Genomic DNA, 115,343 nt, shown 5'->3' with positions numbered 1-115,343 from the left:
CGGTGAGGGTGGGGATGAGGTTGAAGCTCTGGAAGACGAAGCCGATCTTCTCGCTGCGCAGGCGGGTCAGGCGGGCCTCGGGCAGCTTCGCCAGGTCGATGCCGTCGAGCAGCACACTGCCGGAGGTCGGCCGGTCCAGGCCGCCGAGCATCTGCAGGAGGGTCGACTTGCCGCCGCCGGTGGGGCCCTTGATGACCAGGTAGTCGCCTGCGGTGATGGTGAGGTCCACTCCGGCGAGCGCGTCGACGACGCCCTTGCCGCGGGTGTAGCGCCGGGTGACGCCGGTGAGTTCGTACATGGTGTGGTTGCTCCTGCGGAGGTGGGACGAGGGCCGGTCAGGCGACGCGGGAGAGGGCGTCGGCGGGGCGGAGCCGGGAGGCGCGCCACCCGCCGAAGCCACCGGCGACGAGGCCGCCCGCGACGGCGAGGCCGACGGCCAGGATGATCACGGAGAGGCTGACCGGCGCGGTGAGCACCACGTCCAGCGTCCGTGCGGCGGTTTCGCGTGCGGCGCCGCCGCCCATTCCGCCACCGCGACCGCCCATGCCTCCACCGCCACCGGGGCCACTCATACCGCCGCCGGAAGCGCCCAGTTCCGCGGAGAGCGAGGGCCCGAACGCCGTAACCGCCCACGCGCCGGCCAGGCCCAGCCCGATGCCCAGCGCGCCACCGACCAGGCCCGTCACGACGGCCTCGCCGACGACCTGCCCGGTGACCCGGCGCGAGCGCCAGCCCAGGGCCTTGAGGGTGCCGAACTCCCGCACGCGCCGGGCGACGGCGGACGAGGTGAGCAGGCCGGCGACCAGGAACGCCGCCGCCAGGACCACCACGGACAGCCAGCGGCCGACCGTCTCGGCGAGGCCGGAGGCGGTGGACAGCGACCCCGAGACGGTGTCCGCCAAGTCCTCGGAGGTGGTCACAGTCGCGTCCGGAACCGCCTTGAGCACCGCCGATTCCACCGCACCGAGCTGCTGTGCGTCGTCGGCCTGTACGTAGACGGTGGTGATCTTGTCCTTGGCGTCGGCCAGGGTCTGCGCCTGGACGAGCGGCAGGTAGACGTTGGCGGCGGCGTCCCCGCTGGTCGCCGTGGCCACGCCGATGATCTCGAACTTCGTTTCGCTCACCGTGACCGTGTCACCGATGGCGAGCTTCTTCTCCTGGGCGTAGGCGCTGTCCACCACGGCCACCTTCGCCGATGCCTCCGACGTCTCGAAGCCGCGTCCGTCGGTGATCTCCGAGGAAGACAGCGGACCCATATCCGGATGCGCGACGTCCGTGCCGTACACGGTGAAGCTGTCGATGGAGAAGTCGGCACCGCCTCCCGTCACGTCACCGGTCGGCCCGCCGCCTCCTGCGCCCGGCCGCTGCTGGAACTGGCCGCGGCTGAACTCGCCGTCGACCTTGACCACGTTAAGGCTGAGCCCGCCCACGGCGTCCGCCACACCGTCCGCCTTCGCCACGGACGAGACGGTGGCGGCGTCCAGGGTCTGCAAACCCTGCACCATGACCCGGTCGCTGCTCTGCTGCTCGCCGTCCTCCCCGTCGCCTGCGTCGAAGCGGAACCGCGGCCGCTCGCCACCGTCCTCCGACGGTGGCTCTGGAGCCTTGGTGACGGTCATGTCGGTACCGAGCCCGTAAAGGGATTCCAGGACCTGGTCCTGGGCCTTGCCCATGCCGGTCGAGACAGCGTTGACCACGATGACAAGAGCGATACCGAGAGCCAGCCCGGAAGCGACGACCAGCGCCGACTTTCTCCGGCGGCGCAGCTCGCGACGCAGATAGGTAAAGAACATGCGCCGCACGCTAAGCGGACGACCTGGCAGCACCGTGAGCATCGTGTGAGAGAACACCGAGAGTCCCACCGCAACGGACACCGTACTTGGCCCGTGATGACGCCCTTCTCATCGGGCCGACCAGAGAAAATGCCCGCGATGTGGAGTCCGGCCAGGTATATGGTCGCGGTCTTCTCAGAACGAGTGGCGATGCCACGCCACTGCTTGAGGCGGTTGATGCACCGCTCGACGGTGTTGCGCTGCTTGTACGCCGCCCGGTCGAAGACAGGCGGCCTGCCACCGGTTCTTCCGCGCCGCACCCGGTTGGGCCGTAGGTCGGCCCGTTCCGGGATCACCGCGCGGATACCGCGTCTGCGCAGGTGAATGCGGACTTCACGCGAGGAGTACGCCTAATGGGAAGTGAAGGCTGGTGGAAGCTGACCTTCAGGGGCGCGAGCCAAGCCTTTGAGTATGCCCGGGCCTGAAAGCCCTGTTGACAAGACGAGGCTGGCTCGCGCCCAGCAATCTGGGCATGAGTGCTCGGATTGAGGGCCGGTTCTGTCTATTTGGGCCTCGAAGTGGTCCTGTTGCTGCGGGCCGGCCCGTCTGCGGCCACGGGGCGGTTTGCTGTCCGTCGTCCGAGCCGGTTGTGCGGATCACCTCTCAGCTCTGCCTTGAGCTTTCAGCTCTGACGCAGACCGAGGGCCGCATGACTCGCTGGGGTTGCGAACGGCTGGTGGGATGACGTGCCTTGAGCACTTCCATTAGAAGCCGTTGTCTTTCCGAGAGTGACGGGTTCGTTTCCGCTGGTCAGGTGTAGGGGTGGTGTTTCGGCGGGAGGGACGGGGTGTTGTGTCGTCTCTTCGGTGGAGGTGCCCGGATGCCGTCGGTGATGGGGTTGCTGGAGGAGCGTGAACGCGCCGCTCGGCAGCGGGTGGATGCTCTCCAGGCCGAGCTGCGGGAGGCCGAGGCGGTGTGGGAGCGGTTCGTGATCGCCCGTGAGACGGTGGGCGAGGTTCTGGCGGAGCCTCGCGGAGGCGAGGACGTGGCGCCGGTCGTGGTGGCCGGCGAACGGCCGGTGCAGGTCAAGCAGGCGGTGCCCGGCTCAGTGGTGCCGCACTGGGAGGAAGGGCTCGCCCCGGCGGTTCTCGCGCCGGACTACCAGCGGATCAGGGACGCCCTGGCCTGCGGGAACGGGATGCCCGGGGAGGCGATGGACTGCCGTCAACTCGCGGTAGCCCTCGGTCTGGAGCCGGTCCCGGCGAAGGTGGAGGGGGTGCGGTCGAAAGCCAAGCGGCTGGCCGTGCGGGGCTGGCTGGCTGGCTGGCTGGCTGGCTGGCGGAGCAACGGCCGGGACTGTTCAGCGTGCCCGTCGGGCGAGGCGGCGGCTCATGACCATGCTCATCGCCCACTTGATCACCGCCTCCGAGGTGTCGGTGCGCGTCTCGTAGTCGCGGGCCAGCCGGCGTGAGTGCATCAGCCATGCGAAGGTGCGCTCCACCAGCCACCTCTTCGGCAGCACGGTGAACCCGCTGGTGTCGTCGCTGCGTCTGACCACGGTCAGCGCGACGCGCAGGACACCACGGGCGAAGTCGACCGGGCGCCCGGTGTACCCACCGTCGGCCCACACCCGCGTGACGCGCCAGTGCCGCTCGCGCAGCCGGACCAGCAGTGTCTGCCCTGCGTCCCGGTCGGTGACCGAGGCCGCGGTCACCATCACGGCCAGCAGCAGTCCGAGGGTGTCCACCACGATGTGCCGCTTGCGGCCGTTGACTTTCTTCCCGCCGTCGAAGCCCCTGGTCGAGGCAGGCACCGATGCGGCTCCCTTCACCGACTGCGCATCGATGATGCCGGCCGTCGGCTCCGCATCCCGGCCCGCAACCACGCGGACCCGGTCGCGCAGCCGGTCGTGGAACTCCGAGGTCAGACCCTTGTCCCGCCAGCGCCGGAAGAAGGCGTAGACGCGGTCCCACGCGGGGAAGTCCGTGGGCAGCGCCCGCCAGATGATGCCGCCCGCGACCAGGTAGCGCACAGCGTCGACCATCTGACGGTGGCAATAGCTCTCCGGTTGCCCGCCGCGGCCCTCCAACCAGCCGGGAACCGGCATCGCGTCGCGCACAACCGCCCACTCCGCGTCGCTCATGTCGGACGGATATCTCGGCCGCCTGTACGCCCGGTCCCCGGCGTTCCCGAACCGGTGTGCGAGACAATCACAGTCCAGGGAAGCTTGGTTGGACGACATCGACGCCGGCACGGAAGACTGCAGCACCAGGGGCCTCCTGTTGCTCGGTTGGATTCGACACCCTCGAGCTGTGCGGGAGGCCCCGCTCTCATGCCCGGCCAACCAGAAGATCACCCGACCGAGTCGACGACCTCGAACTCACGCTCACCCAGGTCGATAGAGCAACGGCTTCTTAGGGAGCACGCGCACCCTGCACAGGGTCTGACCTGGGAAAGAGTCGTGGCGAAGGAGGACCGGATGGCGAATGCCGAGTTACCGACGCCAGTGTTCTGTGGCGTGGACTGGGCCGAAGACCAGCATGACATTGCACTGGTCGATGCTGGTGGAAGGCAACTCACCAAGGTGAGGATCGGCGACGATGCTGCAGGGTTTACCCAGCTCACGGACCTGCTGGCCGAACATGGCGACAGCGAGGCTGCCCCGATCCCCGTGGCGATCGAGACGTCACGCGGACTCCTCGTCGCCTGCCTGAGGGCCACCGGGCGGCCGGTATTCGCGATCAACCCGCTGGCAGTTGCCCGATACCGAGATCGCCACTCCGTTGCCCGCAAGAAGTCAGACGCCGTCGACGCCGCGGTCCTGGCCAACATCCTGCGAACCGACATGGCCGCCCACCGGCCGCTGCCCGCGGACTCTGAGCTCGTCCAGGCCATCGCCGTGCTCGCCCGGGCCCAACAAGACGCTGTCTGGGCTCGCGGCCAGGCCCACAACAAGCTTCGCTCCCAGCTCAGAGAGTTCTACCCTGCAATCCTCGATGCCTTCGCCCAGCACAAGCACGGTCTGTGTTCGAGGGAAGCCCGCACCATCCTGGCCGCAGCACCGACCCCCACCATGGCTGCGAAGCTGACACGGCGACGCCTGCAGACACTGCTCAAGCAGGCCGGCCGCATCCGCGGCATCCAGGCCGACGCCGAAAGGCTCCACGAGGTCTTCAAACGCGACTACCTCCACCAGCTCCCGCAGGTCGAGACAGCTCTCGGGCATCAGACATCCGCTCTGCTCAGGCAGCTGAACACCGCCTGTGACAACGCCGACCAGCTCGAAGAAGCCGTCACGCAGGTCTTCGAAGAGCATCCGGATGCACCGATCATCCGCAGCTTTCCAGGCCTTGCCGCACTGACCGGCGCCCGAATCCTGGCAGAGATCGGCGACGACCGGGCCCGATTCGCCAACGCCGGATCCTTGAAGGCATACGCGGGAAGCGCCCCGGTCACCAGAGCCAGCGGCAAGAGCTGCAAGGTCATGAGCCGCAAGGTCAAGAACCAGCGACTGGCTGCCGTCGGCTACGTCTGGGCCTTCGTCTCTCTCACCAGGTCACCCGGCGCCAGAGCCCACTACGACCGCCGACGAGCAGCTGGCGACCGTCACGTCGCGGCACAGCGGAACCTCTTCAATCGCTTCATGGGCATGCTGTTCCACTGCCTCAAGAACGGTCACACCTACGACGAAGCAATCGCCTTCCCACAGCTCTCAGCCGGACATATCGCAACGGCAGCTTGACGCTTATCCGCGTGGGATGTCTTGTCGGCCAGGATCATGTCCGGCCTGGTGCGAGGTCGTCCACGGCGTCGAGGCCCGCGCAGGCCAGCCAGCACCTGGGTGAAGGCGGGTGCCTCGCCAGCCTGTCCGGCGGTGAGGACGAACGTCAGGGGCCGGCACCGGCCGTCGGCCGCAAGGTGGATCTTCGTAGTCAGTCCGCCGCGGGAGCGACCGATGGCGTGGTCGTCCGGCTCACCGTCAGGGGCCCCTTTTTGCGGGCCCCGGACGCGTGCTGGTGAGCGCGCACGATCGTGGAGTCCACCGAGACCGCCCAGGCCAGGTGCTCATCCGCGTCGGCCTGGGCCACCAGCGCGGTGAACACCCGCTCCCAGGTGCCATCGACAGCCCACATCCGCAGCCGTTGGTAGACGCCCCGCCAGTTGCCGTACTTCTCCGGCAGGTGCACCCATTGGGTGCCAGTCTGGAACTTGTAGGCGACCGCGTCGATCACCTCACGATGATCCCGCCAACGGCCACCCCGCTTCGGCGTCCGGTCCGGGAGCAACGGCTCGTTCCGCGCCCACTGCGCATCAGTCAACGGCACACCCGGACCAACGACCGACTGGTACAAACGAAACTGCCTAGGCCGACCGGGGCCGCGCCATGACCCCAGAGGCCCCTGGTCCGGCCCCCGCACGTGAGTGAGGCTGTGAATCAGGGGATTACCGCGAGACGAGGCGATCGTCATGGAACGGCTCCAGATGACAAGGCGCCCGCGCCCACCGCGTCGGCCGGATCCACCCGACCTGCGTACACCGTCGGGACGCCCCATGCCGTACTAGCCGATGTTCCGGGCGACCGACCACGGCCGAGTCCGGGCCGGCCGACGGCCCGGGTCCCACCGAGGCTTCCGCCCGGTCGACGATGACGCCGTGCGATGCGCCGTTGGTGGTCCCACGACCACCGAAGATCCCGAGTGCGCAGCCGGCGACGTGCTCACAGACACCCGCCTCCCACGGACACCACTTCCCGGACGTCCCAGGAAGGAGCGCCCTCATGAACGCCACCAGCCTCCCGCCCGCTCACGAGGACGAGGCGGCTCTGCTCGACCACGGGGCGGGCGGCCGGATGACCGGCGACCTGCTGGACACCATTGGCTGCCCGCTCTCGGCGGACGACCGGGCGCCCTGGAGGACGCTGCCCTGCTGCCCGACCACCCCGACCTCGTGATCAGCACCGACGGCTTCGTCGTCAGCCCACTCTTCTTCCCCGGAGGCGACATCGGCTCCCTGGCCGTCTGCGGCACGGTCAACGACCTGGCCATGCGCGGTGCCCGACCGATCGCCCTGGCCGTAGCTCTGATCATCGAGGAAGGATTTGCCCTTGCCGAACTCCGCGCGGTGACTCGCTCCTTGCGCGCGGCGGCCCTCGACGTCGGAGTACCCGTCGTCACTGGCGACACGAAGGTCGTGGGACACGGCGCGGTGGACAAGGTGTTCATCACCACCCACCGGCGTCGGCCAGCGGCACCTGGCGCTGCGCCCGTCCGCCTCGCTCGCCCGCCCCGGGGACGCGGTGCTGCTCTCCGGCCCGATCGGCCTGCACGGTACGGCGATCCTGTCGACACGCGAAGGACTGGCCTGCCACGGCGTCGCCTCGGACAGCAGACCTCTGCACCGGCTCGTCGAGGCGCTGGCACCCATCGGGCGGAGCATCCACAGCCTGCGTGATCCCACCCGGGGCGGCCTTCACCACAGCACTCAACGAGATCGCCCGTGACTCGGAGGTGGTGGTCGAGATCGACGCGGGCTCCGTTCCGGTCCCCGAGGCGGTCGTCTCGGCTGTGACCTGCTCGGCCTGGATCCACTGACCGTGGCCGGCGCCGGATGCCTGGTAGCTTTCGTCGCCCCCGCGGACGAGGCCGACGCGCTCACCGCGCTGCGCTCGCTCCCGGAGGGACGGAACGCAGTGCGTATCGGCGAGGCACCGCCGGTCGAGTCGTCCTACGCACGCCTGCAGGGATCCGACGCGTGATCGACATGCCGCTCGGCGAGCAGCTACCCCGAATCTACTGACCCGACGACTTTCCGCGCACCACAGTCGGTACCCGGACAGCGGTGCGCGGGCAAGCAGATCGGGCCGGACCGGCAGCCCCTTACAGCGCGCTTGTGGTCTCACCCTCCCGCCCGCACTTCCGGGACCGATCACTGGCGGAAGGAACGGGGAGGGGCCGTACGACCTGTCACGGTCTGCGGGAAGAGGCCGTGCGGCCCTTCCCCGCGTTGCAACAGCGCGAAAGACTGGACTCAGGCAGGAACCTCGACCGTCGCGAGCAGGTGACTGCGATGTCGGAAGTGACCACCACCGACCTGTACGAAGTCACCATGGCCCTGTCGTATCTGCGTGAGGACATGAATGAATCGGCGCCCTTCAGCCTCTTCGTCCGCTCACTGCCTCCCGAGCGGGGCTTCCTCGTGAGCGCGGGGACGGAACCGGCGCTCGACTACCTCAGTGATTTCCACGTCACCGCCGCCGACCTGGAGGTGTTCGCCTCGTCTACGCGGTCGGCACCCGTGTCGGCACCTCCGCCGACGCTCCCTACATCGATTCCGCCTACAAGCTCGTGGAGTACGACGGCCACCCGGTCATGAAACTGGCGTCGGGCAAGACGACGCTGCCGGGGAGCAAGCAGGTGTACCGACGTCCGGGCCACCCGGACATCATCCCGCTACGGGAGGAAGAGGCACCGGCCGGTGCGGAACCACTCCTTCGCACGCTGATGCGCGACGGACGTCGCTTGAGCCAGCCAGACACCCTGCCCGCGGCACGTGTCCGCCTGACGGCGGACCCGGCGGCGCTCTTCCCTCCGAGACCCTCCGGCTACGCGCTCCTCAGCCGGGGCGGGCCGTAATCTCGGAGCGGCTGTCCGGGCTGGCGGAAGGGCTTCGGGAACAACTGCTCGCCTCGCACCTCCTCCCCGAGGCCCAAGGGGCACCGGGTACACGGCGTGAACCACCGATGTAGTCAGCTGGCGCGTCACGCCGACAACGGGCAGCGTGGACAGAGACGGGAAGCACGTACGAGTGAGGTGGCCATGCAATCCTCTGAGCCGACAGCACGCGTGGTCGTGGGCGTGGACGGGTCCCCTTCCTCCTACGCCGCGCTGCGCTGGGCGGATCGGTACGCGCGCACCATCGGTGGTGTCGTGGAGGCGATCCACGTGTGGGACACACCGTCCGCGGCGGGCTTCACCGGTCCCGCCATCGACCCCGACTTCGACCTCCAGCAGGCCCGTGAGCGATTCTCCGAGGAGCTGCATGCCATCTTCCCGGACGAACGGCCGCCGGGTCTCAAGGAGGTACTCGTCGAGGGTGACCCGTCGGAGATCTTGATCCGCGCCTCGGAAGGGGCCGACCTCCTCGTGGTGGGCCGCCGCGGCAGGGGCGCGTTCGCCCGGGCCATGCTTGGTTCGGTCAGCCAGCGCTGCGCTCAGCATGCAGCCTGCCCGGTCGTCGTCGTCCGCCGGGAGCGGGAAACAGACCCCGCCCACTGAGCCGCCGGGGATTAGGGACGCTCGGGTAGGTCACGGCGCTGGCCACCTGAATCACAGGCGACTTACACGCCACCGTCGCTCAAAACCCGCAGCTCCATCTCCGCAGGACTGGCCACCGGGTTCGTCACTGTGCAGTGGGACACCACCGCACGCAGGGCAGCCACTTCCTCCGGCGGCAGCTCCGGCGCCACGACGGTCAGGGACAGGGAAGCCACCCGAGCCGGCCGGTCGTCCACCATTCGGAACTCTGCGCGGACACGGAGGTCGGCACGGACGGCACCGTGCCAGTCGAGGAAGCGTCCGGCACAGTGCGCCGCGCACGAGGCCACCGCCGCGACCAACAGCTCCCCGGGTGCCGGAGCCGTGTCCTTCCCTCCGCCCGTGAGCGGCTGGTCGACGGTCAGCTCATGCCGGCGGATCCGTATCGCGTAAGCATCCCCGGCCGCCGACAGCACCTCGACCACTCCGAGTGCTTCAGCGGCTTGCGGATCCACGGCCGCAGCCTGGTACAGCAGCAGCCCCGCAAGGCGCCGCGCCTCCGTAGCGGTGAGCGACGCCCACAGTTCGTCCGCGTCGTGGGAGGAGAACGACGTGTCCAGGACGACTCGCCCCAGCTGCGCGGGCAGTCCTTGGGGCGCGAATCGTGTGACGTTGATCGTGCGGCCGCAGCGAGTCTGCAGTTTCATCATGTCTCCCGACGGGTCTACGTCCGGTCGGCTCCGTCACGTCGGCCGAATCGATTCCATTGCCGCGCCCAACGGCGCACCCCTCACAACTCGGCTGCCGAGGTGATGCGCCGCCCGGTCAGACGTTCCATGTCCACGGCCAGCCAGTCGATCCGCCGTCCACCCGCCCAGGGCCTGGTGTGCGCGGCCTCGTCCAGCCGTTTCGCCTCAACCGGATCTGTCACGGCCCGGCAACGACCCACGACCAGGACGCTCCATCCCTGGCTCATGGCGTCTTCCACCTGGTCGACCTCGAAGGCGACCCGCTGGTCCACGGCCGAGGCCGTTGCGGAGCCGGGGGCGGCACGGAAGGCCACGGCCCCATCCGCCACCTCGTAATTGACCGGAAACACGGCAGGACCATGCTTCGAAGTGAACGCGATGCGTCCCACTCCATGAGTGGCGAGCAGGCCCCGGCACTCCTCTTCGCCGAGGTCGAGCAGGTGCGGGTCGCGCAGCGCCGATCCCCGCCCGGGCGGTCGGTCCGTGCCACCTCCCTGCAATGCGCCGTACGTCGTCCCCAAGGCGTCTGCCAGCCGCACCAGAGTGCCGGAGCCCGGGTCGGCTGTATGCGTCTCCAAGTAAGACAGATAGCCGGGTGCCATTCGTGCTCTCTCGGCAACCGCTTCGATGCTGAGACCCTTGCGATGACGGGCTGCGGCCAGGCGCCGCCCCACGTCCCCCGCGTCACCGCCGTACACCGAGCCATGGTGAGTCCGGTCAGCAGTCCGCGTCGCCTGCGGCATAGGCCGCCGCGGTTCCCCGAGCCGGTCCACATGCGCGTCGGGGCCGGGGAACACCAGCGTGACGTCCCCGGTGTCCGACCAGCGCACGTCGTACGGGGGCGTCCCATCGTCGTGGTGCAGGCCGACTATCTCACCGTCCCGCCGAGTAACACCGGTGGAAGGGCTCTCGACGACAAGCCGGTCGCCAACGTGTGCGTACATGACCGTCCCTCTCCGTCGATGAGGCTCTCCACCCTGGGTTACGCGCCGGCGCCGTGCCCACTAGACGGCTGAGGGTCCCGACGTGGTGCCGAACGGCCCTCTTCACGCGTGCACGAAGGCTTAACGGCCGGTCCCCCACGAGCGTGGTGGTGACCTGACAGGGCGGCTGCGTCGGCTCTCTGCGGGCATCGACGGGAGGCGATCTCCTCGTCGGCCGTCCGCACGTCGACGCGTCGTAGACGTCCTACGGAGCACCGCGAACGATCAGGGCCGGACGACCCATGAGGAACCCGGGCGGTGCCCGAAGGGCCCCTGTCGCACCGGATCCCATGGCGTGAGGCTGGAGACGACAGCCGGAGGTGGTCACGATGCGCGGGAACAGAACCATTCGACGGTCTCTGTGGCGCTGGCGCCGCAATCCGTTGCGTCGGCGCGAGGACGTGCTCGAGGCATGGATCCTGCTGATCGTCTGGCTCGTCATCGCTCTGGTGGGCCCCGTCGCAGGAGTGCTCGGGGCGCAGGTCTCCGCCCAGAGCGCCGCGCAGCGACGCGCGGAACGCCATGCCGTCACCGCCACGCTCGTGTCGGACGTACCCCACAACGCTCTGGCCGACGGGACGACGGGGGGCCGCGTCGACGCGACCGTGCGCTGGACGGCGTCCGACGGTAGCCAGCACTCGAGCAAGGCCGCGGTCGACGGAGGACTCAAGGCGGGTTCCCGAGTGTCGATCTGGACGGACCGGCAGAACAACTTGACGCCCGCGCCCCCGACCGTGACACAGGCAGGCGTGGACGCCGCCTTCATGGGCGCCGCCTCGTCGTTCGCCGTCGTCACGGCGGCGGCTGCCGGCTACTACGGAGCCAGATTGGTCCTCAACCGTCGGCGTCGCACGGCGTTGGAGGACGAGTGGCAGCAGATCGGATCCCAGTGGGGACGCACGGCCAGCTGAGCCGAGCCCCGTGGGGCCTGATGACCCGATGTCCCGGAGCGTCGCCGGGGAAGAGTTCTCCGCCGCCCACCGGGCTCCGAGTGGAGCATCTCCACAAGTTCTGAAGCGCGCCACACGCTGCAAGCCCGAGCTGCCCAACTTCCTGACGGCACCCCGCTGGCCCGCCGACATGCCGGGGGGGGCGACCAGACCCCATTGCTCAGGCAAAGCAGACTGCATGCTGGAGCAGACGACCGTGCGTCGGGTACGGCTTGGTGCCCTACCTCCTGCTTTTCTGTCCGCACGCCCAAAGAACTGGCCGTCGAGGCATCAATATCCTTACCAAACCCCGCCCTTCGTCGTAGCCGGCTACCTAAAGAAGCCCCGTGGGGGTGGTCCCCACGGGGCTTCGCCGTATCACCGGCGCTGTCACACGTCTGTCACCAACTACGCCGACGCCCCCGGACCGCAACGCCCAGACCTGCCACAACCCGCCCAGTGTGGACTGACGTGGACGCCCGAAGACGGTCTCTACAACCTGTGCCATGTGGTACCCAGTGAGGGACCCAAGATCAGGACCGGGGCGTCTTCTGGCCCGTCAAAGCGGTATTGCAGGGTGTTCGGTGGTGTCTCACTCACGCCCCAGACCCTCTCACGTCTCACGGACGCCCCTATAACACGGGGGTGCGGGAAACCGGTCTGACCAGGTTGAAGACCTCGCGGGCTGTATATCGCTTGAGGCATCGGATGATCTCACGTCGGGTCTTGCCCTCCTGGGTGCGGCGTTCGTAAAACGCCTGGGTGCGCGGGTCGTGGCGCAGGCGGGTGAAGACGATGCGGTGCAGGGCGGCGTTGGCCTGGCGGTCGCCGCCGTGGTTGAGCCGGCGCGTGCGCCGCCGGCCGGAGGAGTACTCGATGGGGCTGACTCCGCAAAGGGCAGCAAATGATGCCTCGGTGTTCAGCCGCTCGGGGTTGTCTCCCATGGTGATCAGGAGAGTGACGGCGCTGTCCGGGCCGATGCCCACCGGTTCGAGCAGTTGCGGGGCGTGGTGTTCGACGAGCCGGGTCAGGCGTTGGTTCAGCTCGTCGATCTGTCCGGTGAGCTGTTGGATGCGCTCGGCGAGCATGCGCAATGTCATGTGGGTGGCGTGGGTAACCGCGTCCTGGTCGTTCCCACCGTCGCCTGGGCCGAGGCGTGCGCAGGTGCGGAACAGCTCGACGTTGCCGAGGCTCGACATTCGTTCCCGCAGGGCGGGGCCGGCGATGACCAGGACGGCCTTGAGCTGGTTGATTGCCTGGGTGCGGGCCTTGACCGCGGAGTCCTTGGCGAGCTTGTAGATCCGGGCGCTGTACACCGGGCCGTCGCCGGATTTCGCCCGGGCCCGGGCGCGGCCACTGAGCACGGCACGTGCGGCAGCCCGCGCATCGAGCGGGTCCGACTTCCCCAGCAGACGGCGGGCCGTGCGGTCGGGCCGATTCACTTCGAACACCTGGACGTGCTGGGCCAGCAGGTAGCGGGACAGGCCCGCACCAAAGGTGCCGGTGCCCTCCACGCCGGCCCGGCGCACCGTGCCCCGCTTGCGGGCCCGGACGAGCAGCTGACGGTAGCCGGCCGCCGTCGCCGGGAAGGACTCGGTGCCAAGGATCTTTCCCAGCGGAGAGATCACGGCCGCGACATGGACTTCGCCGTGCGTGTCCACGCCCAGGACGACCTCGCGCCGAACGGGAGGACCCGTGCTCGAGAAAGTGCTGCGTTGTCGGGTCGTCATGATGGTTCGCCTCCCGCTATGTGAGATACAGGGTGGATGGCACCGGCCTGCTCGGGCGGTCTGAACCGTGATGGCGCCTGATCGGCAAGGCCCCTATAGGGACACGCCCTCTGGCTCGGCGGCAGGCAGCATCCCGCAACGATGGCCGACATGCCTGTGACTGGACACTTCGGTCAAAAATCTCACGAGTCAGACCCCGTCCGGGATGGCGCTGCACAACCATCCCATCGATGCCGGTACAGCGGCATGACTCGATCACTGCCGGATGACTTCGGCCGAAGAGACGCTCAACCTGATTGAGCACGCTGACAAGGCGTTGACTTTCGCACGCACTTGACTGGTACTGACGGGGAGTCGTCACAGAAGGCGAGCGAACGGGACGGGAGGCTATCGCATAATCACCGCTCCAGGCTCGAGTTCTTACTGCTTACCGTGCACGAGTCGCCGGAAGCTGTGGGCCCGACCTGGCGGTATGGACCCTGCGCGTCTGGCGAATCCGGGTCACCCGGTGGGGTTGACTGTGTGACCGACGACAGCGATCCCGAGTCCGATGACGACGGGTATCCATGAGACGAAGGCCAAGCTAGAGACCGCGACCAGTATGCCGGTTCCCCAAAGCCTGGGGTTACGTACTGTTCTGGCGAGCCATCGTCCAGGCATCCGGTTGCAGATCAGGGCGTAGGTACCAACCCCTGCACCGGTCACGCCCAGAACCGCCACGACAATGAGCCCGAGCGTCAAGAGTCCACCGAAGGTCATCGCCATCCTTTCGCCTGCTGCAAAGCTACTCGTCAGGTGAGCGCTCGACGACCAGCCCGTCATCCACGGCGTCCGTACCGCTCACAAGGATCTCCCGGCCTCGATCCACTCGCCGCGGCAGTCATCAACTTCCGATCCGGCGAGGGAGTTATACCGGCCCCCGTGCAGTCCCTCGGCTTTCCCGCGCTTCGGCCGATATCGCGGAGCATACGGCGGACGAGAACACGGTGGCCGCCGGAACCGATGACGAGCCCTCGGTAAAGCGCCCCGGGCAATTTGGGGAAAAGGGCGTGTGAACGTGCGCTGAGCAGTGTTCCGTCCGGGTGGTCCGCCAGCGAGAAGGTGAGTGCGTAGTGCGAAAAACGGTGCCTGCCCACGAGGATGAGGCGCTTCCCGCACACGCTTTCGGCCACCGCGAACCCGGGAATGGTCGAGCCCTGGAGCGGCAGTATGCCGGTGACGCTACGCGGCTCGGCGCCCACGAGATGGGCGAATCCGCTGCTGACCCCCAGATGGGTCCGGGCGATCCAGGTGGTGAGTGCATCCCAGGTACTCGGCGCGGGTGCCACAACACGTACCTGGTGCTCATCGATGAAGGGGAGTCCGGACGTGGGGTCGGTCGGTTCCATAGGGATGCTTCGTCCTCCGCGGCGCGCTCGGGTCGGGCCTCACAGGGGCCCAGCAGATCGTCCGCCGCGAGGAGACCCTCATCAGAGGCGGGCGGGCACACATCGTCACCAGGGCCGCGCGAACTGGCGCATCGTCCTCTACACGGACGACTTCGTCGTCCTGGCCGACGGCAGCCGCGACGACGTCGCCAGTCTGTGCGGGGCCATCGCCGATGTACTGCACGCTCTCGGGCCGAGGTGTCATCGCCGGACACCGGCTTCGACCGCTCTCACAGGTGTGCCCATACCGGGGTCGATGCCGCCGGCCGAGCAGATGAACAAAGCTTTGCGCTCCAGGGGCATGTCCAGGAGCGCAAAGCCGTGCGGCAAGGCGAGCATTGCGTGTTCCAACAGGCCGTGTTGTGAAACATGAGGGGAATCGGATCCGCCACCGCACGTTCACCGCAGGGTGAGCGGGGTCTGGGTTGCGATGCGGGACAGCTTCTCAGGGTTGCGGACGAAGTACAGGCCGGTGATGCGGCCGGCCTCTACGCGGGCCGCCATGATGCCGTCCAGCTCACCGTCCAGGTGGACGACCAGCGCGGGGCTGCCGTTGACCACGGTGGGGCCGAAGGCGATCGGGAACGAGTTCTTGTCGAGGCCGTCGGCCAAGAGGCGGGCCACCTTGTCGGCGCCGGCGATCGGCCGCAGCGCAGCGTGCTTCACACCACCGCCGTCGCCCATGTACACCACTTCGGGCGCGAGCACGTCGAGCAGGCCCTGCAGGTCGCCGCTCTCCAGTGCTCGCTGGAACGACTGCAGGGCCGCCCGCGCCTCGTTCTGGGAGACCACCTCGCGCGGGCGCCGGGCGTCCACGTGCCGGCGGGCCCGGTGCGCGATCTGGCGGACGGCTGCCGGGGTCTTGTCGACCGCCGCCGCGATCTCGTCGTAGCCGACGTCGAAGACTTCGCGTAGCACGAAGACGGCCCGCTCGGTCGGTGACAACGTCTCCAGGACGAGCATCACCGCCATCGACACGCTCTCGGCGAGTTCGACGTCCTGGGCCACGTCCGGCGTGGTCAGCAGCGGCTCCGGCAGCCACGGGCCCACGTACGACTCCTTGCGCCGCGACATCGTACGCAGCCGGTTGAGCGACTGCCGGGTCGTCATCCGGACCAGGTAGGCGCGCTGGTCGCGCACCTGCTCCAGGCCGACCGCGGCCCACCGCAGCCACGTCTCCTGCAGGACGTCCTCGGCGTCGGCCGCCGAGCCGAGCATCTCGTACGCGACGGTGAAGAGCAGATTGCGGTGGGCGACGAATGTCGCGGTCGCCCGGTCAATGGCGTGGTCATCACCCATGTCCTGATCGTTTCCCCCTCGGCCGACCGGGACCTAGGAAACCCGTTCGGCGGCGACCGGCGCCTCGGCGCGCATGGCCTCCAGCGCCTTCTTGCGCCCGGCACCTCCCTTCATGCGGTGCAGGCTGTATCCACCGGGCTTGTGCGCCTCATCGGCCAGGTGCTTCAGGATGCCCCGGCACACCGTCTCCTTCATCTTCGCGCCGAGGCGACCGCCGATGTGGAACCACACTGCGACGTCGGACCTGTTGCCGAACTGGAAGATGCCGGTGCCCCGGCCCAGGCTGACGCACTGCGCGCCGAACGATTGGTTGAGGCTCTCGGGCTGCTCCCCGGCCAACCGGCTGAGCACCGTGTCCGCGGCCCGCGCACCCAGCGGCATCGCTGCTTGGCAGCTCATCCGCAGCGGCAGGCCCGACGGCGCAGCCGAGTCCCCGGCCGCGACGATGCGCTCGTCGTCCACGCTCGTGAGCGTCTCGTCCGTGTGCAGCCGACCCAGGGCATCGATGCTCAGCCCACTGCGCGCGGCCAGGTCGGGCACGCCGAATCCGGCGGTCCAGACGGTCACCGCGCTCCGCAGTTCCCGGCCGTCGGCGAGCCGCACCGCGTCACGCGTCACCGCCGTCACCTTCGTGTCGGGGCCTTCCACGACCGTCACTCCGAGCGCCGCCAGCCGGCCGGCCACCGAACGCCGCCCCCGCCGGTGCAGGTACGGGCCGAGCACCCCACCGCAGACCAGGGTCACGCTGCGGCCCTGTTCCGCGAGCTCGGCGGCGGTTTCGATGCCCGTAGGACCGGCTCCGACCACCGTCACCGCGGCCGATGCGGGCGCGGCATCGAGGACCGGCAGCAGCCGCTGCACCTCCTCCAGGGCGGCGATCGGGTAGGCGAACTCGGCCGCCCCGGGCACCCGCGGGTCGGCACTGCCACTGCCCACCGCGTAGACCAGGTAGTCGTAGCCGACCGCACCCCCGCTCGCCAGCTCCACACCGCGGCCCGCCGCATCGATCCGCGTCACGCTGTCGACCACCAGCCGAACCCCCTCCGCCAGAACCTCCCGGTAGTCGACAACGGCGGAGTCGGTCCCGCCCACCAACTGGTGAAGACGGACCCGGTGGACGAAGACGGGGCGCGGGTTGATCAACGTCACGGTCACATCGCCGTGCTGCGTCAGGCGATTGGCCGCCATGACGCCGGCGTAGCCGCCGCCGATCACCACCACATCGGTGTTGTCAGCCATGATGTCTCCCTCGTTTCGAGCGGTTCGAGCGGTTCGAGCACGAGACACCGCCCCATCGATCCCTGTGACAGCGTGTGCGTCAGATCACTTCGCAGGCGTGGCCCTCTGAACGGACGTGGCCAACGGGGCCCGGGCTCCTCGCCTGAGACGGGACGAGCGCGAGGAACGGATTGGCGTCATCCCTCGGTCAGTTGCTGGATGGTCTTGATGGCTTGCCGCGCTCCGTTTTCGGTCGCCATGTGTTGTGCCGCTCTTGCTGCGGCTCGGCTGTGTGACTGCTGCTTCACTACTTGGTGAAGGGAGTCGGCGAGTCGTTCAGCGGTGAGGGACCGGAAGGGGATGGGGTCGGTGACGGCGCCGAGGGCGGCGAGTCGCGTTGCCCAGAACGGCTGGTCCGCGGTGACCGGGACGGGGACGGCGGGTATTCCGGCGCGTAGCGCGGCGGCGGAGGTGCCGGCGCCGCCGTGGTGGACCACGGCGGCCAGCCGTGGGAACAGCAGGGCGTGCGGTACGTCCCCGATGGTGAGCACGTCGTCGCCGTCGGCGGCGAGGTGGGCGCTGCCGGCCTGGAGGATGCCGCGCAGTCCGGCGCGGCAGGGCTCGTACCGCGATCTCGCTCAGTCGTTCCCCGTCGCCGGAGGCCATGCTGCCGAAGCCGATGAGGACGGGCCGGGGTCCGGCGGACAGGAAGTCCTCGAGCTCGGAGGGCAGCCGTTCGGCCGGGTCGTGGTGGGGCCACCGGTTTCCTACGACGTCCAGGCCGGGGCGCCAGTCAGAGGGGCGGGGCACCAGGGCCGTGCTGAAGCCTTGCAGGATGGGCCAGTTCGCCTGTTCCTGGCGGCGGCGCACCTCGGAAGGGGAAGCCGGGGGGAGGGCGAGGCGGTGGCGCAGTTGTGTGACGGCCTGTGTGTAGACGCGGTCGGCCATGCGCAGGGCGAAGCGTCCGGTTGCCCGGTTGGCGAGTCGGCCCAGTGAGCGGGAACCGGTCACGACGGGTGGGAAGTCGCCGGTCGGTGCGGTGGGCTGGAGGTACACGCCGAGGCTCGGGGTGCCCGTGGCCTCGGTGATGTGCCAGCCGAGGGGGCGGTGGTGGTGGACAGGAGGAGCAGGTCCACGCCTTGGTCCACGGCGTCGGCGAAACCCTCGCCCAGGTCGGTGATGAAGGCGGCGGCGGCCCGCATCAGGTCACGGCCACGGCCGTGGTGATCGCGAGCTTTGTCCAGTGGCGCACCCGCCAGCGCCGTATCAGCGGGCCCGAACCGCCGGGCAGGCGCCCGGCTGCACCGCTTCTCACCCTCGCGGTGCTCGTCCTCGCCGGCTTCGTCGTCGCGGTGACCGCTTTGGCACCCTGAACGGCCGGCCGCGACGAGGGGACGGGCAGCGGCTGATGTCAGCAGCCCGTACACCTCCGTCCCGACGCGACGGGAGGACGCGCAGGTGACCCAACATCCCGGTGGGATGAAGTGGGATGAAGCGGTTCCGGACTCTGCCGGGCCTGGGGCGTCTGCGCGGCGGCCGGGCACACGGTGATGCGCTCGACACCCTGACGGTGCGGGCTCTGATCGCGCCCAAGTGCCTGGCGTACGCGCAGAGCGCGGGTGTACGGCCGCGGAGCGCGGGCGTACCTCCGCAGAACGCCTTCCACGGCGTGCCAGTGCCGGTGGTCGCATACACACTGCTGGCCCGTTCCCAGCCCTCTGTCGCGTCGGCGGCCGGGAACGTGCGGCAGTGCTGTCACGCGCCACCTTCGCCGGCTTGAGCTTCGGTCCGCGGCACGCTGCGGGTCCGTCCGCGCCTCGCCCACCGCACCCTGGGCACCATCGTCTTCCGGAACGAGGACGACACCGCCCGCCTCACCCTCAGCCGCCCCGACTGGCACACCCTGCTTGACCTCGCCCTCGCCGAGATCGTCCTCCACGGCGCCGACTCCCTCCAGGTCCACCGCCGCCTGCGTGCCCTCCTCGCCGCTCCGGCCTCCGCGCTTCCCTCCCACCGCGCGACCAGCCTGACCCCGTTCCACGCCACCCTCGACCACACGGTCCACGCACTGCCCACCCCGGCCCTGACCGACATCGCCGCGATCGAGGACCCTCAGGGGCTGGGCGGCCCGGCCTGGCCCGCGGGCGCTCAGCAGCCGGCCCGGGGGGCGGAACCGGCCGGGGGGGAACACCCGCGGACCACACCGCGACGCCGACCGGCAGGATCGTGTTGCTGCCCGGCGGAGGTCGCCCCGGTCCCGATACTGAGCACATGCCCGGCCAACTCCGCGCCAAAGTTCTGCCGGACCGGCAACGCCGGTCTCTGGACGACCTCCAGCAGGACCTCGATCTCTCGTCCGGGGACAGCCGGTCGAAGCAGTCTGCCTTCTGGACCATGCTCACACTGTCCGCCGTCATCGCGGCGGGCGGCATCCTGACGGACTCCACCGCCACCGTCATCGGCGCGATGATCATCGCCCCGCTTTCCACGCCCATCATGGGCATCGCCCTCGGTGCCGTACAGCGCCGCCGCACCACCGCCGCCGCGTTCGTGGCCCTCGGGTGCCTGCTGGTGATCCTGGTCGGGGCGGTGGCCTCGCTGGTGGTGCCGCAGTCCTATGACCTGCTGACCAACAGCCAGGTCTCGGGCCGGACCTCACCGGGACTGCTCGACCTGATCTCCGCCCTGGCCACGGGCTTCGCCGGAGCCGTGGCACTGGCCCGCAAGGACGTCGCCGCGGTACTGCCGGGCGTGGCCATCGCGATCTCCCTCGTTCCACCCCTCGTCGTCACCGGCGTCTGCGCCGGCCAGGCGGCATGGTGGCCGGCGCTGGGCGCTCTGGTGCTCTTCCTGTCCAACCTCTTCGCCCTCGTCTTCGCCGGCATGAGCGTCTTCACCGCCCTCGGCTACACCCACACCACCGGACGGCACACCCATCACCGACCACGCCGCGCCCATGTCATGCTCGGACTGCTCTTCGCCGCCGTCCTGCTCCCCCTGGGCGCCAACACGGTCGTCACCGTCCTGCTCAACGCCTGGACCCTCAGAGCCGAGAGCGCCGCCGAGCGGTGGCTCTCGCACAGCCCCGGCGCGACGGTCACCAGCGTCGACGCACGCTCCCGCACCCTGTACATCCACGTGCGCACTCCCAACGACCTGCCCCCGGTCGAAGATCTGCTCAACAGTCTGGAGGGACACCTCCCCGATGGCGTCCCCATCGTGGTCGACAGCACACGCGGCCAGCAGATCACGGCCGGCAAGGTCGGTGGATGAGGGCCTTCGGACAGCGTCTGTAATACCCGAGTAACGGCGCCCGCCTAGCGTCCCGGCTCCCCCGACCCTCCTGCGGAGGAGCACCCCGATGCACCTGTCCCGACCGCCGTGGCGGCACCGAGCGCCCTGGATGGCGGCCGTGTTCGTGGCCACCGCCGTACTGAGCGGACCGTCACCCGCCACCGCGGCCAACGGCGCCACGACAGCGGCCGCCGTCGACCCCGCGCTCACCGCCGCCGTCGCCGACGGCGGCGAGTCCTCCTTCTTCGTCGTCCTGAAGGACCAGGCCGACCTGACCGGCGCCCGCGCCCGCGGCTCGCACGCGGCGAAGGGCAAGGCCGCCTTCCAGGAGTTGCGCGCGACGGCCGAGGACACCCAGGGCCCGCTCCGGTCCTTCCTCGACAACAAGAAGATCGGCCACCAGGACTACTGGATCACCAACGCCGTCCAGGTCACCGGCGACGACAGGCTCGTCGCCGAGCTGGCCGAGCGCCCGTACGTGGCACGGATCGTCAAGGAGCAGCACTACCGCATCGACGACCCGACGACGGACGACTCCCGCGTCACCGCCGACCGCACCGACGCGGACACCGGCACCGGCACCGGCACCGGCACTGATGCGACCGCCCCCGAGTGGGGCGTCGCCGACATCAACGCCGACCAGGTCTGGGACCGTTACGAGGACCGCGGCGAGGGCATCGTCATCGCCAACATCGACTCCGGGGTCCAGTACGACCACCCGGACCTGGTCGCCAACTACCGCGGCACCAAGGGCGACGGCACCTTCGCCCACGACTACAACTGGTACGACCCCACCGGGCAGTGCGGCAGCTCCGGCGTCCCCTGCGACAACAACGGCCACGGCACCCACACCATGGGCACGATGGTGGGCAAGGACGGAGTCGGGGTGGCACCGAACGCCACCTGGATCGCGGCCAAGGGCTGCGAGTCCTCGGAGTGCTCGGACGAATACCTGCTCAAGGCCGGCCAGTGGATCCTGGCCCCGACCGACCGCAACGGGCGCAATCCGCGCCCCGACCTGGCGCCGGACATCGTCAACAACTCCTGGGGCGGCGGCAACACGACGTTCTACCAGGACATCGTCGAGGCGTGGAACGCGGCCGGCATCTTCGAGGCGTTCGCGGCCGGCAACGACGGTGACGGCACGACCTGTTCGACCGCTCACGCCCCCGGCGCCCAGGCCCCGGCCTATGGGGTCGGCGCCTACGACGCGGCCGGCGCGATCGCTTCCTTCTCCGGCTTCGGACCGTCCCTGGTGGACGGTTCGGCCATACCCGACATCTCGGCACCGGGCGTCGACGTCCGCTCGACCTGGCCGGGTTCGGCGTACAACGTCGCGTCGGGTACGTCCATGGCGACCCCGCACGTCGCCGGCGCGGTGGCGCTCCTGTGGTCGGCGGCCCCATCACTGATCGGCGACATCGACGGCACCCGTGAGCTGCTCGGCCAGGGCGCCCGGGACGTCGACGACACCCACTGCGGCGGCACCGCCGGGATGAACAACGTCTGGGGCGAGGGCAGACTCGACGTCCTCGCCTCCGTCGACCGGGCCCCGCACACCGCGGGCACCGTCACCGGCACGGTCACGGACACGGACACCGGCGCCACCCTGGCCGGCCTCACCGTGAAGGCCACCGACACCACCGGCGCCGCCCGCACGGTCACCACCGGCGCCGACGGCGGCTACCGCCTCACTCTCACGCCCGGCACCCACAGCCTCACCGTCAGCGGCTACGGCTACGCGGACACCGCCCCCACCCGGATCGAGGTCGGCGAGAGCCAGGCCCTGAGCCGCGACTTCTCGCTCACCCCGGTCGCCTCGCACCGGGTCACCGGCACCGTCCGCGACGTCACCGGCGCCCCACTGGCCGGCGCCCGCGTCGAGCTGACCGGCGTCCCCGTCGACGCCGTCGCCACGGACAACGCAGGCGCGTACACGATCCCGAAGGTCGCCGAGGGCACCTACACCCTGACCGTGACGCCCGCCGAGCCCGCCCTGTGCAACGGCACCTGGACCGGCACCGCCACCGTCACGGCCGCCGGCCTGACGAAGGACGTCCGGGTGCCCGCGCGGTCCGACGCCTTCGGCACCACCTGCGCCCCGGCCGCCTACTCGTGGGTCGCCGGCAAGGAGAAGGTCGCCCTCAGCGGCGACGAGGACGCCACCACCGTCCGACTGCCCTTCCCGGTGCGGCTGTACGGGGTGTCCTACACCAGCACGTCCGTCACCACCAACGGCATGCTCAACTTCCTCGCCCCGCGCGTCGGCGACTACGCCAACACCGCGCTGCCCACGGTCAACAACCCCAACGGCTTCATCGCCGTGCTCTGGGACGACCTGACCCTCGACAAGAAGTCGTCGGTGCAGACCACCACCACCGGCAAGGCGGGCCACCGCACCTTCGCCATCGTCTGGGACAACGTCGCCCACGCCACCGGCACCGCCGGCCGCGCCACCTTCGAAGCCGTCTTCGACGAGGCCACGGGTTCCGTCACCCTCCAGTACAAGACAGTCCCCGACCACGGCGCGGGCGCCACCGTCGGCGTCCAGAACCAGACCGGCACCGACGCCCTCCAGTACGCCTACGAACAGCCGGTCCTCGCCGACGGCTCCGCCGTCCGCTTCACCCAGGGAGCCAAGTGATGACCACCCACACCTCCCGGCACACCTTGCGGCTCGCCTCCGCCCTGGTCACGGCCGGACTCTGCCTGAGCGCCGCCCCGCCGGCCCTGGCGGCGGGCACGGGCGACGGCGACGTCCTGAAGCTCAGCACCGCCCAGGCCGACAAGCTCGCCGCCCGCGTCACGCTCGACGCGTACGGCGATGCCCAAGACCACGCGGAAAAGGGACAGGAGCGGAGAACCGCCTCCGCCCCCACCGAGGCCGACGCCGCCGCGCCGGTCACCTTCACCCCCGCCTCCACCCTGGAGGGCGTCCGCGGCATGGGGGCCACCGCGCCCGTGGGCCGCAAGGGCGACTACTTCATGCTCACCAGCCTCGGCAGCATCCAGCGCCGCACCGCCGACGGCGACGCGGTGTGGGAGCGGACCAACAGCTCCCTGTACGAGGACTGGCAGGCGAAGCCGCTCCGCCCCTGGCAGACCGAGCCCTACCCGGCCCGCATCCTGATGGGCTACAACGCGGTCTCCCCGTTCTCCCCCACCTCCGACAACGGGTACTCCACCGACGACCTGACCGGTGACGGCACCGACGACCTCGTGTTCACCGCGAGCGTCGGCGCGGTGCCCTACCGCCCGATCACCTCGCCGGGCTCCTCGCTGTCCACCGGCACCTTCGTCACCGTGGTCGACGGCGCCACCGGCAAGACCCTGTGGTCGAAGCTGTACGACTACGCCTCCGCGGTCCGGGTCGTCGACGGCACCCTGCTGGTCGCCGACGCTCCCCGGATGAGCCTCGACTCCCCCGCCGCCGACACCGCGAAGCTGACCGGCATCCGCTTCACCTCGGCCGACGGCGCGCTGACCCCCGCGTCGACGTGGACGTACGACACCGGGGAAACCGGATCCGTCAACTGGGGCGACCTCCAGGACATCGGCGCGGGCCGGGCCGTCGTCTCCTGGGACCGGGCCGGGACCGACGACACCGAGGGTCTGGGCCGCACCCTCGTCCTCGACAGCGCGGACGGTTCCGTCCTCTGGTCGGCGGACAGCGCGCTCTACAGCCGTCAGCTCCGCCTGGACGCCGGACGCGGCCGGATCGTCGCCCTCGAGCAGGCCGACCCCACGGACGGGGTGCGCTACGAGATCGCCGCGTACGACCTCGCATCCGGACGGCGCGAGACACTGGACAGCCGGGTCAACGTGCTGCCCACCGCCCTGACCGTCGGCGCCCTCGACTCCCGCAAGGGCGCCGAGTACGCGGTCTCCGAGTCGTCACTGGACAGCAACCTGTACGTCAACGCCGCCACCGTCCGCGCGTTGGACGGCGACGCCCCCGGCTCGGCGCTGTGGTCGCACACCTTCAAGCGGGACCCGGACAACATCCAGAACGGTGCGAGCGTCTGGCGCCTGGCGATGGCCGACGGCCGGCTGATCGCCTCCGCGGAGAACGACGAGAAGATCGCCGCAGCCGAGAACGTCGGCGGTAGCCGCCTGGCGGCACTCACGGTGTTCTCCGCCAAGGGCGCGATCAAGTGGCAGGAGAAGGGCACCGCCGCCTCTCCCATGTACCAGGAGGTCGTGCGCGACGGCCACGACACCCGCATCCGGGTCGTCGACCAGAGCGAGAACGTCCGCACCTTCCGGCTGGGCAACGGCAAGCAACGGTCGGTGACTCCACTGCGGGCCGACATCGGACACGCGCGGGCCGCCGACCTCGACAAGGACGGCGCCTCGGACGTGGTGATGGCCGGCTCCTCGAACGGCGTGTGGGCCTACTCGGGGCCCTCCCTCGTCTCCGGGCGCCCCGAGAAGCTGTGGCGGGCGACCGTGCCGGGTCCGGTCCACGAACTGGTGACCGGGGACGTCACGGGCGACGGCCGACCCGAGGTCGTCGTCGCCGCCGACACCGCCGTCATCGTCCTCGACGGACGCACCGGCCGCACGCTGACCACCGTCGACGGCGGCGGCGCCTTCGTGCGCTCCGTCACCCTGGCCGACCTCGATCGCGACGGCGCGCGGGACCTGCTGGTGCCGACCGGGACGCTCGACGCCTACGACGGCGCCGGCCACCGCCTGTGGTCGTACTCGGCACCCGCAGACCTCGGCGGTGTCGTCTTCGCCGACCCATCGGTGGCCGACGGCCGGGTCTACACCTCCTACTCCAGAGCGGACGCGATCACCCTGGCCGACCCGGCGGCGAAAGCGGTCGCTCTGAACGCCGGGACCGGCGAGGTCGAGTGGCACGCCGCACCCGAGGCACCGGCCAGGTCGACCGACGGCGTGATCCACGCCGCCCTGACCTACCGGGGCACCTTCGCCTCCCCCGAGATCCCGTACGCGGACGGGCACGCCGTCGTGCACCTGTGGGCGTTCAGGGGTCGGGTCGGCGGCACCGACGCCGTGAGCCTCCAGCAGTACATGGAGATCCGCGACGGCCGCACCGGCGAGGTCGTGCACACCGCCGTCGTCGGCGGCCTGTGGACGCACAACGCCTTCTTCACCGACGGCGGTGTGCTGTACCAGGCAGGCACCTCGTCGTTCCGGGCGTTCCGCGGCGAGGACGAGGAGGACCTGACGGTCCTGACCGTCCCGCAGTCCTACGCCGCCGGCTTCGCGACCGGCCCCGGTGGCCGCAAGCTGCTGATCGGCGGTGTGGAGAGCGGCGTCTACGCCTGGGACCCGAGCGTCTTCGGCACCCCGGGCTCCTACGTCCCGAGCGTCGGCAGCGCCGGGCTCATGGGCGGACGCAACCATCTGGCCGCCGACCTCGACGGTGACGGCACCGACGAGGTGCTCTCGCTCAACGGCGACGACTACGGCCGCGACCGGATCGCCGAGGATCTCGGCGGCCGGTACCTGGTCCAGGACAACGGCATCCACCAGGTCACCACGTACAAGCTCTCCTGACCCGGGGGGCGGGTGCTCCCCCGGTCACCCCGGGGGAGCACCCGGTACGTTCGATTACAGTGCAGTCCCATGAAGGCGCGCTTTCCGGACGGTGACGACACCACCGCTCCGCGCTTGCGCCTGCACCTCTTCGGCGGATTTCGGGTGACCCGCGACGGCGGACCCGCTCCGGCCGAGCGCTGGCCGCGGCCCGGCGCCCGCGCCCTGGTGAAACTGCTCGCCGTCATCCCCGGCCACCGGCTCCACCGCGAGCAGGTCATGGCGGTGTGCTGGCCCGACGCCGAGCCGCGATCGGCCGCAGGCAGCCTGCGCGTCGCCCTGCACGCCGCCCGGCACGCCCTGGAACCCGAACTAGCGCCCCGCGCGACCTCCTCGTACCTGATCGCGGACGGCGGACTGCTGTCCCTCTCCCCCGCGACCGTGTGGATCGACGCCGACGAGGCCGAGGCCGTCGGCCGGGCGGCCCTGACCGAGGGACGAACGGCGGAACTGGCCCGGGCGCTGGAGCGGTTCACCGGCGAGCTGCTGCCGGAAGACCGTTACGCGCCCTGGGCCGCGGACCGACGCGGGCAGCTCGCGCTGCTGCGCGAACACCTGCTGCTCCGCCTCGCCGAGCAGCACCTCGCTCACGGGGCCCCGGCCAAGGCCGCCTCGGCCGCCGAGGAGGTCCTGGCCACCAGCCCCGCCGAGGAGGTCGCCCACCGCGTCCTCATCGACGCCTGGCTGCGGCAGGGACTGCGCCGACGCGCGGTGCGCCAGTACCACCTGTGCCGCGAACTGCTCGACACGGAACTCGGCGTACGGCCCGGCCCGGAGACGGAACGCCTGCACCGCGCCGCGCTCGCCGCCGGCCCCGCCCCTGTACCCGCCGCCTCACTTTTGCCCGCACCGCTGCGGGCGGCCCCCGAGATCCCGCCGTTGCGCGGCCGCGACGACGTCCTGAACCGGCTGCTCGCGCCCGGCGGAGCGCCCGTCACCCTGCTCACCGGCGAGGCCGGTGTGGGCAAGACCCGTCTGGTCGGCGAGGCCGCACGGCGGGCCGCCGCGGACGGTACGGCCGTCCTGTGGGGCGGAGGCCAGGAGGCGGAAGGGCACACCCCGTACGGGGCGTTCGCGGAGGCTTTCGACGGCCGCCTTGCCGAACACGATGCCGCCGAACGGGCCCGGGTGGGCGCGGAGTACCCGGAACTGGCCGCGTTCCTGCCCTCGCTCGGCCGGGTCGGCCCCGGTGGCGAGCGCAGCCCGGAGGAGGAACGCGACCGGCTGTTCCGGGCCGGCACGATGTTCCTCGCCGACCTGGCCGCCCGCTGCCCGGTGCTCGTCGTCCTGGACGACCTGCACGCTGCGGACACTGGCTCCTTTCAGCTCCTCGGGCACCTCGCCCGGCGGGCAGGAGAACGCGGAACGGCACTGCGGTTCGTCGTGACGTTCCGGGAGGAGGAACTCCCCGCCGGCGATCCGCGCCGAACGGTCCTCGCTTCCCTGCTGCGGCAGCGTCTCGCCGTACGCGAGGAGTTGGGCCGGCTCGACGAAGAGGCATGCCGGGCTGTGGTGCGTGACGCGACCGGCCCCGGACCGGACGGCGGCCGGGCCCTGCGGGTGTGGCGGCTGTCCCTGGGCAACCCGCTGTTCGCCCTGGAACTCGCCCGCGGCCCAGTCGACGATGACAACGCTGTCACCCCGGAGAGGGTGCGGGAACTGGTGGCCGACCGGCTCGTACGGCTCGATCCGGACACCCGCCGGGTCGTGGAGGCGCTCTCCGTCGCAGGGGGCGAAGCGGCACTGACCGAGCTGCTGGACGTCGCCGCGCACGGGCTGCTCCCGCCGGTGGCCGGAGCGGCCGCGGCCGAGGCCCTTGAGCGCGCCGTCACGGCCTCCCTCGTCGAGGAACGGCAGGTGGTGGTCGCCGGCAGACCCGAGGCGGGACTGGCCTTCCGGCATCCGTTGGTACGACTCACCTGCTACGAGCAGCTCGGCGCGGTCCGCCGCCGGACGCTGCACTCGGCGTTCGCCCGCACCATCGCCCGGCGCCGCCCGGACGCGGTCGACGCCCTCGCCTCGCACTACACGCGCGCCGACGACTCCCGGGCGGCCGAGTACCTGCGCCGGGCTGCCGAGCGCGCCGCCGGCCTGTACGCCAACGACACCGCCGACCGCTACTACCGGGACCTGCTGGCCCGCCTCGACGTGGACGCGGCCCGCGCCCGGCTGGCCCACGCCCATGTGCTGCGCAGGATGGGCCACTTCGAGCAGGCCGCCGACGCGCTGCGGCCGGCCCTCGCCGAGTTCGAGCGGCGCGGGGACCACGACGACACTGTTTTCACGGCGGCCCTGCTCTCCGAGACCCTCGTCAAGACCAGCGCCCCGGGCCCGGCCCTGCGGACCCTGGGCGAGCATCCGGTCACACCGGACACGGCCCCGGCACCCGCGGCCGGCCACCATCTGGCCCGGTCGGTCGTCCACTGCGTGCAGGGCCGGTACACGGTGGGCGCGGAAGCCGCCCTGGACGCCCTGACGGCCGCCCGTCTCGTACCTGACGCTCCGGGCCAGGCGCTGACGGCACGCGCCCACGCCCTGCGGGCGGCCAACCTCGGCCTGGCCGGCCGCTTCGACGAGGCCCGGGAAGCGGGCGACCTGGCGCTGGCACCGGCCGAGGCGTACGGCGACCCGACGCTGCTCGGCTCGGTCCTGTCGACGGCGCGGGAGAACGCGCGCCGGGCCGGCCGGCTGCGGGAGGCCGTGGACATCGGTACCCGCGCCCTCGGTCTGTCCGAACGGTCCGGAGATCCGACCGCCGCTGCGTTCGAACGTGCCAATCTCGCCGAGCTGTGGCTTCTGCTCGAAGAACCCGGTCCGGCCCGGGACCTCGCCGGACGGGCCGTCGCGGGTGCGGAATCGTACGACGCCTGGTGCCTCCCGTACGCCTTGGTGACGCTGGCGCGCGTACACGCACGCGACGGCGCGGCGACGAGAGCCACCATCCTTCTGGACCGTGCTGAGGCAGTCATCTCCGCACAGGGGGACCGGCAGGCCGAGCACGAAGCACGCACCGCCCGCGCCGAGATCGCCCTGCACACCGGCCGCCCAAAGGACGCGCTGCGCGTCCTCGACGGTCACACGAACGGCGCTCCCGTCCTCACCGCCTGGGCCCGTCTCCTCACCGGCAACCCCGAGACGGCCCTGAGCCTCGCGCGCACCGAGGTGACGCGGACCTGTCGCACGGGGGAGCGCCTCGCCGAGGTGGAGGCCCGGGCGGCCCTGGGGGCGGCCCTCGCCCGGCTCGCGCGTCCCGAGGAGGGCACACGGCAACTGGACCGTGCCCGATCGCTGGCGCGGGCGCTGCCCTACCCGGCCGGGGCCCGCTGGGTGAGGTGGGCACGTGAGCTGGCGGAATCGGCGCGGTGACCACCGGCCACCGTTGCGCGCACCACCGGCGGACGTGCAGGTCAGCCAGGCCGGTGAGGTCGGTGCGCCCCCAGAGCCTTGCTGACGCCTTTCACGCCGTCTGCTGACGAGGGGTACGGGTGACTTCGACGCTGGTACGGGTGCCCCAGCGGTTGACGCGGTGGCAGGTGGCCATCGCGTAGAAGTACATCGGGCGCAGGACCAGGGCTCGCCAGCCGGAGGCGAGCGGGGCGAGGGCGAAGAGCAGCAGGAGCTGGCGCAGACGCATGTCGGTGCGGTGCACGGTGAACAGGCGCAGGGTCATCAGATAGCTCATCGCGGTGCCGATGACGACGCCGGCGAGCAGGAGGGTGCCGGTGTGGGCGCGCAGGCCGGGGCTGGCGAGGACGGCGGCGGGGATGGCGAGGCCGAGGACGATGTGAACGTACTCCGCGACGGTGGACCAGAAGACGACGCCGTTCATGGGCATGTAGCGCAGCCACCATAGATGGCGCACGGTCGTACCGCGCATCCAGCGCATCTGCTGGCGCAGGTAGTGCGACCAGCGTTCGGGGACGAGGGTGAAGACGAGCGAGGAGGGCTGGTGGACGGTGTCGCCGGCCAGAAGTCCGTAGAAGGTGAGCATGGAGTCGTCGTTCATCTGCATGGGCCGGCCCCTGAACGTCTCATGCTCGTAGACGCCGGCCGCGTCACGCACGACGTGAGCCCGGTAGAAGGCGAGCGTGCCGGAGTTGATGGTGACGCGACCGAGCACGGACTGGGCGGAGCGCAGACCTCGGGTGAAGGGCAGGTACAGCAGGTTGGTCATCCGGGTCAGCGCGTTGGCGTCGTAGTTGAGGACGATTACCTGGCCCGCGACCGAGGAGGTCTTCGGATTGGCGAAGGGTTTCAGTCCCTCGGCGATCGCTTCGGGGTCGAGGAGGGAGTCGCTGTCGAGGGTGACGAAGATGTCGGCGTCGTCGGTGGCCAGGACGTGCATCTGTGCGTGCCGCTTGCCCTGGTTGGGGGTACGGTCCCAGGTGACCTCCACCCCGTGGGCGGCGGCCCGCTCGAGGAGTTCGGCGCGCACGTCGTCGTACGTCATGGGCGAGCCGTCGCCGTAGACCGATCCGTCGTCGACGACCCGGATGCGGTCCACCGGCCGGGTCTGGACGAGCAGGGAGTGCAGGCAGCCGCGCAATGCGACGGGGTCCTCGTTGTAGACCGGGATCTGCACGGTGACCTTCAGCAGGTCGAGCGCCGTCTCCTCATGCGGCGGGACGGTGCGGGGCCGCTCCAGCCAGGACAGCGGCACCCACCACAACAGCAGGAACGACACCAGCCACGGCAGCACCATCCCCTCGTCCCCACCGACGAGCGTGACGACCGTGCTGTAGACATGGGCCACCCCCCAGGCCAGGAAGGCGGTCAGCGGGACCGCGCCCAGCACGATCACTGCCGGGGACGAAGCGTGCCAGGCCCGCGGCAGCGGCGCCACACCCGGCCACCGCTTCGGCACAGACCTGACGGGCGCCGGTTCGCGGGCGGCCGCGTACCGCCCGCGCACACGGGCGAAGGTGCACGGTGTCACTGCTCCACCGGCCCCTTGCCACGCCGGAAGGACGCCCTGACCATGATCGCTCCCACCAGTACCGCGATCACACTGGCCACCACCAGCCAGATCTGTCCGGTCGCCAGCCCTGTGGCCGCCAGCGTGCTGCCGGGACCCACGATCGACCCGTACGACATACCGCCTCCTCGAAAGGAAACATCCAATACGTCCTATATAAGCCCTTTCCGCTTCACGGGCCTCCAGGATCCTCCGCACGGAGGTACCGCTTCCCGACCTGTCTGCCGGTCGTCGTGGGGCGCCTGTGTTCGCGATGCGCCGGCGACGGGTCAGGAAAGCTCGTCGTCGGACCGTGCGGTCTCCCCTTGGACCTCTGCCATCGACTCGCTGGTACCCGGCCTCAGCAGCCGCACCAGCAGCATGAACCGCTCGATTCGCAGCGACAGCGGCTTGGCCAGATCGAACGGCTGCGAGCCGCTCTCGCGCGCGATCACGGCGCTCTCCGGCGGCGGGAAGTCGTTCGGTCGGTCCCGGCCGTAGGCACTCGAAGCCCCAGCGATCACCGCAGAGACAATCCTCAGCAGCTGGCGGCCGTGGTCGGCCGCTTCCGAGATCACCGGCTCAACGCGGACGCCGGCGAACTCGACTGGCTCACCGTCTGTGGTGGTCATGTGAGAGACGATCCGGCAGGAGGCAACCTTGCACGCGTCTGCGTGCACCGCCTGGACCAAGCCAAGCAGCGACTGCTCCGCGGCTGGCCCTTCGAGCGAAAGCTCCACCCGTTCGCGAGCCAGCCGGGCAATGAACGTCTCCAGGGAACTGAAGATCGGCGCCGCCCAGCGGGGGCGAAGTCCAGCACCCTGACCGCACGGCGGGGCCGGCTGCAAGGGTGGCCCTCACGCTGATTTTGAACGCGTTCAACTCTTTGGTCTAAGCTCACCCGAGACGGAGGAGGGGGAGCCGATGCGGATTGTGATTCCGGGCGGCACCGGACAGGTCGGCGCTGTCCTGAAGCGCGCACTGGCCGGCGCCGGCCACGAGGTCGTGATACTCACCAGACGCCCCAGGCGCGAGGGCGAGGTCCAGTGGGACGGTCGGACCCTGGGGCCGTGGACGGCGGCGGTGGATGGCAGCGATGTCGTCATCAATCTGGCCGGACGCTCCGTGAGTTGCCGGTACACGGCGGCCAATCTGCGGGAAATGATGGACTCCCGGGTCGGCTCCACCCGGGTCGTGGGCGCCGCGATCGCGGCTGCTGCCCGACCGCCCCGCGTCTGGCTGCAGATGAGCACCGCGACGGTGTACGCGCATCGCTTCGACGCCCCCAACGACGAGGCCACAGGTGTGATCGGCGGTACCGAGCCGGGCATGCCGGACTACTGGGCGTACAGCGTCGAGATCGCCAAAGCCTGGGAGCAGGCTCAGCAGCAGGCGGAAACACCGGCCACGCGCAAGGTCGCTCTGCGCTCGGCCATGGTGATGAGCCCGGACCCCGGCGGGGTCTTCTCCGTCCTGCTGGGACTGGCCCGCCTGGGTCTCGGCGGCTCGGTCGCCGGTGGAGCGCAGTACGTGTCATGGATCCACGAACACGACTTCGTGCGCGCGGTGGAGTTCCTGATCGACAGGGGAGACATGGCGGGGCCGGTGAACCTGGCAGCTCCCCACCCCCTGCCGCAGCGCGCATTCATGCGCACCCTGCGCTCTGAGTGGGGTGCACCGGTGGGTATCCCAGCGACCAAGTGGATGGCCGAGGTCGGCGCGATCGCTCTGCGTACCGACACCGAACTGCTACTGAAGAGCCGCCGTGTCGTCCCAGGCAGATTGGTCAAGGCAGGCTTCGACTTTCAGTACGCACAGTGGCCGCAGGCCGCGGATGAGCTGGTGCGCCGGGTGCGCGAACGGGTCGGACACGGTCCTGCGACACGCCGGTGAGCGGATCCGGGACGGCGGCCGCTCCGGCCGCCATGCCGGGCCGTGGCCGGCCTCGTCATCGCGTGTTCGCACCGGACAGACCCACTGAGCGACGCCGTCCCGGCGTCTGGAGTTGGAGGAACCATGGGGGCTGGGTTCGGAGCCGTAGTGTTTGTCCTCTACTTGCTCTACGCACTCATCATGTTGCCCTTCTGCGTTCTTGTCGGTTCGAGGACGTCTCAGCGCATGGGCTGGATGATGTCGGCTCCCCTGCTCTTCTTTCCTCTGGTTCTGTTGATCGCCCTCTTCATCCCCTGACGTCTTCACAGCTGAGGAAGTGTCTCGGTTCCGGCCGGCCCGGACTCGGCGGTGTCGCCGGATGATCGCAGCACGCCTGGCAGCCGCCGTGCTGGGCACATGGCTGTGCTGACCTTGCTCCTACTCATGCCATCGCTCTTGCCAGAGCAATGGCATGGCCGTGGATCAAGTCGGGCAGCAGGTGAACGTCGACCCGCATGCAAGCCCGCGGAGTACCTGGTAACGCCTGGTCATCAATTACGGGACGGCCCTTACTGACTTCGGCTGGTCAAGGTGACGTGGGTTCGTCGAGGATCAGGCCGGTGCCGGCTATGAAGCCGTCGAGGGTGCCGGGCCGGTACTGAAGGCGCTTGAGCCGGTTACGGACGAGGGCTTCGAGCCGGTCGAGCGCGACCACGGCGAGGTTGGCCAGGCTGCGTTTGACGTGTGCCCATACCCACTCGACGGGGTTGAGGTCGGGCGAATAGGCGGGCAGCAGGAACACCGTCAACCACTCACGCTCGGCGATCAGTTCGCGCATGGCGTGGGAGACGTGGTTGTTCAGCCGGTCCCAGACCAGCATGATCGGTGCCTTGACGAGTTGGTGGACGCCATCGACGAGCGCGATGAAGTCCCGCTCGCCCATGCTGCGGCGTGCGCCGCTGCCCGTTCGGTGAGTGCGTAGACGGTGGCACAGCCGGGTGCGCGAGCCCGGCCGTACCGCGATCAGCCCGGCCACCGACAGTCGCCCCGAGCGGCGCCCGCTGACGGTCACGACCGGGGTGCGCCCTCGCCGGCCCCAGGTTCGTCCCCGGGGCGGCTTCCGGGTGAACCCTGCTTCGTCCTCGAAGCAGATGTAGCCCCGCAGGCCTTAAGTTCTAGTGGTTGTTGCAACACCCCTTGAACTGGGGTGTTGCAACGACCATAAGAACTTAAGGGCCGCCCGGGCCCTTTTGCCTCCGCCCAGATCCTCTCCTTCCACGCGGTCACGGCCTGCTCGTCGCGCTCGGCGCCCCTGCGTGCGGGGACCTGCGGGCTGAAGCCGAGCCGGTGCATCAGCCTCGTCGCGCCGGAGACGCTGTAGGAGACGTGGAACTTCCTGCCGATCAGCGTGGCCACCCTCGCACTACCTGCATGACGACCCGGGCGAACGAGGCGCAATGTGGTTGCGCTTGGTGCCCGCCTCGCTCACCGCGACGGACCTCAGCTACTCCGTGGCATCGTGATGGTGTGGTTCGCGCCGTCGATCTTATACGCCTTGGTCCGGGCCAGGTGGTATGACAAAACTCCGGTGACTTTGACCTGCGGCTGCTCTGATTCAGGTCCTACCGCTTGGGAGGTCACCTGGTCTCTTTACGGGTCTGCTTCACTTCTCGGTCAACGGCCCAGGCGTCGGCGACCGGACCGAGGTGGCCGAGCTTGTCGGGGTTGATGACCGAGCGGATGGTCTGGATCTGCCCGTCGAGCATGTCGAGGGCGAGGACGTGGAGGACCTTGCCGTCGCGATCGCGGAAGAGCGCGCCCGGCTGGCCGTTGACCTCGCGCGCTTCGCACGTGATGTCGACCCGTGCCATCAACGGGTAGACGGTGGCGAGCAGCCGGGCCACGTTCTCAGCGCCGGCGACGGCCCTGGCCAGCTGCGGGGCCTTGCCACCGCCGTCCCCGACGAGCCGGACATCGGCCGACAGCAGACTCTGCAGTCCGTCCACGTCTCCCTGCGCCAGTGCCTCGAAGAACCGCCTCGCCAGCTCCTGCCGCTCCTGGCGGTCCGCCTCGAATCGGGGCCGTCCCTCGTTCATGTGGCGGCGTGCCCGCACGAGCAGCTGTCTGCACGCCGCCTCCGAGCGCCCCACGGCCGCGGCGATCTCGTCGAAGCCGAAGGCGAAGACCTCCCGCAGCACGAACACCGACCGCTCCAGCGGGCTGAGCCGCTCCAGGAGCAGCAGCGCCGCCATCGACACCGAGTCGGACAGCTCCGCCGCCCGTGCCGGCTCCTCGTACGGATCGTCCAGAAGCGGCTCGGGCAACCACGGACCGACGTACTCCTCCCGCCTCACCCGGGCGGAGCGCAGCACGTCGATGGCGAGTCGGGTCACCGTGGCCGACAGGAACGACTTGGCCGACACGGGCCGGGTGGTCGAGGCATCGTAGCGGAGCCAGGTCTCCTGCACCGCGTCCTCCGCCTCGCCCACGCTGCCCAGGATCCGGTAGGCGATCGAGAACAGCAGCGGCCGCAGCTCCTCGAACTCCTCGACCTTGCCCATGCCGACTCCCCCCTTGCGGTCTGACCGCCTGGCCGAACCCTCGCCGACGAGGCATCGTTCGTAGATCATCCGGTGCGTGACCGGAATGGTCAACGCGCGTGCTCTCGCACGAACTGACGGTCTCGGCATGGCGTCCTGGCCCCGGCATCCCTTCCGGGTCCAGGGCTCCAGCAGCGTTCAGTGGAACTGGCCGACCTGGTAATCGCCGGCCGGCTGCTGGGTGATGATGTTCAACCGGTTCACCGTGTTCATGAACGAGACCAGCAGCACGAGGGCCGTGAGCTGCTCCTCGTCATAGTGATGGGCGGCACGCGCCCACACCTCGTCGCTGACCCCGGTGGCCGCGTCCGCGACCCGGGTTCCCTGCTCCGCCAAGGCGAGCGCGGCGCGTTCAGCCTCGGTGAAGACCGTCGCCTCCCGCCAAGCCGCGATGAGGTTCAGCCGCACCGAGCTCTCGCCGGCCGCGGTGGCTTCCTTGGTGTGCATGTCGATGCAGACCGCGCAGCCGTTGATCTGGCTCACGCGCAGCGCCACCAACTCCTGCGTCTCGGCGGGCAGCGGCAATTCCTTCAGCTCCCGACCGGCCGACATGAAGTGCTCGAGGGCCTTGCCGGCGGCCGGGTTGGCGAAGTAGTCCAGGCGCGCGTCCATCGTGTGCTCCTCCACGTTCGTCGATGCCTTCACCCCCGAGACGAGGCGGCCCTCGCTCCTGTGACACGGCGCGGTGTGACCCACGTCTCCGCACCGTTCGGGTTCGGGCATGTCACAGGCCCAGGCGCTATCTCGTCTCGGGTGCGGAAGTCCTCGATCAGGGAGTTGACGATGAACGTCGCGCTGTGGATCACCGCTGGAGTGCTCGCCGCTGTCTGTCTGGTGGGCAGCTCAAAGATGTTCGTGCCGCAGAAGAAGCTGGCCGCGGTGGGCGCCTCTGCACAGTGGGTCCTGGAGTTCAGCCCCGGCGCTCTCAAGGCCATCGGCGCAATCGAACTGCTGGCTGCAATCGGGCTGATCCTGCCCGCAGCGCTCGGCATCGCGCCGGTGCTGGTGCCGCTGGCCGCCACCGGACTCGTTCTGCTCTTCGCCTGCGCGGTCACCATGCGCCTGCGCCGTGGCGAGAAGGCCACCATCACCGGCGACCTGATCTACCTCGCCCTGGCTGCCTTCATCGCATGGGGCCGATTCGGTCCCACGCCCTTCACCGGCTGACCACCGGGGCCGGATACCGTCCAGGCCCGACCCGCTCCACCTTGCCGCCGCCCTCCTCGCCGCGCTGCACGGACTGCACCCAGGCACGGCTTCCTCACCCGACCAGAAGGGGATGGACATGCCTCTGGCGGGCCACATCTTCCACCATGGACACGATCGCAAATTCAGCGTCCCCGAGAACAGCACTGGAAGACAAACCGCATGACGAGCCGAACGCGTCACCCATACACGCACAGTCAACTTAAAATGCTCCCCGACAGAGCAACGGCCTATCACACGCCCTATCACACGCCTGTCACCAACGACACGGACGCCCCCGACCACGACGCCCCGACCTGCTACCCACGCACACACCATGGACTGACGTGGACGCCCGTAGACGGTTCCTACAACCTGTGCCAGGTGGTGCCGAGGGACGGCCCCAGGATCAGGACTGGTGGGTGTTCTGGCCCGTCAAAGCGGCACTGCAGCGTCTCGGTCTTGCCTTCGATCACGGGTTCACGCCTTCGTCTGTCACGATCTGTCACACGCCCCCTGCGAGGCCTCCCATGCCTCCGCCGCTGGAAGCAGGTCCGCCACGTCCGGCTTCACGTACCACTTCTTCGTCGTCTTCACGTTGGTGTGCCCGGCCCACATGGCGAGCAGGTGATCCGGCACCCCGTTGTCGGCCAGGTACGTGAGGCAAGACGCCCGAGCATCGTACAGACGGACCCTGCGAAGGCCGTGCCTCCCGTACGAGACTCGGGAGCGGCATCACACGCTCCCCGCCATGCTCTTCGTGTCCTTCTCCGCCACCGTGCGGTTGCCCATCATGGTCCGGGTGTTGGCGATGCTGAGCGTGGCCGCGTCCAGGTCGATGTCCGACCACCGCAGGGTGGCCACCTCGCTGAGGGGCTGGCTCCGCGCTTCGGGGCGGAAGACGATCGCGGGGAGGGATAGCACGCACGCTCGAAGTACCATCCCTGCAAGGTTCTCCGGCCGGTACTTCAGGACCTCCGCAGTGGCGTAGTCGGACGGAGGCATCCCTGGAGAGGACAGAGGGCGATGAGTGTGGCTGAGAGTTGGTCGCGTGTGATGAGTCTTCTTCGGGAACACGCGCCGGCCGATCACGCGGATCTGCCCGGGCCCACTACGGAGCAGATGCTCGCGGCAGCCGAAGAGCGGATGGGGATCTCCCTGCATGGGGACCTGCGGACCTGGCTGTTGCAGAACAATCTGGATCTGCCGAAGGAAGAATTCGACGACGATGTGATGTGCTGCGGCTTCGACGGGTTCCCCGACGAGGGAAGCTTCTTTCTGGGCATCCGGGCGATGGAGAGGCTCTACGCGAACCGCTCCACGTCCTGCGGATTCGACCCTCCGGACCAGCCGGACTACCCGTTCTGGCGTAACGAGTGGATCCCGTTCCTGTCGGACCAGGACGGCTGGAGTGGAAAGTTCATTGATGTGCGGGACGGGCGCGTCGGCAGCTGGTGTGTGGGTGACCCCTCGGTCACGGGCGAGTACGAGTCGATGGCCCAGTATTTCGACTCTGTGGCGGAGATGCTGACGAGGATCGCCGGTGGAAGCTCCCGGGTCAGTCGGTTCTCCGAAGGTCGGCTTGTCTGGTCGTGAGACGGTTTCCGACTGAATGACGGCCGTTGCCGATCCGTCCTCACCCTGGAACGGCGATGAGAGTCATCAGCGTTGACGTTCCAGGGTGAGGACGGCGGCGGCGATGACGGTCATGCGATTGGGGCTGCAGCGGGCCCAGCGGAAGATCTGCCAGGACTAGGACGTGATCCGGGGCGGCCTCACGCAGGACACGCAGCAGTCCGGGGGCCCGGCCGGACAGGTGCTCGACGACAGCCTGGACGTAGGCATGGGCGGTGCCGACGGATATCCCGAAGCCGACGGCGATCTGCGCGAGGGCGTCGTGCCGGCGCAGGTAGACCAGACCCCCGAGAGCACGCTGGTGGGGCGGCAGCTTGCAGCGGCGGTCACCCCGGGAACCGCCACTTCGGCGAAGTCGGTCGGTGGCGTAGGTGTTCCGCCGACACGGCTGGCGGGAACGCTGAGCACCACGTCCATTGCTTAGTTGGGTTTACGACTGTGCGTTGAGGCCCTGGGTTCGGGGCCGCCCACCCCGCGTGCGCGGGGAGCACAAGCCCCGACCTGCCAGGTTCGGAATAGCGGCACGAAGCGCGGACCACCCCCGCGCGTGCGGGGAGCGCGCTACAGTGCTTGGGGTGGCGACGCTTATAACTTGACGCATGCCTCACCGTTGAATGAGCGGCGTCGGGTACATAGTTTGCTGCCAACGAAAGAGCGGGATCACGCCCGGCACAGGCGTGACCCCGCCAGGCCGGGTGTATGAGGCCCGGCCGACTGGCCGCGTATGCGGTCAGCGAAGGGTGACCGGGGACCGGCTACAGGCCGTGGCGCCTCCTCCAGTCGCTGAACCAGTCGGCAATAGCTCGAGCTGCCAGCGCTGACAGGAAGGCCGTCAAGACCTTCGCTGGTCCCTTCCCCTTGTTGCGAGACTCCCCGTCGTTCATGTGTGCCTCCAATGCACCGATGGGCGTGGCATGACCACGAACTCATGTGCTGATGCTTGGAGTTGCACGCGTCGGACGGGCCGACATCGCAGAGATGACGATATGCCTTGCGGTCGAGCCGGAGAGCAGCCTTCCCGAGAAGTCCCTAATTGCAACCCTTCTCCCGTATGCAGCCATAAGGGTCGTTGGGTTGCGCGCTCAGTGCGCAACAACGCGCATACAGCTCGCAATGAAGAATCAAGGCCATCTTCCATGCCGGGAATCTTCACAAGCGGATGGTAGGCATCCGCCCTTGTGTCGAATGTCAGCACCTCCCCTTACGATCCTCGCGATTGCGCAGAAGGGGGCGCGTGGCGGATGGGATCCGTCGCGGAGAGCGCGGCAAGCAGAGGACCTGGCAATGGGTCATGGTCCTCACAGCGCGGCGAAGACTGTGTACCTACTGTGGCCGGTCGGTTGCCACGACGATCCACCACGAGGGGCCCATCGCCGACAAGGGAGCGGACATCGGGTGGAATCCGTTCCGGCCTGTGAAGACTGCAATCGCTGGAAGAAGGGCCGTAGTGCCAGCCAGGCGCTGGGAAGCGGACATGGACCTGCACCACAGGTATCCGAAGGCGGGCTTTGCAACGCGGGCTAACGAGCTCGTGCACGGTAAGCGGTGAGACGTCGAGCGTCGGATCATCGATCATGGCCATGTGGTGGGGAACGCATCTCGCGCGGCGATCATCAGCGACCGGAGGATCACGAGCCTGTCGGCCGTGCACGAGCTCGTTAGCCTTCCCCGCCCTCATGGAACTCACCATGGTCAACGCTTAGGACTTGCCGACTTCGCTTCGGCGACGCCCTGGCCTTCGCCGTGCTGGCCGTGGCCGCACCCCACCGCACGGCCGTCGCACCCGCACCGCGCTCCGCTCCCTCCTCGTGTGTGTGCCTGGCATGCCGGGGTGCGGTCCTCACTGTGTTTGGGTGCGGAGTTCCTCGTTGAGGCGCTGCGCTTCTTCGAGTTGGTCTTCGAGGACGATGATCCGGCAGGCGGCTTCGATAGGGGTGCCCTGGTCGACGAGTTCGCGGGCACGGGCGGCGATGCGCAGTTGGTAGCGGGAGTAGCGGCGGTGGCCGCCCTCGGAGCGCAGGGGGGTGATCAGGCGGTGCTCGCCCAGGGAGCGGAGGAAGGCGGGGGTGGTGCCGAGCATGTCGGCGGCCCGGCCCATGGTGTAGGCGGGGTAGTCGTCGTCATCGAGAGGGATGGCGGGGCGGGTACTGCGAGGGGGCATAGACCTCTTCTTCCGGGGGACGCGTCGAGGGGCCCGGGCGCCGAATGGCGCCCGGGCCCCGAGCTTTCAACACCATCTGCCGACTGACATTAGCCGACCTTCTTTGTCCGCTGCGGTCCACCCGGGAGGGCGGGGCTGCGGGGATCGCGGATGCGTGACCGGGGACCACCTCCAATCCGGGGCCTGCGGTACCCGGGCGGACTGCTTCCTCGCCCGGGCGATCCTGATGGCGTCTCGCTCCTTACCTGTTGCGGTTGATCCATCTGTCCTGCTGTGCGGCCCCTGGGGCCGCTCGGCCCGGCAACCAGCGGAGGAACCATCACTTCCGGCTCCGCCACTCCGCTGCCGTGCCGCTCCTTCCACCTGTTGCGCGGCAGTTCGTGTCTGCCGTACCCATCGACTTCTTGGCTACGACGAAAACACTAGCCTCCGGCAGCAGCAATGTCTACAGCGACCACAACAGTTTTACTCCACCCGGGGGTCCGGTGATTCTGTCGCTTCTACGCCCGGAAGAGGTACCTGGCTGGTTGAAGACCGACCGCTGGGCACAAGCCCGACTCGACGGTGCAACCGACCAGGAGGGGTGCTTTGCGCATGGACGAGAGGGAAACAACCGGTACCGCGTCCACTGCGAGGGCCGTGGTGGTGGAAGACGGCAGGCCCGCCGACATCGCCCGCGCTCGCGACATGGCCCGCGCCTTCGCCGCAATCTCCGACCCCGTCACCCGAAACAGGGGAAACGCGGCTCTGGTCCAACTTCCCTTGAGTCACATCCGCTATCCGTGAACAAGGCCAGCCCGACACCACGCCACTGGCGCCGGGCCCTTCCTGTCGCATCTGTGCACCGCAGAGCCACCCATACGATGCTCGTGTGACTGCCCCGCCGCACACTGGGGCCCGGCCCGACGCACTCACGCAGTCGGTGCGACCGCTGGCCGAGCGGCTGTACGACATCAGGCATTGGTCCGAGTTCGAACGCGGCGGCCACTTCGCTGCGATGGAAGTGCCGGAGTTGTTCGCACAGGACGTCCGGGACTTCTTCCTCACCCACGTCAAGCACGACTGGCGACAAGCGTCCGACTGCGGCGGAACTCCACACTGACCTGCGGCTGCCGGGTTCCTCTTTCGCTGGGTATATGTCCTGATGGCGGGGTGGTTCGGTCACTCGGGGGCGGGTGCTGGACGGTGGTGTTACGAGCACGGCCGAGCCGTGATGAGAACGAGCAGCAGGTCGTACGTCGGTTGTCGCGAGCGCGCAAGGCGCCGTGTGCTCTGGTGGTGCGGGCTCGGATGGTCGTGCTGAGCTGGTCCGGGCAGCGAGTGCCGGCCATTGCGGATGAGCTCAGGTGCAGCCCCATGACGGTCCGCCGCTGGCTGCACCGCTTCACCGCTCGGGCCTGGACGGGCTGGAAGACCTGGGCGGTCAGGGCCGCAAGCGGCGGATCACCGAAGCGGAGCGTTCAAGGATCATCGGACTGGTCAGACAGGCTGCGCCGGGTCGGCTGACCGTGCAGGCCGACGGGGAGCCGGCCGCGACGGATGAATCAGAGCCGCCGCAGTGGACCCTTGACTCACTGACTTCCGAGGCCGGGCGACTGGGTATCGCCACCTGCCGCAGCCAGGTCCGCGGGATCCTGCTCGCCGAAGGCGTGCGCTGGCGCCGCACCCGGTCCTGGACCCGCTCGAAGGACGCGGACTTCGAGGGAAAGGGACCAGGATCATCGAGCTCTGCACCTGCCCGCCCGAAGGCGCGACGGTCATCCGCGCCGACGAGCTCGGACCGGTGATGCCTCGTACGTTCCCGCCGGCGCCGGGCTGGTCGCCGAGCGGGCACCGGTAGACACCGAGGACGATGCCAAGATCCGCCGGGAGCTCGTGGACGGTCGAAGTACGCGTCAGCCGACCCGAAGACCGACCGCCAGCGTCAGTTCAAGGACCCGATGTGGTGATGCGAGATCCGGAAACAGCTCCCGCAGCTGCGACATCCGGTACCGGACGGTCTGGGGGTGGACGAACAACGCCGCCGCCACCTCGTCCCGCCTGCCCTGGTGCAGCAACCACGCACGCAACGTCTCCTCCAGCCGCCGTGCGGTTGCGACAGGCAAGGTCCCGAGCGGTGCGAGGGCTCGGGCACGCAGGTCTGCGAACGCGTCCACGTCGGCGCTCAGCACCAGCTCGGGCAGGTGGTCCTCGGTGTCGCGGATATCGGAGGAGAGGGAGCGCGCGCGTGCGGCTCGTGCGTACGAGGCGGACGCACGAGTCCATGGCCGGGCCGGGCCGACCACGGCGGTGCGGTCGGTCAGCTGCCGCAAGAGATGTGATCGGTCGGCATCGGGGACGAGCAGCACACCGGTGGCGTCCGGCTGATCGTCGAGGACGAGGGTGCTCTGGTCGAGCATGCGGTAGGCAGGCCGGGCCTGGGCGGCGGGCAGCAGGATCGCGGTCAGCGTAGCCGGAGGCTGCCATCCGGCCCGTTGAGCGGAGGCCAGCAGCACGTCCGGACTCGCGCCGGCGAGGAGGTCGCGGGCCAGGTGTTCCAGGTGACGCTCGTGGGCCCGGCCCCGGGCGGCCAGTTCGTCGGCGTGGCCCGCGGCGCTCGCCGCGGAGAGCTCGTCGATGTAGGCGAAGGTCAGCTCGGCGAACTTGGCGACCTCGGCGGCGGGCAGACCCGCGGACACGGCGCCCGCTGCCAGGCATCGCCAGGCCACGCGGGCGCCGACGCGGTAGGCGCTGAGCAGGGCGTCCATCGAACGGCCGTCGCGCACCTCACCGCGGCCCAGCTCGTAGGCCGCGTCACCGCCGTCGCCGCCCGTGGCGTTCCCGCTCGCGAGGTCCAGGTAGTGCCCGAGGGCGGTGCGAACGGCTCGGCGGATGGTGCCGCCCATGCTGCCCGAAAGGGCGTTGGCGTAGGGAGGGACCTCGTCGATGATCACCTGGACGACCTCGTCGGCGGTGGCCCTCAGCGCGGCCCGAAGTGCGGTGACCGTCGTCTCATCCAGGGCCAGTTCGCTGGCCCTCTGGGTTGTACGACTCACGTTTTTATTCCCTGCGAACAATTCCACCCGCCAGATTCACGTCCTACGGTCAGGACTTTACGCCTCAAGACACAGCAAGCTGGAGTCATGACGAGTGCAGCCCTTCGCAGCAGGGCGTGGAAACTGCTGGAGATGGTCACGACGCCGCTGCTGCCGTCGGACTACCTCGACCTGGTCAACCCACTGCGTGCGGGCGCCGACCTGCGGGGGCGCATCGAGGCCGTGCACCCCGAGACGAGTGACGCCGCGACTGTCGTGATCAGGCCGGGACGGGGCTGGCGCGGCCACACAGCCGGTCAGTACGTGCGGATCGGGGTCGACGTCGACGGGGTGCGCCTGTGGCGTGCCTACTCCATCACCTCGCCGTCGAACCGTCAGGACGGCCGCGTCACGATCACCGTGAAGGCGATCCCGGACGGCAAGGTCAGCAACCACCTGGTCCGCAGGACGAGACCGGGCACGTTGATCCAGCTCGACCAGGCGACCGGTGACTTCGTGCTGCCGCAGGCCAAGCCCGCCAAGGTGCTCTACCTGACGGCCGGCAGCGGTATCACGCCCGTGATGGGCATGCTGCGCGACATCGAGTTCGACGACGTCGTCATGGTCCACTGCGCGCCACAGCCGCAAGACGTGATCTTCCGCAAGGAACTGCATGACCTGGTCGCGGACAAGAAGCTGCGGCTCACCGAGGTGCACACCGCCAGGGACGGCATGCTCGACATCGCCCGTCTCGACGAACTCGTGCCCGACTGGGCCGAGCGCGAGACCTGGGCCTGCGGGCCCGCGGGCCTGCTCGACGCCGCCGAGGAGCACTGGAGCACACACGGCCTCCAGGACCGTCTGCACACCGAGCGGTTCCGTCCCAGCATCGTCGTCGCCGGTGATGGCGGCGAGGTCACGTTCAGCGCCACCGGCAAGAGTGCCGACGCGGACGGCGCCAAGCCGTTGCTCGACGTCGGCGAAGAGGCGGGCGTGCTCATGCCCTCCGGGTGCCGCATGGGCATCTGCTTCGGCTGCACTACGCCGCTCAAGGCGGGCGCCGTGCGAGACCTGCGCACCGGCGAGATCACCGAGGCCGAGCCGGGCGTCCTCATCCAGACCTGCGTGTCCGCCGCGGCGGGCCCCTGCGACATCGAACGGTAGGAACAGCTTGACCGCCATCGACCCCACCGCCCACCTGACCGCGGAGCAGATCGAGGAACTCGGCCGCGAGCTGGACGCGATCCGCGACGAGGTGATCGCCGGCCGCGGAGAGAAGGACGCCGCGTACATCCGCAAGGTCATCGCGGCGCAGCGCAAGCTCGAGCTGGTCAGCCGGGGCGTGCTGCTGTTCTCGTTCTTCCCGCCCGCGTGGCTGCTCGGCACCGCCGGGCTGTCCGCGGCAAAGATCATGGACAACATGGAGATCGGCCACAACATCCTGCACGGCCAGTGGGACTGGATGCGGGACCCGAAGATCCACTCCACCACCTGGGAATGGGATCACGTCTCGCCGTCCGACCAGTGGAAGCACTCGCACAACGAGCTGCACCACAAGTACACGAACGTGATCGGCAAGGACAACGACCTCGGCTACGGCATCATGCGCGTGGACGAGGACCAGGCGTGGCACCCGTTCCACCTCGGGCAGCCGCTGTGGAACTTCCTCAACGCCTGCTTCTTCGAGTACGGCATCGCAGCGTACGACCTGGAGCTCGGCAAGAACCTGAGCAAGCACCGCCGCAGGAACCCGGAGTTCCGCGCGCGGGCCAAGGCCGTCGGCCGCAAGATCCGCAAGCAGGTGCTCAAGGACTACGTGATCCACCCGCTGCTGTCGGGCCCGTCGTTCCTCCCCACGCTCGCCGCGACGTTCACCGCGAACCTGGTGCGCAACCTCTGGTCCCACTCGGTGATCATGTGCGGGCACTTCCCCGAGGGCGTGCAGGTCTTCGAGCGCCGGTCGATCAAGGGCGAGACGCGCGGCCAGTGGTACCTGCGCCAGATGATGGGCTCGGCGAACATCAGCGGCAGCAGGGCCATGCACTTCATGACGGGCAACCTGTCGCACCAGATCGAGCACCACCTGTTCCCGGACCTGCCGAGCAACCGGTACGCCGAGGTCGCGGTGAAGGTGCGCGCGCTGTTCGAGAAGTACGAGCTGGAGTACGTCACCGGGCCGCTGCCCAAGCAGGTGTTCTCCGCCTGGCGCAAGGTCTTGCGGCTCTCGCTGCCGAACAGCAAGAAGCCCACTGCCGGGGTCAGAACGCCGGACCGTGAGCAGGAGCTGGCCACCGCCTGACTGTTGCAAGCGCCTGGCTCACGAACCCGAGGTCAGGCGCCCTTGTCCGCAGGCTCCAGAAGCACCACGTACTCCACGTGGTACGCCATCGTAAACACGACGCAAGGTGTGTGGACGCAAGGAGGGTCTGCAGGTCACATCCGGTTTTCCTGCCTTGGGCACGGGCTGTGAGGCGGCCGGAGGGTCAAATGAGCGTCATGTCTGACGGACATTCTCTCCTCCTTTGGCCGGTAAACCGGGTTTTCCGCGTTTCTGACGCCCGTGGCCGTCATGTTGCTGCCCCGGCGGCAGGTCGGCTGCTGGATGTGCCGCGGGATGCCAGTCTCATCACCGGCCCATCGGGCCGGTCATGAGGCTGGACACCAGGACCGACTCGTCGCCGGGTCTCACCTCGCGCACGTCGGCGTCCGCCCCTGGACTCCTGCCCGGGTGTGGCTCAGGCATCGATGATGACGGGGATGATGAGGGGCTTGCGGCGGTAGGTGCGGAACGCCCAGTTCGCCACGGCGCGGGCGAGGAGTTGTTCGAGTTGGCGCGCGTCTCCGACGCCCTCCTCGGCCGCGGTGGCCAGGGTCTTCTCGATGACGGGGATGACCGGCTCGAACGTGGTGTCGTCGTGGACGAATCCCCGGGCCAGGAAGTCGGGGGCCTCGGCGAGGGCGCCGGTGTCCGCGTCGACGATCGCCACCACCGTGAGCACGCCCTCGGCGGCGAGGGTGAGGCGGTCCTTGAGGGACGCTTCGGTGGCACCGCCGACTTCCGTGCCGTCCACGTAGACGTTGCCGGCGGGGACCTTGCCGGTGATGGATGCGCGCCCGTCGACGAGGTCGACGACGACGCCGTCCTCGGCGATGACGACCCGGTCTGGGTCGACGCCGGTACGGATGGCGAGGTCGCCGTTGGCCCGCAGGTGGCGCCATTCGCCGTGCACGGGCATGACGTTGCGGGGTTTGACGATGTTGTAGCAGTAGACGAGTTCGCCGGCGCTGGCGTGTCCGGAGACGTGCACCTTGGCGTTGCCCTTGTGGACCACGTGGGCGCCCCACCGGGTGAGTCCGTTGATCACCCGGTAGATGGCGTTCTCGTTGCCGGGGATGAGGGAGCTGGCGAGCAGGACGGTGTCGCCCTTGCCGATGCGGATCATGTGGTCGCGGTTGGCCATCCGTGACAGCGCGGCCATCGGTTCGCCCTGGGAGCCGGTGCACACCAGAGTGATCTTGTGGTCCGGAAGCTTCTCCAGCTCCTTCGTGGTCACGACCAGACCGGACGGGACCTTCAGATAACCCAGGTCACGGGCAATGCCCATGTTGCGGACCATCGACCGGCCGACGAAGGCGACCTTGCGGCCGTGCTGGTGGGCGGCGTCCAGGACCTGCTGGATACGGTGCACGTGACTGGCGAAGCTGGAGACGATAACCCGGCGCGGCGCGGTCCGCATCACCTGCTCGATCGCCGGGTTCAGCTCACGCTCGGAGGTGGTGAAGCCGGGCACTTCGGCGTTGGTGGAGTCGGTGAGGAACAGGTCCACGCCCTCCTCGCCGAGACGGGCGAAGGCGCGCAGATCGGTGATCCGGTCGTCGAGAGGGAACTGGTCCATCTTGAAGTCGCCTGTGTGCAGCACCATCCCGGCCGGGGTGCGGATCGCGACCGCGAGGCTGTCCGGGATGGAGTGGTTGACCGCCACGAACTCGCAGTCGAAGGGCCCGAAGCCACGCCGGTCACCCTCCCGCACCCGCACCGTGCGCGGCCGGATGCCATGTTCCTTGAGTTTGGCCTCCAGGAACGCCAGCGTCAGCTTGGAGCCGACGACCGGAATGTCGGACCGCTCGCGCAGCAGGTACGGCACGCCGCCGATGTGGTCCTCGTGGCCATGGGTGAGTACCACGGCCACGACGTCGTCCAACCGGTCCCGGATCGAGGTGAAATCCGGAAGGATCACGTCCACGCCAGGCTGGGTCTCCTCCGGGAACAGCACCCCGCAGTCGACGATGAGCAGCTTGCCCGCGTGCTCGAAGACGGTCATGTTGCGGCCGATCTCGCCTAGGCCGCCCAGGGCGATGACGCGCAGCCCTCCTTCGGGAAGGGGCGGGGCGGCTTTCAGCTCGGGGTGCGGATGACTCATACCCTGACGGTACCCGGAGAGCGGACAGGGTGATCCATTACCTACTCCCGACATGGTCGGGGCACCACAACGGGTGTCCGGGACGATCCGATGACGCCGGCGGCCGGACAGGGAGAGGCCAGGGCGGGGTCCAGCCAAGGCGAGCTCGGAAGCCGCCACGAGATGATCTTGGAGTCCTGAAGGCGGCTGGCCAAGATGCGGTAGGCATCGCGCGGGCGAGCGACGCCAGGTTTCCGTACAGGGCGGGGTGCAGGGCGGCTGCGAGTGTGCGGGCCCGGCTCTCGTCTGCCACGTCGTGCAGTACGAAGCAGACCGGCCCCACGGAGGAGTCCGAGCGGATCTCGTCGACGCGGATCGTCTGGATGACCGCCGCGCGGAAAGCGTCGTACACCGAGTCCGCGACGGCCTGCTGCGGGGCGGTGATCATGTCGGCCCTCACCGTCCAGTGCTCGCCCAGAGACTCGATGGCGACGAAGACGGCGTCCTGCTCCTTGGAGCCGGCGGCGGCTGCCTGGGAACCATCGTGCCAGGCGCGCGGGACGGCACAGACGTCGGCACGGCAAGCATGCGCCTCACTGGGCCTGGCAGGCCGCCGACGGGCAACCGGCGCGCTGGCAGGGCTCCGGCCACGGACTGGGGGAACCGTCTCGGCCGGAGAAGGACCCCAGCGTGGTGATCGTCGGGGTCCTGCCCTGTGGTGGTCAGGGGCGCTCGTTTCAGGGGCCGATGGTGGAGTCCAGTCGGTGGCGGGCCGGGAGGCAAGGCCCCGAGCCGCAGTCGAAGACCTCAGCCTGATCGGACGCTGGAACGACGACACGGACGACAGCCCGGTCGGCACTGCTCGGCGAGCTGCGGGGCACCGCGCGCCTCCGGCTTCGCCTCCACTTCGGCGACCAGGCGTTCGGCCGGGTCACCGAAGGGAAGCTCTGGCGTCCAGTGGCCGCCCGCGCACTGCTGCCCACGCCGCTTCACCGCACTTCGTCGCGAACCTGAGCAGCCGGCCGCCCAACGAGCGGGCGAGGCTGTCGCCGCCTTGCGACGCCGGGCGTTGTCCTCTTCCTCGCCCTGCGGTCAGCGCCGCAGGGTGAGGACGCCCGGTCGCCAGGGCAGTTGGTCGTAGGGTCCGCCCGCGTTCGGGGACTTGCCCTGGTAGAGGAACTGCAGGTTGCAGGGGTCGATGGTCATGGTCTGGTCGGGGTTGGCGCGGACCAGGTCACCGTGGCTGATGTCGTTGGTCCAGGTGGCGCCGCTGTTGGCCTTGCCCGCGAAGGGATTGCTCTCAGTGGCGGCCTGCGGAGTCCACGAGCCACTCAGGCTGGAGGCCGTGAAGGAACGGAAGTAGCGTCCGTTCGCGCCCATCGCCTCGACGATCATGAGGTACTGGTTCTGGCCCTGGACCTTGTAGACCTGCACGCCCTCGAACAGGTTGGCCTTGGTGTCACTCATGATCGTCGTGTACGACGAGCCGAAGTTGCCCGGGAAGTTCCCGATCGGCATGCTCGCCCGGTAGATCTTTCCGTTGTCGCCCGCGAAGAACAGGTACATGTTCTGTCCGTCGGCGATCAGGGTCTGGTCGATGGGACCGGTGTCGGAGCCGGAGATGCTGCCGGTGAACAGCGGCTGCGGAGCGGACCAGCCGTTGGGGTTGGTGGGGTCGCTCGAGGTGCGGTAGATGAAGGGCCACGAACCCCACTGGTACGCCAGCACCCAGATGTCCTTGGGGGCGAAGTAGAACAGCGTGGGCGCCACCGCGGCCTGGCTCATCCCAGTCTGGCCCGCCGACGCCATGTCCGACCAGTCGGTGAAGGGGCTGAACATCATCGAGCCGTACGACGATCCCGACACGTTCGTCGCGTAGACCAAGTGCTTGCCGTTGTGGGTCACGGTGGTGAAGTCCTTGACCGCCGCCCACCCGTTCGCCGGCTGCGCCAGCACGCCCGTCGACGACCAGTTGTAGGCCGACGGCAGGGAGCACGTTCCGTCCGTCGGCGGCCCGGACAGGCCGGACCACTTCTGGTGGCTGCCGCCGCCGCACCTGCCGATCTGCACCGCCGTACTGTTGGCCGTACCGGCCCCCGCGACCTCCAGGCACAGCCCGGACTCCACGCCGACGACCGTGCCGTCGGAGTTCACCCTCCACTGCTGGTTCGCGCCGCCGGAACAGCTCCAGATCTGCACCCGCGTCCCGGGCGCGGTGGCGTGACCGGGAACATCCAGGCACTTGTCGCCGTACACGGTCAGCTGCCGGCTGTCAGTCAGCGTCCACTGCTGATTGGTCCCACCCCAGCAGTCGTATATCTGCAGGTACGTGCCGTTGGTCTGGACGGCGCCCGGCACATCGAGGCACCGCCCCGAACCGGTACCGCGCAAGGCGCCACTGGCGGCCGCCTGGGCCGGGGCGACGGTGAGCAGCGCCGCCAGCACGGCGACGGCCGCCGCCACGGCGGCGAGCACCGCGGACGGGTGCCCGCGGGTGAGACTTCCTCTGCGCATGGGGACTTCCTCTACCGTGAGTGGTCGGTCGGCCTGTTCGGAATTACGAACAAAGGCCGAAGTGTCGAGCAGGCTGAATGCTAGGGAGCCGTCGAACGACGTCAACCCCTCTCGCATCTATCGCTTCAGAAACCGAAACATTCACGCCTGGCCCGCTCGGCCTGCACGGCTACACCACTGCGGCCGCACGGAGAACGACTGACGATGACTCACGGAGCCGCTGACGCCTCCCCGGAGCCGTCCCTCAAGCTACCTAGGTTCGAATGTTTCGGTAGTTCGACTGAAACTTTTTGGCGACGGAGTATTGACGATGCATCGTCAACACCTCAATCATTCCTGTCGCCGACCGGCGGTCCGCCGGCTGCGTCCGTCTGCCGCTCGGGAGCGGACGACGCGACCCCTGCGCGCTTCAGTCCTTCCGTGATTTCTACTTTGGAGGCACAGTGATGGGCTCGTACGCCCTCCCCAGAGCCGTCTTCCGCCGCAAGCTCCGCGGCCTGTTACTGGCGATGGTCGTCGGCGTCCTCGGTGCGGTCACCGCACTGGTGACGCCGTCGACCGTGCACGCCGCCGAGAGCACCCTCGGCGCGGCGGCGGCGCAGAGCGGCCGCTACTTCGGCACCGCCATCGCCTCGGGCAAGCTGGGCGACTCGACGTACACGGCGATCGCGAACCGTGAGTTCAACTCGGTGACGGCCGAGAACGAGATGAAGATCGACGCCACCGAACCGCAGCGAGGGCGGTTCGACTTCACCGCCGCCGACCGGGTCTACAACTGGGCGGTGCAGAACGGGAAGGAGGTGCGCGGTCACACCCTGGCCTGGCACTCCCAGCAGCCCGGCTGGATGCAGAGCCTCAGCGGCGGCGCACTGCGCCAGGCGATGATCGACCACATCAACGGCGTGATGGCCCACTACAAGGGCAAGATCACCCAGTGGGACGTCGTGAACGAGGCGTTCGCCGACGGCAGTTCGGGAGCCCGGCGGGACTCCAACCTGCAGCGCACCGGCAACGACTGGATCGAGGTCGCCTTCCGCACCGCGCGCGCCGCCGACCCTGAAGCCAAGCTCTGCTACAACGACTACAACGTCGAGAACTGGAACTGGGCCAAGACCCAGGCCATGTACGCCATGGTCCGGGACTTCAAGCAGCGCGGCGTGCCGATCGACTGCGTCGGATTCCAGTCGCACTTCAACAGCGGCAGCCCCTACAACGCCAACTTCCGCACCACCCTGCAGAACTTCGCCGCGCTCGGCGTCGACGTGGCCATCACCGAACTCGACATCCAGGGCGCCTCACCCACGACCTACGCGAACGTGGTCAAGGACTGCCTGGCCGTCGAGCGCTGCCTCGGCGTCACCGTCTGGGGCGTGCGCGACACCGACTCCTGGCGATCGGAGCAGACACCGCTGCTGTTCAACGGTGACGGCAGCAAGAAGCCCGCCTACACCGCCGTCCTCGACGCCCTCAACGGCGGCGGCTCCACCACGCCCCCCGCGGATTCCGGGCAGATCAAGGGCGTCGGTTCGGGCCGCTGCCTGGACGTGCCCGACGCCGTCACCACCGACGGCACCCAGCTCCAGCTGTGGGACTGCCACAGCGGCACCAACCAGCAGTGGACGTACACCGACGCCGGCGAGCTGAGGGTCTACGGCGACAAGTGCCTGGACGCCGCCGGCACCGGAAACGGCGCCAAGGTCCAGATCTACAGCTGCTGGGGCGGCGACAACCAGAAGTGGCGCCTCAACTCCGACGGATCCATCGTCGGCGTCCAGTCCGGCCTCTGCCTCGACGCCGTCGGAGCCGGCACCGCCAACGGCACCCTGATCCAGCTCTACTCCTGCTCGAACGGCAGCAACCAGCGCTGGACCCGCACCTGACGGTGCCCGCCGCGCGGTAGTCCGGGGTCGCCGCCGTGGTGGCGGCGACCCTCGCGCCCGGCACCGCCCGGCGCTTCGCGGTGTTCAGGGGTTGGCGTGCATCTGGACGGTGACCCGGTCGAAGCGGCGGGCCGCGAGGTCCTGGCGGGGGATGGTCCAGTACAGGATCGACATGGGGAACCCCACCCACTGCGCGAGCAGGACCCAGTCGCCGGGGTTCGTGACCTGGTCACCCACCTCCGGGTACGCGGAGGCGGGCACCGGGTCGCCGTAGTCGTCGAAGTTGGCGGCGTGGCCGCCGAGTTGCCAGTCCCCGCCGCCGTCGGTCTGGTCGGACCAGACGTCCCGCAGGGTCTCCGCGTGGGGATGCCGGGCGAGCGTCTCGCCGTCGGGCGGCGTGGAGGGCAGGGACACACCGGGCGCGAGTCGCAGCTCGCCGGCCCTGCGCAACTCGGCGTCCAGGTCCTCCGGGCTGTCGTACTCGTAGACCTCGTAGTCGGGGGACGACTCCCGTTCCTCCACCGGGACTCCGGCCGGTACGTACACGGCGCCGCCCGCGGGCCAGGGTTCCAGGTCGGCGTTGGCGAAGAGGAGCAGTGTGCCGTCCGGCGGGAGCGGCAGGTCGGTCGCCCCGTCGGGGACGGCGGAGAAGTCGAGCGTCAGGATGAGCTGGTGGTGGTCCTCGTACTCCTCGCCCGCCGATCCGTGAGTGGCGCCGGGGGTGGGGAGGTCCGGCGGGAGCATCAGCGGCCCGCCGAGCCTGCCCACCACCGGCCCGCTCCCGTCGGGAGCCGTCCGCAGCATCGGGCGTGCGAGTCCGAGCCACCGGTCCACGTCCGGCGCCGGAACGCCTCGCTCCAGCGCCTGCTCCCGGAAGCGGTCGAGCCACCAGAGGGTTGCGGCGGGCAGGGTCCGGGTGGCCGGGGACAGCACGCCGTCGCCGAACTCCCAGCCGGGTTCCGGCGCCGTGATGCCCGGCTCGCCCAGGCCGGCCAGCCACTCCGCCGCCGACCCGCGCGTCATCTCCCCGGCACCGTCCAGCGCCGTCCGGGCGGCCGCCCGGACGTCCGGGGTGTCACCGAGCACCCGGCGCGCGGCCAGGCGGTGCCGTGAGACGCCGAGCGCGATCGACGTCAGGCGCGGGGCCAGCGTCTTCGGGACTTCCGGGAAGCACTCGAGGATCGTCAGCATCATGTGGGTCGTGTCGACGGCCTCGTCGTCGGGGTGCCTCCTGGCGTCGAAGCCCTCCAGGTACTCGTCCACCAGGTCCGGCCGCTCGGCGAACAGCGGCCACCACCGCACCGCGTCCTCGGGGGTCAGAACCGCCCCGATCCTCCGGCCGAACGCCCCGGTGCTCCGGGTCGTCAGGAGCGCCGTGACCCGGCGGTCGGCGTCGGTCATCCCGGCCTGCCGCAGTGCGTTCCGCAACACGCGGACGTCGGGTATCCGCGCCAGCCGCTGCTCGACGCCGGGCCAGAAGCGGTCACCCTCCAGGCGGGCGGCGGCGGGCCGGGTGTCCAGCTCCGCCAGGAGGTCGGCGTCGGCCGGCGGTGCCGTCGGCGGGAGCGGTACGACGGCGTCGGGTCCGGTCGCGAGAGACGCCCGGTCGGCCGTCCGGCGCAACAACCGGGCGCGCTCGGCGTCGAGCGGCTGCCCTTCCGGCGCCCTCAGCGCGTCCTCGATCGCCGCGAGGCCGCCGTCGACGTCGACCAGGCGCCCCAGGACTTCGGCGAGGCGCTCCGGTGCCGCCGTCCGCAGGTGCGGGCGCAGGAGTTCCACCTGCCGGGGCCCCTTCAGCCAGGACAGCGCGGCGAGGGCGTCGTCCCGCACGCCGCGGTCCTCGTCGACGGCCAGTGCGGCGAGGAGTCCGCCGTGCTGTCCGGCGTCGCGCGCGCACCGCAGTGCCAGAAACCGGCGGCGGCCGGTCCCGCCCGCGCCGGCGACCTCGGCGACCACGTCGGCGTGCCGGGCGAGGAACGTGTCGCCGGCGTCGGTCGCCAGGAGCGTCTGCCGGCGGGCCGAGTTGCTGTCGCCGTCACGGTGCAGCAGCGTCGTCAGCGTCGTGTGCACGGGCGTGCGGCCGGGCGCGCCACCGGCCCGGGCGACTTCGCTCACCAGGTCGGGCGTCCATCGCCGGCGTGCCTGCCGGGAGACCTCGGACCGGGTTCCGGTCGCCTTCACCACGTTGTCCGCGAGCGTGGCGAGCCAGGTGCTCGGGTCCGGCCGGTCCGGGGCGGCGATCGCGTCCAGCAACTGCCCGAACCGGGCGAGCACTTCGGCCGGTGCGTCCCGGTAGACGACGAGCCGGGCGACGTCCGCGGCCTCCGTGCTCCAGCCCGGCTGCAGGGCCGCGACGGCGGCGACGTGCTCGTGCGGCCAGCCGCCGCCCGCGGACACCATCCTCCCGCCCGTCGTGGACCGCGCGTCGTTCAGTGCGGCCAGGACCTCACGTCCCGTGCCCCGCAAGACGTACTCCACCGCGCCGTCGAAGGCCTGACACGTCCTCAGTGGCGCGAGGCAGGTGCGCAAGGCGGTCGCGAGGTCGGCCGGTGTACCCGTCGGGATCTGGGCGTCTCTGGTCTTGTCCATCTCGTCCTGCGGCATCCGGGGAGCCTATCGAGCTGCGGGGCGGCCTCCTACCCCGGGCACCGCGCCGGCGTGCGGCCCTTCCGCACAGGAGGCCGCTTTCCTGACTGACACGCAAGTCAGGTAGCTCAATGCCGTCACCCATCTGCTACTTCTCCGTCCGACCGTGTTGAGTTTTTCGCAACGCATGCCTAGGGTCGTGCCCCGTGGAGACCGACGACGCCCTCGAGGGCACACCGACCGCCGCCGCCCGCGTACGCGAGGTCATCGCGGCCGCGGGTGTCAGCCAGCGCGAGTTCGCGCGCCGGGTCGTGATGGACCCGTCCAAGCTGTCGCGTTCGCTGAGCGGCACCCGCCGCTTCACGGCCGCGGAGCTGGCGCGGATCGCCGACGAGGGCCGGGTGGACGCGGGCTGGCTGCTCGGCGCCCACCCCCGTGAGAGGGACTCGGCACCGGCCGTGGGTGTCGAGGGCGGGCGACCGCTGCAGATCGTCCGCGAGACGGTCCGGCTGATCGCGGAGCACGGCTTCCACGCGGTGCGGGTCGCCGACATCGCCCGCGCCTGCGCCACCAGCAGCGCCGCGATCCACTACCACTTCCCGGGCCGCGCCGAACTCCTGGAGGCGGCCGTGCGCTGGTGCATGGACGAGGACACCGCGCGGCGTGCCGCCCGTCTCGCCGAGGCGGACGACGCGGCTCAGGAACTGCGTCAGCTCATCGCGCTGCAGACGCCGCGCACCGAGCAGCAGCGCCGCCAGTGGGCGGTGTGGCTCGACCTGTGGGCCGAGGCGGCGCGCTCCACGACGGTCGGCCGGCTGCACTCCGAGTACTACCGGCAGTGGCGGGAGACCGTCGCCGACGTCGTACGCCGAGGTGTCGGACAGGGCGTGTTCCGCGCCGGGATCGATCCCCAGGCGGCGGCGCTGACGCTGACCGCGCTGATCGACGGCCTGGCGACACACGTCCTCTCGGTGAGCGGACCCTCGTCCGCCGCGGCCGCGGACGCGATGCACGCCGCCCTGACCGCCCACGTCGACCACACGGTCCTGGCCCAGTAGGCCGGCGGCCGCCGAAGTCCCGTACCCCCCTGCCCTCCTGGGAGACCCCCGCATGCCCATGACCGAGAACGTCATCATCACCTGCGCGCTCACGGGCGCCGGCGACACCGTCCGCAAGAGTCCCCACGTCCCCGTCACCCCGGAGCAGATAGCCCAGAACGCCGTGGAGGCGGCCGCCGCCGGAGCCGCCGTCGTCCACATCCACGTACGCGACCCGCGAACCGGCGATCCGTCCCGTGACCCGAAGCTGTACCGGGAGGTCGTCGAGCGCATCAAGGAGACCGGCACCGACGTCGTCATCAACCTCACCGCCGGCATGGGCGGCGACCTGGTCATCGACCCGGACGACCCGCTCACCCATCTCCCCGGCACCGACCTCGTCAGCGGTCTGGAGCGCCTCCCGCACGTCGAGGACCTGCTGCCCGACATCTGCACGCTGGACTGCGGCTCGCTCAACTTCGGCGACGGCTCGAATCTCTACGTCTCGACGCCCGACATGCTGCGTGCGGGCGCGCGGCGCATCCAGGAGCTGGGTGTGCGGCCCGAGCTGGAGATCTTCGACACGGGTCAGCTCTGGTTCGCCAAGCAGCTGCTCGCCGAGGGCCTGCTCGACGACCCGACCGTTTTCCAGCTGTGCATGGGCATCCCGTGGGGCGCGCCGGCGGACCCCGGCGTACTCCAGTCGATGGTCAACATGCTGCCGGACGGCGCGCGTTGGGCGAGCTTCGCGCTCGGCCGGATGCAGATGCCGTGGGTCGCGCAGTCCATCCTGCTCGGCGGGCACGTCCGCGTGGGCCTGGAGGACAACCTGTACCTCGGCAAGGGCAACAAGGCGACCAACGCCCAGCTCGTCGAGCGGGCCGTGACCATCACCGAGTCGATCGGCGCACGCGTCGCGACACCGGACGAGGCCCGCGCCGCCCTCGGCCTGAAGCCGCGCAAGTAGCCCGAAGCGACGACTAAGGACCAACACACCCATGACCTCATCCGAGACGACCCCGCCCGAACCGCTCTCGCACGAACCGATCTCGCCGGGGCGGACCTCGCCCGAGAACGTCCGCCGCGTCGCCTGCGTCGGCGCCGGAGTCATCGGCGGCGGCTGGGTCGCCCACTTCCTGGCGCGCGGCTACGACGTGACCGCCTGGGACCCGGCGCCCGACGCCGGGCAGAAGCTGCGCCGTCTGGTCGACGCGGCGTGGCCGGCGCTCACCGCGCTCGGCCTGGCCGAGGGAGCGTCGGCCGACCGGCTCACCGTGACCGGCACCCTCGAAGAGGCCGTCTCCGACGCCGAGTTCGTCCAGGAGAGCGCGCCCGAGAAGCTCGACCTCAAGCGCGACCTGCTGGCCCGCCTGGACGCGGCGGCACCGCCCGGCGTCGTCATCGCCTCCTCCACCTCCGGGTATCCGATGACCGACATGCAGACGGCGGCCGCGGACCCGTCGCGCCTGGTCGTCGGCCACCCGTTCAATCCGCCCTACCTCATACCGCTCGTCGAGGTCGTCGGCGGCGAGCGCACCGACGCGACCGCGGTCGCCTGGGCCTCCCGCTTCTACGAGGTCGCGGGCAAGTCCGTGATCACGATGGCCGACGAGGTACCGGGCTTCATCGCCAACCGCCTCCAGGAGGCCCTTTGGCGCGAGGCGCTGCACATGGTCGCCAACGGCGAGGCGACGGTCCGGGACATCGACCTGTCGATCACCGAGGGTCCCGGGCTGCGCTGGGCGGTGATGGGGCCGATGCTGACCTTCGCCCTCGCGGGCGGCGAAGGCGGCATGGCGCACATGCTCGACCACTTCGGCCCGTCCCTGAAGTCGCCGTGGACGCGCCTGGAGGCGCCGGAACTGGACAAGGCGCTGTACGACGCCGTGGTGGCGGGCTGCGACGAGGCGGCGGACGGCCGTTCCATCGCGGACCTGGTGGCCGCACGCGACCGGGGCGTCATAGAAGTGCTGCGCGCCACCGGCCGCCTGGGCCGCGCGGAGGACTCGCGATGACGAAGCTCCCTCTGCTCCACAGCACGGTCCGCCCGGATTGGATCGACTACAACGGTCACATGAGCGAGGCCTTCTACGTCCTCGTCTTCGGCCACGCCACGGACGCGCTGATGATCGAGACGGGCCTGGACTCCGGCTACCGCGAGTCCACGGGCTGCTCCCTCTACACGGTCGAGTCCCACATCCGCTTCCTCCGGGACGTGCCCGAGGGCGCCCATCTGGCCATCCGCACGCGCGTGCTGGGAGGGGCGGCGCGCAAGGCACGCTTCACGCACGAGATGTACGTGGTGTCCGGACCGGAGTCGGAGCCGACGCCCGACGCCGCGCCGGTGGCGACGACGGAACTGCTCGCGGTCCACGTCGACCAGCAGGCGGGCCGGGCGGCCGAGTTCCCGGACGCGGTCCGGCACCGCTTCACGGAGCTGACCGAACCGGCTCCTCAGTGGGCGGGCCGCTCGATCGGCGCCGTGGCCTGACGGACCAGGGCCCGACCGCACGTCGGGCCCCGCGGTCCGCTCACAAGGCGGGCGTTCGCCAGTCACTCGGCGGACGTCCGCCAGATCTGAACGAGACAGTAAAGATCCCTGCCGTTCAGCCTGTCGTCCCGCACCGGCGGAACCTCCAGCGTGCGCCAGGAGAGCGGTGAGGTGAAGGGACCGCCTTCGCTGTTGAACATCCACTGCCACCGCATCAGGTACTGGCCGGGCGAAGGCAGAACCAGCGGAACCTCCTGACGCCCGCCGTCTACGGTGTGGATGGCGAGGTCACCGCCGGGAAGCCGGATGCGCACCTCCTCACGACCGGACCACTGGGCGTCCTCTTCCGGAGGAAGAGTGGACCAGCTCTCCAGCCGTACCGCGGCCCGGATCACCTGGGACGGCACCTGCATGTAGACGAGACCAGGGGCGGAGAGCAGCCACTTCGTGGCATCCGCCTCCAGTCCATAGGCGTCGACGGATGTGTCATGGAGGCCGAAGACGCCGTAGCTCGGGGAAACGCGGGCGTCGAACGCGTGCAGCAACCTGCTCACGAGGTACCTCGCGCATCGTCGGTCGGGTCACGGGCAGCACCTCAGAGGTCACCGGACGCGCCCAGGCCGGTCAGCGCGCCGACCGGGTCGAGGTCCGGGGTGCCGCGCGGCCACCAGTCGTCGCGGCCCGGCTCCGACTCGTAGGCGTACCAGAGCCCGGTGCGGCCGAGCCGGAGCTGGACGTGGCCCTGGGGGTGGGTGAGGCGGTTGCGCCAGGGGCGGAAGGCGGGGAGGTCGGCGGCGAGCAGCAGGGGGCGGGCGCGGTCGAAGCGGCCGGCCGGCGGGTCCCAGGCCTCCTCCAGGACGTCCAGGCCGTCGAGTCCGCCTTGGCGCCAGGCGGCCACGGCACGGGCCAGCTCCGCCGTGTCCCGTCCGGCGGCTCCGGCGAGGGACGCGTACAGCGCCCGGGTGCCTGCGGTGAGGCCGGAGCCGGGGCGGGCCGCGGCGAGTCGGACGGCGTCCTGCCACAGCGTCAGCCCACCGACCGGGTCACGGCCCGTGGTGAGCAGTACGTGGGCACGGGCGGCGGCGTCGGTGGCCAGTTGGTCCAGCGCGAAGGGGTCCGGACCGCCCGGGGCCGCCGGGTAGGCCGGGGGCTGTTCGGGATGCGGGGGCGCGGGCAGTGGCGCCGGGAGGGGCGGCGGCGTGCGCGCCGCCAGGGCCTCGGTGGCGCGCACGCCGGGCAGCGGCGCCGGTCCCCGGTCCTGGGCCGCGCGTGCGGTACGGGCCGCGTTTGCCCGGGACAGGTCGTCGAGCAGGGTGCGTTCGCCCCGGCCGCGCAGCAGGAGCAGGACGAAGGGGTCGGCGTCGAGCAGGCGCGCCGTCTGGTAGCAGAGCGCCGCGGCGTGCTTGCAGGGGTGCCCGGAGTCGGGGCAGCTGCACTGCGGGACGAGATCGCCGGGACCGGGGAGCAGGGGGACGCCGCAGTCGGCCAGGGAGTGCGGCAGCTCCTTGTCGAGCAGGGCGGCGATGTGCCCGGTCCGTTCGACGGCGGCGTCCAGGAACCGCTCCCAGTCGGTGTCGTGGAGCGTGCGCAACCGCACCTGGACCCGGTACGGGCGGGGACGGCTGCCCTGCACGTAGGCGAGGACCAGGCCGGGGGTCACGGTGATCGCGTCGACGTTGCCCCGCTCGGCGTACCCGCGCCCCCGCAGAAGCCGAGCGGTGTCCAGGGCGCCCTCCTCCAGAGCGGTCACCCAGGCATTGCCCCACCAGGTAGTGGCGAAGCCGTCCTCCGCCGACGACCGGGGCGGCAGGGCGGGGAAGGTGCGGCGCAGCTCGCCGTCCCGGTCCGGGGCGGCCATGGAGCGCGGTGTGCGGGGCCGCGCGGGTGGCTCGGGGGGCGGGGTGGGGAACGCGTCGCCCCGCGCCTCTCGGTGCGGGATCCGGCGCGGGGCCGGGCGCGCAGGCCGGTACGGCGGGCCGTCCGGCACCGTCGGGGCGCGCTCCGGGCCCGGTGCCGACGGGTGCCGTCGTGGCGCGGGGTCGTACGACGAGGGGAGCGGGGTCGGTGGACCGGACGAAGAAGCCTGCGCCTGCGCGGAGCCCTTTGAAGCGACGCCGGCGGGCCCGTCGGCGCGCGGGAGCTCCACCGAGGTCGCCGTCTCCTCGGGGGACGTGCCCTCCCCAGCGGCGTCGGCCTCCGCAGGCAGCCGGAAGGCGCCCGCGGCGAAGTCCCTTACGGCACGAGCACGGGCGGCGGCGGTGCCCGTGCCGGCGGTCCGCCGCGGAGCACGGGCCGGGCCGGCCGACCGTCGTGACGTCGCCGTCTCCTTGGCCGCCGGGTCCGGCGCCGGCCGCCGCCGAGCCGCCCGCAGCGCCTCACGCGCCACGTCCGCGGGCCGGCCTTCCGCCGCGCGGCCGGAGCCGTTCCCCGGTGTGGTGGCGGTCGCCGTGTCCGCGGTGGGCGGCTGGGCGGGCCGGGTCACCTCTTCGGGCCGGTCCGCTTCCGTTCCCCGGCTGCGGGGTGGGCCAGGCGGGCCGTCGGGGGCGGCGTCCGGTCGCTCTGCGGTGCCGCCCGGGACGCGGGCGTTGCGCAGTGCCTGGCGTGCGATGTCCCCGGGGCGCGGCCCGGTGCGCACCCCCTTTCCGAGCTGGGCGTCGGACTGGGGCTGGGAACGGGGATTCCCGTCCCGCTGCCGGGCCGGATCGTGGGCCGCCGCGTGCTCGCCCGTACCCGTTGCGGCAACCGCGTCGGCGTCCGTGTCCGTGTCGGCGGTGGTGATGGTCCGGGTCGCCTCACCACCCTCGCGTGCTTCCCGCAGGGCGCGGCGGGCCTCGTCGGCGGGGCGGGGGGTCATGACGGCCTCCGCAGGGACACCAGGTCGGACAGTTCACGAGCCGTCAGCTCGGTGAGGGCCGCCTCACCGGAGCCGAGGACGGCGTCGGCCAGGGCGCGCTTCGACTGGAGCATCTCGGCGATGCGGTCCTCCACCGTGCCCTCGGTGATGAGTCGGTGGACCTGGACCGGCTGGGTCTGGCCGATGCGGTAGGCGCGGTCGGTGGCCTGTTCCTCGACGGCCGGGTTCCACCAGCGGTCGAAGTGCACGACGTGGCCCGCGCGGGTGAGGTTCAGGCCGGTGCCTGCCGCCTTGAGGGACAGGACGAGGACGGGGGTCGCCCCGCTCTGGAAGCGGTCCACCATGCGCTCGCGCTCCGGGACCGGCGTGCCTCCGTGGAGCAGGTCGACGGGGACCGCGCGGGCGGTCAGGTGGGAGGTGATGAGGCGCGCCATGCCGACGTACTGCGTGAAGACCAGTGCCGAACCGTCCTCGGCGAGCAGCGTGTCCAGCAGCTCGTCCAGCAGGGCGAGCTTGCCGGAGCGGGCGGTCAGCCGGTCGGCCCCGCCCGGCGGGTGCTCCTCCTTCAGGAACAGCGCGGGGTGGTCGCAGATCTGCTTGAGCGAGGTCAGGAGCTTGAGCACCAGGCCCCGGCGGCCGATGCCCTCGGCCGACTCGATGGCGGCCATCGACTCGCGCACCACCGCCTCGTACAGCGCGGCCTGTTCGCGGGTGAGGGGGACGGGGTGGTCCGTCTCGGTCTTCGGCGGCAGCTCGGGGACGATGCCGGGGTCGGACTTCCTGCGCCGCAGCAGGAAGGGGCGGATCAGGCGGGCGAGACGGTCCACCGCCTCCTCGTCCTCGCCGTTCTCCACCGCGCGGGCGTGCCGGGCGCGGAAGGACTTCAGGGGGCCGAGGAGCCCCGGGGTGGTCCAGTCGAGCAGTGCCCACAGCTCGGAGAGGTTGTTCTCCACGGGTGTGCCGGTCAGCGCCACGCGCGCGGGGGACGGGATCGTGCGCAGGGCCTTCGCCGTCGCCGAGTACGGGTTCTTGACGTGCTGCGCCTCGTCCGCGACGACCATGCCCCAGTGTTGCTCGGCCAGTGTCGCCGCGGCGGAACGCATCGTGCCGTACGTGGTGAGGACGAAACCGCCGGTCAGGCCGTCCAGCGTGCGGTCGGGGCCGTGGAAACGGCGGACGGGGACGCCGGGCGCGAACCGGGTGATCTCCCGCTGCCAGTTGCCCAGCAGGGAGGCGGGGCAGACCACCAGGGTCGGTTCGGTGCGCGCCCGCTTGAGGTGCAGGGCGATGACGGTGATCGTCTTGCCGAGGCCCATGTCGTCGGCGAGACAGCCGCCGAGGCCGAGGGAGGTCATGAGGTGGAGCCAGGCCAGACCGCGAAGCTGGTAGTCACGGAGGGTGGCGTGGAGCCCGGGCGGCGGCTCCGCGGGGCTCACTCCGGCCGTGAGGCGGTCGCGGAGAGCGGCCAGCGCGCCGGCCGGTACGACCTCGACCGTCTCGCCGTCGGCCTCCGCGCTGCCGGTCAGGGCGACGGACAGCGCGTCGACCGGGTCGAGCAGGCCGAGGTCGCGCCTCCGGGCGCGGCGGACGAGGGCGGGGTCGACCAGGACCCAGCGGTCGCGCAGCCGCACGACCGGGCGGTGGGCCTCCGCGAGGGTGTCCATCTCGGCCTCGGTGAGCGGGTCGCCGCCGATGGCCAGCTGCCAGCGGAACTGGAGGAGGTCCTCGCTCTCGAAGAAGCCGGTGCCGTCCGTCGCCGAGCCGGGCGCGGGCCGGACGACGGCGGTGGCGGTGAGGTCCTGGGCGAGGTCGCGGGGCCAGTGCACGGCGACCCCGGCGGCGGAGAGGCGGCCGGCCGCCACGCCGAGCAGGTCGGTCACCTCCTCCTCGGACAGGCCGAGGACGTCGGGCACGTCCTGCTCGCTGAGCCGGTCCAGCGGCGGCCAGACCCGGGCCGCGCGCCGCACCGCGAGGGCCGCGTCCACGCGCGCGCGGGGGCCGAAAGCCGCGTCCGCCGCCCCCGACCACAGGTCCGCGGCGTCGGCGACGAGGGTGGGGTCGGCGAGGCTGTGCACCTGCACGACCGCCGCCCCGGCGTTGCGCGCGCCGCCGTCGCCCGCACCGTCCCCGTCGAAGAGGTCGTACGCCGACAGGTCGAGACGCAGGGAGATCCGCACTCCCGCGTCCATGCCGGCGGCCACCTCGGCGGCCCAGTCGTGGGCGCCCGGCATGGGCTGGGCCGCCCGGTCGGCGAAGGGCCGGCCTGAGGCGTGGGGCGCGGCCGGGGTGCGCGGCAGGGTGTCGGCGACCGCGTCCAGGAAGGCACGGATCAGTGCTTCCGGCTCGGGCAGCCTGATCGGGCCGGGGCCGTCCAGCGGGACCGCGTGCCCTTCGGGGGGCATGGCCGCGGCCACCGCCCGCAGGTGTGCGACGTCCTCGGGGGCGAGCGGGCCGGACCGCCACGCGTCGTGCCCGGCCGGCGTGAGGCCGGGCAGCAGACGGCCGCGCGCGGTGAGTCGCAGGGCGTGCAGGGCGGCGGCGCCCCAGCAGGCGGTGGCCGGGTGGGCGGCCGGGTCGTGCCGGGCCCGCACCAGCAGGGGCAGGGCCTCGGTGATCGGGAGCGAGAGCGCGGGCGCCGTCCTGCGCCGCGCCCCCCCCGCCGTGCCGCCGCACGACGGTGAGCTCCGTGAGCCGGGCGGGCGGCGGCGCACCGTGCCGCCGGGCCGCGTCGGCGGCGGGCCCGTCCCCGGCGAGCACGTCGGCGGCCGACGCTTCCCCGGGCGCCACGGCGGTCCCGGGCCGCTCCCCCGGCAGCGGCTCCGCCGCCGCCCCGTCCCCGGGCGCCGCCTCGGCAGCGGTCCCGCCGTCGCGGCCGACGCCGGGGGCCGCCCCGTCCCCGTACCGCGCGAAGGCATCGATGCCGGAGCCGTCGACGGGGTCCCAGAACGCGATCCGCCCGTCGCGCGGGAGCGGTGCGGGGAGGAACACGGCGGCGAGCCGGACGGGGACGAACAAAACCGTGTCCTCCGGCTGCCCGGTCCCCACGGCTCGCCCGGCGACCGGCGTACCCGCCACAGCCGCGTCGCTCATACGTCCTGTCACCTCCCGCCAGTCCACCCGGATCAGATGTCTTCGACTCTACGGGCGGGGTCTGACAATCGGTCCCGGCGGCCTGCCGGGGCCGGACGCTCGGGCCGGTCAGGGCACCGTGCGCGAGACGACGTACACCATCGGATAGTCCGGGTTCTTCATGTTCACCATGACGTCCTGGGTGGGCGCCGGGTTCGGTTGCTCGTTCACCAGGCCCCACCACGGGCCGGACCGGCCGAAGTCCCAGCCGGTGACCCGCTGGGCGCGGTCGCTGATGGCGATCTTGTCCTTCTTCAGCGTGTCCCGGTCGACGCCGAGTCCCGCCAGGAAGGCGTCGAGACCGGCCTCGCTCGTCTCGAACTGGACGTAGAGGCGGCTGGTCTTCCAGTTGTTCGTCTCGTAGTACGCCATCTTCTTGGCCGGCAGCGGGACGGGCACCTCGTAGATGCGACGCTGCAGCTTGGAAGGCCAGCCACGGGTCATGCCGGTCGCCGCGTACTTCGCCTCCTTCTCCCTGCCGCTGTCGCGGCTCTGGTTGGCGGAGATCACGAGGTAGCCCGCCGGGATGCCGATGAGCAGCACGATGATGAGCAGGGTGAGCGACCGGCGGCGGATCATGTGCCGGCGGTCCTCACCCCCTGGCGCGGGCTCGTCCGGGGGTCCGGCCTGGTGGGGCAGGGAGCCCGTCACAGCGACTCCCGGGCCGTGCGGCGGGCCTCCGCATACCGCTCGTAGCGCTCGTAGCGCTCCACCCGGCGCCGTTTGGCGCGGCGGAACCGGCGGGCGACCAGCCGGGCCAGGTCGGCGGCGCCCACCATGCCCGCCTCGGGTCCGAGCTGGGCGCGGACGATGTGCGCCTCGGGGCGGTAGCCGCGGCCGGTGAGCTGGCGCTTGAAGGCGTCGCGGGCGGGCCCGATCAGCAGGTCGTCGGCGGCGCTGACCCCGCCGCCGACGACGAAGCAGGACGGGTCGAGGGCTGCGGCGAGGTTCGCGATGCCGACGCCGAGCCACTGTCCGATGTCCTGGAGCAGTTCGACGCACATGGCGTCGCCCTCGCGGGCCAGGTCGGTGATCAGCGGGCCGGTGATGTCGCCGATGCTGCCCTTGACGTGCTCGATGATCCCGTACGCCACCGGCGAGTCGGCGGCGGCCAGCTCGCGGGCCTCCCTGACCAGGGCGTTGCCGGAGCTGTACTGCTCCCAGCAGCCGCGGTTGCCGCACGGGCAGCGGTGGCCGCCGGGGACGACCTGCATGTGGCCGAACTCTCCGGCGACGCCGTACTTGCCGCGTTTGACCTGGCCGTCCTCGAGGATCGCGCCGCCGATGCCGGTGCCGAGCGTGATCATGACGAGGTGGTCCTCGCCGCGCCCGGCGCCGAAGCGCCACTCGGCCCAGGCGGCGGTGTTGGCGTCGTTGTCCACCAGGACGGGGACGGCGAGGCGGCCGGCGATGCGGTCGCGCAGCGGTTCGTTGCGCCAGGACAGGTGGGGGGCGAACAGGACGCGGTTGCGGTCGGCGTCGACCCAGCCGGCCGCGCCGATGCCGACGGCGTGCACGTCGTGCCGGTCGGAGAGGTCCAGGACCAGTTCGACGATGGTGTCCTCGACGACCTTCGGGCTCTTGGACTTGTCCGGGGTCTCCGTGCGGAGCTTCTCCAGGATGTTGCCGTCGGCGTCCACGACGCCCGCCATGACCTTCGTGCCGCCGATGTCGATGCCGACCGTCGGCACGCGGGGTGCCGTCAGGTGCGAGCGGCGTTCCCTGGTGCCCACGGTGCGCAGGACCGGGGCGCGGCGGGAGCCGATGGGGGCGGTGAAGTCGCGGTAGGTGCTCATCGGGTGCGATTGTGCCGCACGGCTGTGCCGGGTGCCGAATGGGACAGGGGGTGGCGTGATCGGTTCGTTGCCGGGTGCGGGTGCGTCGTGGTCACTCGCGCCGTTCCCCGCGCCCCTGGGTCCGCTGGAGCTCGTGGCGTAGATCGTCCAGCTCCGTTCCGCCTGCCATCTGCGTCGTCAGCTCGTCCAGGGTGATGCCTTCACGCGTATACGCGCCCACCATCGTTCCGCGCTTCAGCAGCACGAACCGGTCCCCCACCAGGTACGCGTGGTGCGGGTTGTGGGTGATCAGCACGACACCCAGGCCCTGGTCGCGTGCCGCCGCCACGTACTTGAGGACCACTCCCGACTGCTTCACGCCCAGCGCGGCCGTCGGTTCGTCGAGGACGAGCACCTTCGCGCCGAAGTGCACCGCGCGGGCGATCGCCACGCACTGGCGCTCGCCGCCGGAGAGGGTGCCGATGGGCTGGTCCACGTCGCGCAGGTCGATGCCCATGCGCAGGAGTTCCGCGCGGGTGGTGCGGCGCATGTGGTCGACGTCCATGCGCTTGAAGGGCGCCACGCCCTTGCGCGGCTCGGAGCCGAGGAAGAAGTTGCGCCAGACCGGCATGAGCGGGACGACGGCCAGGTCCTGGTAGACGGTGGCGATGCCGCGGTCCAGTGCCTCACGCGGGGAGGAGAGGCGGGTCTCCTCGCCGTCGAGGGCGAGCGTGCCGCCGTCGTGCTGGTGCAGACCGGCGATGATCTTGATGAGCGTCGACTTGCCGGCGCCGTTGTCGCCCAGCACGCAGGTGATCTCACCGGCGTGGACCTCCAGGGACACCCCTTCGAGGGCGCGGACGTTGCCGTAGCTCTTGCTGACGCCGGACAGCTCGACGAGCGCCGCGCGGGTATCGGTCTGCGTCACTTGGTGGCCTCCGCGCGCTTGCGGACCCAGGCGTTGAGCAGGGTCGCGAGGAGCAGCATCGCTCCGAGGAAGAACTTGAACCAGTCGGGGTTCCACTCGGCGAAGACGATGCCCTTGCTGGTCATGCCGAAGATGAGCGCGCCGACCGCCGAGCCGACCGCGCTGCCGTAGCCGCCGGTGATCAGGCAGCCGCCGATGACGGCCGCGATGATGTAGATCAGCTCGTTGCCCACGCCCTCGCCGGACTGGACGACGTCGTAGGAGAACAGCAGGTGCTGGCCCGCGATCCAGGCGCCGAGGCCGACGCCCATGTAGAGGCCGATCTTGGTCTTGGCGACCGGGACGCCCACCGCGCGGGCGGCGTCCTTGTTGCCGCCGACCGCGAAGATCCAGTTGCCGGCACGGGTGCGCAGCAGGATCCAGCTGGCGACGGCGACCAGGGCCAGCCACCACAGGATGGTGACCTTGAAGCCCACGCCGCCGACGGTGATCGTGGAGGCAAAGACCTCGCGGGCGGAGTCGAAGCCCTCCATGTCGGCGATCGTCTTGGTGGAGACGGTGCCGTCGATGAGCTTGGTGAAGCCCAGGTTCATGCCGGTCAACATGAGGAAGGTGCCCAGCGTGATGATGAAGCTGGGCAGTTTCGTACGGGTGAGCATGAAGCCGTTGAAGGCGCCGATCGCCAGGGTGACCAGCAGGGAGACGCCGACGCCGACCCAGACGTTGGCGGTCATCTGGTAGCTGAACATCGAGGACACCAGGGCCGAGGAGGTGACCATGACGCCCGCGGACAGGTCGAACTCGCCGCCGATCATCAGCAGCGCCACCGGCACGGCCATGATGCCGATCGTCGAGGCGGCGTAGAGGACCGTGCTGAGGCTGGTGGCGCGCAGGAAGCTGTCGGCGAAGAAGGCGAAGAAGACGAAGACCGCGATCGCGCCGACGACGGAGCCCAGCTCGGGGCGGCCCAGGAGCTTCCGCAGCGGAGAGGCGTGCAGAATCCTTTCGTCAGTGTCGGCTTCCTTGACCTGCGCGGCGCTCATCGGGTGCCCCGCCTGGTGTAGTCGGCCAGCTCGGCGGCGTCGTCCTTGGTGATGATCTGCGGCCCGGTGAGCACCGGCCGGCCGCCGCCGAGGACGTCGGCGTTGTACTTGTACAGCCACAGCAGGTCGACCGCCTCGTAGCCCTGGAGGTAGGGCTGCTGGTCGACGGCGAAGCCGAGGGAGCCGTCCTCCAGCCCGGCGGCCACCTTCGCGTTGAGGTCGAAGGTGTCGATCTCGGCCTCGCTGCCGGCGCTCTGCTTGGCCTTCACGGCGGTGGCGGCGTACGGCGCGCCGAGGGTGACGACGGCGTCGAGGGACTTGTCGGTCTGGAGCTTGGCCTCGATGGCGGACTGCACGTCCGGCATGCTCGTGCCGTTGACGTAGAGCCGCTGGACCGTGCCGTCGAAGGTCTTCTCCAGTCCGTCGCAGCGCTGCTCGTGGCCGACGTTGCCCTGCTCGTGCAGGACGCAGACCGCCTTCTCGCGTCCCCGCTCGTTCAACTCCTCGCCAACCGCCTCACCGGCGATGGTCTCGTCCTGGCCGACGTGGGTGAGGGCGCCGAACTCCTTGGACTCGGCCGAGCCGGAGTTCACGGTGATCACCGGGATGCCCGCCTTGTGCGCGCGGTCCAGGGCGGACTTCATCGCGGCGGGCTTGGCGAGGGTGACGATGATCCCGTCGACCTTCTTGTCGATGGCCGCGTTCACGAGCTGCGCCTGCTGCTGCGCCTCGTCGTCGTGGGAGTACAGGAAGTTGATGTTGTCCTTCACGGCGGCCTGCTCGGCGCCGCTCTGGACGATGTCCCAGAAGGTGTCGCCGTCACCCGAGTGGGTGATCATGGCGAAGGTCCAGCGGGGCGTGTTCACCGCGGCCTTCCCCTGGGCCGACGCGGCCTTGCGGGCGTCCTCGGCGCGCTTGCCTCCCGTGCTGCTGCAGCCGGCCAGGGACAGCGACAGTGCCCCTGCCAGCGCGATGCCCACCCATGTCCGAAACCGTGCCACGAGGCCGTGCCCTTCTTGCTGTGCCGTGCTGTGCGTGCCGGGTTCCGCGGGCGCCCCGACCGGGCTCCGGAAACCACAAACGCCCCATTGTCCGACATGGCGAACGAACACCGGGCACCGGGGAGCGGACGTCGGTCACATTGTCCGGACATTGCGACGAACTCGCACGGCGAGCCGCGGGGCATCGGCGCGCGCCACCGGGCTCCCGGACGGCGCAGGTCAGGAGCGTACGAGCAGCTGGAACTCGAAGGAGTAGCGGGACGGCCGGTAGGTGTGGGTGCCGAACTCGACCGCGCGCCCCGTGTCGTCGAACGTGGTGCGTTCCATGGTCAGCAGCGGGGCACCCTCGTGCTCACCGAGCCGCTCGGCCTCGTCCGCGGTCGCGGCGCGGGCGCCGATGGACTGGCGGGCGCTGTGCAGGGTGATGCCGGCGGCCCGCATCAGCCGGTACAGGCCGGTGGCCTCCAGCTGCCCGGTGTCCAGGTCGACGAGGCCGGGCGGCAGGTGGTTGCACAGGTACGCCATCGGCTCCCCGTGCGCCAGCCGCAGCCGCTCGACGCGGTGCACGTCACTCTCCTCGGCGACGCCGAGCGCGGCGGCGACCTCGGCGGTCGCGGGGACGACCGTGTTGACCAGGACTTTCGTGGCCGGACGCTGCCCCGCCGCCTCCAGGTCGTCGTAGAGGCTGCTCAGTTCCAGCGGACGCTTGACCTTGCTGTGCACCACCTGGGTGCCGACGCCGCGGCGGCGCACCAGCAGGCCCTTGTCGACCAGCGACTGGATGGCCTGGCGGACCGTGGGCCGGGACAGGCCGAGCCGCGCGGCGAGCTCGATCTCGTTGCCCAGCAGGCTGCCGGGGGTCAGCTCACCGTGCTCGATCGCCGCCTCGAGCTGCTGCGACAGCTGGAAGTACAGCGGCACGGGGCTGCTGCGGTCCACGCTGAGGTCCAGCGACACGGTCGGGTCCACTTCTGGTTTCGGCACGGGCCCGAGCGTAGCTCCGTGCGCTGATGACGGGAAGTTGTGTAGTTCGATTGTCCGGACATACGCATTGACAGGGTGCGGGCTGTGAGCCCACTTTGATTCCATGCGCATCGGGGTCATCGGTACGGGCCGCATCGGCACCGTTCACGCCAACACGCTCAGCCGCCACCGGGACGTCGGGTCCCTGATCCTCACCGACGCCGACCTGGCGCGGGCCCAGGATCTGGCCCACCGGCTCGGCGAGACGGCGGCGCCCGGGGTGGACGAGATCTTCCGGTGGGGCGTGGACGCCGTGGTGATCACGACGGCGACGCCGGCCCACGCGGAGTTGATCGGCCGGGCGGCACGCTCGGGACTGCCCGTGTTCTGCGAGAAGCCCATCGCGCTCGACGTGCCGGGCACGCTCCAGGCGATCGCGGAGGTGGAGGCCGCCGGGACGATTCTGCAGATGGGCTTCCAGCGCCGGTTCGACGCCGGTTACACGGGCGCGCGGGAGGCGGTGCGGTCCGGGCGGCTCGGCCGGCTGCACACCGTCCGGGCGGTGACCAGCGACCAGGCGCCGCCGCCGGCCGCGTACCTGCCGCAGTCGGGCGGGCTCTACCGTGACACGCTCATCCACGACTTCGACGTGCTGCGCTGGGTGACCGGGCGGGAGGTCGTCGACGTGTACGCCGGCGGGTCCGACGCCGGTCCGCCGATGTTCCGGGCGGCCGACGACGTGGACACCGGTGCGGCGCTGCTGACGCTGGACGACGGCACGCTCGCCACGGTGACCGCGACGCGGTTGAACGGCGCGGGGTACGACGTGCGCATGGAGCTGGCCGGTGAGCTGGACCAGATCGTCGTCGGGCTGGACGACCGTACGCCGATCGCCTCGACGGAGCCGACCGGGCCGCCGGCCGCGGACAAGCCGTGGACCGGTTTCGTGGAGCGGTTCGGACCCGCCTACGAGGCGGAGCTGGCCGCGTTCGTGGAGGTGGTGCGCGGGGAGCGGGTCAACCCGTGCGACGGGCGCGAGGCGCTGCGGGCGCTGCTCATCGCCGAGGCCTGCGACGTCTCCCGGCGCGAGCGTCGGCCGGTGCGGCCGGCGGAGGTCGAGGCGGCCGCGTCCTCCGTGCCGGGGTGAGCGGCCCGTACGTCCTCCGGGGCCCGGTTCAGTGCCCGTCGTCGTCCGCGCCGTAGCCGTCGTATTCGTCCAGGAGTCCCGCGTCGTACGTCAGCAGCGCGATCTGCACCCGGTTGCCGAGGTCGAGCTTGGCGAGGATGCGGGAGACGTGGGTCTTGACGGTGGCCACGCTCATGTAGAGCTCCGCCGCGATGGCGGCGTTGGCCAGGCCCCGGCCGACCGCGACGGCGACCTCGCGTTCGCGGTCGTTGAGGGCGTCGAGGCGCTGACGCGCGCGTGTGCGTCTGGTGTCGGCGGAGCCGCCCGCGGCGTGCTCCATCAGCCGCCGGGTCACCGCGGGCGAGAGGACCGGGTCGCCGGCCGCGACCTTGCGCACCGCGTCGAGGATCTCCGCGGGCGGGGTGTCCTTCAGGACGAAGCCGGCGGCGCCGGCGCGCAGGGCCCGCAGCACCTGCTCGTCCGCGTGGAAGGTGGTGAGGACGACGACCTGCGGGGCGTCCGGGCGGTCCCGCAGCCGCTCGGTGGCCGTGAGGCCGTCCACTCCCGGCATGCGGATGTCCATGAGGACGACGTCGGGGCTGGTGCGGTCGACCAGCTCCGCGACCTGGTCGCCGTCGGCCGCCTCGCCGACGATCTCCACGTCCTCGGCGCCGCCCAGCATGAAGGAGAGCCCGGCCCGCACCAGCGGGTCGTCGTCGACGAGGAGCAGTCTGATCGCAGTCATGGCGCCCACGTAATCATGGTTGCCGGTGGCCGACTTGATCCTGTGGACGACTCGGCCCCTGTGGACAACCCCCCTCCGCCCCCGGTCGCCCGGCTCATCCCCACGGCAGCCGCGCCCGCACCTCGAAGCCGCCCTCGGGAGTCGGGCCGTGGTCCAGGGCGCCGCCCGCGAGCGTGGCACGCTCGGTGAGCCCGATCAGTCCTTGCCCGGAGCCGGGTACATGGGGCACGTCCCCTTCGGGCGGGGTGTTGCGCACGCTGAGCGCCAGGCCGTCCCCCGGTGCTCCGGCGACCGAGACGGTGACCTCCGTGCCGGGCGCGTGCTTGCGCGCGTTGGTCAGGGCCTCCTGGGCGATGCGGTAGGCGGTGCGGCCGACGGAGGCCGGGACGGCGGCGGGGTCGGGAACGCCGCTCGCGAGGGTGACCTTCATGCCGGCCCGGCGGCACTCGGCGACCAGCGCGTCGAGTGCGCCGAGCGTCGGCTGGGGGCGGCCCGCGTCGTCGGACTCCCCCGCGCGCAGCACGCCGATGATCTCCCGCAGGTCCTGGAGGGCCTCGTGCGCGCTCTCCCGGATGACACCGGCGGCCCGCGCCACCTCCTCGCGGGACGCGTCGGGCCGGAACTCCAGGGCGCCCGCGTGCACGCTGAGCAGGGTCAGCCGGTGCGCGAGCACGTCGTGCATCTCCCGCGCGATGGCCTCCCGGGCCAGTCGCTGTGCCTGTTCGGCCCGCAGCCCGGCCTCCGCCTCGGCATGCCGGGCGCGGTCGCGCAGGCTGAGCAGAAGCTGGCGCTTGGAGCGGACGAGCAGGCCCCAGCCGAGGACCGTGACGGCGAGCAGGGTGGCGATGAGGAGCGATGCCAGATAGGGCAGCTCCGGTTCCGGGCGCATCCAGTAGTACAGGGGTGCCAGGGCGAGGCTCGCGCCGCCGATCCAGGCCACGTACCGGAAGGGACGGTGCACGGCGAGCGTGAAGAGGGAGGCGAGGACGGCGCCGCCCGCGGTCGCCGAGACCAGCGAGACGGGCAGCATCGCCACCGCCAGCCCCACCGGCCACCTGCGGCGGAGCCAGACGGCGGCGCAGGCCAGGGCACCGATCACCTGGTCGGCGACGGCCATGGCGGGCGACAGGTTCGGCTCCTCGTCGAGCACGTCGGCGGCGAGCAGTCCGATGGTGACCGCCAGCAGGAAGCAGGCGAAGTCGACGACCCAGTCGCGCGCGGTGCGCCGGGGTCTGCCGCCGGGGCGCCGCGATTCCGGGTACAGGTCCTCGACCAGCGCCGCCGGCAGCACCCAGCGCCGCTTGGCGAACGCCGGGGGTGCCGTGGCCTGCTTGTCAGTGTTCACAGTCGACAAATCTATGCAGAGGCCGAGGCCTGGACGGCCGCGCTGAGGGGATCGCCGACCAAAGTCGCGGAACCGGCGACTTTCGACGCGCCTCGGCGGGCAGGACGCCACCTTCCGGCGGGCAGGACTCGCCCCGCGGCCGATGTGTGTGGGGGGACCGCGGGGCGAGGGTCGGGGTATGAAGGAATTGCTGGAGTTTCTGGGTCTGATGGCCGTGATCCAGGGTGTGGCGGGCCTGGTGCACGAGTTCACCGACTGGAACTGGGGCCTGGTGCAGCGGATCGGCTTCCTCGACGGCTACGAGGTGTACGCGAGCATCGCGCTGCTCGCGTTCGGCGGTGCGCTGTTCGCCGCCGCCGAGCGCCACAGATCCGGGTGAGCCGTACCCCCGGACCGGCGGTGGTCGCCGCCCTCAGCAGCCGTGGTCGACGAGGTCGAACGAGGCGTAGTGGTCGGCCGTGTAGTAGTCCTCCTGGTAGTCCTCACCGGTGACGATGCGGCGGGCGCCCCGCGTGTCCGAGCCCGGCGTGATCACGGTGTACTCGTGGTAGTAGCCGGTGGACCGGCTGGGCAGGATGCCCTCCCGGTTCTGGAAGACGGTGCCGTCCTGGTCGAACGGGTAGGGGCCGCCCTGCTCGATCAGGTCGAGCGTGTCGTGGGCCTGGGAGGGCAGGGCGCTGTAGCAGATGTCGCCGACCGCGGCGGGGGCGGCGCCGGCCGTGGTCGCGGAGACGGTGCCGCCGGCGAAGAGGGCGGACAGGACTGCGGCTGCTGCGCCGAACCGAGCGACGCGTGGGGGGAATCGCATGCCCTCATGATGACGCGCGTAGACAGTGGCATGTCAATGACAAGACAGTGGAGTTTCCCGGGATGTCATATGTGTTTTCGGGGTGTTCACACGTGAGTGGCGTCCGCCCACCAGGTCGGTGTCCGTTCGCCGCCAGCGTCCGGCGGGCCGGGCCGGTGGGATGGAGCCATGAACACGAGCGCGAGCAAGATGACGAACACGAACCCTTCCACCCACGTGCCGGCCCCCCTGGCCGGCCGTACCGCCCTGGTGACCGGCGGCAGTCGCGGCATCGGCGCGGCGACCGCGCTGCGACTGGCGCGGGAGGGCGCCGACGTGGCCCTGACCTATGTGAACCGCAAGGACGCTGCCGAGGACGTCGTCCGGGCCGTCGAGGCGCTGGGCCGCCGGGCGGTGGCGCTGCGCGCGGACAGCGCCGACGCGGAGGAGGCGGCGGAGGCGGTGGAGCGTGCCGCCGACGCGCTGGGCCGGCTCGACGTACTGGTCAACAACGCGGGCGTCGGGATGCTCGGTCCCGTGGAGGGCTTCACGGTCGCCGATGTGGACCGGGTGCTGGCGGTCAACGTGCGGGGCGTCTTCCTCACCGCGCGGGCGGCGGCCGCCCGCATGACGGAGGGCGGGCGGATCGTCACCGTCGGCAGTTGCATGGCCCTGCGGGTGCCGGGTCCCGGCGGGACGCTGTACGCGATGAGCAAGGCGGCACTGGTCGGGCTGACCAAGGCGCTCGCCCGGGAACTGGGCGGGCGCGGCATCACCGCGAACATCGTCCATCCCGGGCCGGTCGACACCGACATGAACCCGGCGGACGGCCCGTACGCCGAGGCGCAGGCGGCGCTGACCGCGCTGGGCCGCTTCGGCAGGGCCGAGGAGGTGGCGGCGACCGTCGCCCACCTGGCGTCGGCCGCGTACGTCACCGGGGCGGAGTTCGCGGTGGACGGCGGCCACGCCGCCTAGGCCTGTCCGGCGGATCAGGTCGCGGGGAGCTGACGGCACCTGATCAGTGCGGGTGAGCGGAGGTCACGGGGGCTCCTCCCACGCATGGGGTCCCCCGCTCGAGCAGAGTCGAGAGCGGGGAGCAGTCGAGCGTGGGGAGGTCGGCGACCGACGACAACACAGCGGTCGCCAGAGGCCCTCGCGACAGTCACCCGGCCCCAGGCCGACCCCGCGAACCGTCAGCGCGGTCAGCCACCCCCAGGCCCCGCCGGGCCGGCGGCGTTCGTCGTGCGGGCATGCGCGTGGGGCGCGCCGGTGCTGTCCAGGCCGGGCGCGCCCCACGGGTTCAGGGGGTGGGTCAGCCGCCCAGCTCCTGGTGGCGGGCGGCGAGGTGGGCCGCGCCCTCCTCGGTCAGGGAGCCGAAGAGGCGCAGGCGGGAGATGCCGCCGTCGGGGTAGATGTCCACGCGCGCGTGGGTGCCGACGGCCGCCTCGGGCAGGACGAAGCGGTGGTTGGTGTCGGGCTGCATGCGGGTGCGCGGCAGGACCTCGCGCCACTCGCCGGACTCGCCGTCCTTCACGGACACCGAGGCCCAGCCGGCCGAGTTGCCCTTCAGGTACGCCGTGTCGATCTCGATCGCGCGGATCTGGACGCGGTCCACCAGCCGGTAGCTGATCCAGTCGTTGCCCTGGTCGCGGCGGCGGCGGGTCTCCCAGCCGTCGTCCATCTTGCGGGAGCGGCCCGGCTGGATGGTGTTGGTGGCCGGCGAGTAGAAGAGGTTGGAGGCGTCCTCGACCTGGCCGCCGTTCTCCAGGGCGACGACGTCGAAGGTGCCGAGGGCGGCGAGCCACGCCGGGTCGGGCACGACCTCGCCGTGGACGCGCAGGCGGGCGATGCCGCCGTCGGGGTGCTGCTTGAGGCGCAGGTGGGTGAAGCGCTGCTCGGCCGAGACGGCGAAGCCGTTGGCCGCGTGGCCGCCGACCGCGGTGCGCGGGACGAGGGTCGTCCACTTCACGTCGTCCGCGAGCAGTTCCTCGGGCGACGGGGAGCCGGCGACCGAGGTGCCCTCGACGGAGACGGCCTGCGGGTAGTTGCCGCGGAAGTGGGCGGTGTCGACGACGATGCCGCGGATGACTCCGGGGGCGCCGAGGCGGATCAGCGCCCAGTCGTGGTCGTCCTCGGTGGGCCAGGGGTGCTCGGCCGAGACACCGCGACGGCGGCGGGTCTCCCAGCCGTCCATGACCTTGCCCTTGTGCCCGAAGTGCTCGGGGTCGAACTCGGCGCGCTCGGGCACCAGCAGGTTCTCGCGCTGGGCGAAGAACTCGTCGTTGGCGGCGACGACACCCGCGCCGAGCTGCCGGTCGGCAAGGTTGGCGTACTGGGTGAAGGGGAGGTCGGCGGTGCGGTAGTCCGCGTACGGGTCGCCGCCTCCGTAGGGGTTCGCGTCTCCGGTGAAGCTGGCCAACGAGGTGTTCTGCTGGGCCGTCACGGTGATCAGGTGTTCCTCTCGGGGTCGTTCGATGTGTGAGTCGGGGCAGGTCCGGACGTGTGTCAGGGGGTCCGGGTGAGGAGCTGTCCCTTCGGGTCGGTGAACGCGCCGTCCGCCACGATGCGCGCTCCGCGCAGCCAGGTGGACTTCACGACGCCGTACAGGGTCTTGCCCGCGTAGGCGGTGACGCGGTTGCGGTGCTGGAGGGCGGCCGGGTCGACGGTGAAGGTCTCGTCGGGAGCGAGGACGGCGAAGTCGGCGTCGTGGCCGGCGGCGATGGCGCCCTTGCGCCCGTCGAGGCCGACCTGGCGGGCCGTGTTCACGGACATCCAGCGCACGACGTCCTCCAGGCCGAGGCCGCGCTCGCGGGCCTTGGTCCACATCGCCGGCAGGCTGAGCTGGAGGCCGGCGATGCCGCCCCAGGCGGTGGCGAAGTCGTCGGTCTTCAGGTCGGCGGTGGACGGCGAGTGGTCGGTGACCACGCAGTCGATGGTGCCGTCGACGAGCGCCTGCCACAGCAGGTCCTGGTTGGCGGCCTCGCGGATGGGCGGGCAGCACTTGAACTCGCTGGCGCCGTCCGGCACTTCCTCCGCGGTGAGGGTGAGGTAGTGCGGGCAGGTCTCGACCGTCACCTGTACGCCGTCGGCGCGGGCCTCGGCTATCAGCGGCAGGGCGTCGCTGGAGGAGAGGTGCAGGATGTGCACGCGTGCGTTGAACCGCTTGGCCTGCGCGAGCAGGGTCGCGATCGCGGTGTCCTCGGCGTCGCGCGGGCGGCTGGCGAGGAAGTGGGAGTACTTGGGGCCGCCCTGCTGCGGGGCCGCGGCCAGGTGGTGCGGGTCCTCGGCGTGCACGATCAGCAGGCCGTCGAAGGCGGCGATCTCCGCGAGCGACCGGGCGAGCTGCTCCTGGTCGAGGTGCGGGAACTCGTCCACGCCCGACGGGGACAGGAAGGCCTTGAAGCCGAAGACCCCGGCCTCGTGCAGGGGACGCAGGTCCTTGACGTTGTCGGGCAGCGCACCGCCCCAGAAGCCGACGTCGATGTGGGCCTTGTCGGCGGCGACCTCGCGCTTGGTGCGCAGGTTGTCGACCGTGGTGGTCGGCGGGATGGAGTTCAGCGGCATGTCGACGAGGGTGGTGATGCCGCCGGCCGCCGCGGCGCGGGTGGCGGTCCAGAAGCCCTCCCACTCGGTGCGGCCGGGGTCGTTCACGTGCACGTGGGTGTCGACCAGGCCGGGCAGCACGACGTGGTCGCCCACGTCCTCCAGCCGGGCGCCGTCCGGGACGGGGGCGTCGTACGGCAGGACCGCCGTGATCTTCTCTCCGGTCACCGCGATCGACGCGGCGCGTGTCCCCTCGGGGGTGATGACGCGCGTCGAGCGCAGCACCAGTTCAGCTCCGGACACCCGAAACCCCTCTTTCTGCCGCCGAGATTTTCAACGTTCTGTTGAAGTCTCCTGTTGAAGGAGTCTTCATTCCCGCCTCGATGCCGTCAAGAGGCACCCTTTGTGCGGGCATGCCCACAGCTCAACCCTGGACGTTTCCACAAAGCGGAATTAGAATTCCAGCAAGCAGAACGTAGCTACGTACAAGCCGGTAGTCAACCGGCTGCCGGGTACGCTTCTTTCCTCCCGCCAGCCCCGAAAGGAACGTGCCGTGCCGACGTCCAGCGCCAGCACCACCGACTCCGCCAGGTCCGCCACAGGTGGCGTCCAGTCCCTGGAACGCGCCTTCGACCTGCTCGAACGGATGGCGGACGCGGGCGGCGAGGTCGGCCTGAGCGAGCTCTCCGCGAGCAGCGGACTGCCGCTGCCGACCATCCACCGCCTGATGCGCACCCTCGTGGCCTGCGGCTACGTACGCCAGCAGCCCAACCGCCGGTACGCGCTCGGCCCGCGCCTGATCCGGCTCGGCGAGTCGGCCTCCCGGCTGCTGGGCACCTGGGCCCGCCCGCACCTGGCCCGCCTGGTCGAGGAGACCGGCGAGACGGCGAACATGGCGCTGCTCGACGGCGACGAGATCGTGTACGTCGCGCAGGTGCCGTCCAAGCACTCGATGCGCATGTTCACCGAGGTCGGCCGGCGCGTCCTGCCGCACTCCACGGGCGTGGGCAAGGCGCTGCTCGCGGACTTCCCGGCGGACGAGGTGCGGGCCCTGCTCGGCCGCACCGGCATGCCGGCCGCGACCGAGAAGACGATCACCACTCCGGACGGCTTCATCGCCGCGCTGGAGGAGGTGCGGCGCCAGGGCTACGCGATCGACGACAACGAGCAGGAGATCGGCGTGCGCTGCCTGGCCGTCTCCGTGCCCGACTCCCCCACCGCCGCGGCGATCTCCATCTCCGGTCCGGCCGGCCGGGTCACCGAGGCCGCGACCGACCGGATGGTGCCGCTGCTCCAGCAGGTGGCGGCGGAGCTGTCCGAGGCCCTGCTGACCTCGAACGGCAACGGCAACGGCAACCCGGCGGCGTAGGACCCGCCCGGCACACCCGCCCGGCGCCCGCTCAGCGGCGCGGCGGGTCCGGCGCCCGCTCAGCGGCGCGGCGGGTCGCCGAAGAGGTCCACGGCGTGACGAACCTCCGTCAGCCCCCGCGACAGGGCGCTGACGGAGCCGATCGCGCCCGCGATCAACAGCAGGGAGCGGTGCAGCCGCGGCACCTCCGGCACACCGTGCGCCGACATCGCGGCGAGGTCGGCGAGTTCGTCCTCGGCGATCACCCGGTCCGGGAAGTCGGCGGGCAGCAGGGCGAGCTGGCGGCGCAGCCGCGCCACCGCGGTGCGCAGCGCGACCACCCTCACGTCCTCGTCGCCGACGGTCACCTGCCCCTGCCCCAAGCTCTGCAACACAGCCCTCCCCCTCGCACCCCGTTGTGCGCCCCTACGTGGTGAACGTGCCGAGCGCCCCCTGGCACTGGCCGGGCGCCGGGGACGCGGGCCAGTAAACGCCACCCCTGCCGAACGCGCCACCGCGCGGACCGAAATTCAGCCTCCGCAATCCCCGCCCGTACGCCGGGGTTTGGCGGGCCGTCAGGTATGCAGGAAGCATGACGGAGACCGAAGAGCAGGTGGCGGGGCTGCTGCTCGCCGCCGGAGGCGGGCGGCGGCTCGGCGGACGGCCCAAGGCCCTGCTCGAACACCGCGGACATCCACTCGTCGAACACGCGATCGCCGCGTTGCGCGCCGCCGGATGTGCCCGCGTGCACGTGGTTCTGGGGGCGCGCGCCGACGCCGTACGCGAGCGGGCGGCGCTCGACGGCTGCGTGGTCGTGGAGAACCCGGACTGGGAGCAGGGCATGGGGTCGTCGCTGCGCGCCGGACTCGCCTCCCTCACCGGGACGGGAGCGCGGGCCGCGCTGGTCTCCCTGGTGGACCAGCCCGGCATCGGCGCCGAGGCGATGGCCCGGGTGCGCGGCGGATTCCGGGACGAGACCTCCCTCGTGTCGGCGGCGTACGCGGGCGCGCGCGGCCACCCCGTCCTCCTCGGCGCCGGCCACTGGCCGGGCGTCATGGCGACTGCCACCGGGGACCGGGGGGCACGCGCCTATCTGAGGGAACACGAGGCGCGGATCACGCTCGTCGAATGCGGGGACGTGGCGCGGCCGTACGACATCGACACGGAGCCCGACCTGCGCCACCTTGAGTGAGGGGTGTGGCACTGGGCGCCACTGTCCCTCGACTCAGAGAATCTCGACATCAACAAACCATTGAAGTTCCACGATGAGGAAACTACTATCCACTGACCAGAAGCACTCGACCGCACAGCGAGTGCGTTATACCCCATACGCGCCATCTGGCACCCGGTGCCACCGCTGAAGGAAGTGACAGCTCATGTCCGCACCAGCGCCGTCCACGCTGGCCATCGTCGACGCCGAGCCCCTGCCCCGGCAGGAGGAGGTCCTCACCGATGCGGCGCTCGCCTTCGTGGCCGAGCTGCACCGGCGGTTCACGCCCCGGCGTGACGAGCTCCTCGCCCGCCGAGCGGAGCGCCGCGCCGAGATCGCCCGCACCTCCACGCTCGACTTCCTCCCGGAGACCGCCGCGATCCGCGCGGACGACTCCTGGAAGGTGGCCCCCGCTCCGGACGCGCTCCAGGACCGCCGCGTCGAGATCACCGGCCCCACGGACCGCAAGATGACCATCAACGCCCTCAACTCGGGCGCGAAGGTCTGGCTCGCGGACTTCGAGGACGCCTCCGCCCCGACCTGGGAGAACGTCGTCCTCGGCCAGCTCAACCTGGCCTCCGCCTACACCCGCACCATCGACTTCACGGACGAGCGCACCGGCAAGTCGTACGCCCTGCGCCCGGCCGAGGAACTGGCGACGGTCGTCATGCGCCCCCGCGGCTGGCACCTCGACGAGCGCCACCTCCAGGTCGACGGCCGCCCGGTCCCCGGCGCCCTGGTCGACTTCGGCCTCTACTTCTTCCACAACGCCCAGCGCCTGCTGGACCTCGGCAAGGGCCCGTACTTCTACCTGCCCAAGACGGAGTCGCACCTGGAGGCCCGCCTCTGGAACGAGGTCTTCGTCTTCGCGCAGGACTACGTCGGCATCCCGCAGGGCACCGTCCGCGCCACCGTCCTGATCGAGACGATCACGGCCGCGTACGAGATGGAGGAGATCCTCTACGAGCTGCGCGACCACGCCTCCGGCCTGAACGCGGGCCGCTGGGACTACCTCTTCTCCATCGTCAAGAACTTCCGTGACGGCGGCGAGAAGTTCGTCCTTCCGGACCGCAACGCGGTGACGATGACCGCCCCGTTCATGCGCGCGTACACCGAACTCCTCGTCCGCACCTGCCACAAGCGCGGCGCGCACGCCATCGGCGGCATGGCGGCGTTCATCCCGTCCCGCCGGGACGCCGAGGTCAACAAGGTTGCCTTCGAGAAGGTCCGCGCCGACAAGGACCGCGAGGCCGGCGACGGCTTCGACGGCTCGTGGGTGGCCCACCCCGACCTGGTGCCGATCGCCATGGAGTCCTTCGACAAGGTCCTCGGCGACAAGCCGAACCAGAAGGACCGCCTGCGTGAGGACGTCGACGTCAAGGCCGCCGACCTGATCGCCATCGACTCCCTCGACGCCAAGCCGACGTACGCGGGTCTGGTCAACGCCGTGCAGGTCGGTATCCGCTACATCGAGGCCTGGTTGCGGGGCCTCGGCGCCGTCGCCATCTTCAACCTGATGGAGGACGCGGCCACCGCCGAGATCTCCCGCTCGCAGATCTGGCAGTGGATCAACGCGGGCGTCGTCCTCGACAACGGCGAGCCGGTCACCGCCGAGCTGGCCCGCAAGGTCGCCGCCGAGGAACTGGCGGGCATCCGCGCCGAGATCGGCGACGTAGCCTTCGCGGCCGGCAACTGGCAGCAGGCCCACGACCTGCTGCTGACCGTCTCGCTCGACGAGGACTACGCCGACTTCCTGACGCTGCCGGCGTACGAGCAGCTGAAGGGCTGACGCGCCCGATCACCGCATGCCCGCGCCCCCGGTACCGCACAGCACCGGGGGCGCGGTCGTGCGTTCAGCCCAGGTGCACGGACCAGTCCTGCTCGGCGGGCGGCTTGCCGTGCAGGTCGGGTACGCGCTTGAGCCAGTCGGGACGGCCGCGCCGGGTGCGCTCCGCGCGGGCGGCGTTCTCTGCGGCGAGTTCCTCGCGGCTCGGGAACCCGGTCGGCAGCCACTGCCGGGAGGCGCGGGCGCGGGTGAGCAGGTACTCGACGTAGGCGGCACGCACCTCGTCCGGCGTGTCCAGGCCCGCCTCGCAGGTCAGCCAGTCCTCCGGCACCCGCCCCACCACCTCGCGCAATAGCTCCTCCGTCACCTTCGGCGCCAGTTCGGCGTCGGCGGCCCGGACGTCGGGCGCGTAGTGGCCGAGGGCGTGGTGGCGGAAGTCGTACGCCTTCTCGGGCGGGGACGCGCCCCAGCGGTGGTGGAAGACCAGCGCCGCGCCGTGGTCGATCAGCCACAGCCTCGGGGGCACCGTGCCGGAGGTGGGCCAGACCATGAGGTTGGAGCTGTGCACCGTGCGGTCGACGTTGACGGTGAGCGCGTCCAGCCAGACGACGCGCCCGGCCTCCGCCGAGTCCACCGGGAACACCTCGGCCAGCTCGGGCGTGAGGTCGGCGCCGCCCGACAGGTAGTCCATGCCGAGGTTGAGCCCCGCGCTGGCGTCCAGCAGGTCCCGCACCTCCTGGTGCGGCTCGCCCGCGCCGATCGCCGGGTCGAAGTGCGCGAGCACCAGCTCCGGCACCCGCAGCCCCAGCTCCCGGGCCAGCTCCCCCACGATCACCTCCGCCACCAGCGCCTTGCGGCCCTGCGCGGAGCCGGTGAACTTCAGGACGTAGGTGCCGAGGTCGTCGGCCTCCACGACGCCGGGGACGGAGCCGCCGGTGCGCAGGGGCTCGATGTAGCGGGTGGCGGTGACTTCGGTGAGCATGGGGCGAGCATATGCACGCCGGGCACGCGGGGGCGGGGCGCCGCCGCTCACCGGGGCAGCAGGTCCAGCTCCGCGCGGACCGTCTTGCCGACGGGTACGCGGTCGAACACGCCCCACCGGTCGGCGAGCGCGTCCACGAGCAGCAGACCCCGGCCGCGCTCGGCCTCCGGCGCCACCGTGCTCTCCGACATGCCCGGCCGGCGCTCTCCCCTGCTGTCGGACACGTCGATCCGCAGCGTGTACGCGTCCAGCCGCAGCCGCACCTCGATGTCCCGCCCCGGCACCCGCCCGTGCGTCACGGCGTTCGCCGCCAGCTCCGCGACGAGCAGCGCGGCCGTGTCAGAGACCGGCGAGCCGTAGGGGACACCCCACGCGTCCAGGCGGTGCAGGGCGAGATGCCGGGCCAGTCGTGCACCGCGCGGGGTGGAGCTGAATCGCTGTGCGAACACACGCGCGGTGACCGGGAGTCGGGGGGTGGAGGCTGCTCTCATGCCGCCCATCCCACCTGCGGCGACGACCTCCCACCAGCTCGACGACCGGTACGCAGGGTCAGCGTACGGGTACGGACGGTGGACGGTAGGGGTAACCATCCGTGACCATGGGCCCGTTCGGTGGGTTTGCCCGAGTGGGTGTACGTGTGGGAGGTGCCCTGGATGTCGGACGGTGCGGGTGGCGCGGAAGCGCCTTGTGGGGGCGGGGAACCGGAGCGGTCGGACAGTCTCAGGACCTTCGGGGAGGTCCTGAAGGCGTTCCGGAAACGGGCGGGGCTGACGCAGGAGGAGTTCGCGCCGCTCGTGAGGTACTCGTTGCCGACGGTGGCGTCGATCGAGCAGGGGCGGCGGTTTCCGCCGGTGGACTTCGTGGAGCGTGCGGAGGAGGTCCTCGACGCGTTCGGGGCGCTGCGGGGTGCGGCACGGCATCTGTCGCGGCAGCCGGGACTGGCGAGCTGGTTCCGGCAGTGGGCTCGGTTCGAGGCGGAGGCGGTGAGTCTGTACACCTATGAATGCCGGGTGGTGCCGGGGCTGTTGCAGACGGAGGGGTACGCGCGGGCGGTGTCGTTCAGCGTGCCGCCGCTGCCCGCCGAGAAGGAGATGAACGACCGGATCACGGCCCGCATGGCGCGGCACGAACTCCTGGCGACGAGCCGGAACCCTCCGACGGCGTTCAGCTTCATCGTGGAGCAGGCGGTCCTGGAGCGCGGCACGGGCGGCGAGGAGGTGACGCGCGAGCTGTACGACCACCTGCTGGGCGTGGTCGAGCGGCACTGGAACGTGGAGTTCCAACTGATGCCCCTGCGCCAGCCGGTGCACGCGGGGCTGGACGGCCCGATGCAGTTGGCGGAGACGCCGGAGAACCAGTGGTTCGGTTACTCGGAGGGACAGAAGAACGGGCGGCTGATCACCGATCGTAAGGAGATCAGCGTGCTCCACCAGCGCTATGCCAAGATGCGTTCACAGGCCCTGACCCCCGAGGACTCCGTGGGCCTGTTGAAGCGAATGCGAGGAGCGCTATGAACACGTCCGACCTGGCCTGGTTCAAGAGCAGTTACAGCGGCTCCGAAGGCGACAGCTGCGTCGAAGTGGCGATGACGTGGCACAAGTCCAGCTACAGCAGCGGCAGCCAGGGCGACTGCGTCGAGGTCGCCGCCTGCCCCGGCACCGTCCACGTCCGGGACTCCAAGGTGCGCCACGGCGACCAGCTCGCCGTCTCCCCGGCGGCGTGGACCCGTTTCCTCACCTACACGACCAGCACCTGACCCCCCGTCGCAAGCGGAGTGGCATCCCTCTGCCGGCCAGGTGCCGGGGCGGCAGAGGGCGTACCCCCACCGTCCACGCATGTCAGGCTCAAGAGCACTGGTGCCTCGATGCCTTGCGCCGGCTTGCCGGGAAGGGGCAGCGTGACCGTCCAGTTTCCCTTCGTCAGGGTGAGCACCTGGCTACCCATGTCGGGTCCGGCCCGCCATCCGTACTCGGAACGGGCTCGCGCGAAAGCCGACTTCAGTGCGGCGTCCACCCTCTCCGGAGCATGGCGTCCTGAGAGTCGTTCGAGACATCTCCCCGCGCCGCCCGAGGGCTCCCTCTCCACCACGACGCCCTCCGCCGCCAGGACCGCCCGCATCTCCGACACGGCCGTGTCTGCGGACAGCGGCGAACCCGAGAAGCGCGGGGGCAGCGGGCCGGGGTCCGGAGGCGCGCAGGCCGTCGCCGTCATCAGTGCCGCTGTGACGAGGAATGCCAGGGTTGTGTGTCTCTGTGGCCGTCGCATGTCGTTGTCCGTCCCCTCCCCTTGCGGGCGACTGGCCATTCTGCCGATCGACTGATCTTGACGAATCACCGGCTCCTCGGCCTGCCCCGCTCCGCTCACGCCCCCCGCAAAGGATTGCCCAGCGGCCGGTACCGCGCGTCGGCGCCGTCCGCGCCCGTCCAACGGAGCAGGAGGTTGGTCTTGGCGGGGAGGGTGGGTGCGGTGAGGAGGGCCGGGATCTCCGGCAGGTCCGTGTGGTGGGCCAGGGTCCGGTGGGCGGCGGGCCAGGGGTCGAGGCCGGGGTGGTGCTCGGCCAGGGCGGCGGCGATCTCCACGAGGTGGTTGACGACCAGGCAGTACACCAGGCGCTCCCAGCCGGCCGCCCGCGAGGTGTCCGGCAGCAGCTTGACGCCCTCCGCGTCCCGGAACAGGGCCTGCACCGGCATCCCGGCCGCGTCCACGGCGACCAGGGTGTTCTGCAGGTGGGCCTCCAGGACGACGCCGTCCTCGGCGAAGGCGGTCAGGACGGGCGGGACGACGGCCGCGAGGTACGCCTCCCACCAGGCCGCCGGGTCGCTGGTGGCCGCCAGGGGGCTGCCCTCGAAGCCCTCCACCAGGGCGGCGGCGAGCAGCGGGGTGGCGCCCGGCAGGACCCGGCCCCGCAGTCCGTCGCGGACGACGACGGCCAGTTCCTCGAAGGCGAACTCCGCCGTGCGGTAGCCGCGGTCGGCGAGCCAGGCGGCCGGTGGGCCGATCGCGTCGAAGGCCTCGGTGACGGCGGTGTCGGTGCGGCGCAGTTTCAGCAGGTCGTGGCGCCACAGGCGGCGGATGTCGTTGGTGATGCGTACGTCGAGGCTGAACTTGAGGAAGAGGTCGGGGTCGGGGGCGTACACCGTGCGGATCGCGGCCGTCGGCCAGACGAAGCCGCCGGTCGTGCCGAGGCGGAGCAGGCGGCCGTCGGCGATGGCGGGGGCGAGGGTGCCCGCGGTCAGGTCGAGCTGCCAGGGGTGGGCCGGGAGGAGCCGGTATCCGGGCGGGGCGTCGGCCAAGGCGTCGAGGGCGGCGGTGTCGCCCTCCTCGACGACCGTGTCCTCGCGCACAGCGAGCAAGGTCAGCGGGAAGCGGGCGTGCGCCTCGGGTGCGTACGGCAGCCAGGCGGCGTGCGGGCCCCCTCCGCGCGCCTTGGGGGCCGGGTGGTGAGTGTGGCCGGTGAGGAGGGCCTGTTCGGAGCGGATGTAGGGGTCCTGAGGCGGGGTGGCGCGGGCGCGGGCCGTGAGGAGGGCGGCCACCGTTTCGCGGCTGTCGGTGATCTCGGTGGGCAGTTCGTGGTTGGGCAGGCCGGTGTGGTGGCGCAGTTCCTCGGCGACGAGTTTCACCAGCGCGGTGTGGCCGACCGGGTGCCAGCCGCCCGCCGCCGTGGCGACCTCCGGCTCGGCGGGGCGGCGGCCCGCGCGTACCCGCAGCAGTCGGCCGCCGGGCAGCCGGTACACGGGCCGGGGGCCGGGGTCCGGCAGAGGGTCGGCCACCTCGCGCAGCAGGCAGTTGAGCAGCGGCACCATCGCGTAGGCGTCGGCCAATTCGGCCAGGCCCGGGCGGGGGGCGGCGTCGGCGCCGGTGGGCGGGGGCAGGAAATCCACGCGTTCCACTCGTTCCCTACGGTCTGTCCATGGCGGAGAGGCGGAGGCGATCAGTATGTCTGTCGTGATGCCTGTCCTGATGCCTGCCGTGATGCCTGTCCTGATGCCTGTCGTCGTCCCTGTGCCGTGACCTCCTACTCGTACCGACTCGTACCCGAGGAGCCCGCCCGTGCATCGTCCCCCCACCGCGGAGGCAGAGGTCGCCGACGAACTGGCCGTCGTCCGTCCCGGTCTGCTGCCCGAGTTCACGGCCGGGCTGCCCGGCGCCCGCGCGGCGGTGCTGACCCGGCTGTGGCGTGCGTTCGCCCATGAACCGCTCCCGTGGGTCGCGGGCCGGGAGACGGTGCGCGACGGGCTCGTACTGCGCCTGCGCGACGGCCGCCGGCTCGCCGGTCCGGCCGCCGACCCGTACCGGACGGACGCGTACGTCGGCGTCGTACGCCTCGACGACGTGCCCTACGACGATCCGGCGCGACTGACGACGGACCTCGCCGTGCCGCACTCCGCGGGGTTCGCGGCGGAACTCGGTCACAGTGTCGCGTCGTTGGCGCTGTCGCGGACCGCCCTGGAACTTCACCCGGACGAGTGGCCGGACAGCGACTGGGGCTGGGAGCAGCGGGTGGTGGACGGGCATCCCTACCATCCGGCCTGCCGTTCACGTCCGGGTTTCTCGGTGGCGGACCAGCTCGCGTACGGGCCCGAGCACCGGCCCGTGGTGGGGCTGGGTCTGGTGCCGGTGCCGGCCTCGGCGTGCCTGGTGACCGGGGTGTGGCCGACGGACCTGCGGGACGGGGCGAAGGTGCTGCTCCCGGTGCATCCGTGGCAGGCGGCGCACGTGCTGAAGCGACCATGCGAGGAGCGGATCGCCGCCCGGCCGCTGATGTCCCTGCGTACGCTCGCCGTGCCCGGCGGACCGCACGTCAAGACGGCGCTCAGCGCCCGGCTCACCTCCTCCGTGCGGGACATCTCGGTCGCCTCGATCGCCGCGTCGTCGACGCTGTCGTCCTTCGGGGAGGATCTGGCCGCGCGGACGGACGGCCTGCTCCACATGACCCGCACGCTGGGGGCGGCCACCGCCCACTCCCCCGACCTGGCCGCCGTGCTGCGCGAGTCGCCCGAGGTGTACGCGAGCGGCGGCGAGCGCGTCGTTCCGGTGGCCGCCCTCGCCACCACCGGGCTGCCCCGCCGCCCCGGCTGGCCGACCGCCTTCGCCCGGCTCGCGCTCACCGTCGGACTGCGCGCCCTGGAGCTGGGCGTGGCCCTGGAGGCACACGGCCAGAACCTGCTGGTCGTGCTGGACCGGGCGGGCCAGCCCCTGCGCCTGGTCTACCGCGACCTCGCCGACATCAGGGTGAGCCCGGCACGCCTGGCGCGGCACGGCGTCCCGGCCCCCGAGCTGCCGCCGCGCATGCTCACGGACGACCCGGAGGTGCTGCGCCGCAAGCTGTTCGGGTCGCTGGTGGGTGGCGCGCTGGCGGCGACCGTGGGATCGGGTCCGACGCTGCGGGAGGCGCTGGCGGGGGCAGTACGCGAACTGCCGCGCACACCGGACGTCGTGGCGCTGTGCGAGGAGCCGCTGCCCGTCAAGGCGCTGACTCTGATGCGCACTTCACCGGAGAGCGGCGGGGACCTCTGGGCCCGGCTGCCCAATCCGCTGCACTGGGGGTGAAGTCGGGGCGTCCGCGCGGTCTCGTTTTGGAACCCGGCACCACTGATCAATAAGATCCGCCGATGATCACAAGAACACGGCTGGCGGCGGGTGCCTGTGCCCTGCTCGCCGCGCTGACGGCGGGGTTGGCTTTCCCGTCCGGCGCGGCCGCCGGGGAACCCACGGGCGAGGACGCGCCGAAGGTCGATCTCGTGCTCGACGTCAGTGGGTCGATGCGGACCCGGGACATCGACGGCGGGACGCGGATGGCCGCGGCCAAGCAGGCGTTCAACGAGGTGCTCGACGCAACGCCCGAGGAGGTGGAGCTGGGCATCCGGACGCTGGGCGCCGACTACCCGGGCGACGACCGCAAGCGGGGCTGCAAGGACACCGCGCAGCTCTACCCGGTGGGCCCGCTGGACCGCACCGAGGCCAAGACCGCGGTGGCGACCCTGTCGCCCACCGGCTGGACGCCGATCGGTCCCGCACTGCTCGCGGCGGCCGACGACCTCGAAGGCGGGGACGGTTCCAAGCGGATCGTGCTGATCAGCGACGGCGAGGACACCTGCGCCCCGCTCGACCCGTGCGAGGTGGCCCGCGAGATCGCCGCGAAGGGCATCGGGCTGACCATCGACACGCTCGGCCTGGTCCCCAACGCCAAGATGCGGCAGCAGCTCAGCTGCATCGCGGAGGCGACCGGCGGGACGTACACCTCCGTCGAGCACACCGACGAACTCACCGACCGGGTCAACCAGTTGGTGGACCGGGCGGCCGACCCCGTGGTGACGCCGGTGGCCACCGAGGGCGCCGACTCGTGCGCGAAGGCGCCGACGCTGGAGTCGGGGCTGTACACCGACCGCGAGGAGTTCGGTCAGCAGCGCTGGTACCGGGTGGACGTACTGCCCGGACAGGAGCTGCGCGCCTCGGTGAGCGTGGGCGCCGACCGTGCCGTGAACCCGTCCCACGCGGTGCTGCTGCGGGCGGTGACGGTGCACGGACGGGAGATCGTGCGCGGCGAGGCGGCGGGCAACGGCCGTACGGACGTGATCTCGACCGGGCTGCGGTACCCGAAGGCGGAGAGCGACGAGGCGGACGGGGACAAGCCGGCGGCCGAGGCCGTGTGCCTCCAGGTCACCAACTCCTTCTCCGTCGCCTCCGGTGTGAAGACCACGCCGGGGCTTCCGCTGGAGCTGACCGTCGACGTCGTGGACGGTCCCGGCGACGCCGACGACGTGGCCTCGTTCGGTCTCGGGCGCGGCTGGTGGCTGCTCGGCGTGCTGGTGCTCGTCGGTTTCCTCGCCGGTCTGCTGTGGGGCTGGCTGTCGCGGTGGCGGTTCGCGGTCTGGAGGACCAACTGATGCGTGCTGTACGAGTCCTGAGTGCCGCGGTCCTGCTGCTGGGCCTCGCCGCGGCCCCGGCGGCGGCCGACTCCTCGCCCTCCGCGGGCCCGTCCGGGGACGGTGACGCGCCGACGACGGCGGGCACCTCCTTCCGTACGGCGACCGAGATCGGGCAGGGGCAGCGGGCGACCGCGAACGGTGCCGCCGGTGACTACCTGTACTGGTCGTTCCCGGCCGACGCCGGCCAGCGTCCCACGGTGCGGGCCACGGTGAAGCTGCCCGAGTCGCACGCGGCCCAGACCTGGCGGGTCGACGTGTACGACGGCCTGCGCCGGCGCCAGGCGTGCCAGTGGGGCGCCCAGACCCGCACGGCGGCGGCGGACGCCTCCTCCGTGGAGCTGGCCTGCGTGCTGCGCACCGTCCGCGCCTGGTCCGAGCCGTGGGCGAACGACCCGCTGCCGGGCACGTACTACGTCCGGCTGACCGTCGTGGACCTGCCCACCTCCGACCTCGGCGTCCGGGTGGGCGCCGAGATCGAGGTCGGTTCGAAGGATATGGGCGGCGCGGCGGCGGTGGACGGTTCGCTGTCCGAGCCGCTGGTGCCGGGCGTCGCGATGAAGTCCGGTGCGGACGAGGACGAGGAGGACCGCGGCGCGGTGCTGTCCGCGATCGAGCCCGAGGACGGCTGGTCCTCCGGCTGGTGGTCCGACCGGTGGGTGTGGACCGGGATCGGCGGCGTACTGGCCGCGCTCGCGGGCGTCGGCGGCTACGCGCTGACGCGCGGTTCGGGGCGGCCGCCGAGGGTGCCGCCGGGCGCCTGAACGACCGTCACGTCCGTGGAAGGCCCGCCTCGCGGCGGGCCTTCCGCCGTCTCACGCCTCCCTGAGCGCCTTCGCCGCCGTGCCCTCTCCGGTGACGCCGACGCGGCCGTCGCGCACCGCGTCCCGCAGGGACAGTTCCCCGCGGCAGAGGTCCGCGCAGGTCCCGGCGTCCAGCACCAGCCGGGCGTCGGGCTCACCGGGGGCGGGACCGTCCCCGTACACGGAGCCGCGCCCGAAGTCGCTCTCCCCGTCCCCGGCGCACAGGTGGAAGGTCCCCTCCTCCAGCCGGACTTCGACGACCCCCTCCCCCGCCCCGGCCTCCCGCAGCGCCCGCCGCAGGGGCAGCGCGGACCAGTGCGCCCGGACGGCGTCCGTGGGCCGCCGCTCCCCCAGTTCGCGGGCGCCCCACGCGCCGAGCGCCTCCAGCACCGGCAGCAACCCGCTGCCGCGCTCGGTGAGTTCGTAGACGTACGCCGCTGCGGGCGGGGGCAGCCGGCGCCGGGTCGTCAGCCCTTCGCGCTCCATGTCCTTCAGCCGTGAGGCGAGTACGTCCGTACTGACGCCGGGCAGGTCGGCGTGCAGGTCGGTGTAGCGCCGCGGACCGGCCAGCAGCTCGCGGACGATCAGCAGGGTCCAGCGGTCGCCGACGGCGTCGAGGGCACGCGCGACGGAACAGTACTGGTCGTAGCTTCGGCGAGGACGAGGTGACATGCGACGCAGTGTAGACAAGTTGTTGGACTTTCCAAGCTGCTACTTGGTAAAACCAAGCAACACCAGATTCCGGAGGGGTAGCGGCGCATGGAGTTCCGGCAGTCGAACAAGCTCAGCGAGGTCTGTTACGAGATCCGCGGCCCGGTCATCGAGCACGCCAACGCGCTGGAGGAGGCGGGGCACAGCGTGCTGCGCCTGAACACCGGCAATCCGGCCCTCTTCGGCTTCGAGGCGCCGGAGGAGATCCTCCAGGACATGATCCGGATGCTCCCGCGGGCGCACGGCTACACCGACTCGCGCGGCGTCCTCTCCGCCCGCCGGGCCGTCGCCCAGCGCTACCAGGCGCTCGGCCTGGAGGTGGACGTGGACGACGTCTTCCTCGGCAACGGCGTGTCCGAGCTGGTCTCCATGGCCGTACAGGCACTGCTGGAGGACGGCGACGAGGTACTGATCCCCGCTCCCGACTTCCCCCTCTGGACGGCGGTGACCACCCTCGCGGGCGGCAAGGCGGTCCACTACCTGTGCGACGAGCAGGCGGAGTGGTATCCGGACCTGGCCGACATGGAGTCGAAGATCACCGACCGCACCAAGGCGGTCGTCATCATCAACCCCAACAACCCCACCGGCGCGGTCTACCCCAAGGAGATCGTCGAGGGCATCCTCGACCTCGCCCGCCGACACGGTCTGATGGTCTTCGCCGACGAGATCTACGACCAGATCCTCTACGACGACGCCGTCCACCACTCGGCCGCCGCCCTCGCCCCCGACCTGGTCGTCCTCACCTTCTGCGGCCTGTCCAAGACGTACCGGGTGGCGGGCTTCCGCTCCGGCTGGCTGGTGGTCACGGGTCCGAAGCAGCACGCGAAGGACTACCTGGAGGGCCTGACCATGCTGGCCTCCATGCGGCTGTGCGCCAACGCGCCCGCCCAGTACGCCATCCAGGCGGCGCTCGGCGGCCGCCAGTCCATCCGCGAGCTGACCGTGCCGGGCGGACGTCTGCGCGAACAGCGGGACGTGGCCTGGGAGAAGCTGAACGAGATCCCGGGCGTCTCCTGCGTCAAGCCCAAGGGCGCGCTGTACGCCTTCCCGCGCATCGACCCGAAGGTGCACGCGATCCACGACGACGAGCGCTTCGTCCTGGACCTGCTCCTGCGCGAGAAGATCCAGGTCGTCCAGGGCACCGGCTTCAACTGGCCGAGCCCGGACCACTTCCGCATCCTGACGCTGCCCCACGCGGAGGACCTGGAGGCGGCCATCGGGCGGATCGGACGGTTCCTGGGCGGGTACCGGCAGTAGCGGGCGAATCCCCCGCCGTAGCCTGGAGCCATGGGTGATCTTTTTCTGGTCCGGCACGGTGAGACCGAGTGGTCTCGGTCCGGGCGGCACACCGGGCTGACGGACGTTCCGCTGACCGAGCACGGGCGGGAGCAGGCGCGGAGCCTGGTGCCGTTGATCCGGTCGCACCGGATCGGGGCCGCGTTCGTCAGCCCCTTCCAGCGGGCCCGGGAGACGGCCGAGCTGATCGGGCTGCGGGGCGAGGTGCGTGTCGATCAGGACCTGCACGAGTGGGACTACGGCGGGTACGAGGGGATCACGACCGTCGAGATCCACCGGAGCCGGCCGGACTGGTTCCTGTTCACGGACGGGGTCGCCGCCGGGCCGCCGGAGCGTCCCGGGGAGACGCCCGAGGAGGTCGGCGAGCGGGCCGACCGGGTGCTGGCGCGGGTGGAGGCCGCGTTCGCCAACACCGAGGGGTGCGTGGTGCTGGTGGCGCACGGGCACTTCCTGCGGGTGCTGACCGCGCGGTACCTGGGGCTGCCGCCGTCCGACGGAGCCCTGTTCCAGCTGGGCACGGGGACGCTGTGCCGGCTGGGCACGGAGCACGCGCGTCCGGTGATCGCCGCGTGGAATGTCAGACCCCCGTCGTAGCCTTCCGAGGTGTGGGCCAGCAGGGGAGGAGGACGCCGTGGCACTGTCGCCGACCGCCGCGCAGCGGCGTGTGATCGCCGCCGCCGACCCCGTGACCGGGCGGCTGAAGGGTACGGACGCGCAGCTCGCGGCGCTGGTGAAGCGGGGGCTGGCCTTCCGGCATCCGCGTCCGCCGCACGATCACTTCCTGACCCCGGCGGGGCACCGGATACGGGAGGCTCCGGCTCGGGACGAGGCGCCTTCGGCCGACCGGCCGTCCTCGCCGGACACCGGGGGCGTGTTCGCCGCGCGGGTCGGCGGCGAGGATCCCGCCCCGTCAGTGGGCGGTCCGGCGCGGCTGCGGGAGGTGCTCAGCGCCTGGCAGGGGCTGCTGGAGCTGCGCCGGATGACGCATTCCGACGGGGCCACGGACCGGCCGTGCGGATGGGAGCGTACGCATCTCGTGCCGGCCGCCGCGCTCGCCCTGGAGGCCGCCGGGCACGCCCCGGCGACGGGCGACGGCCACGGTTACCGGGTGCGCGCGACGCCGCAGCCCGAGGCCGTCGCCGTGTACGAACCCGACGGCACCGCGCTGCGTGCCTGTGCGGCGACGCTGGAGCGGGCGGGCTGGCAGGTCGGGGAGCACATCGAGCCGCGAACGCGGGCCCGTTATCTGCTGGCCTCACCGCGCAGGGTGTGAGGCATGATCGGTCCCGTCAGCACGTCCAGGAGGAGAGGCGGTAGCGGTGAGCGAGCCGTTTTCCGTGCCCGTGACCGTCCGCGGGTACGAGACCGACACACAGGGGCATCTGAATCAGTCCGTGTACCTCAACTACGCGGAGCACGCCCGCTGGTCGCTGCTCGAGGCGGCCGGTATCCGGCAAGCGGATCTCGTGGCCCGGGGCGTGGGTCCCGTCGCCCTGGAGACGACCATCCGCTTCCATCGGGAGCTACTCGCCGGTGACGAGGTGGAGGTGACCTGTGCCTTCGAGTGGGGTGAGGGCAAGACCTTCCGGATCGTCCAGGTGGTCCGCAAGGCGGACGGCACGGTGGCCGCCGAGATCGAGGGAGTCGGCGGGCTCATGGACCTGCGGGAACGCAGACTGCTGCCGGAACCGGGGCGCCGGTTCAAGGACCTGGCGACGGATCCAGAGCTGTTCGAGCTCTGACCCCGGACGGTACGACTCGCGACGGAGAGGTTCTGATGGGTTACCCGTTCCAAGCCGCCGACGGGTCGAGGTTGCTCTGGGATCCGGCGCTCAAGGTGGGGCAGGCCTACGCGGCCCTCGCCCGGGAAGCCGGTGAACTGCACGGCATGCCCACGGGCTTGACCGAGAGCGAGCGACTCGGTGGGAGTGTCGTGGATCTCGCGGTGTTCCAGCAGTTCACCCAGGGGCTGTACGACAGATGCTGCTCCACGGACAACTTCGTCCTGCACGGTCTCCTGCGCGGGCTCCTGCTGCCCTCCATCGTCATGCTCGAGAAGGGCGACGGCTCGATCACCCGGACCCCCGAGAGGGAGGACGGTCTGCTGGAAGACCTGGACTCCTACGTGCGCGCCATGTGGACGGACTGAGCCGGCCTTCGTGCGGACTCCGGACTGGTCCCCGGGACGTGTGTGGGCCGGCGCCTCTGGTCGAGGCGCCGGCCCGGTTAAGGCCCGGGGTTCGCCCGGTGCCGGCCTCACGGGGTGGCCGGGGCCCGGGTGGCCTCGGTGATCTCCTCGCCCGCCTCCATGGGGTGGGCGACCTCCTCCGCGTCCCGCTTCCGGCCGCCGATGTGGTTGAAGACCAGGTTGAGCAGGACGGCGACGACGCAGCCGGTCGAGATGCCCGAGTCCAGGATGATCTTCGCGTTCTCCGGGAACGCGTGGTAGAACTCCGGCTCCGCGATCGGGATGATGCCGACGGCCAGGGAGACCGCCACGATCAGGACGTTGTTGTCCTTGTCCAGGCTCGCCCGGACCAGGGTCTGGATGCCGCTGGCCGCGACGGAGCCGAAGAGGACGATGCCCGCGCCGCCAAGTACCGGGCGGGGCACCACGGCGATGAGCGAGGCGGCCATCGGACACAGGCCCATCAGCACCAGGAACCCGCCGCCCGCGGCGACGACGTAACGGCTGCGGATCTTCGTCATCGCGACCAGGCCGATGTTCTGGGCGAAGGCGCTGCACATGAAGCCGTTGAAGAGCGGGCTGACCGCCGAGCCGAGGGTGTCGGCGCGCAGGCCGGCCGCGATGGTCTTCTCGTCGGCCTTGCGGTCCACGATCTCCCCGAGGGCGAGCATGTCGGCGGTGGACTCGGTCATCGAGACCACCATCACCACGCACATGGACAGGATCGCGGCGAGCTGGAACTGCGGGGCGCCGAAGTGGAACGGGGTCGGGAAGCCTACGACGCTCGCGTCCGCGACCGGCCCGAAGTCCGTGACGCCGAACGGGATCGCGATGATCGTGCCCGCGACCAGGCCGAGCAGCACGGCGATCTGCTTGACGAAGCCACGGGTGAAGCGGCGCAGGACGAGGACGATGACCAGGGTGATGGCGGCCAGGCCCAGGTTGGTCGAGGAGCCGAAGTCGTCGGCGTCGGGGCTCGGTCCCTGTGCCCAGCCGAAGGCGACGGGCAGCAGGGACACGCCTATGAGGGTGATGACGGTGCCGGTGACGACCGGCGGGAAGAAGCGGATCGCCTTGCTGAAGAAGGGCGCCGCGAAGAAGCCCAGGAGACCGGCGACGATGACGGCGCCGAAGATGATCGGCAGCGCGTCGGACTTGTCCTCGGTGGAGGCGACGATCGCGGTCATGGGGGCGACACCGGCGAAGGTGACGCCGTTGACGAAGGGCAGCCGGGCACCGATCTTCCAGATGCCGAGCGTCTGCAGGAAGGTGGCGAGGCCCGCGGTGAACAGGCAGGCGCCGGTGAGGAAGGTCAGTTCGGTCGCGGTCAGGCCGATGGCCGCACCGACGATCAGGGGCGGGGCGACGACTCCGGCGTACATGGCGGCCACGTGCTGCAGGCCGGTCGTCGCCATTTTCAGTGGCGGGAGTTTCTCGTCAACAGGGTGGTCGGCCACGGCGGCGTTCCTCCGGTCGGTTACACGTCGGCATTGACGCGGGTGTCAGGGAGGTGGTGCGGGTGGTCGTGCGGGACCGGGACGGACCCCGTTCGGGGAAACGGGAGCCGCTCCGGGGGCGTGCGTATGGGACGCACGCCCCGGAGACGGCCGCCATGGACCCCGCTCGGGTCCACGGCTACCGGCCGGGAGCCGTCCCTCCCGGCCGGAGATCAAGTGGTGTTCGGTTCTTCCGTGTTCAGGTGTTCAGGTCTTGAGGTGTGCGGTGTTCAGGTCTGTGCGGCGATGGTCGCCAGCCGTTGTGCCTCGTTCCGGGTGGAACGGGCCACGGCGTCCTCGTCGACCGTGAGCAGCCGGCCGTCCTCGACGATCTGGCGGCCGTCGGCGAAGGACGCCGTGACCGGCGCCGGGGCACCGAAGACCAGGGCGGTCACCGGGTCGGCGATCGAGGAGTGGGCGAGCGTGTCCATCCGCCACAGCACCAGGTCCGCGAGCTTGCCGGCCTCCAGCGAGCCGGTCTCGGCGGCCCGGCCCAGCACCTGTGCCCCGCCGTAGGTGCCCAGGCGCAGCGCCTTGCGGGCGTTCAGCGCGGCCTCGCGGTGGGCGCCGAGGCGGTTGACCAGCAGGGCGCCTCGGAGTTCGGTGTGCAGTTCGCCGGACTCGTTGGAGGCGGTGCCGTCGACGCCGAGGCCGACCGGGACGCCCGCGGCGAGCATGTCGGGGACCCGGGCGATGCCCGCGGCCAGACGGGCGTTGGAGGAGGGGCAGTGGGCGACGCCGGTCCCGGTGCGGGCGAAGGCGGCGATGTCGGAGTCGGTCATGTGGACGCAGTGCGCCATCCACACGTCCTCGCCGAGCCAGCCGGTGGACTCGAAGTAGTCGGTCGGGCCCATGCCGAACAGCTCGTGGCAGAACTTCTCCTCCTCCACGGTCTCCGACCCGTGGGTGTGCAGCCGCACGCCCAGCCGGCGTGCCAACTCGGCTGCCTGGCGCATCAGTTCGGTTGAGACGGAGAAGGGCGAGCACGGCGCGACGGCGATCTGGGTCATCGCGTCGAAGGAGGCGTCGTGGTGCTCCCGCACGGTGGCCTCGGTGGCGGCGAGCGCGTCGTCCAGGCTCTCCACCGCGAAGTCCGGCGGCAGCCCGCCGTCGGACTCGCCGCGGTCCATGGAGCCGCGGGCGAGGGTGAAGCGGACGCCCGTCTCACGGGCGGCGCGGATGATCGCGCCGGACAGGTCGCCGGCGCCCCGGGGGTGGATGTAGTGGTGGTCCGCCGCCGTGGTGACGCCGCCCCGGGCCATCATCGCGAGCGAGCCCTGGGCCGCCGCGTACGCCATCGTCTCGTCGATCCGCGCCCACGTGGGATAGAGCGCGACCAGCCAGTCGAAGAGGTTGTGGTCGGTGGCCAGGCCCCGGGTGAGCCACTGGTAGAAGTGGTGGTGGGTGTTGACCAGACCCGGCGTGACCAGGTGTCCGGTCGCGTCGATCCGGCGTACGACGTTCTCCAGGTCCTCGGGTGCCCGCCCCGCGCCGACCGCCTCGATCCGGTTGCCGGCGAGGACGACGTGGCCCGAGGCGTACTCGGTGTCGTCCGCGTCGACGGTCGCGATGGCGCAGTGCTCGATGACGGTGCGATCGGGTGCCGTGGTGGCGGCGACGCGATCGGCTGCCGCTGATGCTGCCATGCTGCTTCCTTCTCTTTCGGTGCGGCCCGCGGGCGGGGAGTCGAGTACCCGCGGGGAGGGCACGGCAGGACCCTAGGAGGATTTGAGTGCCGCGGGCGCGGGGCGGCCGCGGGTGCCGAGATGGTGGAAGAACAGGTTGAGCGTGACCGCGACGAGCGCGCCGGCGCTGATGCCGGAGCCGAGCACGGTCTGCGCCCAGGCGGGGAACTCGGCGTAGAAGGTCGGGGCGGCCAGCGGGATGATGCCCGCGCCGAGCGCCACGGCGACCAGGATGATGTTGGAGCTGTCGTCGAGCCCGGCCTCGGACAGCGTACGGATGCCGCTGACCGCGATCGAGCCGAAGAGGACGATGCCCGCGCCGCCCAGGACCGGCATCGGCACCAGGGAGACCACGGCGCCCAGGACGGGGAAGGCGCCGAGGACCAGCAGGGTGGCGCCGGCGACGGCGACGACGTAGCGGCTGCGGACCCGGGTGAGTGAGACGACGCCGACGTTCTGCGCGAAGGCGGAGGTGGGGAAGCCGCCGAAGACGGGGCCGACCAGGGTGGCGAGGCCGTCGGTGCGCAGGCCCCGGGTGATGACCTTGGAGTCGGCGCGGCGGTCGCAGATCTCGCCGAGGGCGAGCATGCCGGCGGACGACTCGGTCATCAGGACCAGCATCACGATGCACAGCGACAGGATGGCGGCGGGCTGGAACTCGGGGGCGCCGAAGGCGAAGGGCGTGGGCAGCGCGGCGACGGGCGCGGACTGGATGCCGCTGAAGTCGGCCATGCCGAAGGGGATGGCGGCCAGGGTGCCGATGAGCAGCCCGAAGAGCAGGGCGACCTGCTTGACGAAGCCCTTGCCGAAGCGCTGGATGACGAGGATGACGCCGAGGGTGAAGGCGGCGAGCGCGAGGTTGCGCATCGAGCCGAAGTCGGCGGCGGCCTTGTCGCCGCCCTGGGCCCAGCCGACCGGGACCGGCATCAGCGTGACGCCGATCAGGGTGATGACCACGCCGGTGACCAGGGGCGGGAAGAAGCGCAGCAGGCGGCCGAAGAAGGGGCCGACGGCGAGGCAGAAGACACCGGCGACCATCACCGCGCCGTAGATGGCGGGGAGTTGGCCGCCCTCACTGTTGGTCTCGGCGATCGCGAGGATCGGCGCGATGCCGGCCGAGGAGGCGGCGTTGACGAAGGGCAGCCGGTTGCCGACGAAGCCCTTGACGCCGATGGTCTGGATCAGGGTGGCGATGCCCGCGATGAGCAGACTCGCCGCGATCAGCCGGGTGCGGCCCTCGATGTCGAGGCCGACGGCCTGGCCGATGATCAGCGGAGGAGTGACGACGCCCGCGTACATGGCGGCGATGTGCTGGAGTGCGGCGGGGACGAGCCGCGAGGGGTGGAGCTTCTCGTCGACCGGGTGCACGGAGGTGACGGCGTCCTTCGTGTCCTGTGGTGACGGGGTGGAACTTGAGCCTTTCGCCGGCTCCGTTGCAGGCTGTGCCATGGTGTTCCCTCCGGTGTGGCGCGCCACCGGCCCGAGCGGCCGGGCCGGTGGCGCGCGTCCCGCGTCAGAGGTTGGTCATGTCGACCGGGATCAGCTGCTCGGCGCCGTCCCGCAGGATGGTGGCCTCGATCAGGCCGTAGGGCCGGTCGGCGGCGTAGTACACGGCGCCGTCCTTGGCCTCGTTGTCGATCCCGAACGGCGACAGGTCCGAGCGGAAGTGGTGCTTGTTGGGCATCGAGAAGCGGATCTCGTCGACCTCGTCGCGCGAGTTCAGCACCCGCACACCCATCTCGAAGAGGGTCTGCTGGAGCGAGTACGAGTACGTCTCGGCGAAGGCCTGGAGCGCGTGCTTGCGCACCCCGTTGTACGACCGGTCCCAGTCCGGGGCGTGCGAGTCGATGCCGTCCCAGTTGTGCCGCCACCAGGTGGAGACGGTGGTGGCGAGGATACGGTCGTAGTCCTCCTTGAGGGTGGTGTACTTGTCCTTCAGGTAGCCGAAGAACTCGGAGTTGGTCGAGTTCAGGACGGTGAGGTCCTTGAAGCCGGAGAGCACCTGGATGCCGTGGCCGTCGTAGGTGATCTCCGCGACGCGGGTCTCCTGGCCCTTGCGGACGAAGGAGTGGGCGATCTCGTCGGAGCCGACGAAGCGGGAGCCGCCCTTCGAGGTCTCGATCCGCTCCCAGCCGTACTCCTCGATGCGGATGCGGGCCCGGTGGATCGGCTCGTTGTTGTCGACGAAGTGGCGGGCGAGCTTGACGCCGAGGTCCTCGGCGCTCTCGATGCCGTGCTCCTTGGCGAAGGCGAACACCGTGTTCTTGGTGGTGTCGGTCGGCAGGACGTTCGCGTTGGACCCGCTGCGGTGGACCTCCTCCATGTCGCCGGAGAGGGCGACGGAGACGTTCAGGTCCTTGATGTGGTGCGTGTCGCCGTCACGCGTGATCTTGACGACGCGGTTCTCTGCCTTGCCGTACTGGTTCTGTCCCAGGACGAAACGGGTCATGTGTCGGTCAGCTCCCTCGGTAAACGGAGTAGCCGAACGGGTTGAGCAGCAGCGGAACGTGGTAGTGCTCCCCGGGCACCACCGCGAAGGTGATGGTGACCTCGGGGAAGAACACCGGCCGGCCGTTCTCGCTGTCCCGGAGCGCGGGGGCGTCCTGCTGGGCCGCGGCTTGTTTCTTGGCGAAGTACGTCTCGGTGTCGAAGTCGAGCCGTACGTGTGTGGTGCCCTCCGGCAGGGCCGGGAGGTCCTTGCACCGGCCGTCGGCGTCGGTCGCGGAGCCGCCGAGTGTCTGCCAGTCCGCATCGCTGCCCGAGCGGGCGGCGAGCTGGACGGCGACTGCCTCGGCGGGGCGGCCGACGCTGGTGTCCAGGATGTGCGTGGACACGGAGGCGGTGGTGCTGGTGCTCATGGTCAGGCGTCCTGTTCGACGAGTCGGGAAAGGCGGATGCGGTTGATCTTCCCCAGTTCGGTGCGGACGATCTCCCGCTCCTGCTCGGGCGAGTTGCCGATCCGCTCCTTGACCGCGTCCCGCATCTGCTCGCCGGTCCGGCCGGTGGCGCAGATGAGGAAGACGTGGCCGAACTTGTCCTGGTAGGCCAGGTTGAGTTCGAGCATCTCCGCCTTGAGTTCCTCCGAGGCGCCGGCCATGCCGGCCTGCTCCCGGGAGGAGGTCGGGTCGCCCGGCTTGGGGCGGCCGATGGGCGGGTGCCCGGCCATCGCCTCGGCGAGGTCGTCCGCCGTCAGCTCGGCCATGGCGGCGTCACTCGCGGCGTACAGTTCCTCGGTGGTGGCGTAGGGGCGGGCGGCGAGCAGGTGCCGGGCCCACGCCGTCGAGGCACACGCCTCGTGGAGTTCCGCGAGTGCCGCGGACTCCTCGAGGGCGTTGAAACGGGCCAGGCCCGACGCGGAAGTGGACGTCACGGGAGCCTCCGTGGCCTTGTGCTGAACGGGCGTGCCGATAGCTAACGCCCTCGGAAACAACGCGTCAACACTTTGTTGAAAATTCGGTGTTACGAAAGCCGCCGTCCGGATACCGGACGGCGGCTCGTGATGTGGGGCTCCCGCGCAGGTCAGGCGTCCTTCTCGCGGTTGAGGTAGTTGTAGACGGTGAAGCGGCTGACGCCGAGGGCGCTCGCGACGGTCTCCACGCCGTGCCGCACGGAGAAGGCTCCGCGCGCCTCCAGGGTGCGTACGACCTCCTGCTTGGCGCGCCGGTCCAGGTCCGCCAGCGGCCTGCCCTGCCGGCGCTCCATGGCCGCGAGGATGTGGTCGAGGGAGTCGGCGAGCTGGGGCAGGCGCACCGCGACGACGTCGGCACCCTCCCAGGCGAGGACGACATCGTCCTGACCGGCCTCGTCGGGCGGCAGCATCTCGCCGCCGATGGCGTCGACCAGGGGCTTGACGGCCGCGATGAAGGGCTCCTGACCCGGGCCGGTCACCGCTCACCCTCCCCTTCGGCGCCCTGCCCGACGACGTTGACCTGGAGGGAGATCCGGGTGGCCCCGGCCTCCAGGGACCGGCGCAGCAGCGCGTCCACCGCGGTGAGCACCGCGTCGGCGCCGCCCTCGGCGGTGTTGCCGAACGGGCCGACGTCCACCTCGTCCAGCTCCGCGGCCTCGACGACCTCACGGGCGACCACCGCGTGCGCGGGCGCCTCGTCCAGGTCGAAGGGCTCGGTCGTGAACTCCACTCTCAATCGCACCCGGTCAACCTAACGCGCGGTGACCGTTTTACGCCGCCCCCTCTTGACAAGTGCGGAGCTCCACCGGCAATCTTCCATTACGCAGAAACGAACTTCCGTAATGCGGAACAACGAACGAAACGGAAGGGAGCGCGGCACCCGATGGGCTTCGCAGATCAGCGCTTCAACGTCAACCTGTCGATCCTCTTCACGGAACTCCCGCTCCTGGAGCGTCCCGCGGCCGCCGCCGCGGCCGGCTTCACCGCGGTCGAGCTGTGGTGGCCCTGGATCGACTCGCCCACCCCCGAGCAGTCCGAGCTCGACGCCCTGAAGAAGGCGATCGAGGACGCGGGCGTCCAGCTCACCGGGCTGAACTTCTACGCGGGACAGCTGCCCGGCCCCGACCGCGGCGCCCTGTCCGTGCCCGGCGAGGAGTCGGACCGCTTCCGCGCCAACATCGACGTGGCCGCCGACTTCGCGAAGTCGCTCGGCTGCACGGCGCTGAACGCCCTGTACGGCAACCGCGTCGAGGGCGTCGACCCGGCCGAGCAGGACAAGCTGGCGCTGGAGAACCTGGTCCTCGCCGCCCGCGCGGCCGACCGGATCGGCGCGATCCTGCTGATCGAGGCGCTCAACAAGCCCGAGTCGCCGCTGTACCCGCTGGTGTCGGCGCCGGCCGCGGTCAAGGTCGTCGACAAGGTCAACGAGGCCACCGGACTCGGCAACGCGAAGTTCCTCATGGACCTCTACCACCTGTCCATGAACGGCGAGGACCTGCCGCAGGTGATCGACGCGTACGCCGCGAAGACCGGCCACGTGCAGATCGCCGACAACCCGGGCCGCGGCGCCCCCGGCACGGGCTCCCTCCCGCTCCAGGAGCTGCTCGACCAGCTGAGGAAGGCCGGTTACGACGGCTGGGTCGGCCTGGAGTACAAGCCGGGCGACAACCCCAGCGCCGAGGCCTTCTCGTGGCTGCCGGCCGAGGCCCGCGCGGCCCGCTGAGCGCCACCCCGCAGGAATTCTCCACAGATTTTCAGAGAGGCACCCATCATGAGCACGCTCCCCAAGGTCGCCTGGATCGGTCTCGGCATCATGGGCTCCCCCATGTCCGAGAACCTGATCAAGGCGGGCTACCAGGTCACCGGCTTCACCCTGGAGCAGGAGAAGCTGGACCGCCTGTCCGCCGCCGGCGGCACCGCGGCCGGCTCGATCGCCGACGCCGTGCGCGACGCCGACGTCATCGTCACCATGGTGCCCGCGTCGCCGCAGGTCGAGGCCATCGCCTACGGCCCCGACGGCATCCTGGAGAACGCCAAGTCCGGCGCGCTGCTGGTCGACATGTCCTCGATCACCCCGCAGACCTCGATCGACCTGGCGAAGGCCGCCAAGGACAAGGGCGTCCGCGTCCTGGACGCCCCGGTCTCCGGCGGCGAGGCCGGCGCCATCGAGGCCGTGCTATCCATCATGGTCGGCGGCGAGCAGGCCGACTTCGACGAGGCCAAGCCGCTGCTGGAGGCGCTGGGCAAGACCATCGTGCTGTGCGGTCCGCACGGCTCGGGTCAGACCGTGAAGGCCGCCAACCAGCTGATCGTCGCCGTGAACATCCAGGCGTGCGCCGAGGCCGTGGTCTTCCTGGAGAAGTCGGGCGTGGACCTGAAGGCCGCCCTCGACGTCCTCAACGGCGGCCTGGCCGGCTCGACCGTGCTGACGCGGAAGAAGGACAACTTCCTGGGCCGCGACTTCAAGCCGGGCTTCCGCATCGACCTGCACCACAAGGACATGGGCATCGTCACCGACGCCGCCCGCAACGTCGGCGCCGCGCTGCCGGTCGGCGCCGTGGTGGCCCAGCTGGTCGCCTCGCTGCGCGCCCAGGGCGACGGCGGCCTGGACCACTCGGCCCTGCTGCGGGCCGTGGAGCGCCTCTCCGGCGCCCAGGTCTGACCCGCGGCCTCACGAGACCTCCGGGCGGCGCCGTCGCTGACACCTGTCCTGTCGCGCCCGAGCGGCGGCGCCACCCGGAACCCACTTCAACAAACTGTTGACGTGTCTGCCGCCCAAACTTAGGCTCCACGAAGCGGAAACAGTTTTCCGCTGACCCCTCGCACGGAAGGTCCCCGATGTCGCAGCGCGTGCTCACGACAGAGTCCGGCGCCCCGGTCGCCGACAACCAGAACTCCGCCTCCGCCGGCATCGGCGGCCCCCTCCTGATCCAGGACCAGCACCTCATCGAGAAGCTGGCCCGCTTCAACCGCGAGCGCATCCCGGAGCGCGTGGTGCACGCCCGCGGCTCCGGCGCCTACGGCCACTTCGAGGTGACCGACGACGTCACCGACTACACGCACGCCGACTTCCTGAACACCGTCGGCAAGCGCACCGAGGTCTTCCTGCGCTTCTCCACCGTGGCCGACTCCCTCGGCGGCGCGGACGCGGTCCGCGACCCGCGCGGCTTCGCGCTGAAGTTCTACACCGAAGAGGGCAACTACGACCTCGTCGGCAACAACACCCCGGTCTTCTTCATCAAGGACCCGATCAAGTTCCCCGACTTCATCCACTCGCAGAAGCGCGACCCGTTCTCGGGCCGCCAGGAGCCGGACAACGTCTGGGACTTCTGGGCGCACGCCCCCGAGGCCACGCACCAGGTGACCTGGCTGATGGGCGACCGCGGCATCCCGGCGTCGTACCGCCACATGAACGGTTACGGGTCGCACACCTACCAGTGGACCAACGCCAAGGGCGAGTCGTACTTCGTCAAGTACCACTTCAAGACGGACCAGGGCATCCGCACCCTGACCGCCGACGAGGCCGCCGAGCTGGCGGGCCAGGACCCGACCTCGCACCAGACGGACCTGGTGCAGGCCATCGAGCGGGGCGTGTACCCGTCGTGGACGCTGCACGTGCAGCTGATGCCGGTGGCCGAGGCGGCGAACTACCGCTTCAACCCGTTCGACGTGACCAAGGTGTGGCCGCACTCCGACTACCCGCTCAAGCGGGTGGGCCGGCTGGTGCTGGACCGCAACCCGGACAACGTCTTCGCCGAGGTCGAGCAGGCCGCCTTCTCCCCGAACAACTTCGTTCCGGGCATCGGCCCCTCCCCCGACAAGATGCTCCAGGGCCGTCTGTTCGCCTACGCGGACGCGCACCGCTACCGGCTGGGCGTCAACCACACCCAGCTCGCGGTCAACGCGCCGAAGGCCGTGCCCGGCGGTGCCGCCAACTACGGCCGCGACGGCTTCATGGCCTCCAACGGCCAGGGCCGGGACGCCAAGAACTACGAGCCGAACTCGTACGAGGGCCCGGTCGAGACCGGCCGCCCGCTGGCCGCCCCGCTGGCGGTGTCCGGCCACACCGGCACCCACGAGGCCCCGCAGCACACCAAGGACGACGACTTCTTCCAGGCCGGCGAGCTGTTCCGCCTGATGTCCGAGGACGAGAAGAAGCGCCTGATCGCGAACATCGCCGGCGGCCTGTCCCAGGTCTCCCGCAACGACGTGATCGAGAAGAACCTCGCGCACTTCCACGCCGCCGACACGGAGTACGGCAAGCGCGTGGAGGAGGCGGTCCGCGCCCTGCGCGAGGACTGATCCACCAGCTCGCGTACGGAACCCGGCGGGGAGGCCGGGACCGTGCGCGGCCCGTGAAGGCACCGGAGCGGCCCGGATGAGGGGTGGCCGCCCGGGGCCGGCACGGGCAGGGCGAGGACCGCGGCGGCCTGCGAGCCAGTGCGGTGGTGAACGGCCCGGACGCTTCTCCTACGACCTGAGGGGAGCGGTGTCCCGGGCCCGTCGCACCGCCGCGGTCCCAGCCACCCGCCCCTTCGAGAAGGGGCCCGACGACTCCGTCCGGCGGCGCGAACGACCTGTCGCGCCCAGCCTCGCGCTGTCGGACGGACACCACGTGAAGAACCTTCACCGGCCGAGAAGCGCCGGATGCGGACGGTCCCGCATCCGGCGCTTCTCGGCGTTTCCCGGCCCGCACCGGGTGCGGATCCGCCGCCCGCGCAGCAGCCTGGAGGCATGGCAACGGCACACCCACCCGAGCACCCGCACATCGTGGTCCACGCCCCCGCGCTGGACGGATCGCGCCGGGTCACCAACGGCGACGAGACCCTCGGTGTCGCCTCGCACGCCGACGACGTCGCCGAGCTGCTGCGGCTGGCCGACCTGTACGTGACCGACGTCGAGGAGAGCGACCTGGTCGAGTGGCAGGGCGGCGGCCCGGACGACTGGCCCGGGCTGCACGAACACCACGAGCACCATCGGGGCTGAGCACGCGTAGCGGCCCCCGGCAGCGGGCACAACCCCGGCACACGGGGGTGGTCGCCATGGACGACGACGGGACGGTCCGGCTCGAACCGCACGAGGTCGCGCTGCTGCGCGGCGGCCCCCGCGCCGCCGTGACGGTCGCCGTGGTCGACCTGTACATGCGCGGCGCCGTCGAAGCCGGCCCACCGGGCACCGTACGCGCGCTGGACGCCGAGCCGGGGATCGCCGCGAGGCCGCTGCCGCCGCTCGCCGAGACGGTGCGGTGGTGCCTCGACGAGCCGCTGAGCATACGGAGGCTGACCCGGCAGCCGGACGTCCGCCTGGCCGTGGCGCTGATGCGGATACCGCTGGCCGAGGCCGGCATGCTCCGCCCTCCGCTGCTCGGCCCGACCCGGGCCGCCCGTCGCCGGGTGCGCGCCCTCCGGGAACGGCACCCGCCGCCCGCGGGCCGGCGCGGCATGACGGCCGACGACAGGCTGCTCGCCGTGGCCCTGCACGACGTGGCCGCCCTGCGCGTCCTCTTCCCCCGCTTCGCCCTGCGGGCCGGGCTCGTGGAGCGGGTGGAGGTGGGCGGCAGGGGCCTCCTCAAGCACTCCCCGCGGGGTACGGGGAGCGGATCGACGGGCGGCATGGCGTACTACTGCGGCGGCGGGGGCGGGGGCGGCGGCTCCGACTGAGAGCGGGCACGTGAAGAGCGGCCCGTCCACCAGGGGACGGGCCGCTCTCGGGTGTTTCGCGGGTCAGAGCTCGGGTCAGACCTTCAGCGTCTTGACGGCCGTCGGGGCGTGCCCCGGCTCGGTCGCCAGCTCCTCGAACTCCACGACGTTGCCGATGTCGTTGGTGCCCGACATGGAGATGTTGGTGACGCGCTCCAGGATCGCCTCGACGACGACCGGCACCTGGTGCTCGGCGGCCAGCTTCTTGGCCTGCTCCAGGGCCGCGCCCAGCTCGTTCGGGTCGGTGACGCGAATCGCCTTGCAGCCCAGGCCCTCGGCGACCTTGACGTGGTCGACGCCGTAGACGCCCAGCTCGGGCGAGTTGATGTTCTCGAACTCCAGGTTGACCTGGAAGTCGATCTCGAACGCCCGCTGCGCCTGGCGGATCAGGCCCAGGTAGGAGTTGTTGACCAGGACGTGCACGTAGGGGATCTTGTGCTGCGCGCCGACGGCCAGTTCCTCGATCATGAACTGGAAGTCGTAGTCGCCGGAGAGCGCCACGACCTGGGCCTCGGGGTCGGCCTTGGCGACGCCGAGCGCGGCCGGGACGGTCCAGCCGAGGGGGCCGGCCTGGCCGCAGTTGATCCAGTGCCGCGGACGGTACACGTGCAGCATCTGGGCGCCGGCGATCTGCGAGAGGCCGATGGTGGAGACGTACCGGGTCTCCGGGCCGAAGGCCTTGTTCATCTCCTCGTAGACGCGCTGCGGCTTGATCGGGATGTCGTCGAAGTGCGTACGGCGCTGAAGGGTGGCCTTGCGCTCCTGGGCGGAGGCGGCCCACGCGGTGCGGTCGGGCAGCTTGCCGGCCGCCTTCAGCTCCTTCGCCACCTCGACGAACAGCTCCAGGGCCGCCTTCGCGTCGGAGGCGATGCCGTAGTCCGGGGCGAAGATCTTGCCGATCTGGGTCGGCTCGACGTCGACGTGGACGAACTTGCGGCCGGCGGTGTAGACGTCCAGCTTGCCGGTGTGGCGGTTGGCCCAGCGGTTGCCGATGCCGAGGACGAAGTCCGACTCCAGGAAGGTCGCGTTGCCGTAGCGGTGCGAGGTCTGCAGGCCGACCATGCCGGCGTTCAGCTCGTGGTCGTCCGGCAGCAGGCCCCAGCCCATCAGGGTGGGCACGACCGGCGTGCCGGTCAGCTCTGCGAACTCGACGAGGAGGTCGGCGGCGTCGGCGTTGATGACACCGCCGCCGGCCACGATCAGCGGGCGCTCGGAGGCGTTGAGCAGACCGATGGCCTTCTCGATCTGGGCGCGGGTGGCGGCGGGGCGGTAGACCGGCAGCGGCTCGTAGGTCTCCGGGTCGAACTCGATCTCCGTCATCTGGACGTCGATCGGCAGGTCGATCAGGACCGGGCCGGGGCGGCCGGAACGCATCAGGTGGAAGGCCTGCTGGAAGACGCCGGGGACCTGCGCGGCCTCCAGGACGGTCACCGCCATCTTGGTGACCGGCTTGGCGATGGAGGCGATGTCGACGGCCTGGAAGTCCTCCTTGTGGATCACCGCGGTCGGCGCCTGGCCGGTGATGCACAGGATCGGGATCGAGTCGCCGATCGCCGAGTAGAGACCGGTGATCATGTCGGTGCCGGCCGGCCCGGAGGTGCCGATGCAGACGCCGATGTTGCCCGGGTGGGTGCGGGTGTAGCCCTCGGCCATGTGCGAGGCGCCCTCGACGTGCCGGGCGAGGGTGTGGTTGACGCCGCCGGAGGCCTTGAGCGCCGCGTAGAAGGGGTTGATCGCCGCGCCCGGCACACCGAACGCGTCGGTGACGCCCTCGCGCTTGAGAATCTCAACTGCCGCTCGGGCAGCGGTCATACGAGCCATCGAGTACTCCTGCTTCGGCTGTCGGATTCGCACTCCCGTCGCGCCCCGCGGTGAGCTCTTCCGTAGCGACTTTACGTTTTCCGTATAGTGGAAACTTGTTTCTACGATCTGGAAGTAATGTAAGTGGGTAGCCGGAGGCCGTCAAGAGAGGACGATGGGCGTCATGCCCGAGACCGTCTCGGTGCGCTGCACCGCCTGCGGCCGCCGGCACCGCTACACGGCACCGTCGTACCCCTGCGCGTGCGGGGAGCCCGTCGCCCCGGAGCTCGATCCGCGCCGGGCCGCCACTCCGGTCACCCACCGGAGCTGGGAAGAGGAGTGGATCGGGCTGCGCTGCGCGGCCTGCGGGGCGCGGAGCCGGTGGCCGCGCCCGGAGCTGGGCTGTCCGTGCGGGACCGTGCTGCGCGTGCCGGTGGACCCGGCGGCCGCCGGCCGGTCCGGGCGTACGCCGGGTTCCCGGGTGCCGGCCCACCGGTCCGTACCGATCCGCACCGCCCGCGACGCGGTCACCGCCGCGGTGCTCTATCTGCGCGGCCTGGGACACCGGGACGTCCGGCGCGCCGACCAGCGGCCCGTGGCCGGCATCGGGCTGGCCGCGCCCGGCCTCGTGGTCCAGGTGGACCCGACGGCGGGCCCGACCTCGGCACGGGACGTGGAGTGCCTGTGGCTGACGGCCATGGCGGAGACCGCAGCCCCCGTCCACTTCTCCCTCGCCGGGTACGCCGAGCAGGCCCGCGCCCGCGCCGATCTGCTGGGCGTGCCGCTCTTCGTCCTGGACCCGGCCGGGGTGCCGCGCCCCGTCAACGCGTCGGCCGTGGCGCTGGACGCCACGGCCGACGGGGAACCATCTGAGTGAGCGACCACCTCGCCGCGCACCCGAAGACTACTCAATAATGCGCCACAAGTAAGCTCCCACCCCGATGCAGACCGTGGCCGAGCCGAGCATCCAATACAAAGAAAAGCTATTGAGGGGAACCTTGTCCCATGGCTTCTCTTCCTGCTCGGCAATATCAGCTGCGACCCTTTTCGCAACGGGCGCGAACATAATCACGAACATGAGCAGGACACCACTGTAGATGTACAGGGTGTGGTCCACGGAATAACCTTTCACCGCAGCATTGGGAATCAGGAAGACCCAGCCGGCGAACGGTGCCAGAACCGTGCGCAGCCTCGCTTTGGGTGTCGGCATGATCCATGCCATGGTTGCCATGTAAACGACGGTGGCGCCCGCGGAGACAAGTAACCACTGAGCTGTGGTGAGGTCGACAGACATTACTTGGGGTACCTCCCGGGTGGAACGCCAAAATAATTCAAAAGTATTGACATTTCTGCCCGGGAGGCTACCACTCTCGTCTACCAGGGCGTCAGGTCGTCCCAGGTATCACTGATCGCGTCACCCACGGCCTTTCCGGCCTCAACGATCGTACTGGTGGCCGGGGAGAGAACTGCCGCACCCACGCGCCTGGCCTGGACGCCGACGGACATGGCACCAGCCCCCAGTCCGCGGAAGGCGTCGTCGATGGCGCCGACCGTGCCCCCGAACTTGCCCCATGGAAGACCGGTGGTGTAAATGCCGACGGCGACGCCGAACGCCGAGGTGAGGAACGCCTCGGACGTGAAGCCGTCGGTGAATCCGTAGATGACGCTGCTGGCGACACCGGTGATCAGGGAGACGCCACCGAGGGCGCCGTAAAGCACCTCGCCGGCCGGCGGCGGGACCAGGAGGCTCAGTGCCGCGGCGTATCCCGAGTAGGTGGAGATCGTACCGAGCACGGAGGCGGCGTTGCGCCACTCGTCCTTGTCGGCGCCGAGGAAGGTCTCCGGCTCCTTCGCTCCGTCGTTCTCCGCGGTGTCGGCCTGGTCGATGCCGGCCTGTTTGGCCTTGTTCGCCTCCTCCTTGGCCTTCCGGGCCGCCTCTATCTGCTCCTGCCTGCGCTTCTGGGCGACGATTTGCTTCGCCTCGGACGCGGCCGCCGCCGCCTCCTTGGCGTCCTTGCCCGCCTGCGTCGCCGAGGCACGGGCGGCGTTGGCCGAGGCCTGGGCGTTGTTGGCCGACACCACCGCCGAGGCGGCGGCCGCGGTCGCCCGGTTGGCGGAGTAGTTGGCGCGCCGGGCGGCGGTTCGGGCGGTCAGGGCCGCGTTCTTCGCCTTGTCGGCGGAGGCCTGGGCATCCTGAGCCGACTTCTCGGCCTCGTCCGCGTGGGCGTCCGCCTGCTTCTTGTACACCTCGGCCTGTTCGGCGGAGTTCGAGGCGGCCGTGGCCCACCGCTGCGCGTCCTCCGCCGCGTCGCGTGCCTCCGCGGCCACCTTCTGCGCGTAGGCCGCGTTCGTCACCGCGTCCTGGGCGTGCTTCGCGGCCTGGGCGAGCAGGGCCTGCATCGCCGCGATGTGAGCGGCGGCGTCCGCGTCGATCTGCAGCATCCGCTGGTACACGGTGTTGACGAAGTTGCGGCGCATCCAGGTGGGGCCCTCGAGCGCCACGGTCGCCGCCGTCCTGGTGTACGGTCCCGCGGAGCCGATGGACGAGAAGACGGCTACGTTGTCGTCCTCCGCCAGCGCCGGCCCGTACTTGACGGTGAAGAACTCGTGCACCGCCTTCGCCGAACCGTCGTTGAGGGCCTCGGTCGCTGCCTGAGTGACCGCCTTGCCGGGGTTCTGGCCGAGAATCCGGAAGATGGCCGCGGTCTGGTCCTCCCTGGCCGCCTCGATGGCCCCCGTGGTGAGGAACTCGGTGGGAGCGGCCTCGTCCGTGGCCTCCAGCGCCGCCTGCGCCGCGCCGGCCACGTTGGCCGAGGAGACCTGGGCGACGAACACGACCGTCTCGCGGTCGTCCTGCTTCTGCGCGATGCCCCGGTCGGTGTCGACCCAGTTCAGGACCGATTCCTCACCGGCGGCGAGGGCGAAGGCCGCCGCCTCGCGGGTCCAGGTGCCGCTGGAGGAGCACAGGTTGAAGCAGGCCTTGCGGCCCTGGTCGACGGCCGTCGCGCGGTCGCCGGCCCTGAGCGCCTTCTCCGCCGCCGCGATCAGGTCCCGCGTGGCCGAGTCCATGGCCTGCTGCTGGGTCAGCTGATTGCGCGCGTCCTCGATGTCCTGCTGCTCCAGCAGGGCGAGTTCGGCGGCCTCCGCCTTGCCCTGCTCGGCGTACTCCTCGAGCTTGATGAGCTCCGCCTCGCGCGCCTCCTGCTCCACGGCCTGGGCGTCCAGCACCGCCTTGATCGCGGCGTCGGCCGCCTCCTGGGCGTCGGCAGCCCAGGCAGTGCTCTTGTTGGCGAAATCGACGGCCTGCCCGGCGGCCTTCGCTGCCTCCTCGGCCGCGGCAGCGGCCTTCTCGGCGTGACCGGCCGCGGAGTTGGCCGCGTCGCGCGCCGCCCCGGCCGCGGCCGCCGCCTTGTTGGCCAGGGACTGTGCCGTGGAGGCGGCGCGGGTGGCACGGGCCGCCTGGGCGTCCGCCTGCTGGGCGGCGGCACGTGCGGCGGCGGCCGCCTCCGACTGGGCGGCACCGGCGGCGCCGGCCGCGGTGGCCGAGGCGTTGGCGCGGCGACCTCGGCGTCCCGCGCGGCGGCGGCCGCCGAGTTGCCGGCCGCGACGGACTGGGCGGAAGCGATCCTCGCCTGGTCGGCGGCCGCGGCGGCCGACCGCGCCTTGGCGGCCGCGTTGCGGGCGGCGACGGCCGCGTCCTTCGCGGCGGCCGTCTTCGAAGCGTCCTTGGAGGCGGCCATGGCGGCCTGGTAGGCAGTGGAGGCGGCACGTGCGGCCGTGGCCGCGGCGGACGTCGCCGCATGGGCGGCCCAGGCGGCCTTGCGGGCCGCGGTCTGTGCGGCGTAGGAAGCGGAGATGGCGGTCGCCGCCGCGTTGGCCGCGCCCTTGGCGGCACTGGCCGCCTTGCGGGCCGCGGCCGCGGACCTGGCGACATCCTCCTTCGCGGCCTGAGCCTCGGCGGCGGCCTCCAGCGCGGCCTTCTTGGCCTCGGCGGCGGCCTTCTTCGCCTTGTCCGACTGTTCCTTGGCCTTCGCCGTCGACAATTCGGCACGCGAGGACTGACGTGCGGTCACGGCGACAAGCTGCTCGATGGACGCGGCCTCCTCGTCGCGCGCCCGGGCTATGTTCTGGCCGATCTCCAGGAACCAGCGGATGGCTTCGGCGCCGCCGTCCTCCAGCGCGCGCTGCGCGTACGTGGTCAGCTCGGGTCCGGCGCCGCCGAGGAGCTTGAACACCTCGGCGGTTTCGTCTTCGAGGCGCGCGGTGAACTGCGTTTCGGTGATGAACTTCAGCAGGGCGTCACCGGAGCCGTCGTTCAGCGCGGTGTCGGCGGCGGCCTTGACGCTCCTGCCGCCCATGCCCTTCAGCGTGAAGGTGAGGGCACTCATGTCCTCCTTCTGCGCCGCCTCGTACCCGCCGGCGAGGAAGGCCTCGATCGCCGCGTCTCCGGCGGTCAGCGCGTCGGAGACGGCGGCCGTGGTGCCCTTGCCGGCCAGGGCGAGCGACCTGAAGAGGGCCACGCGGTTGTCCTCGGCGACCGCGGCAGGCAGCTTCGTGGCGACGAACTCCTCGACCTCCGCGTCGGTGCCGACGAGAGCGACGGCCGCGGCTGCCTTGGTCGCCTTGCCGCCGGTCTGCCACGCGGTCACGGCTCGCGCGCGGGGTGTGTCCGGAAGCGACGGCAGGTTGGGGGCGTCACCCGAGGCGACCGTCGCGGCGAAGGCGCGGGCGGTGGCGGCCAGAGGGAGAGCCGCGGCCGCCGTCGTGGCGGCGGCCACGCTCAGGACCCGGCGTCTGCTCCAGTACGTCGTGTTCAAGAATCGACTCCCGATCGTTCGGCAGCCGGCGGCATCCGGGCACGCAGGGACGCCGCCGGCGGTGAATGGGAAAACGGAATGCGGGACTGACGCGACGGCGCGCAGAGGCCCTGATCGGTCTCGACCGGACGTGTTCGAACAGGCACGGCCCGCTGTGACCGGATCACCGGCCGACAACGGCGTCCCGGCAGGACGACTGCGGGCGGCGCGGCCTACTTGCTGGTGGTGATCTCCAGAAGCATGTGGTCACGGCCCTCGGGATCTGCGGTCTCGCCCACGTTCGTCAGCGTGCCGGCGGGGACGTCGTAGTGCGACTCTTCGTCGTCGACGGTCATCTTCACGTCGGCGGACTGGTTCGCCGCGCCCTTGATGCCGTACACCGCGGGGATCTCCACGCTGAGGTAGCCGCTGTCCCCGGTGACACGGAAGCAGACGTGCTCCGCGCGATAGCGCACCCACAGCTCCATCAGGCCTTCTTCACTGCCGCACTCGGCGAGCACGATGTGTCCGTCGCCCCGCTTGAGGACGATGCCCTGCTCCTGCTGGATCCGGTCGGCTCCGGGGTAGTTGAAGTCTTCGACCGCGTAACCGGGGGCCTCGTCCGCGACGGTCGTGGCCACGGACGGCGACGGCTCGGCCGAGGAGGAGGAGGCGGACCAGGCGACGACGGCGGCGGTCGCCAGGCAGACAGCCACACCGGTGCGAGCGATAGGTCTCACAGCACGTCCTAACTACGCAGGCGCCTCCGGAGGGATGACTGAATCCGCTGGCACGGCGAACCCAGGACGCACCCCCCACACGGCGCCTTGGGTTATCAACTCACCTCATCCAAACAACAGTTCGCGCCCCTGTCCATCTGATCAAACTGGCTGATCGCGGAGATCAGCGGGCGAACCGGGACCTTGTGCCTCACGCTCCGTACCGCTGCCGCAGCTCCACTTTGCGCACCTTCCCCGAGACGGTCATCGGGAAGGTGTCGAGGAGCTGCAAGCGGCTGGGCACCTTGTAGTGGGCCAGCCGGTCCGCGCAGTAGGCGCGCAGTTCCTCCAGGGTGAGCGGGTCGGCCGCGTCGCGCGGGATGACGCAGGCCAGCACCTCCTCGCCGTAGCGCTCGTGCGGTACGCCGACGACCTGGACGTCCGCGATCTTCGGGTGGCCGTGGAGGAACTCCTCGACCTCGCGGGGGTAGATGTTCTCGCCACCCCGGATGATCATGTCCTTGATGCGGCCGACGATCTCGACGTAGCCGTCCTCGCGCATCACCGCCAGGTCCCCGGTGTGCATCCAGCGGCCCTCGTCGATGGCCTCGGCGGTCTTCCGGGGCTCGTCCCAGTAGCCGAGCATCACGCTGTAGCCGCGGGTCCGCAGTTCACCGGCCTCGCCGCGCGGGACGGTCA

At 70.9% G+C, this 115,343-nt stretch carries 94 protein-coding genes and 8 pseudogenes (2 of these 102 cut by a window edge); 45 read left to right on the top strand and 57 right to left on the bottom strand.

Translation table 11 applies throughout. The annotated features are described in order from the left end of the window. From M6G08_RS19310 to M6G08_RS19290, 4 genes and pseudogenes are all read right to left on the bottom strand, one after another. Positions 1-298, bottom strand: the 5' portion of a protein-coding gene (locus tag M6G08_RS19310) for an ABC transporter ATP-binding protein (protein WP_272588406.1). Its footprint begins 368 nt before the window's first position; the window shows 298 of its 666 coding nt (coding positions 1-298); the start codon lies at positions 296-298; its stop codon lies off the left edge, out of view. Positions 299-335: 37 nt separating this feature from the next. After that, entirely contained in the window at positions 336-1,793 is a 1,458-nt protein-coding gene (locus tag M6G08_RS19305) for an ABC transporter permease (RefSeq protein ID WP_272588405.1), read from the bottom strand. A gap of 137 nt (positions 1,794-1,930) precedes the next feature. Then, positions 1,931-2,182 (bottom strand): annotated as a pseudogene (locus tag M6G08_RS19300) (IS5/IS1182 family transposase); the annotation flags it as partial. A gap of 950 nt (positions 2,183-3,132) precedes the next feature. Next, positions 3,133-3,915 (bottom strand): IS5 family transposase, encoded by a 783-nt coding sequence (locus tag M6G08_RS19290; RefSeq protein WP_272588404.1) that lies wholly within the window; start codon positions 3,913-3,915, stop codon positions 3,133-3,135. A gap of 336 nt (positions 3,916-4,251) precedes the next feature. Between M6G08_RS19290 and M6G08_RS19285 the strand changes: the two genes are divergently transcribed. Next, positions 4,252-5,514, top strand: coding sequence for an IS110 family RNA-guided transposase (locus M6G08_RS19285; RefSeq protein WP_272588403.1), 1,263 nt, complete (start codon positions 4,252-4,254; stop codon positions 5,512-5,514). 190 nt (positions 5,515-5,704) lie between these two features. On the opposite strand, the gene M6G08_RS19280 is transcribed toward M6G08_RS19285, so the two are convergent. Beyond that, a complete protein-coding gene (locus M6G08_RS19280) occupies positions 5,705-6,241 on the bottom strand; it encodes an IS5 family transposase (RefSeq protein ID WP_272588402.1) in 537 nt (178 codons plus the stop codon). Positions 6,242-6,549: 308 nt separating this feature from the next. On the opposite strand from M6G08_RS19280, the pseudogene hypE reads away from it, so the two are divergent. From hypE to M6G08_RS19265, 3 genes and pseudogenes are all read left to right on the top strand, one after another. Beyond that, positions 6,550-7,568, top strand: a pseudogene (gene hypE / locus M6G08_RS19275) (hydrogenase expression/formation protein HypE). Between the two features lie 270 nt (positions 7,569-7,838). Then, positions 7,839-8,144 (top strand): hypothetical protein, encoded by a 306-nt coding sequence (locus tag M6G08_RS36015; protein WP_443048845.1) that lies wholly within the window; start codon positions 7,839-7,841, stop codon positions 8,142-8,144. Between the two features lie 443 nt (positions 8,145-8,587). Continuing rightward, the gene (locus tag M6G08_RS19265; protein WP_272588401.1) at positions 8,588-9,046 is read left to right on the top strand and encodes a universal stress protein; all 459 of its coding nucleotides are present in this window, start codon (positions 8,588-8,590) and stop codon (positions 9,044-9,046) included. 62 nt (positions 9,047-9,108) lie between these two features. Here the strand turns inward: M6G08_RS19265 and M6G08_RS19260 are convergent, their stop codons facing one another. Then, complete coding sequence (locus M6G08_RS19260) at positions 9,109-9,732, bottom strand: OsmC family protein (protein WP_272588400.1); 624 nt, start codon at positions 9,730-9,732, stop codon at positions 9,109-9,111. Between the two features lie 83 nt (positions 9,733-9,815). Next, complete coding sequence (locus tag M6G08_RS19255) at positions 9,816-10,718, bottom strand: pyridoxamine 5'-phosphate oxidase family protein (RefSeq protein WP_272588399.1); 903 nt, start codon at positions 10,716-10,718, stop codon at positions 9,816-9,818. A 368-nt stretch (positions 10,719-11,086) separates the two neighbouring features. On the opposite strand from M6G08_RS19255, the gene M6G08_RS19250 reads away from it, so the two are divergent. Continuing rightward, positions 11,087-11,668, top strand: a complete 582-nt coding sequence (locus tag M6G08_RS19250) for an Rv1733c family protein (protein ID WP_272588398.1) — start codon at positions 11,087-11,089, stop codon at positions 11,666-11,668. Positions 11,669-12,318: 650 nt separating this feature from the next. On the opposite strand, the gene M6G08_RS19245 is transcribed toward M6G08_RS19250, so the two are convergent. The 4 genes and pseudogenes from M6G08_RS19245 to M6G08_RS19230 form a co-directional block, all read right to left on the bottom strand. Beyond that, positions 12,319-13,416 (bottom strand): IS110 family RNA-guided transposase, encoded by a 1,098-nt coding sequence (locus M6G08_RS19245; RefSeq protein ID WP_443048844.1) that lies wholly within the window; start codon positions 13,414-13,416, stop codon positions 12,319-12,321. Positions 13,417-15,242: 1,826 nt separating this feature from the next. Next, on the bottom strand, positions 15,243-16,142 hold the full coding sequence (locus tag M6G08_RS19240; protein ID WP_272588396.1) for an RNA polymerase sigma-70 factor: 900 nt from the start codon (positions 16,140-16,142) through the stop codon (positions 15,243-15,245). Between the two features lie 33 nt (positions 16,143-16,175). Continuing rightward, positions 16,176-17,381: an NAD(P)/FAD-dependent oxidoreductase gene (locus M6G08_RS19235; protein ID WP_272588395.1), complete on the bottom strand. Its 1,206-nt coding sequence runs from the start codon at positions 17,379-17,381 to the stop codon at positions 16,176-16,178. A 176-nt stretch (positions 17,382-17,557) separates the two neighbouring features. Further along, a pseudogene (locus M6G08_RS19230) lies at positions 17,558-18,787 on the bottom strand (glycosyltransferase). A 371-nt stretch (positions 18,788-19,158) separates the two neighbouring features. On the opposite strand from M6G08_RS19230, the gene M6G08_RS36010 reads away from it, so the two are divergent. From M6G08_RS36010 to M6G08_RS19205, 5 genes are all read left to right on the top strand, one after another. Beyond that, entirely contained in the window at positions 19,159-19,797 is a 639-nt protein-coding gene (locus M6G08_RS36010) for a DUF2254 family protein (protein ID WP_443049011.1), read from the top strand. Then, positions 19,683-20,633 carry a DUF389 domain-containing protein gene (locus M6G08_RS19220; RefSeq protein ID WP_443049010.1) on the top strand — a complete coding sequence of 317 codons (951 nt, stop codon included), beginning with the start codon at positions 19,683-19,685 and terminating at the stop codon, positions 20,631-20,633. Before M6G08_RS36010 ends, M6G08_RS19220 begins: the two co-directional genes overlap by 115 nt. An 88-nt stretch (positions 20,634-20,721) precedes the next feature. After that, complete coding sequence (locus M6G08_RS19215; protein WP_272588393.1) at positions 20,722-23,298, top strand: S8 family serine peptidase; 2,577 nt, start codon at positions 20,722-20,724, stop codon at positions 23,296-23,298. Further along, positions 23,298-26,183: an FG-GAP-like repeat-containing protein gene (locus M6G08_RS19210; RefSeq protein ID WP_272588392.1), complete on the top strand. Its 2,886-nt coding sequence runs from the start codon at positions 23,298-23,300 to the stop codon at positions 26,181-26,183. Before M6G08_RS19215 ends, M6G08_RS19210 begins: the two co-directional genes overlap by 1 nt. A 69-nt stretch (positions 26,184-26,252) precedes the next feature. Further along, the gene (locus M6G08_RS19205) at positions 26,253-29,588 is read left to right on the top strand and encodes an ATP-binding protein (protein ID WP_272588391.1); all 3,336 of its coding nucleotides are present in this window, start codon (positions 26,253-26,255) and stop codon (positions 29,586-29,588) included. 91 nt (positions 29,589-29,679) lie between these two features. On the opposite strand, the gene M6G08_RS19200 is transcribed toward M6G08_RS19205, so the two are convergent. The 3 genes from M6G08_RS19200 to M6G08_RS19190 form a co-directional block, all read right to left on the bottom strand. Then, positions 29,680-31,065, bottom strand: a complete 1,386-nt coding sequence (locus tag M6G08_RS19200) for a glycosyltransferase family 2 protein (protein ID WP_272588390.1) — start codon at positions 31,063-31,065, stop codon at positions 29,680-29,682. An 89-nt stretch (positions 31,066-31,154) separates the two neighbouring features. Next, positions 31,155-31,316, bottom strand: coding sequence for a hypothetical protein (locus tag M6G08_RS19195; protein ID WP_272588389.1), 162 nt, complete (start codon positions 31,314-31,316; stop codon positions 31,155-31,157). Between the two features lie 150 nt (positions 31,317-31,466). Next, a complete protein-coding gene (locus tag M6G08_RS19190) occupies positions 31,467-31,808 on the bottom strand; it encodes a hypothetical protein (protein WP_272588388.1) in 342 nt (113 codons plus the stop codon). A 292-nt stretch (positions 31,809-32,100) separates the two neighbouring features. Here M6G08_RS19190 and M6G08_RS19185 point away from each other — a divergent pair, with 292 nt between their 5' ends. Next, complete coding sequence (locus M6G08_RS19185) at positions 32,101-33,069, top strand: TIGR01777 family oxidoreductase (protein WP_272588387.1); 969 nt, start codon at positions 32,101-32,103, stop codon at positions 33,067-33,069. Positions 33,070-33,634: 565 nt separating this feature from the next. Here the strand turns inward: M6G08_RS19185 and M6G08_RS19180 are convergent. The 3 genes and pseudogenes from M6G08_RS19180 to M6G08_RS19165 form a co-directional block, all read right to left on the bottom strand. After that, positions 33,635-34,473, bottom strand: a pseudogene (locus tag M6G08_RS19180) (IS630 family transposase); the annotation flags it as partial. A gap of 212 nt (positions 34,474-34,685) precedes the next feature. Further along, positions 34,686-35,609: an RNA polymerase sigma-70 factor gene (locus M6G08_RS19170; protein WP_272588385.1), complete on the bottom strand. Its 924-nt coding sequence runs from the start codon at positions 35,607-35,609 to the stop codon at positions 34,686-34,688. Positions 35,610-35,786: 177 nt separating this feature from the next. After that, entirely contained in the window at positions 35,787-36,260 is a 474-nt protein-coding gene (locus tag M6G08_RS19165; protein ID WP_272588384.1) for a carboxymuconolactone decarboxylase family protein, read from the bottom strand. Between the two features lie 171 nt (positions 36,261-36,431). Here M6G08_RS19165 and M6G08_RS19160 point away from each other — a divergent pair, with 171 nt between their 5' ends. Beyond that, complete coding sequence (locus tag M6G08_RS19160) at positions 36,432-36,815, top strand: DoxX family protein (protein ID WP_272588383.1); 384 nt, start codon at positions 36,432-36,434, stop codon at positions 36,813-36,815. Positions 36,816-37,568: 753 nt separating this feature from the next. Here M6G08_RS19160 and M6G08_RS19155 read toward each other — a convergent pair. Then, positions 37,569-37,757 (bottom strand): site-specific integrase, encoded by a 189-nt coding sequence (locus M6G08_RS19155; RefSeq protein ID WP_272588382.1) that lies wholly within the window; start codon positions 37,755-37,757, stop codon positions 37,569-37,571. A gap of 102 nt (positions 37,758-37,859) precedes the next feature. Between M6G08_RS19155 and M6G08_RS19150 the strand changes: the two genes are divergently transcribed. Further along, the gene (locus M6G08_RS19150; protein ID WP_272588381.1) at positions 37,860-38,429 is read left to right on the top strand and encodes an SMI1/KNR4 family protein; all 570 of its coding nucleotides are present in this window, start codon (positions 37,860-37,862) and stop codon (positions 38,427-38,429) included. 97 nt (positions 38,430-38,526) lie between these two features. Here the strand turns inward: M6G08_RS19150 and M6G08_RS19145 are convergent. Further along, a pseudogene (locus M6G08_RS19145) lies at positions 38,527-38,799 on the bottom strand (transposase family protein); the annotation flags it as partial. Positions 38,800-40,308: 1,509 nt separating this feature from the next. Next, positions 40,309-40,629 carry a MerR family transcriptional regulator gene (locus tag M6G08_RS19140; protein ID WP_272588380.1) on the bottom strand — a complete coding sequence of 107 codons (321 nt, stop codon included), beginning with the start codon at positions 40,627-40,629 and terminating at the stop codon, positions 40,309-40,311. Positions 40,630-41,539: 910 nt separating this feature from the next. Between M6G08_RS19140 and M6G08_RS19135 the strand changes: the two are divergent. From M6G08_RS19135 to M6G08_RS19130, 3 genes and pseudogenes are all read left to right on the top strand, one after another. Then, positions 41,540-41,731: pseudogene (locus M6G08_RS19135) on the top strand (alpha/beta fold hydrolase); the annotation flags it as partial. 188 nt (positions 41,732-41,919) lie between these two features. After that, positions 41,920-41,967 (top strand): annotated as a pseudogene (locus tag M6G08_RS35875) (hypothetical protein); the annotation flags it as partial. A gap of 8 nt (positions 41,968-41,975) precedes the next feature. After that, a complete protein-coding gene (locus tag M6G08_RS19130; RefSeq protein WP_272588379.1) occupies positions 41,976-42,416 on the top strand; it encodes a COG3415 family protein in 441 nt (146 codons plus the stop codon). Between the two features lie 108 nt (positions 42,417-42,524). On the opposite strand, the gene M6G08_RS19125 is transcribed toward M6G08_RS19130, so the two are convergent. Further along, positions 42,525-43,664, bottom strand: coding sequence for a PucR-like N-terminal domain-containing protein (locus M6G08_RS19125; protein ID WP_272588378.1), 1,140 nt, complete (start codon positions 43,662-43,664; stop codon positions 42,525-42,527). An 87-nt stretch (positions 43,665-43,751) separates the two neighbouring features. Here M6G08_RS19125 and M6G08_RS19120 point away from each other — a divergent pair, with 87 nt between their 5' ends. Together M6G08_RS19120 and M6G08_RS19115 are read left to right on the top strand one after the other, a co-directional pair. Next, complete coding sequence (locus tag M6G08_RS19120; RefSeq protein WP_272588377.1) at positions 43,752-44,807, top strand: ferredoxin reductase; 1,056 nt, start codon at positions 43,752-43,754, stop codon at positions 44,805-44,807. A gap of 7 nt (positions 44,808-44,814) precedes the next feature. Then, entirely contained in the window at positions 44,815-45,942 is a 1,128-nt protein-coding gene (locus M6G08_RS19115; protein WP_272588376.1) for a fatty acid desaturase family protein, read from the top strand. A 436-nt stretch (positions 45,943-46,378) separates the two neighbouring features. On the opposite strand, the gene M6G08_RS19110 is transcribed toward M6G08_RS19115, so the two are convergent. Both M6G08_RS19110 and M6G08_RS19105 read right to left on the bottom strand, forming a co-directional pair. Continuing rightward, on the bottom strand, positions 46,379-48,064 hold the full coding sequence (locus tag M6G08_RS19110; RefSeq protein ID WP_272588375.1) for a ribonuclease J: 1,686 nt from the start codon (positions 48,062-48,064) through the stop codon (positions 46,379-46,381). A 1,071-nt stretch (positions 48,065-49,135) separates the two neighbouring features. Next, positions 49,136-50,557: a non-reducing end alpha-L-arabinofuranosidase family hydrolase gene (locus tag M6G08_RS19105; protein ID WP_272588374.1), complete on the bottom strand. Its 1,422-nt coding sequence runs from the start codon at positions 50,555-50,557 to the stop codon at positions 49,136-49,138. Between the two features lie 446 nt (positions 50,558-51,003). Between M6G08_RS19105 and M6G08_RS19100 the strand changes: the two genes are divergently transcribed. Continuing rightward, positions 51,004-52,437, top strand: a complete 1,434-nt coding sequence (locus tag M6G08_RS19100) for an endo-1,4-beta-xylanase (RefSeq protein ID WP_272588373.1) — start codon at positions 51,004-51,006, stop codon at positions 52,435-52,437. Between the two features lie 84 nt (positions 52,438-52,521). On the opposite strand, the gene M6G08_RS19095 is transcribed toward M6G08_RS19100, so the two are convergent. After that, positions 52,522-55,041: a DUF1963 domain-containing protein gene (locus tag M6G08_RS19095; protein ID WP_272588372.1), complete on the bottom strand. Its 2,520-nt coding sequence runs from the start codon at positions 55,039-55,041 to the stop codon at positions 52,522-52,524. Positions 55,042-55,229: 188 nt separating this feature from the next. On the opposite strand from M6G08_RS19095, the gene M6G08_RS19090 reads away from it, so the two are divergent. The 4 genes from M6G08_RS19090 to M6G08_RS19075 are packed head-to-tail and all read left to right on the top strand — an operon-like array spanning position 55,230 to position 58,551. Beyond that, the gene (locus M6G08_RS19090) at positions 55,230-56,081 is read left to right on the top strand and encodes a TetR/AcrR family transcriptional regulator (RefSeq protein WP_272588371.1); all 852 of its coding nucleotides are present in this window, start codon (positions 55,230-55,232) and stop codon (positions 56,079-56,081) included. 52 nt (positions 56,082-56,133) lie between these two features. Continuing rightward, positions 56,134-57,027: a beta-keto acid cleavage family enzyme gene (locus M6G08_RS19085; protein ID WP_272588370.1), complete on the top strand. Its 894-nt coding sequence runs from the start codon at positions 56,134-56,136 to the stop codon at positions 57,025-57,027. 31 nt (positions 57,028-57,058) lie between these two features. After that, the gene (locus tag M6G08_RS19080; protein WP_272588369.1) at positions 57,059-58,075 is read left to right on the top strand and encodes a 3-hydroxyacyl-CoA dehydrogenase NAD-binding domain-containing protein; all 1,017 of its coding nucleotides are present in this window, start codon (positions 57,059-57,061) and stop codon (positions 58,073-58,075) included. Further along, the gene (locus M6G08_RS19075) at positions 58,072-58,551 is read left to right on the top strand and encodes a thioesterase family protein (protein ID WP_272588368.1); all 480 of its coding nucleotides are present in this window, start codon (positions 58,072-58,074) and stop codon (positions 58,549-58,551) included. The genes M6G08_RS19080 and M6G08_RS19075 overlap by 4 nt, the downstream gene beginning before the upstream one ends. Before the next feature lie 62 nt (positions 58,552-58,613). Here the strand turns inward: M6G08_RS19075 and M6G08_RS19070 are convergent, their stop codons facing one another. The 9 genes and pseudogenes from M6G08_RS19070 to M6G08_RS19030 all read right to left on the bottom strand — a co-directional run bounded on the left by M6G08_RS19070 (position 58,614) and on the right by M6G08_RS19030 (position 70,238). Continuing rightward, positions 58,614-59,105: a hypothetical protein gene (locus M6G08_RS19070; protein ID WP_272588367.1), complete on the bottom strand. Its 492-nt coding sequence runs from the start codon at positions 59,103-59,105 to the stop codon at positions 58,614-58,616. A 41-nt stretch (positions 59,106-59,146) separates the two neighbouring features. After that, positions 59,147-61,405, bottom strand: coding sequence for an SWIM zinc finger family protein (locus M6G08_RS19065; RefSeq protein ID WP_272588366.1), 2,259 nt, complete (start codon positions 61,403-61,405; stop codon positions 59,147-59,149). Continuing rightward, a pseudogene (locus tag M6G08_RS19060) lies at positions 61,402-64,495 on the bottom strand (SCO1167/SCO6262 family helicase). The gene M6G08_RS19065 and the pseudogene M6G08_RS19060 overlap by 4 nt, the downstream one beginning before the upstream one ends. A gap of 108 nt (positions 64,496-64,603) precedes the next feature. Continuing rightward, a complete protein-coding gene (locus tag M6G08_RS19055; RefSeq protein WP_272588365.1) occupies positions 64,604-65,185 on the bottom strand; it encodes a sugar kinase in 582 nt (193 codons plus the stop codon). Next, positions 65,182-66,330, bottom strand: a complete 1,149-nt coding sequence (locus tag M6G08_RS19050; protein ID WP_272588364.1) for an ROK family glucokinase — start codon at positions 66,328-66,330, stop codon at positions 65,182-65,184. The genes M6G08_RS19055 and M6G08_RS19050 overlap by 4 nt, the downstream gene beginning before the upstream one ends. A gap of 91 nt (positions 66,331-66,421) precedes the next feature. Next, entirely contained in the window at positions 66,422-67,237 is an 816-nt protein-coding gene (locus M6G08_RS19045; protein ID WP_272588363.1) for an ATP-binding cassette domain-containing protein, read from the bottom strand. After that, complete coding sequence (locus M6G08_RS19040; RefSeq protein ID WP_272588362.1) at positions 67,234-68,280, bottom strand: ABC transporter permease; 1,047 nt, start codon at positions 68,278-68,280, stop codon at positions 67,234-67,236. The genes M6G08_RS19045 and M6G08_RS19040 overlap by 4 nt, the downstream gene beginning before the upstream one ends. Beyond that, positions 68,277-69,281 (bottom strand): sugar ABC transporter substrate-binding protein, encoded by a 1,005-nt coding sequence (locus M6G08_RS19035; protein ID WP_272588361.1) that lies wholly within the window; start codon positions 69,279-69,281, stop codon positions 68,277-68,279. Before M6G08_RS19035 ends, M6G08_RS19040 begins: the two co-directional genes overlap by 4 nt. Before the next feature lie 219 nt (positions 69,282-69,500). Beyond that, complete coding sequence (locus M6G08_RS19030; protein ID WP_217245131.1) at positions 69,501-70,238, bottom strand: myo-inositol degradation transcriptional regulator; 738 nt, start codon at positions 70,236-70,238, stop codon at positions 69,501-69,503. Positions 70,239-70,368: 130 nt separating this feature from the next. Between M6G08_RS19030 and M6G08_RS19025 the strand changes: the two genes are divergently transcribed. Further along, complete coding sequence (locus tag M6G08_RS19025; RefSeq protein ID WP_272588360.1) at positions 70,369-71,391, top strand: Gfo/Idh/MocA family protein; 1,023 nt, start codon at positions 70,369-70,371, stop codon at positions 71,389-71,391. A 28-nt stretch (positions 71,392-71,419) separates the two neighbouring features. On the opposite strand, the gene M6G08_RS19020 is transcribed toward M6G08_RS19025, so the two are convergent. Together M6G08_RS19020 and M6G08_RS19015 are read right to left on the bottom strand one after the other, a co-directional pair. Further along, entirely contained in the window at positions 71,420-72,115 is a 696-nt protein-coding gene (locus M6G08_RS19020; protein ID WP_272588359.1) for a response regulator, read from the bottom strand. 94 nt (positions 72,116-72,209) lie between these two features. Next, positions 72,210-73,469: a sensor histidine kinase gene (locus M6G08_RS19015; protein WP_272588358.1), complete on the bottom strand. Its 1,260-nt coding sequence runs from the start codon at positions 73,467-73,469 to the stop codon at positions 72,210-72,212. A 169-nt stretch (positions 73,470-73,638) separates the two neighbouring features. Between M6G08_RS19015 and M6G08_RS19010 the strand changes: the two genes are divergently transcribed. After that, the gene (locus tag M6G08_RS19010) at positions 73,639-73,839 is read left to right on the top strand and encodes a hypothetical protein (RefSeq protein WP_272588357.1); all 201 of its coding nucleotides are present in this window, start codon (positions 73,639-73,641) and stop codon (positions 73,837-73,839) included. A 33-nt stretch (positions 73,840-73,872) separates the two neighbouring features. Here the strand turns inward: M6G08_RS19010 and M6G08_RS19005 are convergent, their stop codons facing one another. Continuing rightward, positions 73,873-74,268, bottom strand: coding sequence for a guanyl-specific ribonuclease (locus M6G08_RS19005; protein WP_272588356.1), 396 nt, complete (start codon positions 74,266-74,268; stop codon positions 73,873-73,875). Between the two features lie 168 nt (positions 74,269-74,436). On the opposite strand from M6G08_RS19005, the gene M6G08_RS19000 reads away from it, so the two are divergent. Further along, positions 74,437-75,222, top strand: coding sequence for an SDR family NAD(P)-dependent oxidoreductase (locus M6G08_RS19000; protein WP_272588355.1), 786 nt, complete (start codon positions 74,437-74,439; stop codon positions 75,220-75,222). 337 nt (positions 75,223-75,559) lie between these two features. Here M6G08_RS19000 and alc read toward each other — a convergent pair whose 3' ends face one another. Then, on the bottom strand, positions 75,560-76,690 hold the full coding sequence (gene alc / locus M6G08_RS18995; protein WP_272588354.1) for an allantoicase: 1,131 nt from the start codon (positions 76,688-76,690) through the stop codon (positions 75,560-75,562). 62 nt (positions 76,691-76,752) lie between these two features. Then, complete coding sequence (gene allB, locus M6G08_RS18990; RefSeq protein WP_272588353.1) at positions 76,753-78,093, bottom strand: allantoinase AllB; 1,341 nt, start codon at positions 78,091-78,093, stop codon at positions 76,753-76,755. A 250-nt stretch (positions 78,094-78,343) separates the two neighbouring features. On the opposite strand from allB, the gene allR reads away from it, so the two are divergent. Next, a complete protein-coding gene (gene allR, locus M6G08_RS18985; RefSeq protein WP_272588352.1) occupies positions 78,344-79,159 on the top strand; it encodes an allantoin degradation transcriptional regulator AllR in 816 nt (271 codons plus the stop codon). A gap of 59 nt (positions 79,160-79,218) precedes the next feature. Here allR and M6G08_RS18980 read toward each other — a convergent pair whose 3' ends face one another. After that, positions 79,219-79,533, bottom strand: a complete 315-nt coding sequence (locus tag M6G08_RS18980) for a DUF5955 family protein (protein ID WP_272588351.1) — start codon at positions 79,531-79,533, stop codon at positions 79,219-79,221. Positions 79,534-79,730: 197 nt separating this feature from the next. Between M6G08_RS18980 and M6G08_RS18975 the strand changes: the two genes are divergently transcribed. Together M6G08_RS18975 and aceB are read left to right on the top strand one after the other, a co-directional pair. Next, the gene (locus M6G08_RS18975) at positions 79,731-80,330 is read left to right on the top strand and encodes a nucleotidyltransferase family protein (protein WP_272588350.1); all 600 of its coding nucleotides are present in this window, start codon (positions 79,731-79,733) and stop codon (positions 80,328-80,330) included. A 184-nt stretch (positions 80,331-80,514) separates the two neighbouring features. After that, the gene (aceB, locus tag M6G08_RS18970; protein ID WP_272588349.1) at positions 80,515-82,137 is read left to right on the top strand and encodes a malate synthase A; all 1,623 of its coding nucleotides are present in this window, start codon (positions 80,515-80,517) and stop codon (positions 82,135-82,137) included. A gap of 64 nt (positions 82,138-82,201) precedes the next feature. Here the strand turns inward: aceB and M6G08_RS18965 are convergent, their stop codons facing one another. Together M6G08_RS18965 and M6G08_RS18960 are read right to left on the bottom strand one after the other, a co-directional pair. Beyond that, positions 82,202-83,116, bottom strand: a complete 915-nt coding sequence (locus tag M6G08_RS18965) for a HipA family kinase (protein WP_272588348.1) — start codon at positions 83,114-83,116, stop codon at positions 82,202-82,204. 47 nt (positions 83,117-83,163) lie between these two features. Beyond that, entirely contained in the window at positions 83,164-83,607 is a 444-nt protein-coding gene (locus tag M6G08_RS18960) for an ATP-binding protein (RefSeq protein WP_272588347.1), read from the bottom strand. Positions 83,608-83,769: 162 nt separating this feature from the next. On the opposite strand from M6G08_RS18960, the gene M6G08_RS18955 reads away from it, so the two are divergent. Together M6G08_RS18955 and M6G08_RS18950 are read left to right on the top strand one after the other, a co-directional pair. Next, a complete protein-coding gene (locus M6G08_RS18955; RefSeq protein WP_272588346.1) occupies positions 83,770-84,630 on the top strand; it encodes a helix-turn-helix domain-containing protein in 861 nt (286 codons plus the stop codon). Then, positions 84,627-84,872 carry a DUF397 domain-containing protein gene (locus M6G08_RS18950; protein ID WP_272588345.1) on the top strand — a complete coding sequence of 82 codons (246 nt, stop codon included), beginning with the start codon at positions 84,627-84,629 and terminating at the stop codon, positions 84,870-84,872. Before M6G08_RS18955 ends, M6G08_RS18950 begins: the two co-directional genes overlap by 4 nt. Positions 84,873-85,476: 604 nt before the next feature. Here the strand turns inward: M6G08_RS18950 and M6G08_RS18945 are convergent. Next, the gene (locus M6G08_RS18945; protein WP_272588344.1) at positions 85,477-87,006 is read right to left on the bottom strand and encodes an IucA/IucC family protein; all 1,530 of its coding nucleotides are present in this window, start codon (positions 87,004-87,006) and stop codon (positions 85,477-85,479) included. A 160-nt stretch (positions 87,007-87,166) separates the two neighbouring features. On the opposite strand from M6G08_RS18945, the gene M6G08_RS18940 reads away from it, so the two are divergent. The 3 genes from M6G08_RS18940 (at position 87,167) to M6G08_RS18930 (ending at position 90,806) form a co-directional block, all read left to right on the top strand. Beyond that, on the top strand, positions 87,167-88,666 hold the full coding sequence (locus M6G08_RS18940) for an IucA/IucC family protein (protein WP_272588343.1): 1,500 nt from the start codon (positions 87,167-87,169) through the stop codon (positions 88,664-88,666). Positions 88,667-88,728: 62 nt separating this feature from the next. Then, a complete protein-coding gene (locus tag M6G08_RS18935) occupies positions 88,729-90,003 on the top strand; it encodes a VWA domain-containing protein (RefSeq protein WP_272588342.1) in 1,275 nt (424 codons plus the stop codon). Then, complete coding sequence (locus tag M6G08_RS18930; RefSeq protein ID WP_272588341.1) at positions 90,003-90,806, top strand: hypothetical protein; 804 nt, start codon at positions 90,003-90,005, stop codon at positions 90,804-90,806. The genes M6G08_RS18935 and M6G08_RS18930 overlap by 1 nt, the downstream gene beginning before the upstream one ends. Before the next feature lie 51 nt (positions 90,807-90,857). Here the strand turns inward: M6G08_RS18930 and M6G08_RS18925 are convergent, their stop codons facing one another. Then, positions 90,858-91,517 (bottom strand): winged helix-turn-helix transcriptional regulator, encoded by a 660-nt coding sequence (locus M6G08_RS18925; RefSeq protein WP_272588340.1) that lies wholly within the window; start codon positions 91,515-91,517, stop codon positions 90,858-90,860. A gap of 87 nt (positions 91,518-91,604) precedes the next feature. Here M6G08_RS18925 and M6G08_RS18920 point away from each other — a divergent pair, with 87 nt between their 5' ends. Genes M6G08_RS18920 through M6G08_RS18900 form a run of 5 tightly spaced genes read left to right on the top strand, consistent with a single transcriptional unit; the run spans position 91,605 to position 95,001 of the window. Next, a complete protein-coding gene (locus M6G08_RS18920) occupies positions 91,605-92,813 on the top strand; it encodes a pyridoxal phosphate-dependent aminotransferase (protein ID WP_272588339.1) in 1,209 nt (402 codons plus the stop codon). A gap of 30 nt (positions 92,814-92,843) precedes the next feature. Continuing rightward, positions 92,844-93,446 carry a histidine phosphatase family protein gene (locus tag M6G08_RS18915; protein WP_272588338.1) on the top strand — a complete coding sequence of 201 codons (603 nt, stop codon included), beginning with the start codon at positions 92,844-92,846 and terminating at the stop codon, positions 93,444-93,446. Between the two features lie 37 nt (positions 93,447-93,483). Further along, positions 93,484-94,125, top strand: a complete 642-nt coding sequence (locus tag M6G08_RS18910; protein WP_272588337.1) for a hypothetical protein — start codon at positions 93,484-93,486, stop codon at positions 94,123-94,125. A gap of 46 nt (positions 94,126-94,171) precedes the next feature. Next, positions 94,172-94,594: an acyl-CoA thioesterase gene (locus tag M6G08_RS18905; RefSeq protein ID WP_272588336.1), complete on the top strand. Its 423-nt coding sequence runs from the start codon at positions 94,172-94,174 to the stop codon at positions 94,592-94,594. 35 nt (positions 94,595-94,629) lie between these two features. Beyond that, entirely contained in the window at positions 94,630-95,001 is a 372-nt protein-coding gene (locus M6G08_RS18900; protein ID WP_272588335.1) for a DUF6086 family protein, read from the top strand. A gap of 107 nt (positions 95,002-95,108) precedes the next feature. On the opposite strand, the gene M6G08_RS18895 is transcribed toward M6G08_RS18900, so the two are convergent. The 8 genes from M6G08_RS18895 to M6G08_RS18860 all read right to left on the bottom strand — a co-directional run bounded on the left by M6G08_RS18895 (position 95,109) and on the right by M6G08_RS18860 (position 102,372). Then, a complete protein-coding gene (locus tag M6G08_RS18895; protein ID WP_272588334.1) occupies positions 95,109-96,497 on the bottom strand; it encodes a nucleobase:cation symporter-2 family protein in 1,389 nt (462 codons plus the stop codon). A gap of 269 nt (positions 96,498-96,766) precedes the next feature. Next, positions 96,767-98,182, bottom strand: coding sequence for an 8-oxoguanine deaminase (locus M6G08_RS18890; protein ID WP_272588333.1), 1,416 nt, complete (start codon positions 98,180-98,182; stop codon positions 96,767-96,769). Between the two features lie 72 nt (positions 98,183-98,254). Then, positions 98,255-99,670 carry a nucleobase:cation symporter-2 family protein gene (locus M6G08_RS18885; protein ID WP_272588332.1) on the bottom strand — a complete coding sequence of 472 codons (1,416 nt, stop codon included), beginning with the start codon at positions 99,668-99,670 and terminating at the stop codon, positions 98,255-98,257. A 64-nt stretch (positions 99,671-99,734) separates the two neighbouring features. Next, positions 99,735-100,670: a factor-independent urate hydroxylase gene (gene pucL / locus M6G08_RS18880; protein ID WP_272588331.1), complete on the bottom strand. Its 936-nt coding sequence runs from the start codon at positions 100,668-100,670 to the stop codon at positions 99,735-99,737. 7 nt (positions 100,671-100,677) lie between these two features. Beyond that, positions 100,678-101,079 (bottom strand): hydroxyisourate hydrolase, encoded by a 402-nt coding sequence (gene uraH, locus M6G08_RS18875; RefSeq protein ID WP_073730388.1) that lies wholly within the window; start codon positions 101,077-101,079, stop codon positions 100,678-100,680. Positions 101,080-101,081: 2 nt separating this feature from the next. Then, positions 101,082-101,591, bottom strand: a complete 510-nt coding sequence (gene uraD / locus M6G08_RS18870) for a 2-oxo-4-hydroxy-4-carboxy-5-ureidoimidazoline decarboxylase (RefSeq protein ID WP_272588330.1) — start codon at positions 101,589-101,591, stop codon at positions 101,082-101,084. A 149-nt stretch (positions 101,592-101,740) separates the two neighbouring features. Further along, positions 101,741-102,109 carry a helix-turn-helix domain-containing protein gene (locus M6G08_RS18865; protein WP_030978398.1) on the bottom strand — a complete coding sequence of 123 codons (369 nt, stop codon included), beginning with the start codon at positions 102,107-102,109 and terminating at the stop codon, positions 101,741-101,743. Next, positions 102,106-102,372, bottom strand: a complete 267-nt coding sequence (locus M6G08_RS18860) for a YkoF family thiamine-binding protein (protein ID WP_037900680.1) — start codon at positions 102,370-102,372, stop codon at positions 102,106-102,108. Before M6G08_RS18860 ends, M6G08_RS18865 begins: the two co-directional genes overlap by 4 nt. A 141-nt stretch (positions 102,373-102,513) precedes the next feature. Between M6G08_RS18860 and M6G08_RS18855 the strand changes: the two genes are divergently transcribed. The 5 genes from M6G08_RS18855 (at position 102,514) to M6G08_RS18835 (ending at position 107,290) form a co-directional block, all read left to right on the top strand. Further along, on the top strand, positions 102,514-103,353 hold the full coding sequence (locus tag M6G08_RS18855; RefSeq protein ID WP_272588329.1) for a TIM barrel protein: 840 nt from the start codon (positions 102,514-102,516) through the stop codon (positions 103,351-103,353). A gap of 48 nt (positions 103,354-103,401) precedes the next feature. Continuing rightward, positions 103,402-104,292 carry a 2-hydroxy-3-oxopropionate reductase gene (locus M6G08_RS18850; RefSeq protein ID WP_272588328.1) on the top strand — a complete coding sequence of 297 codons (891 nt, stop codon included), beginning with the start codon at positions 103,402-103,404 and terminating at the stop codon, positions 104,290-104,292. Between the two features lie 176 nt (positions 104,293-104,468). Continuing rightward, the gene (locus M6G08_RS18845; RefSeq protein ID WP_272588327.1) at positions 104,469-105,932 is read left to right on the top strand and encodes a catalase; all 1,464 of its coding nucleotides are present in this window, start codon (positions 104,469-104,471) and stop codon (positions 105,930-105,932) included. A 432-nt stretch (positions 105,933-106,364) separates the two neighbouring features. Continuing rightward, positions 106,365-106,616: a hypothetical protein gene (locus M6G08_RS18840; protein WP_272588326.1), complete on the top strand. Its 252-nt coding sequence runs from the start codon at positions 106,365-106,367 to the stop codon at positions 106,614-106,616. Between the two features lie 56 nt (positions 106,617-106,672). Beyond that, positions 106,673-107,290 carry a TIGR04222 domain-containing membrane protein gene (locus M6G08_RS18835; protein WP_272588325.1) on the top strand — a complete coding sequence of 206 codons (618 nt, stop codon included), beginning with the start codon at positions 106,673-106,675 and terminating at the stop codon, positions 107,288-107,290. A 75-nt stretch (positions 107,291-107,365) separates the two neighbouring features. Here the strand turns inward: M6G08_RS18835 and gcl are convergent, their stop codons facing one another. Continuing rightward, positions 107,366-109,150: a glyoxylate carboligase gene (gcl, locus tag M6G08_RS18830; protein WP_272588324.1), complete on the bottom strand. Its 1,785-nt coding sequence runs from the start codon at positions 109,148-109,150 to the stop codon at positions 107,366-107,368. 154 nt (positions 109,151-109,304) lie between these two features. On the opposite strand from gcl, the gene M6G08_RS18825 reads away from it, so the two are divergent. After that, a complete protein-coding gene (locus tag M6G08_RS18825) occupies positions 109,305-110,006 on the top strand; it encodes a hypothetical protein (protein ID WP_272588323.1) in 702 nt (233 codons plus the stop codon). 27 nt (positions 110,007-110,033) lie between these two features. On the opposite strand, the gene M6G08_RS18820 is transcribed toward M6G08_RS18825, so the two are convergent. From M6G08_RS18820 to M6G08_RS18800, 5 genes are all read right to left on the bottom strand, one after another. Then, positions 110,034-110,423, bottom strand: coding sequence for a hypothetical protein (locus M6G08_RS18820; RefSeq protein ID WP_272588322.1), 390 nt, complete (start codon positions 110,421-110,423; stop codon positions 110,034-110,036). 80 nt (positions 110,424-110,503) lie between these two features. After that, positions 110,504-112,198, bottom strand: a complete 1,695-nt coding sequence (locus M6G08_RS18815) for a hypothetical protein (protein ID WP_272591375.1) — start codon at positions 112,196-112,198, stop codon at positions 110,504-110,506. A 14-nt stretch (positions 112,199-112,212) separates the two neighbouring features. Continuing rightward, positions 112,213-113,946: an ALF repeat-containing protein gene (locus tag M6G08_RS18810; RefSeq protein WP_272588321.1), complete on the bottom strand. Its 1,734-nt coding sequence runs from the start codon at positions 113,944-113,946 to the stop codon at positions 112,213-112,215. Between the two features lie 212 nt (positions 113,947-114,158). Then, positions 114,159-114,665, bottom strand: coding sequence for a hypothetical protein (locus tag M6G08_RS18805; RefSeq protein ID WP_272588320.1), 507 nt, complete (start codon positions 114,663-114,665; stop codon positions 114,159-114,161). Between the two features lie 190 nt (positions 114,666-114,855). Then, a protein-coding gene (locus M6G08_RS18800; RefSeq protein ID WP_272588319.1) for an AMP-binding protein crosses the window boundary here: on the bottom strand, positions 114,856-115,343 show its final stretch. The gene runs 1,120 nt beyond the window's last position; 488 of the gene's 1,608 nt are visible here — the last part of the coding sequence; its start codon lies beyond the right edge, outside the window; it ends in the stop codon at positions 114,856-114,858.

It is taken from the genome of Streptomyces sp. M92, assembly GCF_028473745.1.
In the GTDB taxonomy this organism is placed as follows: Bacteria; Actinomycetota; Actinomycetes; order Streptomycetales; family Streptomycetaceae; genus Streptomyces.
Note: the sequence above shows the minus strand (reverse complement) of the source record. Positions and strands in the feature narration are given on the sequence as shown.

Excerpts from the sequence above, each read along its gene's own strand:
- M6G08_RS18935 (WP_272588342.1), top strand. The coding sequence starts at position 88,729 with ATGATCACAAGAACACGGCTGGCGGCGGGTGCCTGTGCCCTGCTCGCC.
- M6G08_RS19105 (WP_272588374.1), bottom strand. The coding sequence starts at position 50,557 with ATGCGCAGAGGAAGTCTCACCCGCGGGCACCCGTCCGCGGTGCTCGCC.
- M6G08_RS18840 (WP_272588326.1), top strand. The coding sequence starts at position 106,365 with ATGGCAACGGCACACCCACCCGAGCACCCGCACATCGTGGTCCACGCC.
- M6G08_RS18900 (WP_272588335.1), top strand. The coding sequence starts at position 94,630 with ATGGGTTACCCGTTCCAAGCCGCCGACGGGTCGAGGTTGCTCTGGGAT.
- M6G08_RS18950 (WP_272588345.1), top strand. The coding sequence starts at position 84,627 with ATGAACACGTCCGACCTGGCCTGGTTCAAGAGCAGTTACAGCGGCTCC.
- M6G08_RS19085 (WP_272588370.1), top strand. The coding sequence starts at position 56,134 with ATGCCCATGACCGAGAACGTCATCATCACCTGCGCGCTCACGGGCGCC.
- M6G08_RS19075 (WP_272588368.1), top strand. The coding sequence starts at position 58,072 with ATGACGAAGCTCCCTCTGCTCCACAGCACGGTCCGCCCGGATTGGATC.
- M6G08_RS18850 (WP_272588328.1), top strand. The coding sequence starts at position 103,402 with ATGAGCACGCTCCCCAAGGTCGCCTGGATCGGTCTCGGCATCATGGGC.
- M6G08_RS18885 (WP_272588332.1), bottom strand. The coding sequence starts at position 99,670 with ATGGCACAGCCTGCAACGGAGCCGGCGAAAGGCTCAAGTTCCACCCCG.
- M6G08_RS18920 (WP_272588339.1), top strand. The coding sequence starts at position 91,605 with ATGGAGTTCCGGCAGTCGAACAAGCTCAGCGAGGTCTGTTACGAGATC.
- M6G08_RS19260 (WP_272588400.1), bottom strand. The coding sequence starts at position 9,732 with ATGAAACTGCAGACTCGCTGCGGCCGCACGATCAACGTCACACGATTC.
- M6G08_RS19040 (WP_272588362.1), bottom strand. The coding sequence starts at position 68,280 with ATGAGCGCCGCGCAGGTCAAGGAAGCCGACACTGACGAAAGGATTCTG.
- M6G08_RS19190 (WP_272588388.1), bottom strand. The coding sequence starts at position 31,808 with ATGACCACCACAGACGGTGAGCCAGTCGAGTTCGCCGGCGTCCGCGTT.
- M6G08_RS18835 (WP_272588325.1), top strand. The coding sequence starts at position 106,673 with ATGGACGACGACGGGACGGTCCGGCTCGAACCGCACGAGGTCGCGCTG.
- M6G08_RS18890 (WP_272588333.1), bottom strand. The coding sequence starts at position 98,182 with ATGGCAGCATCAGCGGCAGCCGATCGCGTCGCCGCCACCACGGCACCC.
- aceB (WP_272588349.1), top strand. The coding sequence starts at position 80,515 with ATGTCCGCACCAGCGCCGTCCACGCTGGCCATCGTCGACGCCGAGCCC.
- gcl (WP_272588324.1), bottom strand. The coding sequence starts at position 109,150 with ATGGCTCGTATGACCGCTGCCCGAGCGGCAGTTGAGATTCTCAAGCGC.
- M6G08_RS19140 (WP_272588380.1), bottom strand. The coding sequence starts at position 40,629 with ATGCCCCCTCGCAGTACCCGCCCCGCCATCCCTCTCGATGACGACGAC.
- M6G08_RS18930 (WP_272588341.1), top strand. The coding sequence starts at position 90,003 with ATGCGTGCTGTACGAGTCCTGAGTGCCGCGGTCCTGCTGCTGGGCCTC.
- M6G08_RS18915 (WP_272588338.1), top strand. The coding sequence starts at position 92,844 with ATGGGTGATCTTTTTCTGGTCCGGCACGGTGAGACCGAGTGGTCTCGG.
- M6G08_RS19215 (WP_272588393.1), top strand. The coding sequence starts at position 20,722 with ATGCACCTGTCCCGACCGCCGTGGCGGCACCGAGCGCCCTGGATGGCG.
- M6G08_RS19150 (WP_272588381.1), top strand. The coding sequence starts at position 37,860 with ATGAGTGTGGCTGAGAGTTGGTCGCGTGTGATGAGTCTTCTTCGGGAA.
- M6G08_RS19235 (WP_272588395.1), bottom strand. The coding sequence starts at position 17,381 with ATGGCTGACAACACCGATGTGGTGGTGATCGGCGGCGGCTACGCCGGC.
- M6G08_RS19205 (WP_272588391.1), top strand. The coding sequence starts at position 26,253 with ATGAAGGCGCGCTTTCCGGACGGTGACGACACCACCGCTCCGCGCTTG.
- M6G08_RS19305 (WP_272588405.1), bottom strand. The coding sequence starts at position 1,793 with ATGTTCTTTACCTATCTGCGTCGCGAGCTGCGCCGCCGGAGAAAGTCG.
- M6G08_RS18965 (WP_272588348.1), bottom strand. The coding sequence starts at position 83,116 with ATGCTCACCGAAGTCACCGCCACCCGCTACATCGAGCCCCTGCGCACC.
- M6G08_RS19025 (WP_272588360.1), top strand. The coding sequence starts at position 70,369 with ATGCGCATCGGGGTCATCGGTACGGGCCGCATCGGCACCGTTCACGCC.
- M6G08_RS19095 (WP_272588372.1), bottom strand. The coding sequence starts at position 55,041 with ATGCCGCAGGACGAGATGGACAAGACCAGAGACGCCCAGATCCCGACG.
- M6G08_RS19080 (WP_272588369.1), top strand. The coding sequence starts at position 57,059 with ATGACCTCATCCGAGACGACCCCGCCCGAACCGCTCTCGCACGAACCG.
- uraH (WP_073730388.1), bottom strand. The coding sequence starts at position 101,079 with ATGAGCACCAGCACCACCGCCTCCGTGTCCACGCACATCCTGGACACC.
- M6G08_RS19255 (WP_272588399.1), bottom strand. The coding sequence starts at position 10,718 with ATGTACGCACACGTTGGCGACCGGCTTGTCGTCGAGAGCCCTTCCACC.
- M6G08_RS19065 (WP_272588366.1), bottom strand. The coding sequence starts at position 61,405 with ATGACCCCCCGCCCCGCCGACGAGGCCCGCCGCGCCCTGCGGGAAGCA.
- M6G08_RS19110 (WP_272588375.1), bottom strand. The coding sequence starts at position 48,064 with ATGAGTCATCCGCACCCCGAGCTGAAAGCCGCCCCGCCCCTTCCCGAA.
- M6G08_RS18815 (WP_272591375.1), bottom strand. The coding sequence starts at position 112,198 with ATGGACTCGGCCACGCGGGACCTGATCGCGGCGGCGGAGAAGGCGCTC.
- M6G08_RS19245 (WP_443048844.1), bottom strand. The coding sequence starts at position 13,416 with ATGACGACCCGACAACGCAGCACTTTCTCGAGCACGGGTCCTCCCGTT.
- M6G08_RS18975 (WP_272588350.1), top strand. The coding sequence starts at position 79,731 with ATGACGGAGACCGAAGAGCAGGTGGCGGGGCTGCTGCTCGCCGCCGGA.
- M6G08_RS19010 (WP_272588357.1), top strand. The coding sequence starts at position 73,639 with ATGAAGGAATTGCTGGAGTTTCTGGGTCTGATGGCCGTGATCCAGGGT.
- M6G08_RS19210 (WP_272588392.1), top strand. The coding sequence starts at position 23,298 with ATGACCACCCACACCTCCCGGCACACCTTGCGGCTCGCCTCCGCCCTG.
- M6G08_RS18845 (WP_272588327.1), top strand. The coding sequence starts at position 104,469 with ATGTCGCAGCGCGTGCTCACGACAGAGTCCGGCGCCCCGGTCGCCGAC.
- M6G08_RS19020 (WP_272588359.1), bottom strand. The coding sequence starts at position 72,115 with ATGACTGCGATCAGACTGCTCCTCGTCGACGACGACCCGCTGGTGCGG.
- M6G08_RS19280 (WP_272588402.1), bottom strand. The coding sequence starts at position 6,241 with ATGACGATCGCCTCGTCTCGCGGTAATCCCCTGATTCACAGCCTCACT.
- M6G08_RS18960 (WP_272588347.1), bottom strand. The coding sequence starts at position 83,607 with ATGAGAGCAGCCTCCACCCCCCGACTCCCGGTCACCGCGCGTGTGTTC.
- M6G08_RS18825 (WP_272588323.1), top strand. The coding sequence starts at position 109,305 with ATGGGCGTCATGCCCGAGACCGTCTCGGTGCGCTGCACCGCCTGCGGC.
- M6G08_RS19195 (WP_272588389.1), bottom strand. The coding sequence starts at position 31,316 with ATGTCGTACGGGTCGATCGTGGGTCCCGGCAGCACGCTGGCGGCCACA.
- M6G08_RS19265 (WP_272588401.1), top strand. The coding sequence starts at position 8,588 with ATGCAATCCTCTGAGCCGACAGCACGCGTGGTCGTGGGCGTGGACGGG.
- M6G08_RS19185 (WP_272588387.1), top strand. The coding sequence starts at position 32,101 with ATGCGGATTGTGATTCCGGGCGGCACCGGACAGGTCGGCGCTGTCCTG.
- M6G08_RS19160 (WP_272588383.1), top strand. The coding sequence starts at position 36,432 with ATGAACGTCGCGCTGTGGATCACCGCTGGAGTGCTCGCCGCTGTCTGT.
- M6G08_RS19050 (WP_272588364.1), bottom strand. The coding sequence starts at position 66,330 with ATGAGCACCTACCGCGACTTCACCGCCCCCATCGGCTCCCGCCGCGCC.
- M6G08_RS19240 (WP_272588396.1), bottom strand. The coding sequence starts at position 16,142 with ATGGGTGATGACCACGCCATTGACCGGGCGACCGCGACATTCGTCGCC.
- M6G08_RS18820 (WP_272588322.1), bottom strand. The coding sequence starts at position 110,423 with ATGTCTGTCGACCTCACCACAGCTCAGTGGTTACTTGTCTCCGCGGGC.
- M6G08_RS18925 (WP_272588340.1), bottom strand. The coding sequence starts at position 91,517 with ATGTCACCTCGTCCTCGCCGAAGCTACGACCAGTACTGTTCCGTCGCG.
- M6G08_RS19170 (WP_272588385.1), bottom strand. The coding sequence starts at position 35,609 with ATGGGCAAGGTCGAGGAGTTCGAGGAGCTGCGGCCGCTGCTGTTCTCG.
- M6G08_RS18855 (WP_272588329.1), top strand. The coding sequence starts at position 102,514 with ATGGGCTTCGCAGATCAGCGCTTCAACGTCAACCTGTCGATCCTCTTC.
- M6G08_RS19000 (WP_272588355.1), top strand. The coding sequence starts at position 74,437 with ATGAACACGAGCGCGAGCAAGATGACGAACACGAACCCTTCCACCCAC.
- M6G08_RS19100 (WP_272588373.1), top strand. The coding sequence starts at position 51,004 with ATGGGCTCGTACGCCCTCCCCAGAGCCGTCTTCCGCCGCAAGCTCCGC.
- M6G08_RS19120 (WP_272588377.1), top strand. The coding sequence starts at position 43,752 with ATGACGAGTGCAGCCCTTCGCAGCAGGGCGTGGAAACTGCTGGAGATG.
- M6G08_RS19165 (WP_272588384.1), bottom strand. The coding sequence starts at position 36,260 with ATGGACGCGCGCCTGGACTACTTCGCCAACCCGGCCGCCGGCAAGGCC.
- M6G08_RS19290 (WP_272588404.1), bottom strand. The coding sequence starts at position 3,915 with ATGAGCGACGCGGAGTGGGCGGTTGTGCGCGACGCGATGCCGGTTCCC.
- M6G08_RS19250 (WP_272588398.1), top strand. The coding sequence starts at position 11,087 with ATGCGCGGGAACAGAACCATTCGACGGTCTCTGTGGCGCTGGCGCCGC.
- M6G08_RS19285 (WP_272588403.1), top strand. The coding sequence starts at position 4,252 with ATGGCGAATGCCGAGTTACCGACGCCAGTGTTCTGTGGCGTGGACTGG.
- M6G08_RS18955 (WP_272588346.1), top strand. The coding sequence starts at position 83,770 with ATGTCGGACGGTGCGGGTGGCGCGGAAGCGCCTTGTGGGGGCGGGGAA.
- M6G08_RS19005 (WP_272588356.1), bottom strand. The coding sequence starts at position 74,268 with ATGCGATTCCCCCCACGCGTCGCTCGGTTCGGCGCAGCAGCCGCAGTC.
- M6G08_RS36015 (WP_443048845.1), top strand. The coding sequence starts at position 7,839 with ATGTCGGAAGTGACCACCACCGACCTGTACGAAGTCACCATGGCCCTG.
- pucL (WP_272588331.1), bottom strand. The coding sequence starts at position 100,670 with ATGACCCGTTTCGTCCTGGGACAGAACCAGTACGGCAAGGCAGAGAAC.